Raw genomic sequence first — 115343 nt, 5'->3', positions numbered from 1 at the left:
CCCAACGGTGATTTACGGTATCAGAAAAAATTTCGACGGTAATCTACGTAAAAAAGATCTGACAACGGATACACCTTATAACACATATACACGCAGTGGTTTACCGCCCACGCCTATTTGTTTACCGAGTAGGGAATCCATAAATGCCGCCCTCCATCCCGCAAGTGGAGATAGTTTGTATTTCGTGGCGACAGGGACAGATGGCAGACATATTTTTTCATCTAATCTGGCCGATCACAATAAAGCCGTAAGAAAGTATCAATTAAAAAAATGAAAGGTAAATTTATTAGCGTTGAAGGTATCGAAGGTGCAGGGAAATCTACACAAATCCAGTTCATCAAAAGCTACCTTGAGAATTTCAATAAATCAGTTATCGTTACACGTGAGCCTGGTGGGACACCCTTAGGCGAAGAAATTCGTGAATTATTGTTGCGACCAAGAAAAGACGGCATGAGTGACAATACAGAATTATTACTCATGTTTGCTGCACGTGCTGAACATATCAAGCAGGTAATTTTACCTGCTCTGGCGGCTGGAAAGTGGGTTGTTTGTGACCGTTTTGTTGATGCGACTTTTGCTTATCAGGGAGGCGGGCGAGGTATTCATGAACAACGTATATCGTCTTTGTCTGATTGGACCTTGGATGGGCTAAAAACAGATTTAACCTTATTATTTGATTTACCTGTTCAGATTGGTCAGCAGCGGGTTAACCAACGTCTTTTAGAAAAAGACCGTTTTGAACAAGAAAAGACAGACTTTTTTGAGAAAATTCGTCAATGCTACTTGGATAGAGCGGTGAATGAACCAGAGCGAATTCAAATTATTGATGCCAGCCAGTCTATTGATAATATTCAGCAGCAAGTGTCTATATCATTAAACAAGCTACTTCAATCAGTATGACCATGTCACTCTATCCCTGGCATCAAACACCCTGGCAGCATATTGTTTCACTTTATCAGGCGAAACGTATTCCACATGCTATTCTTATTCATGGCATACACGGACTAGATAACGATTTACTTGCTAGTGAACTGACAAAAAGTCTTTTGTGTTTAAGCGTTACTGAAGACTTTGATAGCTGTGGTATCTGTCATAGCTGTCAGCTATATGCAGCAGAAAGTCATCCGGATCATAGCGTTGTTGCACCTGAAGAAGCAGGTAAACAAATTAAAGTAGATCAAATCCGTCAGTTGAAAGATGTTCAATCGTTGATGCCAAAAATTTCGTCGGCGAAAACTGTCATTATCAAAAATGCTGACCAGATGAATACAAATGCTTTTAACAGTCTGTTAAAGCTGCTTGAAGAGCCCCAAGAAAACACCACACTCATTCTGGTTGCTGCATCGATGCGAAAGTTACCCATCACGATTAAAAGTCGATGCCAGACAATTTCTGTGTCAACGCCTGATCGTAGTATTGCTATAGACTGGCTCAAACAACACAGTGACTTATCTGAACAAGATTTAACTACATTGCTTAATCTGGCACATGGAGCCCCTTTGGCCGCGCTTACAATTGGTGAAGAAGGGATTGAACAGAGCAAGAGTGTATTTAGTGGCATGGCAGCATTAATGCGATGCAAGGCTAATCCAGTGCAACTCTCTGCTCAGTGGCAGTCTTTTGATCTGATGTCTGTATTACATCAGCTACAGGCAATGATACAAACCAAGCTAGTATCACTATTGGATAAACAAGAAATGCCTGAGCCTGCATTAATCAAGCATTACTGGGGGATTTCAGATTGCATCATCCATACAATGAAGTTACTATCTTCACAGAATAATCTAAATAAAACCTTACTGATGGAAGATTTGATGGTGTCGATTATGCAGCATGCTAGTCAGATTCAACAACATCAGCAATAAGCAGGTAATACGATGGCTTCTAATCCAAGAAAAGGCATTTTGTCACTGAAAATTACCGATCAAAATATGCTTTACCATTCTTACATGCCCTATGTGAAAAATGGTGGGCTATTTATCCCGACAACAAAGAGTTATCAGTTGGGAGAAGAGGTGTTTATCCTGTTATCACTGATGGATGAAGGAGAAAAATTACCTGTTGCCGGCACGATTGTCTGGATTACTCCGCGAGGAGCCCAAGGAAACCAGGCTGCAGGTATTGGTGTGCATTTCAGTGATATTGATGGAAGTGCTTCTGTTGTCAGAGGCAAAATTGAGAATTATTTAGTAGATAAACTTAAGTCTGATAAAGCCACTTACACTATGTAATTGGCTGTTACCCGATTCCTTTCCTTATTTAAGTTGTTATTGTTTTATGTATATTGATTCACATTGTCACCTTAACTTATTGGCAGATGAAGAGGGTGGCATTGATGCCATAGTCAGTGAAGCAGAGAGTCAAGGTATTGATCATATTCTGTGCATTGCCATAGACAAAAAAAGCTCCCTTGATGTTAAACATATTGCTGAAAATTTCCCTAATGTCAGTGCTAGTGTAGGCATTCACCCAAATGTTGAGGCTGATGAGCAATATAGCGTCGATGCTTTAATTGCTGAAGCGAATCACCCCAAAGTGATTGCCATTGGCGAGACGGGTTTAGATTACTTCAGAAGTGAAGGTGATCTGGAATGGCAACGCGATCGATTCAGAGTTCATATCGAAGCGGCGAAACAAACCCAAAAACCGTTAATCATTCATACACGTGAAGCGCGTGAAGATACAATGACGATTCTCGAAAACGAGAATGCCCGTGATGCCGGTGGCATCATCCATTGTTTCACTGAAAACTGGGAAACGGCTCAACGCGCTTTAGATATTGGTTTCTATATCTCTTTGTCGGGCATTGTAACGTTTAAAAGTGCAAAGGACCTGCAAGAAGTCGCCAAAAAATTACCTTTAGACAGAATTTTAATTGAAACAGATGCACCATATCTGGCACCTGTTCCTCATCGTGGCAAAACTAATAAACCTGTTTTTGTAAAACATGTCGCTGAGTTTCTCGCCGAACTGAGAGGTGATAGTGTTGAGAACATTGCGCAAGTAACAAGTCGTAATTTTAAGCAGCTTTTCCCTTCAGCAATAGCCTCTGTTTAGGTGGGGGATGATGGAGTCGTCTTTAGGTAACTGTCGATAACCGCCAGTATTCCATTTATATCGTGCTGCAACTGTGTGAAAGTCTGTCTGATAGTCTCGTTATTCTCATGCTCAGCTGCACTTTCAATGATCACGCAATCTTCGACAACTCTGGGAGCGCCAATAGCGGATGCACTTCCCTTCAATTTATGAGCAAGGCCTTTAACAGCTTGATAGTCATCTTTTTCTATAGCGAGCGAAATATCGCTTAGAGTTTGCGTGTTACTTTGCTGGAACATGACTAACATTTTTTGCAGAAGTGCTTCATCCCCTAGTAGTCGTTTCAGACTTCCATCACGATCCCATACTGTATTAAACCGCTCTCTCTCCATTGTCATCCCTTTTATTTTGAGCTTGTTTAGATGATTTATTATGGTTAAAACAGATATCCTTTGATGATATTAATATACCATCTTAGGTTATTCAGCGTAGCCCGCATTACGATGCATTATTAACGGCGCTGCAAGTGTACTATATTGGATGAACTTGGCTGACATCTTAATTTATCACGGTATCTGATGCTGTCTGCAAGATTAAGTCGAGCATGACAGGTGAAGCACCTAGATGCCGAGTCAGTGTAATGTTGATGTCCGGATAAAGTGACTTCTGAGCAGAGATTATTTCAGGAATGTCTTTAGTCACATGAGTACCAGAATTCAGAAAATAGGGCACTACGATAATTTCTTTTGCACCGGATTTTATACAGCGCTCTATACCAGTTGGAATTAAGGTCTCCGCTAACTCAAGAAAGGCAGATTCTACGATATCAAAATCATGCTCTTCACATGTTCTGATTTGCTTAGCAATATTTGTCACTTCATCATTTGATTGATGCCTGCGGCTGCCGTGAGCAATGATTAGTAATGCTTTCATTTTATTTCCTGATATTTAATTCGAACATATTATCAATAAGCGGGTTAAAAATTTCTGTGAAGAAATTAATTCGTTACTTAGAAGTCCTAGTACTCATGTTGTTCGTACAGAGAGGGTGTGATGAAACACTATATCAAGACATTATTATTGCTAGTTTTATATTCTGCAGCTGTTGTAGCTGAAGACGAGCCTGATAAACAATGCTTGCAGATTTCGAGTCTAACGGGGGATTATTTTGCACAACGTTTAGAGGGCAAAACTATGGGGGAGATGCAACAAGCAACACCACCAGAATTTATGCATACAGAGTTTTTCAGAATGATTGATTTGGCGATAAACCTCGCATTTACGTTTCCTGAGTCACAAACAGAAGAGCAGGTAGAACAAGCGGTTTATGATAATTGCTTACAGCATAAAGATCATTAATAGTGCATTTCACTTGAACGATGCTTATGGCAGCGGGTGACAAGATTTCTGCCTAAGCGGAACTGACTACCTTCGTCACCACAGGTCATGCAGGATTTTGCAGAGCGCATTTGTGCCTGTTTAATAATCTCACTAATATCTTTGGTGCCATTAATCACGTCACAAATGATTCTTCCCTGATGTTCTTCAATAAAAACGATTCTCGGTAAGAACATACGTTGACGATGTTTTTTGTTGATAGCTTGTGCTTCATCTTCAATAGCTGCACACATGGTGAAGACAAGATCAAACCAGCCTGACGGTATATTGATTTCATGCTGGCGACCCAGCGTGATTGGACACCGCAATTTTAAGCGGGCTATTTGGGCTTTTTTCATAGCGTGGGTATCACAGTTATGTTACTTATCATCTCATCACTTAGACATACGCATCATGAAAAAAGATTCTGTCATTTTATAATTCAATAGCCAGAATACTGCCCGTGTATTACACCGACACGGGCAGTTTATTTTTTAACCTATCCGACGGTACTTGATACGCTCTGGTTGATGATCTTTACCAAAACGTTTTGCGTAATCTTCCGCGTATTCACTGTAGTTACCTTCAAAGAAGACGACAGATGAATCACCTTCATAGGCAATGATATGTGTGCAGATGCGATCCAGGAACCAGCGATCATGCGATATCACCACCGCAGAGCCTGGAAAGGCCAGAATGGCTTCTTCAAGTGCCCGTAAGGTTTCCACATCAAGATCGTTGGTCGGTTCGTCGAGTAATAACACATTGCCACCAGACTTGAGCAGTTTTGCCATATGCAATCGGTTACGTTCACCGCCCGATAAGTCTTTGACGAACTTCTGCTGATCCGAGCCTTTAAAGTTGAAACGGCCACAATAAGCACGTGATGGAGTTTGATAATTGCCGACAGTGATAATGTCAGCACCATCAGAAATTTCTTCAAATACTGTTTTTTTACCATCCAGCTCACGTGACTGATTCACATAAGCCAATTCAACAGTGCTGCCGATTTCTATCTCTCCAGAATCAGGCTGTTCTTCACCTGAAATCATACGGAATAAGGTCGACTTACCCGCACCATTAGGGCCGATAATACCGACGATAGCACCTGCAGGAATGGATAAGCTCAGGTCTTCAAATAACAATTTCTCGCCATACGACTTCGTGACATTTTTCAGTTCGATAACTTTATCGCCGAGACGTGGACCAGGTGGAATATAGATTTCCTGTGTTTCATTACGTTTTTGGAATTCACGCGAATTCATTTCTTCAAATGATTTCAAACGGGCTTTAGATTTAGTCTGACGACCTTTAGCACCTTGTTTGACCCACTCCAGCTCCGCTTTAATCGCTTTTTGATGGGAAGCTTCTTCTTTTGCTTCTTGCTGCAAACGCTGATCTTTCTGTTCAAGCCAGGAAGAATAGTTACCCTCGTAAGGAATGCCACGACCGCGATCCAGTTCCAGAATCCAGCCAGCCGCATTATCAAGGAAGTAGCGATCATGGGTGATAGCAACAACAGTACCTGGATATTCTTGTAAGAAGCGTTCAATCCAGGCAATAGATTCTGCATCTAAATGGTTGGTAGGCTCATCAAGCAGGAGCATATCAGGATGATCGAGCAATAAACGACATAATGCCACTCGGCGACGTTCACCACCAGATAAGACCGACACAGGCGTCTCCCATGCTGGAAGACGTAAGGCATCAGCGGCACGTTCTAAGGCATTATCGAGATTATGCCCATCTTTGGCTTGGATGAGATTTTCCAATTCAGCTTGTTTTTTTGCCAAGGCGTCAAAATCAGCATCAGGATCCGCATAGGCGGCATAAATAGCATCAAGTTCATCCAGTGCGCCTTTGACGTCAGAGACAGCTTCTTCAACGACTTCACGAACCGTTTTGCTATCATCAAGCTCTGGTTCTTGAGGTAAGTAGCCAATATTTAGATCCGGCATTGGGCGTGCTTCACCAATGTAGTCTTGATCGATGCCGGCCATAATACGGAGTAAACTTGATTTACCGGAGCCATTAAGACCAAGTACCCCAATTTTTGCACCAGGGAAAAAGGATAAAGAAATATCTTTCAGTATTTCTCGTTTTGGCGGAACAATTTTGCCCACCCGATTCATACTATATACGTACTGAGCCATGGTTAACTTTCCAAGAATTTGACGTGATAAGAAGCCGAAAATTCTACCTATTCCGGCCTTAAATTGCGAGAGGGCACTCTGTTAGAAACGTTGATAAATCGACTCATATAACGATTTTTCAAATTTCATTACTGGCCAACGAGACTGTTTTTCATCGGCAGGATGAAAATTGGTCACAATCTGTACAAATAATAAGTCATGATTATTTTTTGTACGAATCTTTCCTGCCAGATTATACGTGCCATACAGTGTGCCTGTTTTTGCTTGTATCTGACCTTTTAATGGTGGTTTATTAACACTGCTGCGAAATGCTAGCGTACCACTTTCACCCGATACCGGAAGGTCGTTTATTAAGCCTAACTCGGGATGTTTGAAAATATACGACACGACTTGTATCAATTGTTCTACGGACAGTCTGTTATTTCTCGATAAACCTGAACCATCGACTAACATCGCATGACTTAAATCGATATTCGCTTGTTGTTTGAGGATATGTTGTAACGCTGCGATGCCGTTTTCATAGCTGCCTGCCTGTTTATAAAACACATGACCCATGGTTTTTAAGAGATTGTCAGCAATAAGATTATCTGAGTGTTTAAGCATCTCCCTGACCAGAGTGTCTAAAGACGCTGATTGATGTTCAGTAATCACGGTTCCGGTTTTATTGTCATCCCTGACTATCTTCCCCTTAAGTTGAATACCGGCTTTTTTTAATGCATCTTCAATATTGGCTTTTGCATAAGCGGTGGTATTTTGCAGGGCGAATTTTAATTTAACCGGCAGGGACGATTCATGAATACAACCACCAATTTGGTAGTGGTTTGTATTGTCAGCTAACAACTTCATCTGACAATAGTCATCGTTGGTCGGTTTGGTTTTGATGATTTGTAATGTGGAGGTATCAATATGAATCGGTTTTTTTGCTGGCAATAAAACGGAGGGTTTGCTAGCACCTGGTTTGATATATAAATTGCCAGTAGCGCAGTTTTTATCCATAGAAATACTGCTTGAAGGGGCACTGTAACAAACACCCAGATTGTCCCAGGGCAATCCGATAGCACGCTCATAATCATCAAATGTCGAGCCATTAATATAAATATTACCTTTGATAACAGATTGGCTGGAGCGAAGTGACTGAAATAAGGCATCTAAATCATCAGAGCTGAAGTCAGGATCGCCACTAAACCGAACAATCAAATCATCCTTATGACGTTCAAGACGTGTAACAAAACGAAAGTCATCTTTAAGGTACAGTTTTGCTGCTAATGCGGTCACTAATTTCTGCAAACTGGCGGGAGGCTGTAATTGATCAGCGCGTTGAGCTACCAGTGTTTTCCCTGTCTTCATATCAATTAGCTGAAATGCAACATCGGTCGCTTTAGGTGTGTTTTTATTGGCTAAGCCATCAACCGTTAGCGTTGCTGCAGACAGGTTAAAGCTACTGAACAACACAAGCAAGGCAGGTAATGTGACTAGACGTTTGAGCATGCAGATATCCTGATAGAGTGAATGACGCATTGTGAGCGCTGTCGGTGCAGATATTCAAGTGGGGAAGGGAATAAATAGTTTAGTATTTGAAACGATAACCAATCCCTTGCACGGTAATAATAAAACGGGGCTGCATAGGATCATCATTCAGTTTTTGGCGAAGATGACCTACCAGAATTCGTAGATAATGCGTTTCACTGACAAAATGCTCTCCCCAAATAATTTTAAGTAATTGCTGATGCGTAAGAATCCGTCCCGGCGTTACTGCGAGCTGATACAACAGTTCAAACTCCTTACGTGACAGATGGATAGCTTCATTATCTAACCAGACTTCATGGCTTTGTGTATCAATTGTTAAATTATCGAACTGTATTCTGGCTTGAGTGCTAGGTTGATTGTCATTAATCCGAATCAGTGCGCGAACTCTTGCCATTAATTCACTGATGCCAAAAGGTTTGGTAACGTAGTCATTGGCGCCCGTATCAAGTGCCCTGACTTTTTCATCTTCGCTGGCTCTGACTGATAAAACGATGATAGGGATTTGAGAACGCTTTCTTAGTTCTTTGATGACTTGTTGACCATCTCTGTCTGGCAAACCTAAATCAAGAATGATGAGGTCAATAGGCTGCTTGCCTGCTAACTCAAGTCCTTCTGCGGCATTTGTTGCAATAATAACCGTATATGACTGCGCTTCAAGACTGATTCTGAGGAACTGTCTGATCTGTGCTTCATCTTCAATGATAAGAATGGTTTTTGCAGTGATATTCATTTTTCAGGGCCATAAACAACAGGATGTTTGGGCAGGGTGATATGCATGATTGTGCCACCTGACGGATTGTCTAACACGGTAATATTACCGCCATGTGCGGCAATCATCCCTTTCGATATGGCCAACCCCAATCCTGTGCCTGTTTTGGTTTGGGAATCACCATGGGCTACGCTGTAAAACATATCAAAGATTTTTTCTTTTTCTTGATCAGCAATACCCGGACCGTTGTCAGAAATATCGATTTCAATGCAGCTTGTTGTCAGTCTGGCTGCTAAATGGATTTGTCCCCCGATCGGAGTCACTCTCGCTGCATTATCGAGCATATTGACTAGGGCTTGTTCAATGAGCAGACCATGGACCCAGATGATAGGCATATTGTCCTGAATATCGATTTCAATATGCCGCTTATCCAATTCATCACGAAGCCGATACAAAGCACCTGCAGTGATATCTTTGATATCGACCCAGTCTCGTTTTAATGTGACTTTGCCCTGACCGAATCGTGTCATATCCAATAAGTTTTGAATATGCCGATCCAGTCGTTGCGATTCATCCAAAATAGTGGTCAGCAGTTGCCGTTGATCCTGCTGAGACAGTTTTTCATGATATTCGAGTAAGCTCGAAGCTGAACCAATGATTGAAGATAGTGGTGTTCGAAGATCATGTGAAACGGAAGATAATAGGGCGGAACGTAACTGTTCTGTTTCAGATATCAGCCGGGTTTTTTCCAGATCTTCAGCGAGTAATGTCCGCTGTAAGGCTAATGCTGCAAGGTTCGAAAAAGTATGTAAGGCTGATGATTGCGATTCAGACTGCAGTTTGGATAGATAAATCAGTGCCAGTGTTTTGTTGGCCGATCTTAAACTGAAAAACTGACCTTTTATACTTAAGTCATTCTCTTTCTCATGCTGCCAGACGTTATTCACTATTTCATCATCAGGTACTGACAGTGTGGAGGGTGTGTACACGAACTGTTGTTGATGTTTTTCAATAAAACAAAATGGGGTGGATGTTGTGTGTTCAACAGCCTGCTTTAAAAGACTCATAACTTCCTGACTTGTGGCAGCGGATGTCATTTTCTGGCTGAAAGAAAAAAAACGATGTTGACGATCAAGCGCCTGCTTTGAATCTGTAATAGCCAGGCGCATTTTTGATGCCAAATTCCCAGTGATCAGACTCACAGAAATAAATAAAAGTAAGGTCGCAAAATCATGTTTGTGAGTGATATCAAGGGTATAAAAAGGTTCAGTAAAAAAGAAGTTGAAGACAACAAAACTTAATGCACTGGCGAAGATGGCCGGACCAAGCGCTGTTTTGGCTGAAATAAACACCGTACCAGCCATAAAAAGCAGTAGAAAACTAGTATGAGGCAGCCACGGAGTAAGTAGCTCCGTAATCAGGCTGATACCAATAACGGTCAACGTAGCTAGCAAATAACTTGTTCGAGGTGAATTGGTTTTATTAATGTTGAACACGTTAAACATCCGTTGCTGGGGTATTTTTTATATTATTTTTACAATGTCGTTATATCTGCAAGGCATAATGCCGTTAACTAAATCATCATGCTGGATAGAAACACTTGTTAATTGATTTTCGTTTGTCGTTGCTATTGGTTTCTTGTCACAGTCAGTCACAAAAAAGGGTAGTTAATCTATGCATTGGCGAGCCATTCTAAGACTATTTGGTATCTTATTGATGTTCTATAGTCTGAACTTCGTGCCATCCATCATAGTATCGCTCTATTACCATGATGGCGAGCTGAATGTCTTCTTGCTATCCATGTTATCTGTCATCGCTATCGGACTAGTATTGTGGCTGTTGAACCGAAATCAGCGGCAAGAGCTTTCAGTTCGGGATGGTTTTCTCGTGGTGACGCTGTTTTGGATTCTATTAGGACTGGTCGGTGCCTTACCGTTTCTTTTTGGTTTACATCTGGATTTGACCGATGCCGTATTTGAATCAATATCCGGTTTTACCACAACCGGGGCAACGGTTATTACTGGCCTGGATCAATTACCTCAGTCAATTTTGTATCACAGACAGCAAATACAATGGCTTGGTGGTATGGGGATTATTGTACTTGCAGTAGCGATCATGCCTTTACTCGGTGTCGGTGGTATGCAGCTTTATCGAGCTGAAACATCAGGGGTTGCAAAGGATGAAAAGCTCACCCCCAGAATTGCTGAAACAGCACGTTCTTTATGGATTATTTACCTGATTCTTACAAGCCTGTGTGGTGTTGCTTACTACTTAGCTGGCATGACTATTTTTGATGCAGTTGGCCATGCTTTTACTACTGTAGCAACCGGTGGTTTCTCAACCCATGATGACAGTCTTGGTTTTTATAACAGCCCGCTTATTGAACTGATCGCGATTGTATTTATGCTGGCAGGTGGCGTTAACTTTGCTGTGCATTTTATTGTTTTCAGAAAAAAATTACTTTCTCCTTATGCTAAAGATCCTGAAGTCAGAACCTATGGTTTAGTGTTTTTATTTGCCAGCTTGTTTGTTGCGGCGAGTCTTTACCTGTCAAATGCTTATGGCTCCGTTTCTGAGTCCCTGCGTTATGCAGCTTTTCAGGTTGCCTCAGTACTGACCAGTACCGGATTTGGTACCGCTACCTTTGCCAGTTGGCCTCTGCATATTCCTCTGATTATGGTGATTTTGTCATTTACCGGTGGCTGTGCCGGTTCGACAGCGGGTGGTGTAAAAGTGATGCGTGTGATGTTGTTGGCCAAGTTGGGTTTAAGACAGTTATTCCATCTAGCGCATCCCCGAGCGGTGGTTGTTGTCAAACAAGGTGAAAGAGCCGTCTCAGAAGAAGTGTTGTATTCAGTCTGGGGCTTTTATGTGTTGTATATCGTCACATCGCTATTCCTGACCGTTGCGATGATGGCGGCAGGATTAGACCTGGAAAGTGCATTTGGAGCCGTGGTCGCCACGATAAATCTATTGGGACCGGGGCTGGGCGAGGTGGCCGTTAACTTTGTCAGTGTTAATGACATGGTGAAGTGGCTTGGGGTCTTCGGAATGTTAGCAGGTCGATTGGAAATCTTTACCTTGCTTATCTTATTTATTCCCGCTTATTGGCGCCACTGATAGCAGAGGAAAAACGATGAAAATTATTATTTTGGGTGCAGGCCAGGTTGGTAGCTCGACGGCTGAGAGTCTGGTGAATGAGGGTAATGATGTCACTGTCGTTGATACTGACAGTTACTTACTCGAGCGTATTCAGGATCGTCTGGACATTCGTGCGGTTAATGGACATGCCTCATCACCGGAAACATTAGTAACAGCAGGAATTGAAGATGCTGACATGTTAATCGCCGTCACGCAGAATGACGAAATTAATATGGTAGCTTGTCAGGTGGCCAGTGCTTTGTTTAAAACCCCCAAAAAACTGGCGCGAATTCGTGCTTCTGATTATGTTGAATATCCTGCCTTATTTTCACCTGAAGCCTTCGCTATTGACGTCATTATCAGTCCGGAACAATTGGTTACAGCTTATCTTCAACGTTTAATTGAGCAACCTGAAGTATTACAGGTTGTGGAATTTTTTGATGGCAAGGCACAACTTGTTGCAGTAGAAGTCAGTGAGCAAAGTCCGATGGCGGGCCAGCCCATCAGTAAGTTACTGGATATTTTGCCTGATATAAAAATGCGTGTTGCTGCTATTTTTAGAAATAACGAAGTTATTCAGGCTACAGGCAAAGTGGCGTTACAGCCAGGTGATGAGATTTTCTTTTTAGCACTGACTCATCATATTTCTAAACTGGTTAAAGTATTTCGTCATGCATACAAAACCTATGAACGTATTCTGATCGCCGGTGGCGGTAATATCGGTCGTCAACTTGCCAAACGAATTGAATCTAATCATAAAATTAAAATCGTTGAGTCTAATCCCAAGCGAGCACGCTTTATTGCTGAGGATTTGAAAAAGACGGTTGTTTTACATGGTGATGCGGGCGATGCCAATTTATTAAAAGAAGAGAATATCAGCAAGATAGATGTCTTCTGTGCTGTAACCAATGATGATGAAGTCAATATTCTGTCAGCCATGCTTGCCAAACGAATGGGCGCGCGAAAAGTCATTTCGATCATTGGTAAAGCGAGTCATGTCGAGCTGGTCAGAGGTACCAGTATCGACTTGGCTATTTCACCAGCGCAAATCACTATTGGTAGTCTGCTGACTCATATACGTAAAGGTGATGTGGTGACAGTGCACTCACTTAGACAAGGGGCCGCTGAAGCTATAGAGGTTATCGCTCATGGCGATTTCAATACATCAAAAGTGGTTGGCCGGCATATCGAGCAAATCAAACTACCACCCAGTGCTTCTGTGGCAGCAATCTTACGTGAAGGTGAAGTATTGTTTTCAGATAAGTCATTAGTTATCGCGCCAGATGATCACTTGATTATCTTTATTTCTAACCAGCGCGATATCATGTCCGTTGAGAGGTTATTCCAGGTCGATTTTAACTATTTAATGTAGTCAGCAATAATTTGTGCCAACTGCTTCACATATTCTACGATCAAAGGAAAAATTCCTAAGTCTGTTATTCGCTTTTTAACGGTAGAGTTTTAATGTTTTTGGGAAATATTTGATAGTTGGTTCAGCGGTTGGCAGAGGCAATGTAAGGTTTATATTAAATGATGATTTACCATCTTCATTAAACGCAGTCGTTTTATAACAGCAGAATTAAATCACCGACTATACAATTACTTTCAATGGTTTAAATCAAAATTTAAAATTTTCAAATTGAAATGCGTATGCATTATGCATATTTTTGCTTTTACGATTATTTGCAATTAATAAATAAATCTGTTTTTAATAGGTCGAGTTCCAATACTGGATAAATAAGTTTCATCAATTATTAACCCTTATTAAGAAGAGGAAAAGGATGTCATTAAGCTCAGAGTCAGGTTCCTATATTTCAGCTAGAATCAGTGAATATAAAATGCCTCCCCTGAAAGATATGCTTGTTATGGGTAAAGATGCACCAATAGGTTGTATTGCAATGAAACGTGCTTTGGATCTGCTCGTTAAAACACCATACGAACATATCGAAGTAGAGGATGATGTCATCGGTGATATCTTGATTCGCCAGTCCTTATTAAGGAGAATCAGCAAAGAGCAATTAATGGATTTTGTTCTGACTCATACAAAATCACTACTAGGTTCAGACGAAGTACTTCATATCGAACTTAATATTGATGTGCATTTATCAAGAATAAAATGAATACGCTATTTGCAAAGGATTGTTTACAAACGGATTCGATTCAGTACGTACTGGATGAAGATCGACCAAGAAAGATTGATAAGAATACTATTTTCGCCGTTTTTAGTGAATCTCCTCATAGTGGCAAGTTTTGTGGTTTGGTCACACTTCAGGAAGTATCAAAACATCCTGACTGGATATTCGCTGATTTGTGTAACAGATCATCTAACATTTTTGTCACGCCTGAAACACCAATAGAGCAAAGTCTGGCCATGCTTGATATCAATGGTCAGGATTTATTACCGGTTATTGAACATGAACGTTTTACTGGTGTTATCACACGTTCAGGAATATTTGAACAAATCGTCAATAGAAAACAGCATCTCCTTAAAGAATCTCATACTTCACTCGAAGAGATTGAAGAAGAGCATAAACAGTTGCTTTCATGGTCAAACCGACTGGAAGAACTTCATGACCGTTCTCGTGACTTATTAGCTTGTCTAGCGACAATTTCTGCTGAGCCAGAAGTGAAATTCCAAGGTATTAAAGCGCTAGCCAAAATTGTTCAATGCCATTCTGCATCGGTTCAGCTTATTGATAACAATTATTCAATTACTGATACAACAGGCATTGGCTTTACTGCTGAACAGTTATCCATTTTTCATCAATGCTTGTCATTACACAAGAATATCCTGCCAAATAAACCACAATTACTGAATGAATTATGTGCCGAATGCCAAGAAGGGCAGCATAATCTCTCTTCAGTTTTACTTGTGCCCATTAGACGTGACGCTCATACCTTTGGTTATATTCTGCTAAGCGAAAAGTTATCAGGTCAGCAATTTGATAAAAATGATGAATTATTTGCCTTAAGTTTTGCTCATACTTTGTCTCTAGCACTGGACAACGCACAAAAGCTGGAGCAAGTCGAAAAGGCAAGACATGATTTAGATTATTTAGCTTATTTTGATGCGTTAACTGGCCTACCCAATCGGTCACTATTAACAGATAGACTTCAGCAAGCAGTTAAACTCGCTGCACAGAAAAAACTCTCTCAAGCACTGTTATTTATTGATTTAGATGACTTTAAAAGGGTCAACGACTCATTAGGTCACTTGGTAGGTGATGAGCTTTTATCAGCAGTGGCTAAACGATTACCTGAAAGTTTGAGTAAAAATGACACTTTAACGCGCTTTGCCGGTGATGAGTTTGTCGTGCTGATGACCTACATTAACGAGCCCGTTGATGCAGCGAATATTGCAGAAAATATTATCAGTAGTTTTCACGCGCCTTTCATTATTGGTGAGCACGAAGTATATGTATCTATCAGTATCGGTATCGCCTTTTTTAATGATGGTATAGAGAGTGTCGATCAGGCCTTATCAGATGCGGATAACGCACTTCGTCATGCTAAAGCACTCGGTAAAAACCAATATCATTTCTTTAGCGATGATATGAATAGCTCAGTACAAAATCATTTTGAGTTAGAAAACCGTCTTCGTCGTGCCATTGTTGATAATGAACTAGAACTCTATTATCAACCCAAAATAGACATTGTCACCGGTGATACGGTGGGATTCGAAGCATTACTTCGCTGGCATAGTGTTGAACATGGAGATATTTCTCCGTCAATATTTATTCCTATTGCTGAAAAAAGCGGCTTGATTGTTTCTATAGGAGAGTGGGTGATTGATAAAGCCTGCGAACAAGCCAAACAGTGGTTGGATTCAGGCTTTCCTGCACACATCTCAGTGAACTTATCTGCTAGACAATTTTTACATACAGGAAAACCGAATAAGCTTTTTGAACTTATCGAAGCCTCTCTAAACCGTTATCAGTTACCCGCCGAATACCTTGAAGTCGAAATTACAGAAAACCTAATGATGCACCATCTAAATGAGAGTTTCTCCATATTAGAAAAACTCAAAAATATTGGTGTAAAAATATTCATTGATGATTTCGGTACCGGTTACTCATCACTCAGTTACATCAAAAAATTTCCTATCCATGCTTTAAAAATTGATAAATCGTTTATTGATGATCTCGTGAACGATGAGAATGATGCTGCTATTGTCACCGCTATCATTGCGATGGCAAAACAACTCAAATTAGAAGTCGTTGTAGAAGGCGTCGAAACCGAAGAACAGCTCGCCTTCTTTAAAGATAATGACTATGAAGTGGTGCTGCAAGGTTATTATTTCTGTGCACCTTTGCCTGCCAATGAAATTCGTTATATTTATGAATAAAGTGACTACGTCACTGACCCTGCCTTATATTCTTTAATACATTAATACATTTCTTATAAATTCAACGTAATATATTTTGTATTATCCAACAGATGACGGGAGATCCTCATGATTGTCACATTTAAAACCAAGCCATATGCAGATATCACGATGTTTGGCGATGTTGCCATTCATTTACTGAAACTGATGGGACATAGTGGTACGGTTCCCAGTGCTATTGTGGCAGATGATATTCCCGCTTATTTAAAGCGTTTAGAGCAAGCCGTTAATGATGCGAAAGCAAGAGAAGCTCAAGGAGATGATGGTGAAGATGAAGAAAATTCACATATTTCTATTGCAAAGCGTGCTCTTCCTCTCATCGAGCTACTCCAGGCTGCGACTAATGCCCATGCTGATGTGATGTGGGAATAAGCAAACACCTAAAAGACAAACTTTTTTTGCGCAACAACAAAATCCAGATCATCTTAAATATGCTTAATTGTATGTAATTAAAAAAATAACAATCCATACAATGACTTATTTTGTATGTTTTTATTGCATACAAATATAGCTAGGCATAGCATCTACTCCAAATTGTACGGCAAAGGGCGGAGGGGTAGATAATGTCAATGTGGTCACCAAGAATTGATACAAATGCTCGGGTTAAATACATCGGTATTGTGGAGGCCATAGAAGCGGATATAAAAAACCGCTTATTAAAACCCGGTGATCGTTTACCTGCACAGAGACAAATAGCTGATTCACTCTCTGTCGATCTAACGACCGTCACCAGAGCGATTAATGAAGCCGCCAGAAGAGGTCTGGTTGAGACCCAAAGGGGAAATGGCTGCTTTATCGCACAAACTACTTTCTCTCATTACAACTCGTCTCAGCTTATTGAAGGCAAACCGCTGGATTTAAGCATGAACAACCCGCCCATTCCGAGCGGGCTGAATCTAGAGAAAAAAGTGGCTGAGGCCATCAGCGAACTGAGTCTATCCGGTATTTCTGTATCACATCACCTCTGCTATCAGGAAACAGCCGGTCACCCGGATGATCGTGAAGCAGGTCAGCAATGGCTATCATCGAAACTTACAGATTTAAATAGCGATCAACTTTTGATTTCCAGTGGTGCTCACAGCGCTTTGTTTTGTTTGTTAAGTTATCTGAAACGTAGAGGTGCAAAAACTGTAGCTGCTCCAGAGTTTTCCTATCCTGGATTGAGAGCGATGGCCGAGCAGTTACAACTGGATGTTGTCGGTATCAGTATGGATGAGCAGGGAATCATTCCAGAACAATTGCAACTGCAATGTGCAAAACAAACAATCGATATTTTGTATGTCATTCCCAATATTGATAATCCCACTACAGCGACGTTGTCTGCACAGCGTAGAGAGTCATTAATTGTCCTAGCAAATCAATATGATCTCACCATTATTGAAGATGATCCCTACTACCAGTTTGTAGATGAAAAACTGCCGTCACTCTTCAACATGGCAAGAGATCGCACCTGGCATATTGCCACAATCTCAAAATGTCTCAGCCCATCTTTACGTGTTGCTTATATCGCCTCACCCAATATTAATGATGCGTTAGGGCTGACAGAAGAAATGCGAATCAGTCATTTAATGGCACCACCATTGATGACAGCTGTTGTTTCGCACTGGATCAGGCACCACAAAATTGATGAGATCACTCAGGCGATTAAGACCGAAAACATCAGAAGACAGTCGTTAGCTCAGTCAATTTTTCAGCAGAGCGATATTTCCTCTCATCCAGCCTCACCGCACCTTTGGCTGAGAATGCCACATGGATACAAAGCATTAGATTTTGCCGAACAAGCGAGCAGGATAGGGGTTTCTATCGTACCTTCAACGGCATTTGTCATGTTCCGAAGTCGTAGTCAGGCCGTTCGAATATCACTCGGGGCCAGCAGTGATTATGAGTCATTAAAACAAGGGTTAACGTTGTTGTCGGATTTATACCGACCAGGCTTAATTCGTTCAAAAACCATCGTATAACTACAAAAACATACTCGTTTTCAGCATATAAGCACAGAGGAGTTCCTGTGATGAGCAAACTATCAGAAATACCCATTAAGGTTGAAGTTTATGATGCCTTATCCGACTGGGAAGTGCATACCGGTGAGGGGGAGAATGTCATTGCCAAGCGAATGAAAGGCCGATTCAGGACCTTAAAAAACTTTGGCATGTCTGTCTGGTTAATCTACTTTCTCGGTCCTTACTTGCGTTGGGATGGGCATCAAGCTGTTTTACTTGATATTCCTAAACAACAATTTCATTTATTTGGATTGACGTTATACCCGCAGGATATCTGGGTACTGTCTTTGACGCTATTGTTTTTCGCCATCTTATTAGCTGCTGCAACCAGTATCGCCGGTCGTGTCTTTTGTGGTTATTTCTGTTTCCAGACCGTATGGACCGATGTATTTACCTTTATCGAAAGCCAGTTTGAAGGCAATACGCCACAGAAACAGCGTAAATTTAATGCAGCTCCTTTAACTGCAAATAAAGCTATTCGAAAGCTCGGCAAACATACCGTGTGGTTAGCGATTGCCATCCTCACTGGCATCTCATTTTCAGCCTGGTTTACCGATGCCTATCAGTTATGGGGCGACATTTTCTCTCTTCAGGCAGCCACCCCAGTCTGGGTAGCCATGGGCATATTTACCTTTTTCACATACTGGTTTGCTGGCTTTATGCGTGAACAAGTGTGTTTCTGGTTATGTCCTTATGCACGTCTGCAGGGTGTGATGTATGACCAGGAAACGGTTTTACCTGCTTATGATGCTGTTCGCGGTGAACCGAGAGGTAAATTATCTCGCTCTGGTGTACAAGAGGCTAATAAAGGCTCATGTATTGATTGTAAATTGTGTGTTGCCGTATGTCCGACCGGGATTGATATAAGGAAAGGTCAGCAAGAAGGTTGTATCACTTGTGGGTTATGTATTGATGCCTGTGACAGCATCATGGATAAAATCAATGAGCCAAGAGGCCTTATTCGTTACGCATCTCATAAAGAGCTTCATCAAGGTCAAACTAAAGTCAGCCTTTGGAAACGTCCACGAGTCGTTGTTTACAGTTTGATTATGGCGTTTTCTATTATTGGTGTCGGTTATGGCTTTACTCATTTTGAACCTACGGAATTTAATGTGGTTCACGAAAGAAGACCTTTGTATATACAAATGAGTAACGGTGACATTCAAAATAAATACACTTTAAAACTGCTGAATAAAACAGACCAGCCTCTTGTTGTGAACTATGAAATTGAGGGCCTGCCATCAGCGACGGTTGATGGTTTAGAGCAGGGTGTAACCATACAACCAGGTAAAGTCGTACCTGTAACAGCCTTAGTCAGATTACCTTCTGATACGACCTCATCTGGCTTGCATGAATTTCACTTTGTCGCCACTAGTGAGGGGAGCTCAGCCATCAGTAACCGTTATAAAGCGGTGTTTATTTCCCCGTGAGCTAAAACACCTTTTGTATGACTAATACGGTGCGAAGCTTTCTTTATTTTGCACCGTATTCTTTTCATCAAGTGGTAAAATCACTTACCTCTAATCCTGCAGAATTTTACTCATGACTTATCCTCAGAATGCCGCGTATTCTCAACGAATAAAAGTGATCACAGCGGGCATCTGTGCCGTCATTTTAACAGTAGGAATTGCTCGTTTCTCTTACACTCCGTTTTTACCAATGATGTTAAACCAAACAGACTTAACGGTGGTGAACGGTGGTTGGCTGGCCACTTTCAATTATATTGGTTATCTACTCGGTGTGGTCCTGGTGTCATTTACCAATAATCTTGCCTTTAAGTTTCGGTTTTATCAGTCTTGTCTAGTAGTTGCAGTGTTATCAATCATAGCAATGGGCATGACGACACAGCTCGAACTCTGGGTATTATTGCGTTTCATAGCCGGCATTTCAGGTACAGCCGGCGTTATTCTCTCGTCAGGCTTTGTATTAAGCTGGCTGAAACATCATCAATTTAAGCCTGAACTTGGCTTACACTTTATGGGCCTTGGCCTCGGTATCGCGATACCGGGAACGGCTGTGGTGTTAATGAACCACTATTATGCCTGGGATAGTCAATGGATCCTGATGGGGTTATTTGGCATCGTATTTTTTATACCAGCTTGGTTCTGGATACCGCCACCACTCTCAACACAGCATAAATCCACGCAAGTCATAGTTGAACCACCGCGTAGTTGGATGATAAAACTGATTTTAGCTTACGCCTGTGCCGGTGTGGGTTATGTAGTGAGTGCAACGTTTATTGTGGCAATTTTAGAGGATATGCCACTATTAGCCGGAAAAGGCGACTGGATTTGGGTCATACTTGGGCTTGCCGCAGCACCAGCTTGTTTTTTATGGGATAAAGTAGCGAACAAAATAGGCGAGTTGAATACTTTACTGGTGACCTATGCCTTACAATTTGTTGCGATTCTCATTCCCGTAGTTTCAAGTTCATTGATTGCAAATATCATTGCCGCTGCAATTTTTGGTTGTACATTCACTGGCATTGTCAGTTTGATGCTGACCTATATCGGTCACAAGTTTCCTAAAAACCCAGCAAAAGCCATGGCACGTCTGACGATTTGTTATGGTGTGGCTCAAATTATTGCACCCGCTGCGGCAGGATATATGGCAAGTCATAATGGTAATTACCAACTTGCTTTGATTTTTACTTCAATGATCATGGTGGCAGGGATGGCTTTTCTACTTGCCGTTAAACGCGATAAATTTATCGCTCCAAAGTCAGATTAGTTAAACAAAACGTCGTGAAATGCTCTTGATGCAGGTCCTAAAGGTCTGCCATGACAGACAATCCAATATAAAGGACGGGTCAACATATCATGATGACCTCGTGATATTTCTTTGAGTTGCTTAGTCTCACAAAAACTGTGAATGACTGAGCGAGGCAAAATTCCTAGACCAAAGTTTTTAGATACCATCTGTGCAATAAGCTCATTACTTCCTACTTCAATAATTTTTTTAGGTGTTATTTTTGCCTTAACTAGAAGTTGTTCCATGAGATCGCGGGTCATTGAGCCACGCTCTCTGAGTAGCCAAGGATGTTTATGCCATTCTTTATCGTCGATATCAGGGTGAGCAATAATGCTCATTACTTCCTGCTTCCATATCTTGATGTCATATTGCTCTGATTCAATTTTTCCTCCCTCAACCAAGGCAATATCGATATCTGCATCCGTTAATGCTTCTTTAATTGAATGAGTTGACTCCACCATGACTTTAAGATCGATATTAGGATACTTTTGCTGGAAATCGACTAAATAAGGTGTGAGCCAATAATTGGCTATAGTTGGACTTACCCCGATGGTAATGGCTCCACGGTTAAGTTTCTGCCTGGCGATGACTTCATCTGTTGCTGCCTTCTCCAAGGCAAAAATACTTCTGGCGTAGTCATAGAGCATTTTTCCATCTTTCGTCAGACTTAATGGTCGACCTTTAACACCGCGCTCAATCAGCGGAAGTTTAAGATAGCTCTCTAATTCATTCACTGACTTGGATACGGCTGGTTGGCTAATATAAAGCCGGTCAGCTGCATCTGAAAAACTACCTGTTTCAATCACCGTAAAAAAATGTCTGAGATGGTTTAAATTCATAATATAACTACTGGTTATGGATAAATAATAATAATCTATTATTTTTATAATAAAGCTAAGCGTAGTCTGTGTAAAAAGCAATGAATGGATAAACACATGTTACGGGCAAATGTTTTAAATAAACTCACACCGCTGTCACCATACGGTCTGGGTATCTTGCTATCTCTAGCACTTGGCTTAATGGCTATTACTGTGGCAAAAACGTCTTTTTTTAGTTCGTTGGGTATCAGTGCACTCACCATCGCGATTATTGCTGGCATGTTGATTGGTAATACGGTCTTTCCACGTTTTGCCGACACCCTCAGTAAGGGCATTGATTTCTCTCGCTCACGACTTTTGCGCTTTGGCATCGTGCTTTTCGGATTTAATGTGACTATCCAACAAGTCATGTCTATTGGCATGAATGGATTTATGATTGATTGTTTGATAGTGACCTTAATATTTGGCACGGCCTATTTTATCGGTACACATTGGCTGAAATTGGATCGTGACACCACCATATTAATTGGGGCCGGTAGTGCTATTTGTGGCGCGGCAGCTATTTTAGCCACTGAACCTGTCATCAAAGCTCAAGCCCATAAAATCTCAGTAGCGGTGGCTACTGTTGTTATTTTCGGCACCTTATCCATGTTCATTTATCCTCTCATTTATCCCTACCTGAATATGAGTGAGTTTGACTATGGTATTTTCGTGGGATCAACGGTTCATGAGGTGGCTCAAGTGGTTGCTGCCGGTGATGCGATCAGTCCTGATGCAGCCAATGCCGCTGTTATTGAGAAAATGATGCGAGTGATGTTACTTGTGCCATTTTTACTGTTTATTTCTAATTTTTACCGTCGTCAATCATTAGCGGTCATAAATGAAAAGTCAGGCATAAGTGTTCCCTGGTTTGCTGTTATGTTTGTGATAGTCATTGGCATTAACTCATTGAATGTCATCCCACACAGTTTGGTGGTGGCGATTAAATCGACCGATGTGATCCTATTATCCATGGCAATGGCAGCTTTAGGTGTCAGAACCCATATTGGTGCTATCAAACAAGCTGGTGTGAAACCACTCGTGCTTGCATCGATATTATTTTGTCTGTTACTGGTGATCGGGTATTCAGTCAATATTCTTATAGAGTAAATATTTTATTGAAGATAAATTCAGCGAAAGGTAGATATTCAGCGCTAGTTCTTATCTCGCATCCATAGTGATGGGAGTCCAGAACATCTGCTTATTAGACACATTTTTTACTTTTTAACCTTATAAAATCTGATTTAGCATTTTTGCTCATAAACAATCCCATTTAAATTAGTTCTGTTTAATCCACCGTCTGACTAGCATCTCCCTGAACTTACACAAAACACGGGAGATACACCATGACGATTAAATTAAAACCACTTAGTCAAACACTGCTATTGACTGGATTACTCAGCCATTCATTTGTTGTATTGGCTGAGGATGTAAAACAGTCCCCATCCCTCGAACAGCTGCAACAACAGATAGATTCATTGCAAGAGCAGTTGCAACAACAGCAACAAGCATATGAAAAAGATCGCCAAGATGATCGCGCGAATATTATTGCTAAAACGAATGGACGAAGTTTGAAGTTTGAGTCCAATGATGGCGAGTTTTCTGCACAAATAGGTGGGCGCTTTCAAGCTGATGCTGCGTTCTATGGCAGTGACATACCAAGTGGTGATGCCACAGACATTCGTCGCTTATTTTTGGACCTATCCGGACAGTTTTATCAGGACTGGGGCTATCGTTTTCAGTATGACTTTGCTCGTCCCGGTGAGAGTAGTTCGAGCCGTGGTATTCGTGATGCTTATCTGAAATATAACGGTTTGGAACAAGGCTCAATCACAGTTGGGCAGTTTAAGACCCCATTTGGCTTAGAGCATCTTACTAGTAGCTTAAATAGCACTTTTCTTGAGCGTGGATTAAATCATCTGTTTTCTCCTGATCGGCGATTAGGGGTGGGGTTTGACACATACTCGGAAAATTGGACTGCATCAATTGGGGCATTTGGTGGCCCAGTTGAAAGTGAAACAAGCTCAGGTCAGGACCAGGATGAAGGCTGGAACCTGATAGGACGGATTACAACTACCCCCATTAAAACAGATAAGTCATTGATTCATCTTGGTGTCGCCGTTAGACAAAACTGGGCACAAGATAGTGATAAGTCACAACGTTATCGTGCTAGTCCGGAAGTTGAAGCGGATGGAAACCGACTGATTGATACAGGCTTAATCAATCAGGTGGATGAGCAGCAAGCCTATGGACTGGAGTTTGCCAGTGTGGTTGGACCATTCTCTGTGCAAGCTGAATATACCCAAACCCAGTTGCAGCGTTCCTGCTCCCCAGACCTGAAATTTGATGGATGGTACGTCTTTACCAGTTATTTTCTGACGGGTGAATCACGACCTTACAAAAAGGGAGTATTTGATCGTATCAAACCTCTTCATGCTGTCGGTAACGGTGGAATTGGGGCATGGGAGCTTGCTGCACGCTACAGCACGGCGGATCTCAATGATGCAGATATTTATGGTGGTGAATTAGACAACGCCACATTAGGACTTAATTGGTACACCACCGATAACGTCCGCTTCTCAGCCAATTACATCAGGGTGTTAGATGTGAACCGTCCAGGTAGTGATGTAGACGGGATTGATGGCGACATTTTAGCGTTACGCGCTCAATTCGATTTTTAAACTCATCTTAATAAAAAGGAAATTAACCATGACATTACAACGATTAATTAAAACAGTGCCGCTACTCATTACGAGTGCCTTAGCCAGCCAAAGTGTTTTAGCGAAAGATATTGAGTTACTTAATGTTTCCTATGACCCGACGCGGGAAATATATCAAGCTTTTAATCCATTATTTGTGGATTATTGGAAAGCCCAAACTGGTGACACTGTAACCATTAAACAATCACATGGTGGTGCTGGCAAACAAGCCCGAGCCGTCATTGATGGTTTGCAGGCCGATGTGGTGACTTTAGCCTTAGCATATGACATTGATGCTATTGCCGAAAAAACAGGCAATATCGATCCTGACTGGCAATCCAAGTTACCTAACAATAGTGCGCCGTATACATCGACGATTGTGTTTCTGGTGCGTAAAGATAATCCCAAACAGATCAAAGATTGGGATGATTTGATAAAACCTGGCATTCAGGTAATCACACCCAACCCAAAATCATCTGGAGGAGCACGGTGGAATTACCTTGCGGCCTGGGGTTACGCCGAACAAAAGTATGGTAGCGAAGAAAAGGCTCGTGAGTTTGTGAAAACGCTATACAAGAATGTCCCCGTATTAGACAGTGGTGCCCGAGGAGCCACGAATACATTCGTTCAACGAGGGATAGGAGATGTTTTACTGGCATGGGAAAACGAAGCCTTCCTTGCTATCAATGAACTTGGGCCCGACAAATTTGAAATAGTTGTTCCATCGATTTCGATTGTGGCGGAACCGCCTGTGGCCGTGGTCGATAAGATAGCTGAAAAACATGGCACAGAAGCTGTAGCACAGGCCTATTTAGCTTATTTGTACTCTCCACAAGCACAACGACTGATTGCTAAAAGTTATTACCGTCCAGTATTACCTGCTTTGGCTGATCTCAAAGATATCGCGAGGTTTCCTGAAATAGATACATTTACGGTCAAACAAAAATTCGGTAGTTGGCAGCAAGCACAAAAAACGCATTTCAATGATGGTGGTGTGTTTGATCAGATTTACATTAATCAATAGAGGGTAGAAACATGACCATAAGAGCTATTAATACGCGTAACCAGTTTAAAGGCGTAGTTAAACGTATAAAAAAAGGTGACGTTGTTAGCGAAGTCGAAATTGATACTGGTATTGGGGTGATTACATCCGTTGTGACCACATCCTCTGTGGAGGACTTGGACTTAAAACCGGGAGAAGACATTATCGCTTTGTTTAAATCCACTGAAGTGGCTTTAGCGAAGTTTAGTCGGGTCTAAAATGGCAATAAATAAGGCATATAGATAATTCATAATGATTTTATTTTTGTGCGTTAATTCATAATACCGACAATCCAATATTGTGACTTGGGTTAACTTTATCTAAACTCAACCGTTCGCGATGGAAAGCACTCACAAAAGTACATTCAATTTTTTACTTCAAATTTATGTCGTCCACTTGTGAGTGCTTTCCGCCATTTCTCAGTTTAGTCTCATTAACTTTGTCCACGTTTCATGGGACGTGCTAATATTCACCGCGTTTCTGAGGACGACCTTGAAAACCATTTAACTAGCGGGGACGACCCCATTATAAGGCGTCGTTATGAACTGGTTAATTCTTATTACTGCAGGGTTACTTGAAGTAGGTTGGGCGATAGGGCTCAAATATACGGATGGTTTTACTAAACCCGCAGCCTCTATTACTACATTCTTATTGATGATTGTCAGTCTCTATATGCTAAGCATCGCTCTACGTTCATTACCGATGGGCACTGCTTATGCTATCTGGGTTGGCGTTGGTATGGTAGGGACCGTGATTGTTGGTGCACTGTTTTTCAATGAAGCCTTTTCGCTTATCAAGCTTGTCAGTTTAGTTCTTATTATCACGGGTATCGCAGGACTAAAATGGTCAACAAGTTAACCATGTTTTGAGGTAGTGCTCAAAAATATCATTTCGCTGGCTATATTTTCGTCGTAGCCAGCGTTTTTTTGCCAACACACTCATCGTTAAAATGCTCAAACAGAAATCAATTTAACTTATCCAAGAACACATATCACTTTTCTTCATAAGCTTCGCATTTTTTCTTGGTTCTGTTTGTTACGCCTAATCCCTAAACTACGTCCATCAATGATTTAGGGGACAAAGATGAAGCCGTTACGATCGTTTTCGGTATTACCGGGCTTTGGTTTATCACTGGGCTATACCATTATTTATCTATCACTGATCGTGCTATTGCCTATCAGTGCTGTTTTTATATTTTCCAGTCAACTGAGTATCACTGAGTACTGGCAAGCGGTCACATCACCACGTGTATTAGCATCGTATCAATTATCGTTTGCTGCTTCTTTAGTTGCTGCATTAATTAATGTCGTTTTTGGCGTGTTACTCGCCTGGTGCCTGGTGCGTTATTCCTTTACAGGTAAACGTATTGTTGATGCGCTTGTGGATTTACCTTTTGCTTTACCAACAGCGGTAGCAGGCATTGCTTTAACAGCCTTGTATGCACCCAATGGCTGGTTGGGGCAAATTATTGAAGGGCAGTTTGGAATAAAAGTCGCTTTTACACCACTAGGTATTTTAGTGGCATTGGTTTTTATTGGTTTGCCTTTTGTGGTTCGTACATTACAGCCAGTGCTTGAAGAGCTGGATCTTGAACTGGAAGAAGCTGCAGCCAGTTTAGGGGCAAATCGTTGGAAGACATTTCGCTATGTGGTCTTACCTGTCTTATTCCCGGCGATTTTGACGGGGTTTGCACTGGCTTTTGCTCGAGCGGTAGGTGAGTACGGTTCGGTTATTTTTATTGCCGGAAATATCCCGATGGTGTCAGAAATTGCCCCCTTAATGATTATCAGCAAACTCGAGCAATACGATTATCAAGGAGCAACAGCCATTGCATCCGTGATGTTAGTGATTTCGTTCATCTTATTGCTGGTGATTAACTTATTGCAATCATGGACGGCAAAACGAACTGGAAGGAATGCGTAAATGACCACATATACAGCAACACGTTTTGAATTAACTGTCACAACCAGTGAACCTAAATGGTTGAAATACCTTTTATTAAGTATTGCACTGAGCTTCTTTAGCTTGTTTTTGCTTTTACCTCTTATTGCCGTATTTACCGAAGCCTTGCGTAAAGGCATAGATGTGTATTGGTTGGCTTTGACTGATACCGATGCATTATCAGCCATTTTATTAACGTTGACAGCAGCATTGATCGCTGTGCCATTAAATTTAGTGTTTGGAGTGGCAGCGGCATGGGCTATTACCAAATTTGAGTTTAGAGGTAAGCAATTACTGATTACGTTTATTGATCTGCCATTTTCTATTTCACCGGTCATTATTGGCCTGAGTTTAGTGTTGGTATTTGGCATTCATGGTTGGTTTGGTGAATGGCTGACGGAGCATAATCTAAAAGTCATTTTTGCATTACCCGGCATCGTGTTAGCCACGGTATTTGTCACATTTCCATTTGTGGCAAGAGAGCTGATTCCATTCATGCAGGCACAGGGAAAAGAGGAAGAAGAAGCATCTATCGTCCTAGGAGCAAAGGGCTGGCAAACATTTTGGTATGTGACTTTACCTAATATTAAATGGGCTTTGTTGTACGGAGTGATATTAAGTAATGCCAGAGCAATGGGAGAGTTTGGTGCGGTATCCGTTGTTTCAGGACATATTCGTGGAGAGACTAACACACTGCCACTCCATGTTGAGATTCTCTATAACGAATATAACTTTGCTGCCGCCTTCGCTGTTGCATCCTTGCTGGCTTTGTTGGCATTAGTAACCTTGTTTATTAAGACTTACATAGAAAATAAAAACAATAATACAAACAGGTGATTAGATATGAGTATTAATGTAAAAAATATACATAAAAAATTTGGCGATTTTATCGCCCTGAACGATATCTCTCTGGATTTTAATAGTGGCGAATTGGTGGCCCTATTAGGCCCATCAGGCTGTGGTAAAACAACTTTATTACGGATTATCGCTGGTCTTGAACAAGCCGATCGTGGCGACGTTATTCTTGATGGCGAAAATGCATCAACAGCACATGTCAGAGAACGTCAGGTCGGTTTCGTGTTCCAACATTACGCTTTGTTTAAACACATGACGATTTTTGACAATGTGGCGTTTGGTTTACGTATGAAACCAAAACAACAGCGTCCTTCAGAAGAACAGATTAAGGACAAAGTTCACCACTTATTACAATTAGTGCAGTTAGATTGGTTAGCTGATCGTTTTCCCGCTCAACTTTCTGGTGGGCAACGCCAGCGTATTGCGTTGGCCAGAGCATTAGCCGTAGAACCCAGAGTGTTATTGTTAGATGAGCCATTTGGTGCATTGGATGCGAAAGTCAGAAAAGAGCTTCGACGCTGGTTAAGACGATTACATGATGAACTACATATCACCTCTATTTTTGTGACACATGATCAGGAAGAAGCACTAGAGGTCGCTGACCGGATTGTATTGATGGATCATGGCAAAGTAGAGCAGGTGGGTTCGCCATCATCAGTTTATAATCGACCGCAAACACCCTTTGTGTATGGGTTCCTTGGTTCTGTAAATTTATTTCATGGTCGTGCTGAAAAACAGCATATCTATGTCGGCTCAGAGAAACTGACTCATCATGATAATGAATATCTACAGCCTAGAGAGGTATTTGCGTTTGCCCGGCCACATGAGGTGAGCATTAAATCTGAACATCATGCCGATGGCATCAGCGCTAGAGTTAGCCGTGTTTTGTCTTTTGGTCTGGAAACGCGGGTCGAGCTAAAAGGCGTAAATAGCCAGGCAGATCAGCATTATGAGGTTCAGATAGCACAAGATGAGTTAGATACACAGCTTTTACAGGTGGGACAGCAGGTGAAACTAGTGCCGTCAGCATTAAAGTTATTTCCACGTGAACAACAATAGGAACAAAGATAAGTGAATTTTCAACAACTACGTATTTTGCGTGAAACAGTGAAGCATGATTTTAATCTCACGGAAGCGGCAAACCACCTTTTTACGTCACAATCAGGTGTATCAAAACATATTAAAGATTTGGAAGATGAATTAGGGGTAGAGCTATTTGTTCGCAAAGGCAAGCGCCTGCTGGGATTAACTGAGCCAGGTAAAGAGCTGATAAAAATTGCAGAGCGGATTCTACTGGACGCAGGCAATATTAAAAACCTGGCTGATCACTATCGTGACAACGATAGTGGCGAATTAACGATTGCGACCACTCACACCCAGGCACGTTATATTTTGCCTCCCGTCATTACACTGTTTAAACAACGTTATCCTAAAGTGCATTTAAAGCTGCATCAGGGTAGTCCGGAAGAAATCGCCAAGCTGCTGCTTAATGGGGAGGCTGATATTGGTATTGCTACTGAGACGCTAGGTGATATTGCTGAGTTAGCCAGCTTTCCATACTACCAATGGACACATACCGTGATTGTGCCAAAAGGACATGTACTCGCAGAACAGACCGAGCCGCTATCGTTAAAATCAATTAATGCCTATCCAATTGTGACTTACCATGACGGTTTTACCGGACGGGCCATCATCGATAAAGCCTTCAGGCATGTGGGTGAAATACCCAATATTGATATGTCAGCATTGGATGCTGACGTTATAAAATCGTATGTGGAACTGGGTATGGGCATCGGTATTATTGCGTCTGTCGCTTATGACAAGCAGCGTGATGCAGGGCTAATCGCCTTATCAGCAGATCATTTATTTGAGCCCAGCTGGAGTAAAATTGGTTTGCGACGTGGACATTATTTGCGGCAATACGCCTATGACTTTATTGAGCTTTGTTCTGAAAATATCACCGCAGAGGTCATTAATGCGGAGATTAGCCCTGAACCATGAGATTAGACAGCCACTGACTGAAGTTGAATATCTTTGCTGGGAGGTTGACCAAAAAAGCGGCTATATTCCCGACTGAATTGCGACACGCTGGAATAACCTACGTGCATACAAGCGGTGCTGACATCCATCATTTTTGACAGCATCAGATGTTTCGCCTCATACAGACGTAACTCTTTCTGAAACTGTAACGGGCTCTTCGACGTTATTGCTTTAAAGTGATGATGGAATGACGATATGCTCATATTGACCCGTTCAGCCAGTTCATCGACTTTCATCGGTTCAGTAAAGTTTTCCTGCAACCAGGAAATGGCAGCCGAGACTTTTTGCAGATGGGAATCTCTAGTCGCAATCTGCACGACCAGTTTGCCGATATGACTTTGTAACAGGCGGATATAAATTTCTTCCATCACTAACGGAACCAGCAAGGTTGATACTTCTGTTTGAGCTGATAAACCAATTAAACGGGTAGCGGCTTCGATAATATGCGGATTAGCCTGACCAATAAAAATCGGTTTGGTGTGTGCGGTTTTAGGCAAACCGTAGGGAAACACCTTTAGTGCCGTTTCGGCCAGCTTTTGCTGATCCATATCGATAATCAAACACAAGTAGGGTTCATCTTCACTGGCCTGAATAATCTTGGCTGAGACCGGCACCTCCGTTGAATAAACAGCCATTTTGGAATCGTCATACTCGTAAACATCACTTCCGATAATGGCGCGTTTAGCGCCTTGAGCAATAATGCAGATACCGGGCTGGCTATTACCACGAACAGCGACTTCGTCAATTTTAGATACACGAAAAACGCGGACACCTGCGATAGGTAAATCAAACAAGCCATCGTGTGGAGCATAACGGCTAAGTAATTCAGCCAAAGGTTTTGTATTCATCAGGTCTATCTAAACAAGGAAAAGGGCAGCCAGAAACTGACTGCCCGTATAGGATTAGGCCGTTAATGATGCCATATCGATGACAAAACGGTAACGCACATCAGAACGTTCCATTCGCTCAAAGGCGGTATTAATTTCATCCATTTTGATCATTTCACATTCAGGCAGAATGTTCATTCGACCACAGAAATCCAGCATTTCCTGAGTTTCTTTGATACCACCAATTAATGAGCCCGCAATGCGGCGGCGACCGAAAACCATCGGCGCTGTGTTTGGCCCTTCAATAGGACCAATCTGACCGACCATAACCAGAGTGGCATCATTATCTAATAGTGGGATGTAAGGATTAAGATCATGATTTACTGGCACGGTATCGATAATCAGATCAAAACTGGAAGCGGCAGCCGCCATTGCGTCTTCATCTTTAGATACCAAGAAGTTATGAGCGCCCAGTTCTTGCGCATCGGCTTCTTTTTTCGGTGATGTACTGATGACTGTCACATCAGCACCTAAACCAACAGCGAGTTTAATGGCCATATGACCTAAACCGCCCATGCCAACGACACCTACACGGCTACCAGGTCCGACATTCCATTCTCTCAAAGGTGAATAAGTAGTGATACCTGCACATAATAATGGCGCGGCTTTAGCCAGATCCAGATTTTCTGGCAGGCGTAATACAAATTCTTCACGAACAACGATGTGTTTGGAGTAACCACCTTGTGTCATATCATTAGTAATACGGTCTGGTGAACCATATGTCAGTGTAAAAGTATTACGACAGTATTGTTCATGGTCGTTATGGCATTCATCACATTCCTGACAGCTATCGACCATACAGCCAACAGCGACATGATCACCGACGTTATATTTGCTGACATTGCTGCCAACGGCAGTCACACGGCCGACTATTTCATGACCTGGCACAACAGGGTATGAAGACCCACCCCAATCATTTCTGGCAACGTGTAAATCGGAGTGACACACACCGCAATAGAGGATTTCCATTGCTACATCATTATCGCGTAATTCTCTACGTTCAAAGTGATATGGGGCGAGCGGGGTATCGGAGGAATGAGCTGCGTAACCAACAGTTTTCATAGATGTAACTCCCTTAGATAAAAGAATTAGAGGTGAAAATACTATAGACGGAACGATGAGAAACCACTTGCCTAATACTACAGCCTTTATGTGTGTTTCTACGTAAATTAAATGCTATCGTTTTAGTCATCCCAGTAATAAACACGGGGTAACTTACCTGTGTATCTATAGTGACTCAGTCACATCCACAACGTTCCAGAAATGGACGTTTAGCTGCCGATAACACCACCATCATTTTTAGTAATCAGCACCGTTGTTGAGCGTGGGCGTGTTTTACCATCAGAAGCCGGGTAGCTTAATCCTGGATGCTGGATATTAACCCACATCGCTTTGTAATCAGGACTCCAGGTAATCCCGGTCAGTTCACAGCCTCTCGGTCCAACTAAAAAGCGTTTGATTTCCTGCGTTTGCGGGTTGGCACATAACACCTGATTACAGCCCATGTTTGCCATGAACGGATCGTCGTCATCATAGTCAGTCATAATCCACAAACGGCCATCCTGATCAAAGCCTAAACCATCAGGTGAGGAGAAAATATCTCCTTGAATATTACCGACTAAATGATCGGCTACTTTGTGACCTTCAGCATCAGTGGCGTCTGGCTTCTCACCTGCAATAACGAATAATGACCAGTTGAATGAGGTAGCTGCCGGATTGGCTTGCTCCTCCATGATTTTGATTATCTGACCATGACGATTATCAGGACGTGGGTTGGCGGCATTAACAGCAAATTCTTTGCCGCGTTTATTGTTGTTGGTCAGTGACACATAAACATCCAAATTGTGCGGATTCACTGTGGCCCATTCCGGACGGTCCATGGGTGTTGCACCTAATAGATCAGCCGCAGCCCGAGCATTAACTAAAACTTCAGCCTGGCTGGGGAAACCATTTTCTGCTGTTAGCCCTTCATTACCATGTACCAATGGTAACCAACGACCCGTGCCATCATCGTTAAAACGCCCCACATACAATGTGCCTTCATCCAATATGTCTTTATTATTGTGCATCTGGGTTTTATCAAAGCGTTGAGACGGTACGAATTTATAGACATATTCACCACGAGTATCGTCACCAGAGTAAAACGCCAACTGACCATTATCTGCCAGTGAAGGTGCTACACACTCGCGGCAGAAACGACCAAAGGCTGTGCGTTTAATGGGTTTGCTTTGCGGATCAAAAGGATCAATTTCGACGACCCAACCAAAACGATTAGGCTCGTTGACGTAACCCTGATGGGGCAGTGAAGCATCCGGTGTTGCATCAAAACGCGCATCAATCGTGCTCCAGCCATAATAATTGTCGTTTTTGTCATTAGAAATGCCATAACGGTGATGAGAGACACGAGACTGGTAATCTGTTTTGTCGTGATTGACGAAATAGTTATGCCAATTTTCTTCACAGGCCAGATAGGTACCCCACGGAGTGAAACCATTCGAGCAATTATTCAAGGTGCCGATAATTTCATTGCCATCAGGATCAGCGACTGTTTTGAATAGGTCATGACCGGCTAAGGGACCGCTGGCCTGCATCGGTGTTAATGTTGAGATACGGCGGTTATAGAGTGAGGGGTAAACGCGTTGCCATTCACCGTGACTGTCTTTTTTCACTTCAATGACACTGACACCGTGAGCCGCTTGTTCTTTTTTGACATCGTCGGGCAAACGTTTGCCATTGCCATCATAAATCAATCCATCGGTATGGATGGTGGGATTAATGTATTCATGATTGATCACCATCAAGCCACGATTATTGTTGTCGGGAAAGGCAAAAAAGTGCATGCCATCATGGTTATCACCAGCCTGTTTCAGCTGTTCCTGCCAGGTATTACTGGCATCGGCTTTCCATTTTGTTGCTCCTGTTTCCACCGGATCACCCCAGGAGAAGAAGGCTTTTGCCTGATAGCCATCCGCGACCACGACTTCATCAAATAAGGGATCGGTACGTGGCTGAATAGGCTGAAAACCAATATATGGGGCTGGGGGGATGGCATTTTCACCGGCAAAGGCAAAACGACTACCCATGCTCAGTCCTAGAAAGCCTATAACGGCGGCATTTAAACTGCCTTTTAAAACATCACGGCGTGATAACGCCATTTTATCCAGGCTTTTTTGCTCGGTGCTGTTAATAATCTCATCATCATAAGATGCCAGGCGTTGATGAAAATCTGAGTGTGTTGGCTGTGTCATGGCGAGTTATCTTCTTTTAATGAATACGGTATTCAAAGGTGTTACGAACATTCGGTACAGGTACCGCTTTTCCATTAACCATACGAGGCGCGTAACGAAAGGTTTTGGCAGCAGCTAATGATGGCCGTTCAAACATCGGATGGCAGTCAGCCAATACCTCGGGAGACTCAACACGGCCTTGTTTGTTTACGGTATATCGAACAGTGCAATCACCTTCCAGACCTTTACGCAAAGCAGTTCTGGGATAATCCGGTACCTGTTTTTCAATCGGTTTATAGTGTTCCACAGAAAATGTTTCAGTTGCTAGCTCGGATAGATTACTTTGTGTTTTTTGTGGCACATTTTGCTCATTACTACTTGCCAGTACTGGGCTTTCAGGCAACTTTTCTGCAGGTTTTTCTTGCTTTGTCGGTTGGCTGACAGGCGGAACCGGCTTGTCTTTGAGTGGTTTTATTTGCTTTTCTATTTTCTTTTTTACAGGTGTTTTTGGTGCGGTTTTTTCTATCGGTTTGGCTATGGGGTTTTCAACGCGTTTAAAGGCCAGTTCATTTTCAACAATACTTTGTTTAGGTTTAACTTTTGGCTCGATAACAGGTTCAAGTATAACCACCGGCTTTACCTCTTCGATCACGGCTTTTTTTACCGGCTGAGGAAGTTCGACCATGCGGATACTCACTGTTTTAACGACCGGTTCATGCTGAGTCACCGGTGTCCATGAGTGAAATAATAATGCGGCAATGGCAATATGAAACAAACCTACTTCAATTAATGCAGATTTGTTTATCTCAGAGGCAGTAAACGGTTTACTTAGATAAAGTGGATCACGCATAGCTAACTCAGGCATCGGGCGACTCCGTAATCAGGCCCACATCATCGATACCCACTTGCTGTAATGCGGCAATCGCTTTTACAACCGAAGCGTAATCCGTGGCTTTATCACCACGGATAAAAAATAGCAGCTTGTCATTCTGCTGTTTAATCTGCTGTATTTTTTCGACCATGTCATCCAAGCTGACTGCTTGATCTGAGCGGGATTGAATATCGACTTCTGAACCCACATTCCAGTAATAACTGCCATCAGCAACCACCGATAAAGTCAGAATCGTTTTCTGACTATCAGTGGGTAACGCTTCCGCTGCAACCTTAGGTAATTCAAGTTTAACGCCTTGTACCAGTAGCGGAGCTGTGACCATAAAAATCACTAACAACACCAGCATCACATCGATATAAGGCACCACGTTCATTTCTGCCTTCAAGGCATGTTTAGCAACCGGTTTTCTTAGCATGACGACCTCACGCAGCCTTTGCCAATGGTGCTCGGTGCATCACTCGCTGTAATCGGGTGATGAACTCATTACCAAAATGATAATAAAGCGTACTGATAGCCCCAGCGCGTTTACTCAGCTGGTTATAGGCAACCACTGCCGGGATCGCTGCAAATAAGCCGATAGCGGTGGCAATCAGGGCTTCAGCAATACCTGGCGCAACGGTGTTTAATGTCGCTTGTTCAACCTGGGACAGGCCAATAAACGAGTTCATAATGCCCCAGACCGTACCGAACAAGCCAATGTAGGGGCTGACTGAACCAATGGTAGCCAGGTAAGAAAGACCTTTTTCAAGTTCGGCTTCCTGCTCGCCAATATTCACCAGCATGGCACGTTCTACATTTTCTACCTTCTCATCCTGTGGCATAGTGGCGATATGCTGATATTTCTCATACTCCTGCCAGCCAGCCTGAAATATGGCTGGAATCGCTTTGTGTAATGTCGCTTTTGTTGTTGCTTCAGGTAATGACGTCATATCCGCCGTTTGTCTGAATTGCTGCTGAAACAGCTTATTTTGTTTCTCCAGACGACTTAATACATTTGAACGCCACAGAATCAGGTACCAGCTTACCATCGATGCCAGTACTAAAATCAGCATCACAATTTTCACTAAAACGCTGGCATCACTGACCAGACCCCAAATAGTCATTTCATGCATTGCAGTTTCCATGATTGACTCCTTATTTGCTCAGTTTAGACAGGCCGAGTTGATCAGCAATCTCTGACCACGGCACATATTTGAAGTTTTGATTTTCCAATGGCATGCGATTGCGTCCATCCTGAACAACTAACATGCCTTGCTGCCATGGTTGGCCAAAATTGACGCTACTGACATCCAGACCATCTGTTTCTGAAACACCATCAATGCCGGCTGCTGTATTAAAGCCAATACGAAATACACCGCGATAAGTGAAGGGTGGCAGAGCATCAAGCACAACATAGCTATCATTGCCCTGACTGGATATCACTAGATAATCCTGTTTGTCGTTCTGGTACAAACTGATCCCTTCGATATCGTCTTTCAGATGTTCACCGACAGGCATGACCTGAGTCATCACCGTAGATTGATCGGCACGGGCATCAAGTGTCCAGACTGCTCTGTTTTCTTCACCAATAAATAAACGATCATGTTTATCATCGGCCACACAGCCTTCAGGTTGCGTGGCAACTTTAAATTCACGGACCAGTTCACCAGCAATCTTGCCTTGTTTGTCCTGCATCTGATATTGGAAAAAGCGGCCGTCTTTATCATTCACAATGGTGTAGATATCACCTTGTTTATTTTTATACATACACAGGCCATAAATATCCTGTGCCGTGGTGCTAACTTCACCCATTTCAGTGACAAAACGATTTTCTGGATCGATGGCAAACACATGCAGTGAGTTATGATCACGATTGCTGGCAACCGCTAAATCAATCTGTTTACCATTGAAATGAAAACCATGACGGACATCGACATTATTCAGTCGTCCAACAGGCAAAAATTGCTGGGTTTTGCCTTTTAAATCATAAACAACTAAACCGCCTTGTTTATCCGTACCTAATATCAGGCTTTGTTCAGGGTTGGCTTTGTTGACCCAGATAGCTGGATCATCAGCCGCATCGCCTAAGCTTGGTACAGCATCGGTTTGTATTGCTGGTTTAACCAGCGGGATAGGCGGGGGCGATGTTAGCGATGTATGCGTCCATGGTAAGGTATAAAAAGCAATTCCAGCATCGTGTTTGATAGCAACCTCTAACTGCTCACCTTCCACTCTTGCACTGATACCCTCAGGCTCTAGCACATTGTGCAGAGCAAATTCGGACTGATGTTGCCAGCTTCCTTTGTTATCGATATAAGTGTGTAACACGTTGGCTTTTGCATCGAGAACTAACAAGCCACCGGGCACAATTGCCATCCCAGCAGCGCTTTCTTTCAACTGACCAAAGGGCTGGGTCATTGCGATCGGATAACGACTCAAATCCGCTTCAGGATGAGCATCATACGCCCAGATACCGACATTTTCTTCATTGATATACAGGCGTGACTGAGCGTCATCTACCTGGCAGTATTCACTATCAGGTGGCGTGCTCAAATGGCGAATTAATTGAGGGAGAGCAATGGGGGAGGTAGCATCAGCTACCAACCATTGCTCTCCTTGTCCCTGCTCACCAACCAGAAACAAGAACCCATTTTGTGCTTCATCCTGATACAGGCAAACACCTTCAATTTTAAATGCAGGTTTAGGCAAATATGTGGCTGCTGTCCAGTTATCAGAGCCGTCATTCAGAACAGTCAGCATAGCCTGTTGACGATCCAGATCGACTGTCGCCAATAGCAGACCGTGCTTCAACTGACGCTGGTCAATGCTGCCAAAATTACCTTTTAATAGACTAAGTGTTTTGCCTTGATTGTTTTCAAGCGCAATACCTTTGTGTTTGTAAGACACCAGACGGTCAGCCTTGGGAATATCGGTTTTACTAATTAGCTGTACTGACTCAATATGTGAATTACCTTCTGCATTGATGGCTTTCAGCGTGTCATTGGCAAGCACAGAAAGGGGTAAAGACATCATCATCAACGATGCCAATAATTTCAGTTTTAATGTTAATTTTTTCATTTTATATTCTATATTTATCAATATGTTTTAGAAGTTAGTTAAAGTAAATCCAATTTTTATACTTGGACCGTATTCTTCATATTGATTGTTGTATGCTTTATTACCGGTATAAACATAGTAGTGTTCATCGGTCAGGTTTTTGGCTTCCAGACTGATTTGAGCATTTTTGCTGATAAAGTAGCTGCTGCTAAAATCAAGGAACACCTGATCATCTACATACGCGTCATGGTGTTTATCACTGACAGCGGCGACTTCTTTCAGATAAGACGATTTGTAGTTAGCAGATAAACGCATGCTGACTTTTTCGTTTTCCCAACCGAGCATGAAATTACCGACCCGTTTTGATTGACCGGGTAAATCAATGCTGCGTTTGGTATTCTGACCTTCGATATCCGCTTCAGAATGACTGAGTGTGAAATTAGCGCCCACTAATAAGCCATCCCATGGTGAGGGTAGCCAGCTTAACTTTTGGCTATAAGCCAGTTCTAAACCATAGACTTTCGCGGTATCACCATTTTTGAATGTCTTAGCTTCTTTGAAATTCTGGAATGCACCTGAGCCTGCTATATCCGTTTCATAAACAAAATCAGAAATATCTTTATAGAAACCATAGGCAGAGATAGCTCCAGCACGCCCCATATAATGTTCGATGCCTAAATCGAAGTTTTTAGCCGTCATTGGATCTAGCGTTGGATCGCCAAAACTGGCTTTGTCACCACTTTCAATAGAAAAACCGGGGGCGAGCGCTTCAAATGTGGGTCTGACAACACTATTGGTCCACGCAGCCCTTACTTGGGTTTTATCATCAATGTAATAACGCGCGTGGAGGCCAGGTAACCAATGGTGATAATTGTTTTTACTGGAGATTTCCTGAAATACATCGTCACGAATACCCGTCCCCTTGGCTTCAAAGTCAGTCTGCTCGTAACGCATACCGGCGATGAGGGTCCAGTTATCCAGATCCAAGGTATTCATCACATAGGCCGCATTAATATCTTCGTTCATAACGTAGTCATTAATACGTGTTTCTTCTGTATTAATGTTGCTGTCAAAATTCAGCTTTGACAGCAAATTCTTGATAGCGGAGCTACTGATGCCCGGCCCGTAATTATTTAATGAATAATCAACATTACTGCCGGCAAACGCACCTAAACCAGTATCGTTAGAGCCAAAGTTTTTAAACTCCCAGGCATTGGTGTCATTATCTTTCTCGCGACGTGATAGCTTGCCACCGAATTTCACTTGTGAGGCATAGTTGTGAATAGTGAAATCACGGGCAAGATCAAACTTTAGATTTTTTTCGGTATCGGTGGTTTTTTGTTCTTCCCATTCGATTTTATCCAGTGAAAAACTACTGGGGTCGTAGTAATCAGAACCTGCAAATAAGCGTGGTTTTGAGGTGTCCGTAAATCCGACGTTATCAAAGCCACCCTCAAACTTAGCACCAGCAATATGACCCGGCGTATCCTCACTGGCGCGGCTGTAACCTATCTGACCATCAATCGTCCACAAGCCAATGATCTTTTCTCCACCCAATACATAGGATTGGATCTCTTGTGTTTCTTTACGGTCTTTTAATTCACGATAGCCTGTCGCGCCGGTACCTGATTCACTCGGTAGCTGTGGACTGTCAAACTCCATACCCGCTGCGTTACGAGTTTCGGTATCAGTGAAACGGCTAAATAAGGTACGTAAGTAATAATTTGTGTAAATGTCAGCTTTGTAATCGAAGTTAACGCCTAAACCTAAGCGCTCACGTTCAATTTCATAATCACGTTGTTCAAGTTCTTCTAAACGAGCTTGGTCAGTGAATTCCCATTTGCCACCGGTTTCCACATTATCAGAACCAAACTTTCGTTTTTGCCAGCTCAATGCGGCGGCGACACCAAAGTTATCAACACCATCACCGATACTGAAAATATTACTCACCGCCCCGGACCCTTTAGGGCTGGTTTTATCAATATTGTCATCGTAACTGCCTTCAGTAGACAGGGTGTAGAACAAACCATCATGATCAAAAGCCGATAAACTCTCTACATTGATGGTGCCACCCAATGAGTTGGCGTCCATATCGGGGGTCAGTGTTTTAACGACCGATAATGACTGCACTAACTCACTTGGTAATACATCCAATGCCACCGCACGTGTGCCACTTTCTGGCGAAGGGACATTGGTGCCATTAATATTGACAGCATTAAGTTCAGGTGCCAGTCCGCGTACCGTGACAAACCGACCTTCGCCCTGATCATTCTCTACCGATACGCCAGGCAGACGCTCTAATGCTTCTGCTGCATTGTCATCGGGTAACTGGCCGATACCGTCAGCATGTACAACACTCTCAATGCTGTTTGAGTTACGTTGCTCTTTGAGCGCTTCGTCAATCTGTACTGCTTGCCCTACGACACGGACTGTTTCCAGATTAATATCCTCTTCTGCATGAGCACTGCTGATAAAGCTGGCAATTCCGAGTGCAATCAGGCTGAGTTTAAAGCTCGGTCGTTCAATGGTTTTGTCTATTGTTTTCATAACTACCCTTGTCGTCATAGTGGTTTGATGGCGGCAAGTGTATGAAGGCTAAATGACAGTTAGATGACAGTGAAAATTTAAAATATTTAAAATCAATAACTTATGGTTTGCGTTTGCTTGATATTGAGCTGATATGACTTATGATTTGCAAAATAAACTGATGCTCAATACTGCAAGCTTGTAAACAAATAAGTTAAATAAAAACAATGATGTAAATAGTATTTTGTGCAACGGGTAATGTAAAAAAATGAAAAAATAAGACAATTTTTGTGAGCTGATTTGACTGCTAACTTTGTCATAAGTCTGTCATTTTTTTCGCGTAGTGTCGCCGACATTCAGTTAATTACTGCAGTCAGAGTTCGGTTAAACCAATGAAAAAAAGACCTTTTTTACACACATCCTATTTTTACGGACTGGCGCTGGCCTTCATTACTGGTTTCGTTATCATGCGAACATGGGGGGAAGTTAAGACCATATCAGAGATAAATTGGCTTGATATCATGTCTGAAGGTGGAATGGTGATTCTGGCCTTATTTTGGCTGGCGTTATTGCTTCGTAGCCGACCGGCGGGAAGGGTGACACAACTATTAGCTCTGGGTTTATGTGCTATCGCCTTTTCGTGGAGCATGGATTTCATGGATGAATTTATCCATATGCCTTCGACATTAATCTGGCATAACTGGTTGGAGAGTATGCCGATTCCACTTGCTTTAGTGCTGTTAAGCTTTGGCATTTATCACTGGCATCAGGAAGAAATTGCCATCAGTGCCCAAATGGTAAAACGTGAACGTTATTTCCGTGAGCATCGTTTATTTGACAAGCTTATCCCTATTGGTGGTGCGGCATATCTCAAAAAGCAGCTCAAACTCTCTCTCAATGAAAGTAAAAAACAGCAGCAACCTTTAGCCCTGATAGCGATTGATTTGGATGACTTTAATGTGATTAATCGTTTGTACGGGGTGGAAGAGGGTGACCATATATTGCAGCTGGTCTGCCAATTGTTATTACTGAACCTTCGTGATGAAGATTTAATCTGCCGCCTGGCGGGAGATCGTTTTATTGTCTTGCTTCACAATACCAATGAAGCAGATGCAAAGCAGCTCAGTCTGGATCTTCAAAATGCAGTAGCCAGTTTTGCTTATCGAACTAAAGCGCATCATCAACGTGTTTACCTAAGCGCCACTTGTGCTATCACCATGGCAAAAACAGATGACTCTGACTCGCTGATTAAACGCTTAAATTTACAACTAAGCCAAGATAAGCAACGTGTGGTCGCGGCTAGTTAACTCATGACAAAACTGGTTAAAACAACAGGGTATGAAATTGATACGCCCTGCATCGCTAGCCAGTATCAACCTGCATTATTAGCAGAGTTGGCATTATCGCGTGATATTTCGGCATATCAATTATTAAAGGGCGCGCGATTGCAGTTAGACGACTTTGCACTGGCAGAAAAGCGTATCAGTCCAGATCAATACCTGACATTAATAAAAAATTGTCAAAAATTAATTGATGCTGACGATATCAGTTTTTTATTGGGTCAGCGCTTATTGCCTGGTTTTTATGGCGCGGTAAGCCAGGCTTTGCAACAAGTGACTAACTTGCGTCAAGCCATTGAAATTCTTTGTGACTACCATTCAATTTTGTCGCCCTTATATACCCCTCGTCATTATGAAAATGATGAAGAGATATTTTTATTCTGGCTGGACAGTACAGGAAGTCATGAACAAGAGACCTTTATTATCGAATCCCATATCACTGCGTTTGTCTCTATGGTGGCTTGGTTAGCTGGAGAAAAAATGCCCTGGCAGTATGAGTTCACTTATGCTGAGCCAAATTATATTGAGCAATACTGGGTGAATTTTGGACAAAACCTCAGCTTTAATCAGCAGATGAATCGCTTACGGTTACCGAAACAGTTCTTGGATAAGCCGTGGCCTAACGCCTTTAAACTCGGCATACACGGTGCGCTAAAAGAGAGTAACAGGCAGTTAGCAGAGGAATATAGTCAGTACAGTTTTCTTGACCAGCTCTATGACTATATTCAATTACATATCAATGAACCGCTCAATCTGGATAAGGTGTCATTTGCCTTTGGAATCAGTCCGGCTTCAATGAAGCGTAAATTAAAAAAACACCACACCAGCTTTCAGCAACAAATTGATCTAGTCAGAAAACATACAGCGATTTATCTGTATGAAGTCAAAAAAATGAATAGTCAGCAAATTGCAGAATATCTCTGCTTTAATGATATGAATAATTTTCGCCGGGCTTTCAAACGTTGGACCGGTATTTCACCGTATCTGTTATTTGCACAATAATTTGAAGTGGTTAACACAATTTTGTTTTATGGCTTAATTACTTAAGCCTGCCTTAATCTCGTTCAGCAAGAATTCAGTTTCGTAGGTTTATAACAGAACTGTAGCTAAGCGTTAGCTCAGTCAATTTAAGGAGTCATCCTATGAACAGATTAAATACCTTTCTCTCTATCAGTGCCCTAAGTATAGCCAGCTCAGCCTCAGTTGCCGTTGCCGATAACAAAGGCTTTGAGTCAAAAAAACTAGATAGTGTCACCAGTACGAGTCTTATTGATAGCCAAGAGCAAACAAGGAATCACACAGATATCAATAAGCACCAAGAAATAACAAAAAAATAAATTGCTAATGATGAATGTTCTAACTGTTACCGATTTCACTCCTCATCGGTAACAGTTTTTTTTTGTGCGATAACAAACGATTCATTTTCTACTGTAATATCTATCTAAACCAAGCAGACAACGACGTCTTTAATTACTGAATCAGGTAATCGGAGAAATACAAAATGCGTCGTTCTGAACAAACTACCATCAAGACCTCCTGCCCACGAGACTGTTATGACAGCTGCGGTATTTCAGCCATTGTTATTGACGGCAAAATTAACCGAGTTTTAGGCGATAGCGATCATGAAATGACGCACGGGGCACTTTGTGCTAAATGTGCCTTTGTCTATAACGGTGTCTGGATTGACCCTAAAAAACGTTTAAGCCATCCATTACGACGCACGGGAGCTAAAGGCACTCACTCATACCAAGAGGTGAGTTGGGATGAGGCCTTAACTGACATTTCGCAGCGGCTTCACTCTATTATCGAAGAGTACGGTGGCCAATCAATTTTACATACTCATTACACTGGAATTTGCTCTCTTATTGCCGGTAATTTTCCTTTACGATTTTTTAACCGTATCGGTGCAACAGAAGTTGATCCGGACACGGTCTGTAATAAGGCCGGACATGAGACGTTAAGCTTAATGTTTGGTCAGTCAATGAATGGTTTTGACCCGCGCACAGCAAAGGATACGGATTGTCTTATCATCTGGGGAGCCAATCCTTCTGCCAGTGCGCCGCATGTGCATAAACGCTGGCTACCTGATGTCAAGCAGCATGCCAAAGTCATCGTCATAGATCCTATTCGCCATGAGACGGCTGATTTCGCCGATTTACATCTGCAACTCAGGCCAGGAACAGATGCCGTGCTCGCTTTTGCCTTACTGCATGTTCTTGCACGCAACGACGATTTGGACCAGACATTTATTACCAATTCGGTGCTAGGTTGGGATCAAATCATCGATGAAATTGACAAAACCACGCCTGAAGTCGCTGCAGCTATTACCGGTTTGGCAGTAACTGATATCGAAACAGCTGCAGAGTGGTTTGGCTTGGGACGATCAATGTTGTGGTTGGGACAAGCATTACAGCGGCAGACACACGCAGGTAATATCATGCGTTCTGCCAGTTTATTGATTGCCGGTACCGGTAATATTGGCAAACCCGGTAGCGGATTTTTGTATATTAACGGGGCTGAGGCTCGTCAAATTAACCTTGATTGGCTCAGTGATGCGGCATTGAACTCTTCGGCTACACAAGCGATTAGCCATATGGATCTCGCAGAGAGATTAGCTAATTCAGACAAGAGCAAGGCTTTGTTTTCCTGGAATAATAATATTGCTGCCTCTAATCCTCAGCAAAAGGCGTTACATCAGGCACTAAGCCGTGATGATTTATTTCATGTTGCCATTGATCTGTTCCATACCGACACGACTGCCTTTGCTGACTATATCTTGCCAGCATCCTCATTTCTTGAGTTTGATGATGTCTTATTACCTTACTTTCACTATGACGTATCGGCCGTAAACAAAGTTATCGAACCTATAGCTGAGAGTCTGCCTAATCAGGAAATATTTCGTCGATTAGCTGCGGCGATGGGATTTACCGATGAGGAGCTATTTGAGTCAGACCAAAGTTTGATTGAGCAAATCTTTAAACAACTTAACATGCCTATCAGTTTCGATGAGCTAAGAAAGGAAGGCAGTATGCCTTGGTCTGAACAGCCACTTATTCATTATTCTGATGGTGTTTTTCCAACAGCCAGTGGCAAAATTGACGTCGCATCAGATAACTGGCTGGCAGCTGGTTTAAACAAAAGCCCTGTAGCCATCGCTGATCAACCACCAAAAACGCATTATTTACGCCTTTTATCGCCGGCTGATCCTTTTCTGATGAATTTCAGTTATGGCAATGACGACAAAATTGCAATGAAAATAGGTAAAGCCAGTGTCAGCATTCACCCGCAAGAACTCGCAGATAGACAACTCGTTTCAGGGCAAAAAATCACACTGAAGAATCACTATGGTGAGCTTGAGGTTATCGTTGTTGCGAGTGACCGGATACCGCGAGGAGTAGCGTTATTACCAAAAGGACGCTGGCCGTCGTTAGAAAAAACAGGTGCCAATATTAATATCCTCAACGACGGGGCAAAGACCGACATTGGCCAAAGCAGTGCTGTACATAGTATTGAAGTGAAGCTAGTTTCCTAAAAAATATAAAACAACAATAGTTGACTAATCAGTCAACTATTGTTTTAATGCAAACGTAATTTAACAACGGTGTTGTATGGGACGTCCAGCTACAGATACAAAGCAAAAATTAATCAGCACAGCATCAGAACTCATATGGAAAAATAGTTATGGTTCGGTCAGTGTGGATGATATCTGCAAAGCAGCAGAGGTAAAAAAAGGCAGCTTTTATCACTATTTTAAGTCGAAAGCTGACTTAGCTTTGGCGTCAATGGAAGATCATTTCGAGAACTCGAAACAAGACTACGAAAGAATTTTCTCGCAGTCAGTACCACCGATAAAACGTTTTGAAGAACTCGTTGAACACATTATTGAAAAACAGTCCGACATCTCAATAACCTATCAACAGGTTTGCGGTTGCCCTTACGCCACCTTGGGTAGTGAAATGGCAGGGCAGGATCAAGATATACGCGAAAAAGTAGATAGTATCTTGAAGCGCTATGAAGATTACTACGCATCAGCTATTCGCGATATGGTAGCGCAAGGTCAGTTGCCAAAATCTACTGATATAGAATGCTTAGCTGCTGAGCTTTATTGTTATATAACGGGACAAGTTATCCTGGCGAGAATACATAACTCGCTTGAACCATTAAAACGTGATCTAAAAAACGGTGTATTTCGTATTTTGAATGTTAAAGACATGCACTAATTCACTGGCGAACTGTTACAAATAGCCATATCCATTGACCGCTTAATTGCGGTTTTATTTAGTTATTTAAACAAACCAACCGGTCAACTCAAATTAATTTACAAACCAACCAGTCAATTACTTTGTAGAACAGATGACCATTACATATACAGATTCAATTATTAAAGAGTAGGGATGAGGATGAAACGAAATACTATTTCTATCGGCATAGCGGTAGCTTTGATTGGCCTTGGTTCATTCAGTGCCTATCACTTTGCCTATGCCGATAAACAACAAGAAGTCACACAAAATCAGCAGTTTCCAGCCGTAATCGTCAGCCATCCTGCCATTGAAAATATTACTGAATGGCAACAGTATGCAGGGCGATTTGTCGCTGTAAACAATGTGGATATTCGTTCACGTGTTTCTGCTATTTAGAAAAAATCCACTTCAAAGATGGTGATATCGTCAACAAGGGGGATTTGTTATTTTCTATTGATCCTCGTCCATTTAAAGCCGAAGTATCCATTGCAAAAGCCACCGTTGAAGAACGGGAAGCTACACTAGCCTTGGCTAAAACGGATTCCACGCGCTCTATTGAACTTTACAAAACACATGCAGTTTCTAAACAACGTGTGGACGAAGATAAAGCCAGGGTAAAACAGGCAGAAGCACAATTATCTGCTGCCAAATCACGCCTAGCCAGAGCTGAGCTGGATTTAGATTTCACGCAAATTACCGCCCCAATCACTGGCAAAATTGACCAACATAATGTCGATGTTGGTAACTTGATTCGAGGTGATGATGAAAATGCCAGCCCTTTGACCAATATCGTGTCACTTGATCCAATCTATGTGATCTTTGATGTTGACCAGAATACCTACCTAAACCTGAAAAATAACGAAACAAAGAGCTTGAATGACGTTCATTCATCGTCAGTCAGGTTATCCATTCAAGGCGATACGGACACAAAATATGATGCCAAAATCAATTTTGTTTCCAATAGTATCGACCAACAAACAGGCTCAATTCGATTACGTGCCGTCGTTGATAATAATCAAGGCAAGTTCACACCTGGCTTGTTTGCGCGAGTTGAACTGGCTAAGCAGCAAAATCCACAAACAATCCTTATTCCTGAAAAAGCCCTGGTGTTAGAGCAAACAGATTATGTCGTCTATGTCGTCAATGATGAAGATATTGTCGAAAGTAGACACGTAGAAGTTGGCCCAATCGCGAATGGATTACGTGTTATCCGGAAAGGGCTAAATGGCGATGAGCGAGTCATTAGTGGTGGTCTTCATCACGTCGCAGTAGGCAGCAAAGTTGCTATTCAATCTGAGCTTGCTCTGAACCCTTAATAAACGACTTTTCAAGAGAATCCCTCTATGTCAGAACAAAATAACGACAATAAAAGCTTTGGCGCCTTTTTTGTTGATAGGCCCATCTTTGCGGTGTCTTTGTCCGTCGCCATTTTAATTATGGGTATCGTAGCGATGCTGCGTTTACCGATCTCGCTATTTCCGGAAGTGGTGCCACCCACAGTTACTGTTACCGCTACTTATCCGGGAGCTAGTGCTGAAACGATTGCTAAAACCGTCTCCACACCTATTGAACAAGAGGTCAATGGCGTAGACGGTATGCTCTACATGTATTCACAAGCAACAAATGATGGACGGATGAATCTGACCGTCACTTTCGAAATTGGTACCGACATTGATATGGCGCAAGTATTGGTGCAAAACCGGGTTGCCTTAGCAGAGCCGCGTTTACCTGAAGAAGTACGCAGAACAGGGATATCTGTACGTAAGAATTCGCCTGATTTTCTTATGGCCGTCCACATGCGTTCACCCGATCAGAGCCGTGACCAATTATTTTTGTCTAATTACACACTTCAAAATATTCGTGACCGACTGATCCGTTTGCCTGGCGTAGGCTCAATTAATATGTTGGGTCAACGCGACTACACCATGCGTATCTGGCTCGATCCAGACCGCATGTCAAATCTGAACCTGACAGCAGGTGAGGTTGTTGATGCAATTCGTGAGCAAAACATTCAAGTAGCAGGTGGTCAGCTTGCTCAACCGCCCGTTGATACTGATCGTGCTTTTCAGCCGATTATTACATTACAAGGACGTTTAGAAGAAATTTCTCAGTTTGAAAATATCATCATTAAACGCGGCGATGATGCTCGAATCGTCAAGCTGAACGATGTTGCCAGAATTGAAATTGGCGCTCAGGAATACACCACAAATGCCTTCCTAAATGGCGATCCGATTGTGGTGATGTTGCTGACACAACAACCGGGTACCAACGCTATTGAAACCTCAGAGAAAGTCAAAGCCATGATGGCGGATCTTTCAAAAGATTTCCCCAGTGGCATGGAATATATCATCACCTATAACCCAACGGATTTCTTTGTGGTTAAAGCAATTGATAACTTAGTCCATACCATTTACGAAGCCTTAATCTTGGTTGTGTTGGTGGTGTTAGTGTTTTTACAAAAACCACGGGCGACCATTATTCCCGTTGTTGCTATTCCAGTCTCTTTAGTGGGCACCTTTTTGGCGCTGACGGTATTAGGTTACTCAATTAATCTATTAACGTTGTTTGGTATCGTTCTGGCTGTGGGGATCGTGGTCGACGATGCCATCATTGTGGTGGAAAACGTCGAAAGACGTATCCATGAGGGTATGTCGGCTAAACAGGCTTCAAGAGTCACCATGAAAGAGGTGTCTCTAGCCTTGATTGCCACTTCACTGGTACTGGTATCCGTCTTTATACCTACCATGCTTATTGAAGGTTTCTCCGGTCAATTTTATCGACAGTTCGGTGTTGCTGTAGCGGTGGCAACGCTTATTTCATTATTTAATTCACTGACATTAACACCCGCTTTATCGGGCATCTTATTAGCGACTAACCCAGATAAAAAACCAACAAAATCAGGTTTATTATCTAGAGCGATACATGGCTTTAATTCTGGCTTTGATCGGATGTCGGAAAGCTATGCCACATTGGCCAATAAGCTGATTTCTCTTCGTCCGTGGGTGATGCTGGTTTATGCCGGATTAATTGTGGCGGCTTTTTATGTGGCGGCCATCATTCCCAAAGGTTTTGTACCTGCTTCCGATCAAGGGTATTTAATCGTACCAGTGCAGTTGCCACCGGGTTCATCCCTGTCGCGTACTACTGAAGTCACACTGCGGGTAGCTGAAGAAGCTGTTAAGGTGCCGGGCATACAATATGCTCATACCTTCGCCGGTTTTGATGGGCCTACGGGCACCAATAAAAGCTCATCATCAACCGTCTTTGCACAGTTTTATCCTTATGAGGAGCGGCTTAAATCAGGTCGTGATCTGAATAGCATTATGACGGATCTTCAGGCTCGTCTTAACAAAATTGTTGATGCTCAAATTACGGTGATTCCACCTCCGACCGTAAGAGGTATTGGTTCAAGTGGTGGTTTCTCATTGCGTCTACAAGATTATGAAGACCAAGGCAGCGAAGCGCTGAATAATGCGAATAAAGCCCTGTTAAAAGCGATTAATTCCAGCCCTGATATGTTATTCGGTTTTTCACCATACAGTGCTGGTGCACCTGAATTTTTCTTTGACCTAGATAGAGATCAGGCGGAGATGCTGAATGTGCCTATATCTAATGTCTTTGAAACATTGGAAGTTTATCTTGGCAGTGTTTATGTCAATGATTTCAACCTGATGGGGAGAACATTTCAAGTTAGGGCACAAGCGGACAGTCGCTATCGATTAGATCCTGAACAAATTGCTAATCTTAAAACACGTTCAGCGGATGGTCAGATGGTATCGCTTGGCACATTGGGGACTGTTCGCCCACAAACAGCCCCCGACCGTGTACCGCGTTATAACTTGTTTAACACCGCGGAAATTATAGGTGCGGCAAAACCGGGTATCAGTTCAGCTGACAGCTTAAAACTGGTGCAGAAAATTGCGGATGATACCTTGCCTTCAGGCTTTGGCATTGAATGGACAGATCTATCATATCAACAGCAAATTGCTAAGGGCGGCGTCATGTTGTTTGTGTTGGGTGCCATCTTTGCCTTTTTGGTCCTGGCTTCACAGTATGAAAGCTGGTCTTTACCCATTGCCGTCATGTTGATTGTGCCAATGACACTTCTATCGGCTCTAGGCGGGCTGATGCTGGTTGGCATGGATGCCAATATCTTCTCGCAGATTGGCTTAGTGGTGTTGATAGGTTTGGCAGCCAAAAATGCCATCCTGATTGTTGAGTTTTCACGACAACACGAACTAGAGGGCAATACGGCGATAGAAGCGGCGGTGATGGCGGCGAAACAACGATTACGTCCTATTTTGATGACCTCATTTGCATTTATTTTAGGCGTTGTTCCACTAATGACGGCTACCGGTGCCGGTGCTGAACTGAGAAATGCACTAGGAACATCGGTCTTTTTTGGCATGCTCGGTGTCACTATTTTCAGTCTGATCTTTACCCCCGTGTTTTATGTGGTAATGCGTCAATTAGCCGATAAATTGAGCAAAAAGACACAGGCCGAAACTGCGTCTGTGGCTCAGGAATAGGGGGGAAATAAAATGCTAAAAAATATAAGCACCATGCTGTTAATTATCAGCATGACAGCATGCTCAGCAAGTTTCCGGGAAAATGATAAACCGCAAGTATCAGCAGATTTAGCCGCCAATGATCTGCTATCGATTACTGACGGAAATGATCGTCTGTCGAATGCAAAACCTATCGTCAGGTGGTGGCAACATTTCGATGATCCACTTTTAAGTGAGTTGGTTGAGCAAGCGCTACAAAATAATTTAGATATCAAGATTGGCTACGCTAATTTAATGGCAGCACGAGCGATAGCCACAGAAGTGGGCTATGACAGGTTGCCTTCTGCTGATCTGAATGCCGATTACACTCGTGAAAGGCGTAGTCAAGAGACGGCTACGCCGTCTTCTGGAAAACGTAGTAACAATAGTTATAGTCTTGGCTTTGATGCCAGTTGGGAACTGGATCTATTTGACCGTGTGAGTAACAGGATTAAAGCCAGTGATGCCGAAAGTGATGCGTTGCAAGAGGAGCTAAAAAGTCTGCAAGTGTCGATAGCGGCCGAAGTGGCAAAAACCTATATTGAATTACGTGGAGCACAATACAGAGTCAACATCGCTGAACGAAATGCTGATGTGCAACAAGATACGCTTGAGCTGACAAAAAATCTGACACGGGGTGGTATAGCAAGTCGCCTGGACATTGCACAAGCTGAAACACAGCTATCGTTGACACTGGCAGAAATTCCATTGCGTGAAGCAACAGCAACAGCAGCCATTAATCGTTTATCGGTATTAACAGGACAGAATCCTGAGCGCCTAAGCGAGCAACTCGCTAAGAGCAAGCCGATCCCCAGTTTGCCGATGGCTGTTAATATAGGAAATGCCGCTGAATTGCTTCGAGAACGCCCCGATATTATAGCTGCTGAGAAGCGACTGACAGCCGCCACAGCAAACTATAATTTGGCGGTAGCGGATCAGTTTCCAGCGGTAAATATTGTCGGTTCACTGGGGTTTATCGCGACGAATTTATCTACCTTCGGTAGCAGTTCCGCCATTGCCAGTGCCATTGGTCCCAGTTTAAGTTGGGGTGTTTTTGATACTGGTCGAATTCAAGCACGCATCAAACAAAATGATGCCAAGAGTCAGGCAGCATTGGCTAATTACCAGTTGATAGTGCTGAAGGCACTTGAAGAAACAAAAACCGCCATCAGTGATTTTGCCCGTGAAGAACAGCGTCGCGAACGCCTTCAAGATGCCGCACGGACCTCAACGCAGGCCGAGTCAATTGCCACACAGCGTTTTGAGCTAGGGGATACTGACTTCTTACCGGTATTGGACAGTCAACGAACACGACTCAATTCGGAAGATTCGCTTGCCGTCAGCGAAACACAGTCTGCAGTAAAGTTAATCAGTATTTATAAATCGCTTGGTAAAGGCTGGAGAATTGATAAATAGTCGTCATTAAATATGATGAATAACTATTTTGTCAGCTCTAAATCTATATAGGTGTTATGACTGAGTATATGGAATGATTCCAGAACATTTTTAACATTCAGTATTTATATTCGGGATTTAACACCTATAATTAATCACATTCTTATTCTGATAATGTACTAGGCAGCATAAATAGCATGCTTATGTTCTAGTCATAACTTACCTCAAACAGTAAGTTTGATCTTGTTTGGAGCAGTCAATGCAAATCGGTAGTTCAATTTACCTAGACTATCAGGCGACCACGCCGATAGAACCTCGCGTTGTTAGCGCGATGGCACCGTACAATAATGAGATTTTTGCTAATCCACATTCCACGGCCCATGTGCTTGGTCAGCAATCTGCGGCAGCGGTTGAGACTGCGCGTAGCACCATTGAAAAGTGCATTAATGCCTCAAGTGAAGAGGTTATTTTTACTTCGGGTGCGACGGAGTCGAACAATCAGGCGATTGCCAGTGTGATATTTGGCAATACTACTGAACGTCGTGACATTCTTATCAGTGAAATTGAACACAAATGTATTAAAAATGCCGCCTATTTTTATGCCGCAAAACTAGGTTACAAAGTCAAAGAAATTCCAGTCGATAATACCGGGCTGATTAATGTAGACGCTTATCAATCATTATTGTCTGATCAGACATTGCTGGTCTGCATTATGGCGGTCAATAATGAAATTGGCACCATTCAGGATGTCAAAACCTTTGCTGAAATGGCACACGCGGCAGGTGCGCTGTTTCATTGTGATGCGGCTCAAGCCCCGGAAGCGATGGATATTGACGTGAAAGACTGGAATGTCGATATGCTGAGTTTGTCTGCACATAAAGTGTATGGCCCAAAAGGTATTGGCGCGATATTTATCAAAAATGATCTGCAGGCAGAATTACCGCCATTTATTCAGGGAGGAGGGCAACAGTTTGGTATGCGTTCAGGCACCCTGGCCACGCCTCTCTGTGTTGGTTTTGCTGAAGCGATGCGTATCACAAAACAAGAAGCAAAAACTCACCGTGAACAATTAACGCATTTGAAACGTTTGTTTCTACAGCAACTGCAAGCGACGCATATTCCATTTAAATTGAATGGCACACAAACTCAGTGTCATCCCGGCAATATTAATGTGCAATTCATTGGTTGCGATGCGAATAAACTATTAGAAAAACTCCAGCCGAATGTCTGTGCCTCTACAGGCTCTGCCTGTAACAGTGAAATGGTCTTGCTTTCACATGTATTAAAAGCGATTGGTCTCACGGATGAAGAAGCAGGATCATCCTTACGCATCAGTCTGGGACGTTTTTCAGATGAACAACAAATAACAAAGGCCATCGACTATATAAAAGCGGCTATCGAAAAATAATTCCGATTTTTTATTGTGATAACCATTTGTTAACTTTGACCGGCGTAATCTAAAAATCCCAACCAATACAAGAGGGATTAATGATGAAAACAGCACTTTTTTCAGTATTAGCCGCGATGGCAATGAGCACAGTGACATTCGCTGAACCAGCATCAACTGACGATATGGCTAAACATGATAAAAAAGGATATTTCGCTCATATCGACACCAACGGTGATGGTGTTATTACAAAAGAGGAAGCCACAGCGGCAGCATTAAAACGCTTCGAAAAAATGGATACTAATGCTGATGGCAAGGTGACCAAGGAAGAAGCTGCAGCGGCCCATAAAAAACATAAGGGTGATAAACGCCCATCCTGCAAAGATAAGAAAGAAAGTTAATTTCTCTTATCACACCATATTTAGAAGGGAGTCAGTGACTCCCTTTTTTTATTGCTTATTTATTTTTCTCACAAAATCATACTTTTGGCTGATAGTCGCTACAACCCCATTTCATTATGATCGGCGTGTTATTTAATCGGCCAAACTTGGTGTGAATCAGGGACGGAAAGCCACAGGCCTTGTTGTTTAACAAGGTGGCTGGGTTGCACAAACGCAAGGAATCCGAGTGATGATAAATAAACAACGACAGTTTCTGTCGCTCTCTACTACGTTGCTGTGCAGCTCATTTTTACTGGCGCCGTCAGTTGTGCATGCTGTCACAGGACTCTATGGTACAAACACATCCCCAATCACCGTCAGCGATGGTTATATCGGATTAGATGGATATAAAAACGCGAGTAAAATAACTATTACAGCAGGTGGCCAGCTATTTAAATCGGGTGGTGGTAACGAATTTGCCAATATGACTTCTGGCATTGTAGTTAATAATGGCCTAATCGATAACCGGGGTGCGATAACCAATGAGCACTTAATCGAGAATAATGCCACCTTTGATAGTTATAGAGGCAATATTTGGAATAAAGCGTCTATCCAAAATGGCAGTAACTCCGTCTTTAAGTCTCATTCCCTTGAAAATTTTAGAGACGGTTATATCTCTACCAATGGTAGATGGGAAATGACCGGTGAGCATCGTAACAGAGGCAATATCTCCATTGGCCAAGATGGGGTGGTAACAAACAACGGTATATCGCTGCCTACGATGAATAATACCGGAAAGATTACAAACTCGGGTCTATACGAAAATACGGGATTGTTTTTTAATAACAATTATGGCCGAGTTGAAAACAGAGCCTCAGGCATATTTCAGAATAATAGATTTCTTCATAATAGATTGGGTTCATCTTTTAATAATGAAGGTATTTTTCAAAATGACTCTAGTGTAGAAAATGAGAGTCAATTCCTTAACAAAGGTCAACTAAACAATACCGCCAGTCATTCATTTACCACATTTTATAAATTCACGAATACTGGTTTGATTACAAATGATGGTAGTTTCGTAAATAGATCTGGCAATACTTACATTGGTAATGAGTATAAAAAGGGAAAGCTAGAGAATACTGGCACAATAAACAACAATGCCACGATGTCTAATGAGAAGGATGCCACGTTCAATAACAACGGTGTACTCAACAATAATAGTGGTGCACAATTTACCAACGCTTTCACCTTTAATAATCAAGGTGATGGCATCGTTAATAATCATGGTACGTTCAACAATCAGCAAACTGGCAGATTCGACAACGCTAATATGGCCAGTTTTGTTAACCATACAACAGCAAGTTTGAATAACAATGGCATACTCAGCAATCAGACCGGTGGCACTTTAACCAATCACGGCATTATCAGAAATAACGAAACCGGCACACTCAATAATGCGGGTAGCTTGATTAACTCAGATAGTGGTCAATTTGCTAATGCTGGCACTCTAAATAACAACAAAAACGGGCAAATCCTCAACAGCGGTGTGTTTGCCAATGGTGGTGTGCTGAACAATAAGAGCACATTTACCTCCACTTTATATTCCACTATGGCAAATTATGGCGATATCAATAATCACAGCCAATTTATTGATCAGGGTAAATTTGTTAATGGCGGCACAGTAAATAATTACAGTCAGTTTTTGATTGATGACTATGCAGACTTTACTAACGTTAATACCCTCATCAATACATCTGATGGCACCCTTAACCTGAAGGGCAAATTGCTCAATCAAAAATATTCACCCTCGAACATCACCAATGAAGGTGAGTTTAATATGAGCTATTACAGTCAGCTTGATAATGAAACCTTATTCACCAACAGTGCTTCGGGCACTTTAACGAACGATGGCACGCTGAATAACTCAGGTACCTTAGCGAATAATGGCACCTTGATTAATAACCGACAAATAAATAATACGGGTGCATTTTCAAGCAGTGGCCAGTTAACTAACTACAATTACATCAGTAATACTGGTTCGGCTGAGATGACACTGTCTAGCACTGGCACGATGATAAATCGGGGAATGCTGTCAAATGACGCTCGGCTGATAAATTATGGTGTCATCAATAATGCGATTAACGGCACAATCAATAACACGAAAGAGTTTTTTAACAATGGCACCTTGAATAGTGAAGGGGCAATTAACTCTTTCGGCCTTCAAAATACGGGGACTATTGCCAATGCCGGCACGCTGACAAGTTATTGGCTGCTGGATAATGAAAACACCATTACCAATACTGGCGTGATAAATAATAATGACACCAGTACGTTCAATAACTTCGCTAATGTGAAAAACCTGGCTGGAGGCAATATTGTCAATACTGGCGTGTTTGTAAATAGTGGCACCGTTGAGAATGCGGGCACACTGACTAATGCCTCTGTATTAAAAAATAAAGTAGGTGCAACGCTCAATAATACCGGCGTGCTCAATAATAACGATGAGTTCATCGTTGAGGGGGTATTGAGCAATAGCGGTCAGCTGACTAACTCAGCCTCAGGTGATCTCAATGTGGCTTCATCCGGCCAAATCAATAATAGCGGTCGATTCATTAGCGATAATAGACTCACCAATGCAGGTCGCATAACGAATAACGCGGGTGCGCTTTTTAATAATACCGGGGAGTTTTATAACAACAACACATTTGCTAATGCCGGTGAGTTCAATACTCTGGCCATGGAGAATAACGGTGTCATCACTAACACCGGTGAGTTTAATAATCACTGGCTTTTGTATAATAAAAATAGCCTCTCCAATGAAGGAAAACTGACCAATGCCTCCACTGGTTCGCTATCGAATACCTCAAAGATAAGCAATAAAAGTAGCGGTAACTTCACTAACTTTGGTGAGATCAACAACCAAGCAACGATTGAGAATGCCGGTGTCTTATCCAACCAAGGGACATTGAAAAATAACGGCATCATCACCAACTCTGGTCAATTTATTACGACGGATGGCCACATTGTGTCTGGCAGTGGTGAGTTTATTCAAACCGCTGGCAGCACCACAGTAAATGGCAGCATGACCCAAAAGAACGTCAACATTAATGGCGGTAACTTGAACGGTCACGGCGTGATTAATAGCAATGTGTTAGTGAACGGCACCAGCTATAGCGATTATGCCAGCCTGACCCCAGGTAACTCTATCGGTAAACTGACGGTGAATGGCAATTACACCCAAGGTACATTTGGTGTAATGAATATCGAGTTTGACGGTAATAGCGCGGATGTATTTGCTGTAAATGGTGTGGCGACATTGGCCGGTGTGTTGAGTTTTGACTTTATCGGTTCAGAACTTAAAGCCGGGATCTTTAATTTCATGACCTTCAGCAGCTTAGTCGGCAGTTTTGATAACATCATTCTGCCGCTGATGAGTGGCTTTGATTTTGATGTGATCTTCGGTGATACCTTTGCCAATCTGGTGATTACTGAAAGTGTCAGTGCGGTACCCGTACCGGCAGCCATTTTCTTGTTTGTACCAGCACTGATGGGATTCATTGGTATACGTCGTCGTATGAGCCAACGTTAAAGTCAATGTGAAACGCGAGGAAAAAGCCGTCGTTAATGACGGCTTTTTTTCATTTAAACTAGGCTGATTTTTCAATTTTATGAATAATGACCTATAAAAATAATAAAAGGCAGGCTCAGACGTGAAACTATTACTAGTTGATGACCATCAGTTATTTTTAGATGGCTTATCAGCCTTACTCAGCAAGGCTGATAACATCGATATCATTGATACTGTCAATAACGGCAAAGCGGCTTTTGATAAATTAAGTTCGGGACAATATGACGTGGCCTTAATTGATCTACGTTTGCCGATCATGGATGGCTTTCACTTGTTACAGTCTTTATCGGATTCATCATCTCTGGTGCCAATTATTATTGTTTCAGCTTCATCTGATCCGATAGATATTGATACTGCCTTTAACCTCGGTGCTATGAGTTTTATTCCTAAGTCGTCATCAGGAGAGACCATTCTTCAGACCATCGAGCAAGTGATGTTGGGTCAGAAAGTGTTTCCAGACAGTGACATGGACAAGCTAAAACCAAAAGCAGAACAGTGGGCGAGTCAGCACAATCTTACCCAGCGTCAGCTTGAAGTGTTAAGGCTGATGAGGCAGGGATTCTCAAATCAGGCGATTGCTGAACAGCTCTCGATAAGCATGCCAACCGTGAAATCACACGTTAGTGCCATTTTTCAAGCACTGGGTACACAAAGCCGTAGCGAAGCCGGTAAAAAAGCTCACCAACTTGGTTTGGATTAATGTTTCGATTTACTAACCAACAATCATCTACTGATCTGGGGCGATATCAACAAAAGATAGATATTGAAAAAATTCTGATTGCCCATCGTAATTGTCCCGCCACCCTTATCGGTAATGCACTTGGCGCGATACCCATGACGTTGGTGATGCAAAATACAGCCTATTCGCTCAGCGCTATTAGCTGGTTTAGTGTGCTGTATTTATTGATTATGGTGAGGTGGTGGCATTATAAAAGTTTAGATACGACCCACGCAGATACGGAAACGATATTTCATTACGGTAAGGTCCAAGTGCTATTGGCATGTCTGTCTGGTTGCGTATGGGGGAGTGCGGGTATCTTATTCTTTGATGCAGCACAAATTTCTAATATCGCCTTTGTCATTTTGACATTAGTTTGCATGCTGGCAGGCAGCTTGGCTTCGCTCTCGGCCAGACCCATAGCCTATGCCGCGTTTGCATTACCCGTCATGTTACCCCTCAGTTTGATTATGCTGTTTCAGGATGAGCGTTTTTATAACTGGATGGGATTTGGTGCTATTGTTTATTTGGCCGCCACATTTGCTTTTTGTCTGAACCTTTACAAAGTCATTATCCAGTCATTGAAATTACAATATGAGAATCTGGATCTTATTAAAGATTTACAAGAACAAAAAGAAGTCGCTGATAAAGCCAATCGTGATAAATCCCGTTTTTTAGCTTCCGCCAGTCATGATCTTCGTCAGCCTTTACACGCGGTTAATTTATTTACAGAGCTTCTCAGCCAGAAACTGACATCACCATCTCAACAACAAGATATAGGGAATATTCAACAGGGCCTTCAATCGCTAAATGAGCTATTGGACGTATTATTGGACATGTCTCGTTTAGATGCCGATATCGTTCATGCCAATAGAGTCAGCTTCGATATCAGTAGCTTGTTAGAAAAAATAGAGCCGCCGTTTCAGCATGATGCAAGCAGATACCAGCTCAGTCTTAATATTGAGAAAACGCCTTACACGGTATTTAGTGACCCACTGCTGCTGGAACGGGTCATCACCAATCTTCTGGTGAATGCCATACGTTATACAAAGCAGGGAGGAGTGGAAGTATTCATTTCTGAAAAAGATAAAACGCATATCCAGTTACATATTGCTGACACGGGCATTGGCATTCCTAAATCATCGCTTAATGATATTTTTGATGAGTTTGTTCAATTGCATAATCCAGAAAGAAATCGGCAAAAGGGCTTAGGTCTGGGCCTGGCGATAGTACGGAGAATTATGAACCTGCTTGAACACCCAATCCAGATACATTCGCAGGTTAACAAAGGTACGGAAGTTATTTTATGTCTGCCTTTGAGTAATGAACAAAATAATGCTGAAGGTTCAACAACACCTAAATTATCATCACGTCAAAACAAACTAGAAAATCTTAACGTCATGATTGTGGATAATGAGGTCAGTATTGTTGAGGCGATGACCGCGTTACTCAATAGCTGGGGATGTGATTGTCGTGCTTTTACATCGACGGCAACGGCGATTGAAGCCATTAAAGATGGTGAAAAACCCGATTTTCTGCTGGTCGATTACCGAATGCCTGGTGATTACAACGGTTGCGCCTTTGTTTCCTATATTGAATCTATTATAGGAAAAACATCCGCCATTATTATCACCGGCGATACCAGTGAGGCGGTGATTAATGAGATTAAACACCATGGCTTTTTACGACTACAGAAACCTATCAAACCGGTTCAGTTACGCTTATTAATGGAAAAGATACTCCAGCGTTAAAGCCATTTTTTGAGTATATCTAACAGGGTATCAGGCATAATCGGTTTCGTTATATAGTCAGACATGCCGGCGGCAAGACACTTTTCTCTCACACCTTCCATCACATCAGCGGTTAGAGCGATCACCGGAATAGATAGATTTAAATTACCGGCATGACCATCACGTAAGTGTTGTGTAGCAGTAAAACCATCCATAATCGGCATCATGCAATCCATAAATATCATGTCATATTGTTTGTCTCTGAGTCTCATCAGAGCTGCTTCGCCATTTTCTGCAATATCGACATTAATGCCATATTTTGCCAGCATACCACTTGCTACCATCTGATTAATGTCATCATCTTCAACCAATAGCACCTCAGCAGAAAATTGCGATTGGCTGTCACCAATTTGCTGAACAGTCGCATCTTGTTCAGTTTGCTGATTAAGTTGTTCGGTTAATAATCGGGTTGCATTAAACAGTTCAGAAGCCGATACCGGTTTGATGACTGTCTCATCTGACAATTCGGCTAATATTGAGCGACTAAAATCATCTGCTAATGATGACAGCAAGACAATTCGGATATTTTTTGCTTTTAGCTGCTTGAATTTTCTCTCATTGATTTGATTAAGCATCACGCTATCAACTAATAAAACCAAATCAGCGTCTTCTTCTCGCACTTTTGTTTCAATCACCAGTAAGTTTGATGTGACTTGTAATTCACTTCCCCATTTAGAAAATAAGCTTTGTAGATACAAACCCATCTTGTCATTATTGGTATAAGCAAAAAACAGTGTGTCTGGGGTGGAAAGTTTTCGAGCTGTAGGCCGCTGTTCCATTTTTACGTCAATGGTGAAATAGAAGGTTGTACCTTTACCAACGGTAGAGTCAACCTCAAGCTGCCCCCCCATCATTTTGACGAGTTCAGAACTAATGGCGAGACCAAGTCCAGTGCCGCCCGCTTTTCTGGTTAATGCTGAATCGACCTGACTAAAGCGTTCAAATAAGCTTGTTAATTCAGATTCAGAAATACCTATGCCCGTATCTGTCACCGCGAAATAAATACTGAGTTCATCCTCATTTATCGCTTTTATGGTGACAGTGAGCTCTACCGAGCCACTTTCAGTAAACTTGATTGCGTTAGACAGCAGGTTGAGTAATACCTGACGCAGACGAATTGAATCAGCAATGATCTGGACGTTTTCAATGGCATTAGCAGGGCATAATAATTGAAGCCCTTTGGTATGAGCATTCGGTTCAACCACTTTACCAACATCGGAAATCAGTTTTTCTAATCGAAAAGGGGTTTGTTCAATCGATAACTTGCCAGATTCGATTTTAGAATAATCAAGAATGTCATTGATAATTCTCATCAAAGACTCTGCGCTAGATTTTATATTTTGAGCAAATTGTTGTTGATTTTCGCTTAACTTTGTATCGTTGAGCAGATTAATCATGCCCAAAATACCATTCATTGGGGTTCTGATTTCATGACTCATATTGGCCAGAAAGGCACTTTTTGCATCAGCTGCTAAATTAGCCTGTTTAGCTGATAACTCTAGTTCAACCTCTCGCAAGCTCAATGTTTCTGCTAATTCCTTTGTTTCTTTCAGTAAGCGTTTAGTCTCGTCAGCACTTTGTTTAAACAAGTTAGCTGAGCGAGCGAGTGTCCCTATCTCATCCTGGCGATCTATTCCGGGAATAGCGGGTGTTTGGCGGCCATGGCTTATATCATCAAATGTAGAACTGATAGCAGAGATAGGAGCGGTAATAGCACGACTGACTCTGCCCGAAATCAGCAGAGCGATAACCATTAATAAAAAAGATCCAATAAAAGCGATGAGTTCATAAAGTCTAAGGTTCTGGTTAGTATTCTCATACAGTGCCATTTGTTTATTAATGGAATAGTCTTTTAACTGGACTGATAAGTTTTTTAATTCTGAGGCTTCTCCGGCAATGACAACATTGACCAGAAAAATAAAATTACGATCCGCCTGAATGGTTCGAAAGAAAGTGTTTTTAATTGTGTCGAGTTGTATAAGAAGGTTGCTAATTAACTTTTTCTCTTTTTCCACCGTCGTTTTAAGGTCAGCGTAAAGCGCCATATCGGTTCGTACGAGATTGAATTTCTCAATAAAGTTCAAACGGCGGCTGTTAGCGCGATTCTGAAAATACTGCATCATCTGATTTTGAGACATAGCGATAGATGAGTGTATTTCATACAGCGGAACAACTTCCGGTGTGTTTTTATGTCGTTTTATCATGGTGTCTAACATTTCATACACTTTATTAAAGCTCTGATCTAACTGTGTATGTAATTGTTTCAACACCATTCGTTCATCATTCAATTTAGCAGTTTGTTCAGATAGTTTTTGCAGGGATGCTAGAAATTTAGGGTAAATTTTTGCAGCTTCCTGACTGGATTCGGGTGACTTTGACAGTGCAAGAATGCTTGTTTTTAAACTTGTAAGAAGTAGTTGAATATCTTTTATCGAAGATTGACTATCAGTGATGCGAAACACCAGGATTTTTCGATTAAGTTCAATGATATCTGCTTCCACTTCAGACATCAGACGAGTTTGAGCTATTGACTTTGTGTAATCACTAAATAATTTTTCGACGTTGGTGAGTGAAAATAAATTCACAATAACAATAAACAACGAAATCAGTGTAAGACTGGCAAACCCGATAAAGACACGTTTACGTATCGATAGCTGACTCATCAGAGTGACTTTATGCCATTTATTCATGCCAGCAAAAACTCGTACCATTTTTGTAAAGAATAATCATAGTTTGGCATAACCGTATTCCAAATGGCGATATGACTAAGTCGTTTGGTGTAAGAACCACCGGTGCGCATATCACCTGCTTGCACTGAAATACGACCATCAGTGCCTTTAAGTGGTGCGGTAGTTTCTTTACCATCGTACCAGTAGCCCCATTCATTTTCACTTAACAACGGTCTGGAGCGTTCTGGGGTCGATATGTAATATCCCTGGCGGGCAATAAAAGCGCCAGCCCAACCACTCAGCCACCAATTCATATAGTCATAAGCGGCATCTTTTACATGCCCCTGACATTCGCTGGATAAACACATTACCCCATGCCAGGCACGATAACCTTCTCTGGGGGCAGCGTAGGTGACGGGAATACCTTGACCATTTAAAGCTGAAACCGCTGGGGAAAACATACTTTCCAGAGATACTCTTCCCTGACTCATATAATCAATAGACTGGGGAACAGAGTTCCAGAAACCCGCAAAATGATGGCGCTTTTTATAATCGATCAGTATAGAAAATAAGGTATTGAGCTCATCTTGACTCATGTCACTCATATCGTTGAATTGAATCAATCCTTTGCTCTGAGCGGCAAGCGCTAAATCAAAGATACCAATGGTCGGCGAGTTAACAACAGCAACCTTTCCCTGATATTGTTCATCCAGTAACCAGGACCAGCTTTCCGTTTCATAAGGAATACCTTTTTTTACTTTATTGGTGTTATAGCCAAATGAATCCACGTTATGTACATAGGGTAAAAAACTAATTTTGCCTGTAAAATCTGTTCCTAAACTGTCGTCGTCTTGCACATTCAAAATTTTATGTGGCGCATCACCAAGACCAATTTGTGCCTCTGGTGAAACCTTTCCTGTTTTAGCAAGTGCATTGATTTCATTCCAGTAATTCAATCTTTCAGTGTCGATGGGTTGAATAGCTGAGGCCTGCCAGAGTTGGCGTATGCTGTCTGTCCATTGTTCGTAGATGTCAAAGGAGCCGGGCTGCGTGGTTGCTTTTTGGATGAGCTCAGCTTCACCGCCCGGTTGAAACACAATATTGATACCTAAATCGGCCATTGCTTTCTGGCGAATTTCTTCTTGCAGTGTGACGTGTGTTCCCATTACTCGAAGGGTAGGAGTCGTTTTGGCAAAAACAAAAGGGGCCTTAGTGGATAGGGCTGACAAACCAGTGAGTAATGCAGATTTTTTTATAAAGGAGCGTCTGTCATCTGAGATGGTTTCATTTATCTGAGAAGACGGTGCAGTTCTGTTACTCATTTTGATATCCCTTATATATCGCTTATTAATAGCTGCCATATTTTTTATGGTATCGACATCAGTCTTGCTTAATTGAGCAATTAAACATTTTTTATCAACAATCGTATACCAAATAACAAAAAATTAAGCCAAAGACTTGATCAGGATGTAATAGCAGTAGAAACTGAGCGCTACAGCCATATTTATGGATAAAAAAATGCAAGTATTAGTCGTGGATGATAATGAAATTGACTGTCTTACCACGGGCAGTTTTGTAGAAAAAGCGAATATGAATCTACTTGTAGCGAATGATCCATATAGTGCACTAGAGATAATTGCTAACCAAGAAATAACGCCAGAAATTATTGTCGTTGACTGGATTATGCCCAAAATGAATGGGCTCGAACTCTGTCAAAAAATCAGAGAGCTTAAATTCACTATTACACCTTATATCATCATGGTCACCTCAAATTCACTGGGAGAGAACGAGCAAAATGCACTTGATGTAGGTGCGGATGACTTTATCGAAAAACCCATTCATGGTGCCATTTTTATCTCTCGTCTACGCGTCGGCGCTCGCATTATTAATCTGCAAAAAAAGTTGTTATCACTGGCGCATACTGATGAACTGACCGGATTGTTGAATAGACGTGCTGCTATTGATGCCTGTAAAACCCATCTATCCCGACTGGCACGCACTGAAGTACCGCTTAGCCATTGTCTTATTATTTCTGATATTGATTTTTTTAAAAAAATTAATGATACATACGGTCATGAGATGGGAGATCGGGTCTTAGTCGATGTGTCTAAACGTTTGCGAAACAGTCTCCGACCTTTTGAAACGGTCGCTCGATTTGGAGGGGAAGAATTTTTACTCTACTGTGAAGCAAATGAAAAAGAAATAAAACTGATTCTGGAAAGAATGCGAAAGGCCATCTGTACAGATCCCTATACTCTTAACGATGTATCACTGAATCTAACTATGAGTTTCGGTTGCGTTGTAATTAAGCAGAATGATACTCATCACGATATCAATGAATTTATTAAGACAGCTGATAGTTTGTTATACGAAGTAAAAAATGCGGGTAGAGATAATTTTAAAGTTGCTACTTTTGCATCAATGAAAAATGACTAAATATGAGTGAGTAAAGCCTGACTAAATCTGTTGATAAGAGCTCGTTATATAACGAGAAAAAGGTACAACATGGACACCGATAGAAAAATTTTAATCGTTGATGATGATCCGATCATAATTGTGGAATTATCCTCGACTCTTAAGGATTTAGGAGATATTTATGTTGCCACCTCAGGCGAGAGTGCAATAGCCACAGCAAAAGATATTGTCCCGGATATTATTCTCCTAGATATTGGCTTGCCTGATATAGACGGTTTCAATGTTTTAACGGAGATTAGTAACAATGAACGCTTGAGACATATTAATGTGATTATCGTCACGGCCCATGGTGAGTTTGATAATCATCTCAAATCATTGTCCATTGGTGCCGTGGACTTCATCAGTAAACCAGTCAATAGACAGCTGCTGGAGAAGAAGATTTGTTCTATCCTCATCAATCGAACCCATATCACCAATACCGTTAAAATCAAGTCACAGACACAATTAGAACAACTCAATAATCAATTTATGAACCTGTTAAGTATGCTGACTGAGGCCGTCATCATTACAGATACACAGGGACAGATAAAGCTGGCAAATGACTACAGCAAATCCTTATTCGGTTATAAAGAATTAAGTGATAAAAACATCAATCTTATTATTCCCGCAGAGCAGCTTACACATCAGAATAGGGTGGATGAATTAACGGATCAAAAAGACTTCACACCCATTTTCAGACATATGGACTTGATAAAACACAATGGTCAAGTGATCGATGTTGAAGTAGGTATTTCATTACATAAAAATGAGATGGGCTATCTTTTTCTTTATGTGATACGCGATAGATTTGAAAAGAAATTAACACAAGCACGTTTATTGAAAGCGGCCCTTTATGATCCGTTAACCGGGGCCTACTCGAGAGAGGCACTCGAAGTAGACTTAGACAAAACTTATGGCAAAAAAAGCAATAAGGCGTGTTATGTAGGTTGTTTGCTTGATGTGGACAGGTTCAACGAACTCAATGCTGTCTATGGTCATAGTCACTGTAATAAGCTGCTGAGGGATATTACCAATGAGCTTAGGAAATTATTAGAAAAATTGCCATTGAGACTATACCGGGTCGGTGGTGACTTGTTTATTATAAAATCCATCCAGCCTATAGAAAAAGTCAATTATGCAGCGACGAAAGAGGCTATCCAGCATGCCTTTTCAATGTTGTTAAAGAATGTCAGTCAACAACTTGAGCATAAACTTTCAATCAGCGGCGTGATGTCTTTCTTCAGCACTGATATTTTAAAAAGTGGTGCAATGCTGCCTATGCTTGAAGATGCAATTAAAAGCTGTAAATTGAAAGGCAACTCAGGTGAGTTAATATTTGTAGAAAACACCAATTATAGTCGTACGATAAAAGTGGCAGAACTGGCTCAGTCCATGTTGTCCGGACTAAATTACGATACATTGAGTGTTGTATTTCAGCCTAAAGTTAACGCCGCAAACGAAGTAGATTCAGCCGAAGCATTACTACGCTGGCATAGCACCAATCCATCGCCGTTGAATCTCTTAGACTTTATCGGTGTCGCTGAAAGTACCGGTGTTATTATAAATATCGGTTACTTTGTGCTTGATCAGGTCTGTGACATGCTCAATGCCATTCGACAAAGCCAACCCAACTTTGATAAAAAAATATCCGTCAATTTAAGTATTCGCCAACTTGCGGATCCAACTCTGGTCGATACGTTTAACGCAATATGTCAGCGCCATGCTGTTCCATGCAAACAAATTATTTTTGAAATTACCGAATCCGTAATGGCTGAAAACATCAAAGTCTTAACTACCGTGATTCATGACTTAAAAACAGCAGGCTTTGGCATTGCTATTGATGACTTTGGTACCGGACAATCCAATCTTAGCTATATCAGTCAATTACATCTTGATGAGTTAAAAATTGATAAATCCTTTATTGATCAAATCACTAGTGAAGACGGTCAATACCCCATTGTTGATACCGTGATTAATATGGCGAAGGCAATGAAATTAACGGTAGTCGCTGAGGGAGTTGAAAGTCTGTCTCAAGCTAACTATTTACGAGCCAAGTCCTGTGATTTGATACAGGGATATTATTTCTACAAACCCATGCCACGTGATGAGTGGTTGAAATTAGTGACAGATGGCAGCTGAAGCCTCTGATTCTCTTTTATGCCCGTTATGTGGTGGCCCTAATGCATGTGGCAATATATCAGCGGCTGACAATCCGGCTGATTGTTGGTGCCATCAGCCGGACAGGGTATTTAGCCAGAATCTGTTAGATAGTGTGCCCGCTAAGTACAGAGGTAAAGCCTGCATTTGTCAGCAGTGTGTTGCAAAGCAAGCAGTAGAACCATACAGCGCCTGAAACTATCCATTCAGATTACTTAAATAAAATAAAAAGAAGAGGGCGGAGTTTCCGACGTTCTACATATACTAGGGCTGCTGAGCTTTTACCTGCCAGCCACCACCTAACGCTTTGTAAATAGCCACTAAATTAAGACCTGATGTAATTTCGCTGTTTGCCAGCGTATCTTCAGCTTCGAGCAGTGTACGCTCAGCATCCAATACATCAAGAAAATTATCATAGCCACTATCAAAACGATTTCTGGCCATGGTGGCAGATTGCTTCGCCGAAGCAGCCGCTTGTTGCAGTTCGGCACGTCGTTGTTCTTCATTTGAGAAGTCACTCATGGCGGATTGAATTTCTTCAAGCGCGGATAACACTGTTTTTTCATATCGTGCCAAGGCCGCATCAGTTTGGGCATCAGCCTGGTCGACGTATGCTTTGAGACGATCGCGATCAAAGACTTGCCAACTGATTGATGGACCAATTGAACCCGCGAGGGCTGATGTACCAAAGCTACTTAGGTTTGTCGAAATGAAACCGAGTGAGCCGAGAATACTTACCTTGGGAAATAAGTCCGCCACCCTCAGATTGTAATCAGCCACGCTGGCAGCCAGTGAACGCTCTGCTGAACGAATATCCGGGCGTCTGTTTAGCAGTTGTTGAGCATCACCGACTGCCACGCTGAGTGGTAAAGATGGCAAGGCTTTGCTCTGAGACAAGTTGCTACGCAGAGCATCTGGCACTTGCCCTGTGAGAACCGACAGGCTGTTGATAGTTGAGTCTATCTGCGCTCTCAGCGGTGGAATAGTTGAACGAGTCAGACTTAACTGTGTTCTGGCCCGACTTACATCCAGGGCGCTGGCGCCACCAGCATTGAGTATTTTTTCTGTTAATTCAAAGGTTTCTTTTTGGTTCTCAGCATTGCGCTGAGCAATATCCAGCCGATATTGAGCACCACGCAATACAAAGTACTGCCTGGCGACTTCTGCAGCGACACTGACATACATTTGTTGTAAATCAGCAGCGATAGCTTGTTCCTGAGCAAGCTGAGATTGAATGCCGTAACTGACACGACCGAAAATATCTAATTCCCAATTGGCATCAAATCCGGTCTCATAAATATCCGCTGCTCGCGTTGTTGAGTTTTGTGCTTCTTCAGAATACAAATTCCGGCTGTAGCCAGCGTTTGCGTTAACAGTCGGGTATCTATCTGAGCCAACCGCTCTTGATAAAGCCCGAGCCGCTTGCAAGTTTGCCAGTGCGATACGTACATCAAGGTTATGTGATAAAGCCTCTTCAACCAATTGACTGAGTTGGGGATCCTGAAAGGAAGTCCACCAGTCAGCAATCGGTTGCTGTGCCGTAGAAAATTGGTAGCTGTCATCGCTCAGTTGGGTGCTTTCAACTGAACTATCCGCGGTGGGGGACTGATAATCACGAAATTGAGCACAGCCGCTAATGGACAGGCTAATTAATGTACAAAGCATCAATTTTTTCATGATGTTTCTCCTGTCGTTTTCTCAGGCTTAAAGTGAAGTGCAACCCGACGACAAATCACATAAAACACCGGCGTAAATATCAGGCCGAAGAAGGTGACCCCTAACATGCCCGAAAACACAGCGACACCTAATGCTTGTCGCATTTCAGCACCTGCACCTTGAGCAATGGCCATGGGCACAACCCCAAGAATGAAAGCAAATGAAGTCATCAGGATTGGACGCAGACGTAATCTGGCGGCTTCAACAGCTGCATCCCAGACAGACCGGCCTTGACGTTCCAATTCTCTGGCAAACTCGACAATCAAAATAGCATTCTTTGAGGCTAAACCAACCAGAACAACCAAGCCTATTTGCGTCAGAATATTGTTATCCATTTTTGCCAGATAAACACCGGTAATAGCGGATAACAAACACATCGGCACAATCAGGATGATAGAAAACGGCAATGCCCAACTTTCATACTGTGCTGCCAGTAATAAGAAGACAAATACCACGGCCAGCAGGAAAGCAAGGGCGGCTGTGTCACCGGTCGCTTTCTCCTGATAAGCTATTTCAGTCCACTCATAACCAATGCCATCAGGCAGAATTTTGGCGGCTAAATCTTCCATCGCATCAAGTGTTTGACCACTACTAAAGCCATCAGCACTACTGCCCATGACACCCGCTGCTGGATATAAGTTATAGCGTGGCACACGCGAAGGGCCAGACGTATCCCGTACTGTGGCAAAAGAGCCTAACGGCACCATATCACCATTGGTGCTTCTGACCCGGATTCTCAGCGCATCATCTACCGTTAAACGATCTTCTGCTTCAGCCTGAGCTGTTACTCTAAATGTTCTTCCTAAATAATTGAAATCATTAACATAGACAGAGCCAATAAACACTTCTAAAGCCTCAAATACGTCAGCGACGGGCACGTTAAGACGTTCGGCTTTATTACGATCAATATCCAGGTAGATTTGAGGATTATTGGTATTAAAGAACGAATACACCGCTGTGGTGGCAGGACTATCAGGACTATTCGCGGCGGCTGCCATATCGGTAGCGGCCTGCTCTAAAACTTTTAAGCCACGACCACCACGGTCCTGCAGCATCATTTTGAAGCCACCCGCACTACCAATACCGGGTACAGGAGGACGCTCAAATACCGCTACTTTGGCTTCTTTGAAGCCAGCAGCAACAGCCCGCATATCACTGAGGATGGTTTGATATTTAATCCCTTTAGCAATGCGATCTTCAAACGGCTCTAAAGGTGTAAATATGACGGCTGCATTCGATTGTATGGTTCTGGTCGCACCAGAAAAACCCGTAAAGCCAACCGCGTTTTTGACACCTGGCACTGACAACATTTGATCAGTAACAGCCTGAACCACTTTATCCGTGGCATTAAAGGAAGCGCCATCAGGCAGTGTAATGGCCACAATCAAAGAGCCTTGATCCTGCGTTGGAATAAAGCCAGTAGGTACGCGGTTAAACTGAAATGCGGTTAAGGTCATCAAGCCCGCATAAATCACTAACATAATGAGTCCCATACGGATGGTTTTACCAACAAACCAACCATAGCGAGCAGATAAACCTTCCATCCCCCGGTTGAAACCATTAAAGAACGCTTTAACCGGTGAGCGATACCATTTAACCGGTTTTTCTGGCTTATTCTTGTCATGAGACTTCATCAAAATCGCGGCTAAAGCCGGTGATAAGGTTAACGATACCGCCACAGAAATCATTGTCGCCACAGCGATGGTGATACCAAAGGCTTGATAAAATTCGCCTGAAATCCCTTCGAGGAACAGGGTAGGCAGGAACACCGCAACTAATACCAGCCCCATGGCAATTAATGCCGAGCCTACCTCATCCATGGTTTTACGTGCTGACTCACGGGGAGAAAGACCATTTCGCAGGTTTCGTTCCATATTCTCGACGATAACAATGGCATCATCCACCACGATACCGATGGCTAAGACCAGGCCGAATAACGTCAGGTTGTTTAACGAGAAACCAATGGCTGACATCACTGCAAAGGTACCAATAAGCGATACCGGGATAGCCACAATAGGGATAATCGCTGCACGCCAGGTTTGCAAGAAAACCAGAATGACAATCACCACCAGAAATACGGCTTCATACACCGTCATTTTCACCGCATCTACCGATTGTTCGATAAAGTCAGTCGGGTTATAAGCAAACTCATAGGTCATACCTGGCGGGAAATCGGCCGCGATATCTTCCATTTCAGCTTTGATCTGATTGGCTGTTTCAATCGCATTGGTGCCCGGGCGTTGGAATATAGGCAAGGCTACGGCTTGTTTACCACCTAAATAACCTTTTGTGATGTATTCCTGTGCCGCTAATTCGATGCGAGCTACATCACGCAGCCGAACGATACGGCCATCATCACTGGCTTTGACAATAACTTCACCAAACTCTTCTGGGGTGGTTAATCGTCCTTGTGTCTGAATAATATATTCATAATAGTTTTGATCGGGTTGTGGAGCACGGTTTAAGGTACCGCTGGCAACCTGAACGTTTTGGCTGCGGATAGCCGATATCACATCACCTGCTGCAATATCATACGACTGAAGTAAGTCAGGTTTTAACCAGATACGCATCGCGTAATCTGAGGCGCCATAAACCGGTACTTCACCCACACCATCAATACGACGAATACGGTCACGAATATTCAATACACCATAATTAGCGAGGTAGTTTTGATCGTAGGTTCCATCGGGAGAGGACAGGTTGATAACGATCATCAGATCTGGCGAGTTCTTCTTGGTGGTGACACCTAGAGCACGGACACTCTGTGGTAATTTTGCTTCAGCAATCGCCACCCGGTTTTGTACTAAGACTTGCGCGGTATCCAGATCGGTTCCCAGCTCAAAGGTAACTGTCAGGGTCATCGAGCCATCGGCAGATGATTGAGAGTACATATAAAGCATGCCCTCAACACCATTCACTTCTTGCTCAATCGGTGTGGCTACCGTTTCCGCCACGGTTTCGGCTGTTGCGCCAGGGTAAGTGGCGGAGACTTGTATGGTTGGTGGTGCTACTTGTGGGTATTGCTCAATCGGTAAACTCAGGTAAGCCATGTAGCCAATAATGACAACGATGATGGAGAGTACCGAAGCAAAAATAGGCCTATCAATAAAGAATTTTGGGAAATTCACAGTCGCTTATTCCTTATTAGTGTTTGTCGTGTTCGTTGTTTCATCAGAAGCTTGCTTGCCTAAAACATTGATAGGTTTCCACTCAAGCTCGACCACATTCGGTGTCACTTCCTGCCCACTGGCTTGTATACGTTGAATGCCATTCACCACCACTTTTTCATTACCGGTTAAACCTGTGCTGACCACAATCAGATCATTTTCAAGTAAATTACCGACAGTGACATACTGACGTTTGATGGCATTATTCTCATCAATGAGATAAACAAACTTTTTATCCTGATCCGTATTGATAGCATTTTCAGGTACCAATACGGCGTCGTAATTGGCACGGCCCAGCAAGCGAGCACGGCCAAACAGTCCGGGATAAATAATCCCTTCATCATTATTTACCGTCGCAGTCGCCTGGATAGTGCCTGTGGCACTATCGACCACATTGTCGACGAAGTGCATAGTGCCTTCGTGGTAGAACTTATCTTCGTCCATCAATTTGATATAGATAGGATTAGGGCTGGAATCACTACTTGGGCGTTGGCCTGCACGATCAAGACGGATGTATTTCAATAAATCGCCTTGTGAACCTTCGAAACGGAAGTGGATAGGATTGGTGCTAACGATACGGGTCAAAATGGTCTGGTTTTCTTCGACCATATTGCCAACATCAACATAGCTATCACTAATTTTACCGTCGATAGGAGAGGTCACTTCAGTAAAGCCTAACTGGAGCTTGGCATTGTTTAATGAGGCTTCGGTAATCTGAAGCTCCTGGAAACGTCTATCGACTTCTTCTTGCGAAATTGCATTGGACTCACGTAATAGATGGGCACGATCCAATTCCTTTTTAGCGAGCTCATATTGAGCCTGAATTTGCCTTAACTCATAACGAAAAGGACGCGGGTCAATCACGTACAACACATCACCTTTTTTAACTTGCTGACCATCTTTAAACTTTTTCTCGATAAGGTAGCCAGTGACACGGGCCCGTAAATTGACGTTGCTAATGGCTTCAAAGCGACCTGTAAACTCATCCCAATCGGTCAGTTTGTGTTGAAGCGGAATGGCAACATCGACTTCAGCAGGCTTGGCTTGCTGTTGTGGTGCCTGACTCTCTGGCTCAGAGCAGGCAACCAGCATCAGGGAAAAAGCAGAAAGCAGTGTTAAAGGAATGGCTCGCATGATAAACATCTCTATATAAATAAATTCAATCAGGTTGTTTGCTTCAGCAACAAAAGGCGAATATATACACCTTGATGTGTAATTTTCATCAAGTCTAAGTGGCTATTGTTAGCCCTACATTAGGCTGATCTTAATGTTCACTTAATGTTATTAACCATAATAAGTGTGTAATTCTTGGGAATCATCTATGTATATTTTGTTGGTTGAAGACAATGACATTGTCGGTGATGGCATTAAACAAGGTCTGGAAACGCTCGGTCACAGCACAGATTGGGTGACAGACGCTAATACCGCCAATCAGGCCATTCAACATGTCGATTACGATGTGGTGATTCTTGATCTATCATTGCCAGATTACGATGGCATGACACTACTTACTAATTGGCGGCAGAATAAGATATTAATTCCAGTCCTTATCCTCACGGCACGTGACGCCATACCAGACAGGGTGACTGGATTATCAGCCGGGGCCGATGACTACCTCACTAAACCTTTTGACTTTGATGAGTTGGTAGCTCGGCTGCAATCCATCACCCGTCGCATCGCTGGTCGGGCAGACAACGTTATCACCTTTGCCCATATCAGCTATAACCCCACTAAGGGCGAAGTTAAAGCTAACGGTCTGCCGGTGAAATTATCCAAAAGTGAATTGATTGTACTGGAAGCCTTAATGCACCAACCTGGTAAAGTTGTTAATACAGACCAACTTCAGGACAGACTTTATGGCTGGGCTGAAGGTGTGGCAAGTAATGCCGTCGCCGTGCATATACACAATCTGCGTAAGAAACTCGGTACCGATCTGATATGTACTGAACGTCGCTTAGGCTACTTTTTGGCCGTTGATAAATAATGAAAGGCAGCTTAAGAAATAAGTTATTAATCTCAGTACTGCTGGTCACGGGTATTTTATGTCTGGCTATCGGTCCGTTTATGTATCACACCATCAAAAGTGATGTGAAAGAGATTTTGGATGACCGCCTGGCTGCATCAGCAAAAATGCTGTCTCACATAGTGCACCAATACGATGTGAAAAATGAAAAACCATCATCGTCACTGACTAATGAACTCATACAACAGATTGAACAAAATAAAGATAATACTGAGGTTATTGTATGTAATGTCACACGCATCGATGGTGAATTAATTATTAGCACAGAAGACGGTAATCAAGACGTGCTGACTTCTGTGAAAGATGGTTACAGCTTTATTCGTGACAATGGCACCATCTGGCGTGTATTCAAACTGACCGAACATGGTATTTCAGTCACTACTGCTGAGAAGCTGGATAAACGTCGTCAGCTCTTCAATATTGTGTTAATTGGGGTACTTATTCCCTGGATTCTGGCTGTTCTGACCTTAATTATCTCCCTGTATTTTATTATCCAGCGTGTCTTTAAACCGATGACACAGCTACAGGACCACTTTGATAAACACACGGGTAACAGTTTAACGCCAATAGAAATTGAGGATGTGCCGAGTGAAGTTAAAGGTGTGATTGCCGGCTTTAACGCCTTACTCGCCAGAGTCAAAGCGGTGCTGGAGAGTGAGCGTCGTTTTACTACAGATGCAGCTCATGAGCTGAGAACACCACTGGCGGGTATTACTACACAGCTTCAAGTAGCCATGCTCAAACAAGGTGAAACCGTTGATAACAATCTCAAGCAAGCTAACCTGGCCGTCAAACAGCTAACGGAATTGCTGGATCAGTTATTAATGCTGGCAAGACTGGATGCCGAGCAAATGGCGTCCATTACTGTCAGCAGTTCGGCGAGTGAGATTACCGCAAAAGCGCTAATGCCATTGCAGGGTATGATTCAAGAAAGTCAGATCCAGATTCATAAAATTATCCATAGTGAACAGGACTTGTTGCTACCACAGGAGTTGGTAGCAGTGGCGATTAGAAATGTGATCAAAAATGCCATTCAATTTTCTTCAGCGGAACAATCGGTGTCTATTCTGGTGACTGAGCAACCAGACTTTGTCACCTGGCAGATCACCGATGAAGCAGGGGGCATCAATCCCGACTTATTACCCAATGTGACCAACCGCTTTGTACATGACAAGAAAAAAGGTAATTTCGGTTTGGGATTAAGTATTACCAAAGCCGTCATTGATATCCTGAATGGTAAATTGACTATCAACAATACAAAAGCAGGATTACGTGTCGATATTTCATTGCCATATTCCAGCCATGAGCTCAACTCAGAGCAAACACTCAACTAGCTATTTATGATGAATAACAGCTTAAAAGCAATGTGTATTTTGTTGGTTTCGGTGTTTTCACTAAGCGCCTGTACAACAAAAGATTGGCGAATAGCCAGCCGTGAATCAGCCGGTATTGCAGCCGATCCGGCGACACAGAAACAAGCCATTATTGAAGTCTATGCCGCGGATGCCTTTAGCTGGCGCGGCTGGTTTGCCGTGCATACCTGGATTGCCATAAAACCAGAAAATGCAGCAAGTTATACGGTCTATGAAGTGGTTGGCTGGCGTGTAAAGCGAGGTTTACCAGCATTACGGGAATATCAAACCACCACACCTGACACCTATTGGTATGGCGCCAGACCGGAAAAAATCTTATCTCTGCATGGGCAGAAAGCCGCCAAGCTGATCCCCAAAATCAAAACGGCGGTATCGCATTATCCTTGGGCTAATGACTACACCTTATTTCCCGGCCCTAACAGCAATACCTTCCCAGCCTGGGTGGGGTTACAAGTCAAAGAGCTGGGCTTAAAAATGCCATTTCGGGCTATCGGTAGTGGTTACGCAGATTAATCAGCCGTCTTTTTAGGTAATAAGGCTAAAAAGTTATCATGAGCAATGGCTTTAGCCACATCGGCGGGTAAGGCATCCAATATCGGATCAAAGCCATGCATAATTTTACCCAGGTTATCAAAGCTACCGACCACATCACTACCAATCACAAAGCGGCTTGGGTATTGTTCCAACAACGCCAGCCATTTAGCACGAGGCTGACCTTTTTCATTTAATAAATAGGGTTCAATCATCGTCCATGACAAATCAATGGTCAGATTATCGTATTTGTCTAATAGCTCTTGCAGAAGGGGGCGGATAAAGTCCAGCTCCTCCTGATGACGATGTAACTCTTTACTGGTGCCAGCATGGGCCCAAATAAACTTCACGTCAGGATTCTTGTTTAAAGCATCCTCTAACTCTTCTAAATACAAAGGGTTACGCTCACGTTTTGAGGTGATATTACTGTGCAATAACACCGGTAAATCATACTCAGCAGCCAACTTATAGACTTTCATCATTGCTTCACTATTGGCACGGGGTGCACTGCCGTGAATCAATGCAGTTAGATCATCATGGCGGGTAAAAACTTCACCAATGCCTTGCCAAAAGCCGGGATTTAATTCTAAAGCGCGACGTATATGATTCACCGAGTTTTTATCATCGGGATTAAAACCAGACAAAAAGGGAATAAAGCGTTTTTGTTGTTCGGGGTTGAGTGATTGTATGGCAGCGTGTAATTCAAAGTCGGTAGCGCTATACCAGTAAATAGCCGCATCATCACCGGCATAATAACGGGGTTTTTTGGGTTCATTTTCATGCCATGTTTTCGCAACCGGAATCCCCATAATCACCGCTTGCGTAATATCACTTTCATCCATGGCCTTCAGTAAGGCCGGCATGCCATCTGTTTCCTGGAAAAAGTCGACGTAGTGTAAATGTGCGTCGATGTAATCACGAGCTGACACAAGCTGACTGGTCAGCAGTAAAGAAAAAGCGAGTCCTGTTTTTAACGTCATTGTTAAGTGTGTTTTTATTATTAAAGGTATTCAGAGTGTCATTTCAGCCGAGAGTTCACATGGCTATTCAGGCAGGCATAATGCCATAGATATACTGATAAGTGTTTCCTGATAATAAGCCATGATAGGCTTACCCTGACGATAAAACATGGAGTATGACTGCTGTGCAGACCAATATTAAAAACTACTTAGCGGTAACAACGACTATTGCCAGTTCAGGCCAGCCTGCAGTCAATGAGTTTGAGCAAATTGCAGAGCAAGGTTATCAAGTCATTATCAATCTGGCGATGCCCGATTCCAGTTCAGCTATTGCAGATGAAGGCCATATTGTCACCAGCTTAGGCATGACCTATGTTCATATCCCCGTACCCTTTGATGCCCCTAAACAGAGCCATTTAATCCAATTCTTTAATGTCATGGCCGGACTTTCGGATAGAAAAATCTGGGTTCACTGTGCGTTGAACTACCGGGCATCCGCATTTTTGTATCTTTATCTGCGTGTCATTGAACAACTGCCTGAGCATGAAGCCAAGCAAGCAATGCTGCCATCATGGCAACCCAATGAAACCTGGTCTGCGTTTATCACGCAATCTGAAGCGATGCTGTTAGAAGCGGTAAAATAGCTCCAGGCTGATACACTAACCCGGAGCCCTGTCATGGTTTACAGGTTTAAATCACTCAAACTAGGGTGGTCATCCGGTCTTCTGCCTAATGCCCAGTGAAATAAACGGTCGGATTCTTTAATAGGCAAATCATTAATGCAGGCAAAACGACGCTGCATTAAGCCTTGCTCATTAAATTCCCAGTTTTCATTACCATATGAGCGAAACCAGTTACCGCTGTCATCATGCCATTCATAAGCAAAGCGCACAGCAATACGGTTTTGTTCAAAGGCCCACAGTTCTTTTATTAAGCGATAGTCGAGTTCTCTTGCCCATTTTTTCTGCAAAAAATCTCTCACTTGGTCACGACCTCGTGGAAATTCAGCACGGTTACGCCAAATCGTATCTTCGGTGTAAACCTGTGCAACACGATCTGGGTCGCGACTATTCCAGGCATCTTCAGCCATGCGGACTTTTTGTGTCGCCGAGGCTTCATCAAATGGCGGAAGAGGGGGCTTAATGTCAGTTGTCATAGTGTTTGTTCTCCAATATTAGATTTGTAGGTTGATGCCTGGCATGGACACATAGTCTGGTAAAGACTCAAACCGTGCCAGCCAAGCACTGATATTCTGATAGTGACTAAGATTGACCTGGCCTTCATGAGCCAAGGCCAGATAAGGGTAAATAGCAATATCAGCAATGCTTAACTTGTCAGCGACTAGCCACTGTCTATTGGCTAAATGACGGTCAATGATGTTCAACAACTTCGTTGTAGTATCAGTGGCGTGTTTAACGTCGATAGGTCGGCCCATTTTATGGTGCAGACGTAATCTGGCCGGACCATTTTGTAGCTCATTCGCGGCCGTAGATAACCAGCTTGTGATCTCGGCTAATAGAATAGGATCCTCACTCCACCATTGTTCACCGCCATATTTTTTAGCCAGATAAACTAAAATCGCGTGACTATCACGAACCACCACACCTTGATCATTAATCGCAGGTGCCTGCCCAAATGGATTTAATTTCAAAAAATCTTCACTTAACTGTTCAGTCGTCCCCAAATCTAAATCGTATATTTGATAATCCAATCCTAAAAAGCGAAGCATTAGCCTGACTTTATGGCAGTTACCAGATAATGGAATGTTATATAAAATCATAATCAAGACACTCTTTTAAAGGCTAAATAAAATAGCCTTATCAATTAATTACACGCTAATCATCAACTAAAAACTGCGCTATTTCATCCTGCGTATAACGTGGCGTAATATACTTTGGGCAGTTCCAGTCCATCGCTTCCAGCGTGATAACAATACCTCGCTCAACTGGAGCACGAAACTCAGCCACCTCAAGTTGCTGAACCAGACTGAAATTATCTTGTTCATGGACCAGTTCAGCACGGCCCCATAGTTTCAGTCGCCGTTTTTCGGCATAGTTCATCAAAAATAAACACACCTTATTATTACCAACAATATTACCTACCGTGAGATATTGCCGGTTGCCAGCAAAGTCAGCAAAGCCAATTTGTGTCTCATTCAACACTTTCAGAAAACCTTTTGGCCCACCGCGGTGCTGAATATACGGCCAACCATCCTCATTGGTGGTTGCTATATAGAAGCTATCCTGTTGTTCGATAAACTTTTTTACTCGGGCATCAATAAATACTTCATCCGTTACACCATGTTCCAGTGTCTGATAAAGCGCGCGACTGCCCATATCAGACTGCACCTGTTTCACATGATCGGTGAACGCGATTTTGGTAAACGCTCTGGCCATATTACGCTCCTCAGAATAACTGCCCGGCCAGAAGGCCGGGCACACTCTGCTCTACGCCGCCTGATTCAAATCGACTTTAGGAAAGTCAATTTCGACACGACTGGATTTACTCAGAATATTCGTTAATAAGTTAATGCCTGTATGGGTAATCACTTCGACAATATCGGCATCAGTAAACCCTGCATCACGCATTTCCTGTAGTTCAGCGGTCGTCACATCACCTGTGTGCTCAGCCAGTTTGCGTGCAAACTTCACAGCCACAGCGGCTTTCGCATCATGGCTGTCACCCTGACGGTTGGCGGTTATCTCATCACTGTTGAGTCCGGTTTTACGTCCGATAGCCGTATGCGCTGATAAGCAATAGCTACATTCATTTTTCTGGGCCAGCGTTAATGCAATTCGCTCACGTGTGGCGGCATCCAAAGAGCCATTGCCAGCAATATGGTGAAAACCCAGAAAGGCTTTCAGTGCATCCGGTGAATTGGCAAACACCCGAAGGAAATTGGGCACGATGCCTAATTTTGCTTTAATGGCTGCAAATAATTCGGCTTGTTCGTTATTAGCAATATCGTCTGTGACGGTAGTGATTCTGCTCATGTTTGTTCTCCTGTTGTCAGTAATTAATGCTGTTGTGTTTCCAGCGAGAACATTATTGGCTATTATCAGAAATATAATAATCAGCCAAATGATTAATTAACTATTGCATAAAGTGGAATAATAAATGGACCGATTACACTTAATGACGGTGTTCGTGGCCGTGGTGGAAAACGAAGGTTTTGCCAGTGCCGCCCGTAAACTCAGACTAAGTCCTCCCGCCGTCAGCCGGGCCGTATCAGAACTGGAAACCCGGCTGGGTGTAAAACTGTTACACCGAACCACCCGACACTTGCAAATCACCGATGCCGGGCAACGTTATTACAAAGATGCCAAACAAATAGTCGCCTTATCCGAAGAGGCCGATGATGCCGTCAGAGGCAGAAATGCCATCCCCAAAGGGCTGGTCAGAATTACTGCCTCCGTATTATTCGGGCGGCTTTATGTGATGGATGGGCTTATCAGTTATTTAAAAAACTACCCTGAAATGCAGGTGGATGCACTATTTGTCGACCGTGTCGTTAATATGCTGGAAGAAGGAATTGATGTCGCGATACGAATTGGTGAACTACAGGACTCATCGTATAAAGCTATTAAAGTCGGGGCTATTCGTCGGGTTTTATGTGCATCGACGCCATATCTGAAGGAACATGGCTACCCGAAAAAACCAGAAGACTTAGCCGACCACAGAATTATTCTAGCCAGAGGTTTGAGCCCAAGTAATGAACTGAAATTCACCGATAATGGCAAAACCACCAGTGTCAGAGTCAATCCATTTTTAACCGTCAGTGATAATTTCTCGGCAGAAAAAGCCGTGTTAGCCGATATGGGCATTTCTCGATTTCTGTCTTATCAAGTCGCCGATAGCCTGGAGAGCGGGGCATTAAAAATCATTCTAAGCGAATACGAACATCCCCCCGTCCCCGTGCATGTGGTGCACAGAGAAGGCCGTTATTCTTCTGCCAGAACACGGAGCCTGATTGACTGGATGGTAGAGCACCTACGTTCACAAACGTCGTTGAATTAAACGCAAAACAACTAGCTATCCAGAGTCGATATGCTCTGGATAGCCGATATGATCAGTGTGTATCTCTACTATTAAATACGAACTTATCCAACGCTATTTTGCCTGGTCCCCAAAGCAATAGAGAAAATAGCAATCCACCCCAGATAACGTGTAATAAAAAAGTCGCCGCAGGCATTTCTGCCAAACTGATAACGGCCACAAAATTAAATATAAACAAACCGATAGCGGCTACCGGGGTTAATAACCCAATTAGCAGCAACACCGGTAAAGCAATCTCGGCTGCTGTGCCAAGATAAGCTGCAATATCATGTCTTAAAAACGGCACGCTATATTCGTATTCAAATAAAAACAGGGTGGACTCCCATTCTTTTAATTTATTAAATCCAGCAAAGAAAAAGACAGAGAACAGGTAAAACCTGACACTGAGTAAAGTCAGTGATTCAAGTACCGATCGCGCCTTTATAAGTTGCCCGCTATACGGGACGCGTAAATTAAGATAAGTCATCGTGTTTTCTCCTGATAAAAGCCAGTGATAAGCCCCTCACTGGTGGATTGTTGTAACCACGTTTCAAAATTAAATTGAGGATTAACCTGGTCCAGTGCATCAGAAATACCGCAGCCGGAAACAGTGAGTCTGAGCCAATCGATCTCAGCCTCATCCACCTCACGGACATTGGCCTTCCACTGAGGTCGCCAAACCAGAGCGTGTTGACCGCTGCCATCTGAGAGTTTGTTTTTTGCCTGTTGAAAAAAAGATTGGCGTTGATGTTTATCTGAGGCCTGATGTGCCTGCCAGATATCAACCACGGGATAATTCGATTCAAGCAGCGCCACGCCAGCACAATATTGAAGTTTCAGGCTTGCTAAGTTAGCTTCTGGTGCAAGATCAAACCCGGTTATATTAACCACATCACACGCACGCTCAGCTTCATGGCAAAGCCAGTCGAGCCTGGCACAGTCTTTAATGAATGGATAATCGTCCAGATCCTGATGTTGTTCTAACCAGTCTGGTAGGGTTTCCCCCCACATGCCCCAGTCACCTTCGGTCAATAGTTCATGCTGGATAAAGTCCCTTATCAACAAGCTAAACACGTCCTCACCCAGCAGTTGAACGACGGTTGGATAAGTGATGGCTAAGGCTCTATTGGCATTCATCAACAGATTATTTCTGTAGATAGAAACTGCCTCTGTGCTGTACGGGGAAGTTGTCTGCAGCCAAAGTGCCTGAAATAAATCTGACTGATAATTAGCCATGGCCAGACACCTTATTTGCATAGTCCTTAGCGCGCATAGCTTCGTCGATAAGTTCGGACCATTCGGGTAATCTGCTATCCCATTCAACTAAGGTAGGTACATGACCAAAACGTTGAATGGCCGCTGAATAAGCCATCCAGCAGTCATCACTGACTGGGCCACTATGATCATCAATCCACATTTCAGCTGAAGGCTCGGCAATGCCGGCTAAATGAATTTCACCGACAAAGTTCGTATCCAATTCTGAAATGAACTGTAAAACATCATCTAAAGGTGATTGTGACTGTTGATTGACCGCATTGGCGTGAAGATTGTGAACATCCAGCAACACAGCACAGCCTGTCGACTGACAAAGTGAATTAAAAAATTCTGCTTCAGGTATGACAGAGGCCGTTATGGGTAAATACGACGAAATATTTTCAACAAGTAGTTGCTGACCAAAAACATCCTGCACGCGTCGGATATTACGACACATCGCCCTCAGTGTTTCCTTATCAAAGCGAAGTGGCAATAAGTCACCAGCATGCATGATATTGTCACCGTCACTCGACCAACTAAAGCAGGCATGATCCGATACTAATAGGGGTGAATAGCGTTCAATCAACCGTCGCATTTTCTGGATATGGGCCAAGGGCGGGGGAGTGAATGAACCCAACCCCAGTGAAGTACCATGAAAACTCAGCTTATACCGCTCAGAAATACGCTCCAATATGGCATGAGATACACCACCATCGGCAAAAAAATTCTCTGCATGCACTTCAACGAAGTCTATGGAGGCCGGTTCTAAGGCGGCTTCATAATGTTTGGATCGTAATCCTACACCGACTTGTATCATCTCAGCCTCCATAGGTTCGTCACGGGTCATTAGTTTGTAAGAAGCTTCTTCGCTTCATCTTTGGATAAGCCACCCAGATCGGTACAGGTACCGGCTGGCACCAGTTTCCATTCACCTGGATCGTTGTCCGTTTTAGATTGAGCGGCACATGAGTGCGTACCCGCCAAGTTGGCACAGTCGTTTTGACCTGCTTTCGCCACGCCGTAGCATTTTTCTTTACTCGCCGCATAGGCATTGATTGGGGCTGTTACGCCCAGTGATACAGTCGCTGCAATTGCAGCAGCAATAATTGCGTTGTTTTTCATCACTTCATTCCTTATATAAGTATTAAGCTTGGATAGTGTGGTCAATCCAGGCATGTACGTTTTCAACTGCCTGTGAGCCAATCAGCGAATCAACTGCACTGCCATTTTTAAACATGATGAGTGTCGGTACAGAGCGAACATGAAAGGTCTCACGAATGGCGGGCATATCATCGACATCCACTTCAGCCACACTAATATCGCTACGAGTCTTTGAAACTGACTCAATAATCGGGCTATAAATTTGGCAAGGGTTGCACCAGGAAGCTGAGATTTTCAGTAATAAATAGGCATGACGCTGTGCCTCAGCTTCTAGCTCGTCATGAGTAGTAATTCTTCGCATTGTTAAACTCCTTAATGAAAGCCCTGACTTACTCGAGCAAGTAAAGCCAGGGCTAAAGCACCTAAAATGTTTCAAGTGTTTTATCACTGAAAGTTTTGATGGTTGGCCAGGTGTCATTGGCATTGGTGATATAGCCAGGAATATCTTCAACCCAGAGTTTTTGCACATCTTTATTCAGGTTCAGATAGAGCTTGCCATCCACCACACGCCAAGCAGTTGGGTCTGTATCAAACTTTCTGCCTTTGGTGACGCCATAAGCACAAAAGCCACCGAACTGTGGGGCATATTTGGCTGGCTCAGCACGGAATAAATCGCGATTTTTTTCACTGCTAAAGTGATAAATCGCATTTTTATAGGTCGCGGTATATTCACTCGAACCTTTAGTGGGTGCCGCTTTGGTGAAATACGCCACTGGGTCATAACCCTGAATAGCCAGGTCATTGGCATTGGCATTCATATCAATATCTGCTGCCAATGTTGCTGCTGAAAGCGTGATCGCAACCGCTGCTGTAGTCGTCATTAAAAATTGCTTTATCATGGTTTACATCTCCGTTATAGGTATTTGTATTAATTACAGTTTAGATTCGTTACACATTAAGTGACTGATGATTTTCGAATCAGCGGAGACATTATTTCTCATTCAGATTTATAAAATAATAGGACGAATGATTAAAAAACTATTACGCAAACTGAAATAATTAAGCTGCAATGTTTTTCATAAAAATCAGTAGTCAGCCAGCTTGAAAGGGGAGAGACGAGATAACGTGGTTTATCACTATCGATAAATAGTGCTACTTTATGAGATTGATTATTACTTAGATCATCCAATATGCCATTCAGAAAAAAACCGCAACACAGAACTTTATTCGGTACGAAACAGCAGAGAAGGAATAAGGGAAAATGGCGTTGGATATTCTTTTTACTTTTGCTAACAACGGTTTGTGTCGCGATTTATCACGTTAACAAGCCTTTGCCCGCAGGTGTTAATTTCACCAGCCCCCAACGCACAGCCACGGATGTACAGTTTCTGGCAGACAGGACCTTCACCGTTGATGGTGAGCGCCAAACGCAGCAACAGATTTTCGATACCGTATTTGAGATGATTGCCAACGCGCGCCATATCGTACTGGTTGATATGTTTTTATTTAATGACTATCTGGGCAAGGGTTCGGAACAGCATATACCACTTTCAGATGAACTCAGCAACGCGTTGATTGCTCAGAAAAAGCGTTATCCGGATCTGCAAATACATGTTATTTCCGATCCCATTAATAGCCTGTATGGCGGGCTTCCTTCCAAACATTTTGTTGAGCTTAAAGCGGCTGGCATACCTGTCACACAAACTGACTTGACTCAATTACGTGATAGCAACCCAGCTTATTCCGGTTTTTGGCGTTTATTGATTCAGCCGTTTGGTAATAGTGAAGGCGGATGGTTACCCAATCCGTTTGGTGAAGGACAAGTCTCTGTAAGAAGCTATCTCAACTTACTGAATTTCAAAGCGAATCACCGCAAACTGCTTATCGCTGATAATGGCTCAGAATTAACCGCATTAGTGACCTCGGCCAATCCACATGATGGCAGCAGCGCCCATGGCAATGTGGCCTTACGTTTTAATGGGCCGGCGGCATGGGATTTACTGGAGAGTGAAAAAGCTATGCTGGCATTGTCAGGTAAAGCCTTAGCCGAAGTGGCACTTCCACAAAAGGCTGAAAACACAGACAGTAATCTCAGTGTGCAAGTCGTCACCGAGAATGCCGTAGAACAAGCCTCATTAGCCATGATTAACCAAGCTAAATCGGGTGATAAGCTGGATATGGCGATGTTCTACTTATCTGATCGGGATATTGTGGAAGCGCTGAAATCAGCACAAACACGAGGTGTCGTGTTAAGAGTGTTGCTGGATCCCAATAAAGATGCCTTCGGGCGACAAAAAAATGGTATTCCGAATCGTCCAGTGGCCCATGAATTAACGCAAGCCGGTATCATCGTTCGCTGGTGTGATACCCATGGCGAACAATGTCATGCTAAATGGCTGATGCACCGTGGCGCTGGTGAAACAACCATGTTACTTGGCTCAACCAATTTCACCAGACGTAATCTGCACAATCTTAATCTTGAAACCAGTGTGATTGTAAAAGGACCAGCCAACGCAGCACCTTTTCGGCGTGGTCGTAGCTGGTTTGATGAACGCTGGCATAATCTGTATGGCCGTCATTACAGCGTGGACTATGAAAACTATGCGGATGAAAGACGTTGGCCCCAACTGTTATATCGCAGCATGGAAGCCACAGGACTCAGTACGTTTTAGTTACAGCTAAAAATGGGATAACCCAAAAAGGGTGTCACGCCCAGATGGGCGTGACGATTCTGACAGGCAAAGATTTACTGAGCTTGTGGCTCTTCCAGATAACGGAAGAAGTCCGAGTCAGCATTGAGCATAAGCGTACTATTCGCACCCAAGGCCCGGTAGCTTTCCAGCGTACGGAAGAAAGAATAGAACTCGGCATCAGCGCCGAAAGCTTCACCATAAATACGCGTCGCTTCAGCATCTGCCTCACCGCGTATTTTCTCAGCATCACGTGCTGCTTCAGAACGAATACGACGCAGATCGCGTTCCATATTACCCAGGATTTCCTGGCTACGGCCCCGACCTTCAGAACGGAAACGTTCAGCAATAGACTGACGTTCAGCAATCATCCGGCTTTCTACCTGACGACGAACTGATTGAATGTAATTGACGCGTTTAATACGCACATCATCAAGCTCAATCCCCAGTGCTGGCATAGAATCCCGAGCCCGTTTCAGAATACCGGCTTCCAATAATTCACGACCCAGTTTTGGTTGTTTCTCCAAATTAACGTCACTGCGTTCAGCCAAAGCGGGATCATCTAACTCCGCGACATTCACTTGCCAGTCTTTCGAGCGAACGATCTCTTCCAGTTCGGTGGACGACACCATATCTCTTACCACCGAATCAATAATGTCATCGAGTCGAGTACGTGCACCAGCTTCATCGCGAACACTGGTTAAAAAGAGTAGGGGATCAGTGATTCTCCAGCGTGCCGTGGTATCCACAAGAATAAACTCACGCCCCAGTGTCGGAATCTGTGTCACATCACCATCCCAGACCAACAGACGTTTATCGAAATAACGGACATTCTGCCAGGGGAGTTTGAACTTCAGCCCCGACTCATTAATGACATCGCCAATTGGTTCACCGAACTGGACCACAATGGCTTGTTCAGCTTCATCTACAGTATAGAGAGTAAGGTTACCGAGGATAACGGCTAACACAACGATGAAGGCAAGTAGTGAGGTTTTCATTTGTCACCTCCAATGGTTTTACGATTCACATCAAGCAATGGCAGCGGCCCGACTTGGCCATCCTGCACCACCAAGATTTGTCCGATATTCGGCAGGATCTCATTCAACGTTTCCAGATAGAGACGTGAACGCGTCACCGTAGGGGCTTGTTGGTATTCACGCAGAACGGCACTAAAACGTGTACTTTCACCATCGGCCCGGTTCACCCGTTCCGTGGCATAACCTTCAGCCTCAGCGACGGTACGTAGGGCAGCACCCTCAGCGTTTGGAATCTCCTGATTCACTCGTTTTTGTGCCTCATTAATCATGCGTTCGCGCTCCTGACGGGCTTCATTCACTTCATTGAAAGCAGGTTGAACAGCAGGGGGCGGCACCACATCCTGCATTTCAACGGTGCTAATACGAATCCCGGCATCGTATTGGTTGAGTATCACCTGAATCTCATCACCGGCTTTCTGCTGAATCTCCACCCGGCCGATAGTCAACACCTCAGAGCCCAGCATATTACCGACGATGCGACGCATCACAGACTCGGAAATATCACGCAGGGTGCGGGTAGGTTCACGCATCTGATAGAGAAACTTGATGGGGTCTTCAATACGGTATTGCACCACCCATTCAACATCGATCATATTCAAATCGCCGGTGAGCATTAATGACTCATCTTCAAATTCGGCCGCACTGTAGGTGGAGCTTTCTCCCTGACGGGTTCCCCGAGTGCGAAAGCCAAACTCCTGTTTCAGCACACGTTCAGTCGCGACCAGTTGTATTTGATCAATACCAAACGGAATTTTGAAATGCAGACCCGGATCAGTAATCCCTTTGACGGAACCGAAGCGTTTCACCACAGCGCGCTGTTCTGGTTGCACCGTATAGAAAGAAGTCATTGCACCCCACACCAGCAGAATAAGTAGTAGGACGCCAATAAAACCGCCACCTAACTTGCCACGCGAAGGGCCGCGGCCACCACCAGTCAACTTTTTTATTAATTCAAACAGGTCGGGTGGGCCAGAAGGCCCTCGACCATCGTCTTTTACAGATTGAATCATCTTCTCTCTCCTTTATTTGAAAGGCCAGTCTACTCTTTAGGGGCGGCTGTGTACGGTATTGGGGCAAAATGGTTAAGAAGTAGTCTATGTTCGGGAGGTCGTGATTAGAGTGTTATAGAGATAAAAATCAAGTCACAAAGTGCTAGATAAATCCATATCACATGGTATCCTCCGTTGATACTCTTAACTCTGTATAGGCAATCAAGATAGTGTTTGAGCTGTATTGGCAGTCTGCATAAATGAATGTAGCAATAAATTAGGGAATGATATGAAGTTCAATGAAGATGCCCGAGTAAAAATTCCAACGATTCTACATTTGATGAAATTGGGCTATGAGTATCTATCCCTTAAAGATCAAACTTGGGATATCGACACCAATATATTCCCCGATTTATTCGGTGAGACTATTCTTAAGATCAACCCTGGCACTGAGCCAACCGATGTAAAAAGATTGCTTGCTGATATTAAATTAGAACTTGATAACGAAGACTTAGGCCGTGCTTTTTTTGAACGCATCTCAGAGCGTTCCAACACCAAGCTCATCGACTTTGAGAACTTCGATAATAACAGTTTTCATGTAGTCACCGAATTGACTTGCCAAAATGGTGACGAAGAGTTTCGCCCCGATATCACTCTGTTAATAAACGGAATGCCTCTGGTGTTTATTGAGGTGAAAAAACCAAATAACCGTGAGGGAATTCTGGCTGAACGTGACCGTATTAATAAACGTTTTCAGAATCCTAAGTTCAAGCGTTTCGCTAATATCACCCAGTTTATGATTTTCTCTAATAATATGGAGTATGACGATGGTGATCCAGAGCCAGTACAAGGCGCATTTTATGCGAGCAGCTCCTATCAAAAGCCCACATTCAACTACTTTCGTGAAGAAGAAATTTTAAACCTAACAGCAATATTAAAACCGCTATCAGATTCAGATGAACTTAAGGTTTTAAAAGATAATAACTTGGAAGTAATCCGCAGTAATCCAGAGTTTCAAACTAATAAGCAACCTGAACGGCCGACAAATCGTATCTGCACATCATTGTTGAGCCGTGAGCGCTTGGCATTTGTTCTGCAATATGCGTTGGCTTATGTATCTGAGCCAGATGGGCTACAAAAACACATTATGCGTTACCCACAATTGTTCGCCACGAAGTCGATTGAAAGTAAGCTTAATGATGGATTGAAAAAGGGGATTATTTGGCACACTCAGGGCAGTGGTAAAACCGCTCTTACTTTTTATAACGTACGTTTTTTAACTGATTATTTCCAACAGCAACAAATAGTCCCTAAGTTTTACTTTATTGTTGACCGCTTAGACCTGCTGCAACAGGCAAAAACAGAGTTCACTACTCGAGGTCTGACAGTACACACGATTAATTCGCGTGATGCATTTACGCGTGATATCAAAGCAACACAAGTGATCCACAACCATTCCGGTAAGCCAGAAATTACTGTGGTTAATATCCAGAAATTTGAAGATGATCCAGATGTGGTAACTACCAAAGACTATAACGTTGCTATTCAACGTATCTATTTTCTGGATGAAGTCCACAGAAGCTATAACCCAAAGGGTAGTTTTTTAGCTAACTTAAGTCAGTCAGATACCAACGCGATTAAAATTGGTTTAACTGGTACACCGTTATTGGGTGATGACTATAACTCACGTATGTTATTCGGCGATTACATACATAAGTATTACTACAACGCATCCATTGCTGATGGTTACACTTTAAGATTAATTCGTGAAGAAATCTCCACCCAATACAAAATCAAACTACAAAAAGCATTAGAAGAAGCTGAAGTGAAAATGGGGGATGTTGATCGTAAGCTCATATACTCTCATCGAAGTTTTGTTGAGCCGATGCTTGATTATATTATCACCGACTTTGAAAAAAGCCGTGGTGCGTTAAACGATAACAGTATTGGCGGTATGGTTATATGCGATAGCTCAGATCAAGCTAAGCAGATGTTTGAGATTTTCAATGAGATTTATGCTGAAAAAACTCTTATTAAAGAGCACATATCACATGAAATGTATGATTCGGTATTAGAAGTTGCTGAGCCATCCCCATCCTATGTGAAGTCAATCAAACAATCACAAAAGGTAAAAAAAGGTGCCTTGATCTTGCATGATGTTGGCACTAAAGATGATCGTAAAGACTGGGTAGAGGATTTTAAAGCAGGCAAGATCGATTTCTTATTTGTCTACAACATGCTACTGACTGGTTTTGATGCTAAGCGACTCAAAAAACTCTATCTTGGCCGGGTAATCAGGAAGCATAATTTGCTACAAGCACTCACACGTGTAAATCGCCCATATGAAGACTTCCGCTATGGTTATGTGGTTGACTTTGCCGATATTCGCAAAGAGTTTGATGCCACTAATCAAGCTTACTTTGATGAGTTGCAAGCTGAGCTAGGCGATGAACTTGAGCATTACTCAGACTTATTTAAATCTCCAGAAGAGATCAAACAAGAAATCGAGCACATCAAAGACGTACTGTTCCGTTTTGATACCGACAACATGGAAGAGTTCTGCAATCAGATCAGCCAAATACAAGACCGCGATACCATACTAGCGCTAAAGAAAGCCTTAGGTGATGCTCGTAGTTTGTATAACTTGATCCGCTTGCAAGGTGAGTATGACTTTCTCGATGAACTGGATTTTGCCAAGCTCAATGTGCTGTATCGCGAAACCAGCAACCATCTAGATTTACTCAACCTTAAAAACGATTTAGAAAGCGGCGAAGACACCAGTAACCTGCTCAACCGCGCCTTAGAAGACGTGATTTTCAAGTTTGTAAAAATCGGCGAAGAAGAGCTAGTTTTGGCCGACAAGCTCAAAAACACCCTACGCCAAACCCGCGAGGCGCTGGCCAGCAACTTTGACCAGCAAGACCCACAGTTTATTAGCTTAAAAGAAGAGCTAGAGCGCCTATTTAAGAAGAAAAACCTCAGCGAAGTGACTCAAGATGAAATGGTTGCCAATATTGACGCGCTGAATAAAATTCACGACCGCGTCAAAGAGCTCAACCGCCAAAACAACCAACTGCGGCAAAAGTACTTAGGCGATGCCAAATACACCCGTATTCATAAGCGCTTGCAAGAGCGCCAGCAAAGCCAAAGCGACATTAGCGAATCAGAACGTAAAATTTTTGAAGCATTGGCAGGCGTGAAACAAGATGCCGACGAGCAAGTACTCAACAATAGCCAAGTATTGGATAACGAAAGCTACTTCGAACGGCAAATGATGCCATTGGTGATTAGCCGTTTTATGAAAGAGCAAAACATCAAACTCAACGCCGACGCCTCGCGTTACATTAATCACCTCGTCGTCGCGGAATATTTAAAAGAATTTAATACCGGCAGCCAAGCGTGGTAATGCGGGTAAAACTGATTAGGAAGTAAATAGAAAATGGTTGAATTAGAGTTTCAGCAAAAAACCAAAACCCTGATTGACAGCTTAAAAAGCATCTGTGCCAACTATGGTTTAGGGAACGACGGTAACGAATTTAAAATCATTACCCAAACCTTTTTGTATAAGTTTTTAAACGACAAGTTCGCCTTTGAAGCCAAAAAGCTCGACGACACTATAGCTAAAGCCGATAAGTGGGAAGAAGTGCTAGTAGCCATGAGCGAAGACGACCTCGACATGCTACAACTGCAAATGGGCGGCGATACGGCACGGCTAAAACCGCAGCACTTTATAAGCTACCTGTTTAGCCAACAAAACGCGCCTGACTTTGCCAAGCTATTTGACGATACTCTTATCGACATTGCCATTACCAATAACGATGTATTCGCGGTTAAAACCGATGGCGGCGCGAAAGTGGTACTGTTCGACCGCATCAGCCAATATATTGCCGACGACTCAAAACGCGATGCCTTCTGTCGCGCCATTATCAACAAACTGGTGGAATTCAGTTTTGAGCGTATTTTTACCCAAAAATTCGACTTCTACGCCACCATCTTTGAATACCTGATCAAAGACTACAACAGCAACTCTGGCGGCAAATACGCCGAGTATTTTACCCCTCATGCGGTGGCGCGTATTATGGCCGAAATCCTCGTACCACAAGCTGAGCGAGGCACAGTACGAAATGTTGCCTGTTACGACCCATCCGCAGGTTCGGGCACGCTATTGATGAATGTCGCCCACGCCATTGGTGAAAACCGCTGTAGCATTTACACCCAGGATATTTCACAAAAATCCTCTAACCTGCTGCGTTTAAACCTGATCTTAAACAATTTGGTGCACTCTATCCCGAATGTGATTCAAGGTAATACTGTTCAGCACCCCTATCATAAGGACGGAAAAGAGTTAAAGCGCTTCGATTATATCGTCTCTAACCCACCGTTTAAGCTCGATTTCAGCGATTTTAGGGATGAGCTCGACAGCAAAGAAAACAAAGAACGCTTCTTTGCCGGTATTCCTAAAGCACCGGCGAAAGCAAAAGACAAAATGGCGATTTATTCGCTGTTTTTACAGCACATCATTGCTTCGCTTAAACCGGGCGGCAAAGCGGCGGTGGTAGTGCCAACCGGTTTTATTACCGCGCAATCGGGTATCGACAAGAAAATCCGTGAACATTTGGTGAAAAACAAAATGCTGGCGGGTGTGGTTTCTATGCCATCCAATATCTTCGCCACTACCGGCACCAACGTCTCTATTCTGTTTATCGATGCCAGTAACGATGGCGATGTAGTACTGGTGGACGCCTCAAACTTGGGCGAAAAAGTCAAAGACGGTAAAAACCAAAAAACCGTATTAACGCCAGATGAAGAAAAACAAATTATTGATGTCTTTAACGCTAAACAAGCTGTAGAAGATTTTTCCGTCGCGGTCAGTTATGCCGACATCGTAGCTAAAAATTACTCGTTAAGTGCTGGCCAGTACTTTGATGTCAAAATCGAATATGTGGATATTACCCCAGAGCAATTCGCACAAAAGATGCAGGGTTTTACCAGTAACCTAGATAACCTGTTTAGTCAGTCTCATGAATTGGAAACGGAGATTAAAAAGCAGTTGGTGGGGTTGAAGTTTAATGGATAAAACAATAGGTCTTGCTTGTAACATATCAACCGGAAAACTAGATGCCAATCAAGCGGTTTCAGGCGGAGAATATCCATTTTTTACTTGTGCTGAATTCCCTGATCAGATAGATCACTTTGCATATGATGATGATGTTGTGCTTGTAGCTGGTAACAATGCCCGGGGGAATTTTCATGTAAGTCGGTACAAGGGGAAATTCAATGCTTACCAGCGCACTTATATTCTAACCGCCAAAGAAGGCTTCAATATTGATTATGTTTATTACGCACTAAAACTCGAATTAAAGAGATTACGGGAAAAGTCACAAGGCTCTCAGACTAAATTTTTGACTATGCCAATTCTCACAGGCATCCACTTTCGCGATATTACAGGTGATGAACAAACAGAAATCGCCAATGTGTTGAGTGTCATCGACCAAAAAATCGAACTCAATAACCGCATCAACGCCGAGCTGGAAGCCATGGCTAAAACCCTGTACGACTATTGGTTTGTACAGTTCGATTTCCCCGACGCCAACGGCAAACCCTACAAAACCTCCGGCGGTAAAATGGTCTACAACCCAACCCTAAAGCGCGAAATACCGGAGGGGTGGAGCGACAAAACGCTATCTGAAATAGCGAACATCACGATAGGTCAATCCCCAGAGGGGAGTTCGTATAATGATGAAGGCGTTGGAACCATTTTTTATCAAGGTTCTACAGACTTTGGTTGGTTGTTCCCTACCACACGCCAGTACACGACAGCGCCTAGCCGCATGGCAAAGAAAGGCGACATATTATTAAGCGTTCGTGCACCAGTAGGTGATATGAATATTGCTAATACCGACTGCTGTATTGGTCGAGGCTTAGCTGCATTAAACAGTAAAACCGGCTCAGATGGTTTTCTGTTTTACGTGATGAAGTATTTTAAACAGATTTTTGACCGTCGAAACTCCGAAGGTACAACCTTTGGCTCTATCACAAAAAACGATTTGCATTCGCTGACACTTGCTTATCCAACTTCGAATTTGCTCAAAAAGTATGATGAGATCGTTACGAATTACAACAAAATGATATTTGAGCGAAGCCTCGAAAATAGAGAGCTAATAGCTCTCCGCGACTGGCTTCTCCCGATGCTAATGAACGGTCAGGTAACTGTAAAATGATCACTGACATTCATTTTCACAGTGCTTCTCGTAATAGTTTTTGTTCATGATCGTGCGAAAAAGGGGACAGGTGTAGTTATGCCTTAAACAAGCAGAATCCTTATCTGAAGCATGGACTGCATAAATAATAAAAACAAAGACATATAATGAGAATAATTGATAAATATTTAGAAGCATTAAAAACATTTGATGATTGGGTCATTGTTTCTGACTGGGCGAAGAAGTTCGGTGAAATGTACCCAGACCTCTTAGAAAAAGCCGAGTTAGAAGCCGCTAATCAACTTAATGACACCACAGGCATCAGAGAGATAGCAGCAAGGATCAGTTCTGCATTAAGCCGTGGTGCCTATGATGAGTTAGTCGAAATAGATACCAGCGATAAACCTAAACGTGTTCGTTATGTACCTGAACCGCTTCGACAAATCCATCAAGCACAAGAAATCGAAGAAGATATCGCGCCACTAAAACGTGATGACATTATTAAACAATCACTTAGTACAATGTCGACACATGAACGGTATCGATTGACTGAATTTGAAAATATAGCCAAACAACTCAAAGCGTTTTTTGGTTTGGACTTTGAAGTGGATCATGCCAAGTCATTATTAAATGCATCAGAGTCTGGTCAGCATCATCCAGATAATTTGCAGTTGTTACTCCGAGCACACAATGCTCGTAAAAGTAATGAAAACTGGGCAAGATTTTCTATTGATGAACAAATCAGTTACATAACCACAGCGATCAAATTACAAGAACTCGTCGCGGATAAACTCGAAATACATATGGAACATCGTGTACTGGATTCGTTAATAGACAGACTAAAAAGCATTTATTAGACGATTTTGAATTTTAAATTCTGCAGGGTGATGATAACCCACAATGAATGTCAGTTTTTAAATTTTGAACCGCTCTAAAATCGACACAAAAACATTCTGAATAACACGATGTGATGCTTACTGTTCGTGTCTATTAATAATTAAACAGACTTGAATAAAAACGTGATACGATTTCGCCATCCAGTTAACGGTATATCCCTGTACCTCTAATCCAGTCATGTATAAATCCGAACAATCTCTCTCTCAACGCTATGTCTTATCCCTTTTGGGGATATGCTTTTTGTCGTTGTTGTTGCTGGCTCTGCCAATAGCTTCCTATGCTAAGAGTGACTCAAGCAATGAGATTAATCACGGGCTTATTAGTCATCTTGATTCATTTAATACGCAGGGATACTTTCTTCGAATAGCTGAAATTAAAAATCAGTCTGCTGAAGCATTTTTTCCTGATATTGACTTACCTTTGTGGGCTATTTGTCACTCACAAAATCAACATCCGAAAAACTGGGGTTCAGTCTGTTTTGTATTTAAAGACATTACAGAAGCAACGCCTTTTTCTCGTTATTACCTCTATCCGCCTTTGAGGGCGCCACCTCTAGCTTAGTTTCGTCCATACAAATCGGCCCTTTGGCCAGGGCTTTTTTATTTCGAAAACGTTAGAGGTTTTTCATGAAATCATTGTCTTCACGGACCATTGTTTATGGTTTGTTGATTGTGTTCGGGCTGCTGTGCAGTTTACCTAACATTCTTCCTTATTCTTTGTCTCAAAAACTGCCTGCCTGGTATACCGACACGACCATTTCTATGGGGTTGGATTTACAGGGAGGTTCTCACCTGCTTTTGGAAGCGGACACAAAAGAGTTATTAAACAAACAATATGATTTGCTGCAGTCTGAACTGACCAGCGAGTTGCAAAAGCAGGGGATTTACTACACGAGTCCTGTCATTTCTGAGTCAGGTTTATATATACCCATTCGTAAAAGCGCGGACATCGATAAATCCGTTGAACTTGCTAGTCAGTTAGCCCGTAATTCAACAGATGGCAAAAAACGTTTTGACATCAAAAAAGAAACGGACGGGATTCAAATAAGCTTAGATCAACGATGGGTTTAATCACTTGTCACGGATGTTGTTAATCAAAGTCTTGAGGTGGTCAGAAAACGCCTTGATGAAACGGGACTGGTTGATCCGAGTATTACCCGTCAAGGCAAGCAGGATATTCTGGTTCAAATGCCGGGTGTGGCAGATCCTACTAAGATTCGTGAACTGCTTGGCACCACGGCAAAAATGACGTTTCATTGGGCAGCCACTGATACAACAAAAAATACGGTGACTTACCCAGATATCAATACGGATAGCCGCTACCGTCTCGAAACCCATGTGGCCATGGAAGGTAAACATATACGTGATGCTCAGGTAGGCTTTAATCAGAAAACCGGCGAACCCGTAGTTAATTTCAAGCTTGATAGTGAAGGCGCCAAATTATTTGGCAATATGACCCATAACAATATAGGTCGGGCACTCGCTATCGTGCTTGATGGGAAAGTCATTACAGCCCCTGTTATACGTAGTGAAATACCGGGTGGAAGCGGTGAGATTAGTGGCAATTTCACTACCGCTGAAGCGAATAATTTAGCGTTATTATTGAGAGCAGGGGCTTTGCCTGTTCCATTACATGTGATTGAAGAGCGAACCGTTGGTCCTGATCTTGGCAGTGATGCCATACAAATGGGGCTAACAACCGGCCTCTTAGGCGCAGCTATGGTGGTGATTTTCATGTTGGGAATCTATGGCAGATGGGGACTTATCGCGTGTACAGGTCTTGCTATCAACGTAGGCCTAATTTTTGGTGCACTGGGTTTACTTGGTGCAACACTAACGCTGCCTGGTATTGCCGGTATTATCCTGACCATTGGCATGGCGGTGGATGCCAATATTCTTATTAATGAACGCATCAGGGAAGAATCAAAACGAGGTAAAGCGTCTTGGAAAGCGCTTCGTGAGGGCTTTGACAAAGCGTATACCACCATTCTGGATTCAAATTTAACGACGCTTATCGCTGTAAGTTTGTTATTTATGTTTGGTACAGGACCTGTTCAGGGCTTTGCTGTGACGATAGGAATCGGCTTGGTGACTTCAATGTTTACTGCCGTTGCCGTGACACGATTACTGATGGAATGGTCTATTCGGGGTAAAGAAAAACAGCCTTTAAAGATCAACGGTTTCAATTTCTTAGATAAATTAAGTGGCAAGGGGATTAATTTTCTGCGTGGGCGTTATGCTGGCCTGACAACGTCAGCCATTTTGTCTATTGCTGCTGTGGTGTTGTTCTTTCAGCCTGGTCTGAAATATGGCGTTGATTTTACTGGGGGAACATTAGTTGAGGTTCACGCCACAGATTTATCTGTTGAACAAATCAGAAATACGCTGGGAACTCACCATTTATCAGATGCACTTATTCAGGAAACAGGGAAGGCGGGGGACTTTCTGGTCAGGCTGCCTGTGACATCAACTGCCCCTGGTGCCACATCACAGCAAGTTAATGATTTAAAAGAAGCCGTACTGACTATTCAGCCTGATGCTGACTTTCCTAAAGTCGATATGGTAGGCCCTAAAGTCAGTGGTAATTTCTCCGATAACACGATCCTGGCTATCTTGTTAGCTGGGGTAGGGATGTTAATCTACCTGACAGTGAGGTTTGAATCTCATTTTGCTATCGCTGCAACATTAACGATTGCTTTAGATTTAACTAAAACCATTGGTTTCTTTGCGTTAACAGGTGTTGAATTTAATCTGACGGCAGTGGCGGCATTGTTAGCCCTTATCGGTTATTCCATCAATGATAAAGTGGTGGTGTTTGATCGTATTCGAGAAAGCATACGGGCCACGCCGGATAAACCGATTATTCAGATGATGAATGAGAGTATTTCGTCGACATTAACCAGGACGGTATTTACGTCTGTTACCACATTTTTGGCACTTTTACCGATGGGAATAGCAGGCGGGTCAGCCGTTTCAAGTTTTGCCTTACCTATGCTTTTTGGCATAGTGATTGGTACAAGTTCATCAGTATTTATTGCGGCACCTATTTTGTATTTCTTGAGTCAACGCAGAAGCCAAAAAGGTCTGGCACTGCTGAGACCAACGACAGAAGAAATGCGTGAGAAGTTGGCTCAGATTCCTTAGAGAGGATAAGTATGGTTTGGCTATTGCTGTTAAGTGGTTTAGTACTGCTCATTGTTGGAGCAGATATGCTGGTAAAAGGGGCTGCCAAGCTAGCCGGTAGTTTTGGTGTGCCGCCATTAGTCATTGGCTTAACCGTCGTCGCCTTTGGAACGAGTGCTCCTGAACTCGCTGTCAGCGTTAAATCTGCCTGGTCCGGCCAGGCAGAGCTGGCTATTGCGAATGTGATTGGAAGTAATATTTTTAACATTCTATTCATTCTTGGTCTGGCTGCACTCATATCCCCATTACTCGTTTCCAAGCAGCTTATCAGACAGGATGTGCCTATTATGATTGCGGTATCTGCCATAGCGACGGTCATGGTATGGAATGGATTACTTGAGAGATGGGAATCAGCCATTTTGTTTTTAGCTTTACTTGCTTACACCGGTTTTCTGTTTATACAAGGTAAAAAGCAAAACGATGAAGAGGGAATAGCTGAAATAGATGAATTGCTCTCCGTGAATACACCGACATGGAAAAGCGTATTGTATTTTCTTATCGGCCTCATATTACTGGTGTTAGGTGCTCGCTGGTTAGTACAAAGTGCGATTAGCATTGCTACAGGATTAGGTGTTAGTGAAGCTGTTATCGGACTAACTATTGTTGCCGTGGGCACATCATTACCCGAAGTTATGACCTCAGTTATGGCAACAATACGAGGGGAGCGAGACATTGCAATTGGTAATGTTGTCGGTAGTAATATTTTCAATATCCTCTGTGTGCTTGGTCTGGCAGGACTCATCTCACCAGAACCATTAATTGCTGGCCCACAATTGGCAACATTAGATATACCTGTCATGTTGGCTGTTTCAGTTTTATGTTTACCCTTATTTTTTGTGGGTGCCGCATTAACCCGGTTTGAGGGATTTTTATTCCTGCTTTTATATACATCTTATGTTTCGTACATGATTTTAGTGGTTACTCAGGCTAACTTCGCAACCACATTAGAACAGGCTTTAATCTATGGCATAATTCCAGCTGTATTTATTTATGTCAGTTTTAGTTTAGTAAGAAATTTGATGCAGCGGGAGAAAAAATAATCAACGCTAGTAAGTCCGGTTTGAGACAACTATTGCAGAATACAAAATCGTCCATCTGGACTCACTAACATTTATTTATTAAAGATTGGTTTGGATCTCTGATTAACCAGAATTTGAGATCTAATAAATAAAACACGCATCCAAAAAAATGCTGAATAAGCACTTTTGAATTTAAAAATCTGCAGGGTGATTACCCAAAATAAAAGTCAGATTTTAAATTTTGAATACCTGCAAAACGCCACAAGAAACATCCTCAATGACAACGATCGATTTGTCATAACGCATATTATAAGAATAGACCAGAAGCGGATTTGAACAACTTAAAAATCGAGTCATTCGGCTCTCGTTTTCGCGTCTATTTAAGTTCGTATAATATATATTATGTTAAATCGAATAGATAATAATGCTTTCTCTAGTAGATGTGAGTATTTACATGGTTTTCTTAAGACCAACCTCTTTTGGTAGTTAAAAGCACAGATATTTGTGTTGAAGATGACGTTCAGACAGGCTCGATATGCAGCCAGAATGACAAAGAAACAAGTGGCTGAGTACCTGGAAATATCACCAGGCACAGTCGCTCGTTATGAGAAAACAAACCATGCCCCCAAAGTAATTATTGAGTGTCTTTTATTGCTTGGTGGCAAGATGCCAAGTATCGGCCGTCGGAATTGTTTTGAGGGTTGGTCTTTTGGCAATGGTTATCTGTGGTCACCCTCTGGAGAGAAATTTACCAGTGGAGAAATTCTCGCATCGCGTATGACTAGAAAATTGGCGGATGAACTTTATGAAGAGAATGTGAGGCTAAGAAAAAAAAATCATAGTCGCCAAAAAAAGAGCGATTAATTTGCATAATCGCCCCCTCTTCTTTGTATGTTCAAAATTTAAAATCTGACGTTGATTTCGGGTAATTACCCTGCAGATTTTAAAATCTGAATATGTCGATTTTAACGGTGTGCTACTTTGACGGTCGTGTTTTGCCAGACTTTGTGAACTTGTCTTTTGATTTGTTCAAAGTGTGCTGATTGTTCTGGCTGTTTATGAAGTTCAAGCATTATGCTAATGCCGTCTATCAGATAATCAGCCGCGTTCATTAATAAACTGGCTAAACGATTGGTGTCTTCGGCTCGGGTGGCAATACCGACAATAATCTGATGATCATCCATTTCAAGATCTTGTTCGACAGAGTGAATTCGAGAATGAACGGTTTCGCTTAAAAAGGCATATTCTGTGCGATATTCACTCATCAAACCGGCCATTTCAGCTTTGATAGCAGTACTGACATCGCCACGGTTAATTTCATCCGCGCTGTTTATCATGCGTTCCAAATCATTCATCTCAAGTTCGGTTAAAGCATGAATCTCGAGCTGTTTCAGATAAAAGCGTGTCAGCACTTCCCTTCTTTGATCGGTATCACCATCGGTCATGGCTTCGAGAAAGTCTTCATGACGATAAAATGCCGCGAGATTGAATAAGGCCTCTAGTAAACAACGTGACATGATTTCTGTTTCATGAATCATGCCCCGTTCGGCCATCAGCAGAATAGATTGAAAGTGAGAGAGCATGCGTTGGAAATAAAGGCTTAGATAGACTTCATTTTTATCATCAGGGTGAATGTGACAGTGATTTAAAATCGATTGCCCCAACTGGCTTAAATCTTCACAAACAAGGTATTGTGGAGTCTGGTGCATTTCAACACTGAGCGTTCCTGTTCGTGATTGCTCTGATAGAAAGCCTGTATCCTTAAAACTTGTTTGCTCTGACATAAAAACCTCTTTTATTACTTAGTGATTATCTATCTTACGCTTACCTGCCAGGCTTACAAAGCCTGATCTGTTTTTGACTCATGATTTCATTTCTGTATAACTGGTGTGAACAGATACATAGATAAGGAGAATAATATGGGATGGCGTGAAGATGGTACAGAAAAAACCTATACAGATGAAGAAGTTGAAGCACGTTTAAAACAAGAGCTTCCACATTGGTATTTAGAGAACGGCTGGATACGTCGCAAATATAAAACCAGTGGCTGGAAAAGTACCTTGATGGTGGTCAATACCATTGGTCATTTAGCAGAGGCGGCATTTCATCATCCGGATTTAACGGTGTCTTACGCATTTGTTATCGTCAAACTCACCAACCATGCAGCCAAAGGGATTACGGATAAAGATTTTGAGCTGGCCAAGAAATTTGAAGAAGTGGTGATGTGGCAACCGGGCCTGGATGATGGTGCATTAGTTGGCACCCCGGATGATGCTCGCTTTAAATATATTAAATACGATTAATGGATAGCGAGATGGATATTGATGAGTCACTAAATGTCTTTGGTGAGAAGTTAGAAAGTTGTAGTGAAGAACCTCTCACGGGGTTTTACCGTGATGGTTGTTGTAATACCAGTGATGCTGACTACGGTCAGCACACGGTTTGTGTGCAAGTTAGTCAGGCATTTCTGGAATATTCGCGTTTCCGTGGTAATGATTTAACTACGCCAGTGAAAGAGTTTGGTTTTCCTGGTTTGAAACCAGGCGATCGCTGGTGCTTATGTGCTCAACGCTGGTTGGAAGCCTATGAGCACGACATGGCACCAAAAATCTATCTGGCAGCCACACATCAGCGTGCGACTGAAGTGATTCCGCTTGAAGTTTTAAAAGAATATGCGGCAGATCTGAATTAGACCTTGTTACGTGTGACTGGTAAAAAACCTTTCTACATCTTCAATATTCTGGCTTATTGGCATGGGCGGTAAACTACGCATAAACACTTTACCGTAAGGTTTACTTAAAAAGCGGGGATCGCAGAGTACCAATACTCCTGAATCATGGGTATCACGAATGAGGCGGCCAATCCCTTGTTTCAATTGAATAACGGCAGCCGGGATTTGGATCGTTCGAAAAGGGTTACCGCCCCGCTCTTTTAAGTCATTAATACGGGCTTCCAACACGGGATCACCGGGTGAAGCAAAGGGAATTTTATCAATTAACACACAGGACAGCGCTTCACCCCGCACATCCACGCCTTCCCAGAAGCTATTGGTGCCAAGCAAAATAGCATTGCCATGACTGCGAAATTCTTCTAGTAACTGGGTTTTGGCGCCTGAGCCTTGTACCAGCACCGGATAATCAGATTCTTTCAAGGCCTCAGCAACTTCATGCATGGCTTTATAGCTGGTGAATAATAAAAAAATGCGTCCCTGGCTGTGTTCAATCACCGATTTCGCTACTTCAGCCACATGACTATTGTAGTTCGGGTGTGAGGGTTCAACCGGAATGGTGGGCATATAAAGTAAGCTTTGTTTGCCATAATCAAAGGGACTTTGCCAACTGGCTGTTACCGGATCTTCCAAACCTAACTGATGTGTGAAGTTATTAAACTTGCCTGCCACAGTGAGCGTGGCTGAAGTGAATATCCAGGCCTGCGGTTTATCTTTTATCCAGCTTTGAAAATACTGACTAACTTCTTGTGGAGTGGCATGCAAAATAAAACTCGAGCTACGGTTATCAAGCCACAACACCAGTTCTGTTTGTTCGTTTTGCTGAAATAAAGACAAACGTTCGATCAAATCCTGACTACGTTGGTGACACTGTTCCAGGCCTCTGCCCCGCTCGGCTGCAGCATCAAGTTGAATTTCCAGTTTTTCCAATGATTCCAATAAGATATTAAGCTTTTCTATAATATCTTGAGACTTCTCTAACACAGTCTGCCAGGGAACACGTTGCTCATGCTCGCCCAGGGACAGATTAAATTGGTGTAAGCGATTATCCAGTTGTTCTGCCGCACTGCGAATATCGTTCATATCGGTAGCTTCAGCTTCCATTTCACGAATGCTGTCGCGACTTAATTCCTGAATTTGATGACTGCTGACTCGATGTCCGAGGAATTGACTGGCAATTGCCGGAAGTTGATGGGCTTCATCAATAATATATGCATCGGCATCAGGTAAGACCTCACCCTGCCCCGACGATTTCAGTGCCATATCCGACATCAGTAAGTGGTGGTTAACGACTACTATATCGGCTTCCTGAGCTTTGCGTCTGGCTTCAACAATAAAACATTCGTCGTATTGTGGGCATTGCTGACCAAGACAGTTATCAACGGTTGAGGTGACTTTTGGCCATAGCGGGGAGTTTTCGTCTAATAAATCGGTTTCACTTAAATCCCCAGTAGTCGTTTTACCGCTCCATTCTCGTAAGGTTTGCAGGGTATGTTGATGGTATTGCTGACCGGGTTCAGACTCAGCCAGACCAAGACGGTGATGGCATAAATAATTACTGCGACCTTTTAATAAAGCGGTTTTTAATGGCACAGAAAGTACTTCACGAAGTTTCGGTAAATCTTTGTTAAATAATTGGTCTTGTAAGTTTTTTGTACCCGTTGAGATAAAGACTTTTTGGCCAGAAAGCATTGCTGGTGCAAGGTAGGCAAAGGTCTTACCTGTGCCCGTGCCGGCTTCAGCGATGAGAATATCGCCATGCGTTAGCGCTTCACCGACTTGCCGTGCCATCTCCAACTGTTGGATTCTGCTGGTGTAACCTGAAATGTGTTTTGATAACAAACCATTATCTGCAAATAGTTCATCAATGCGTTCGATCATGCTATCCCTATTCGTTGATTTATCATCCACACCAGACAGATACCCACGACAAAAAAACTAAGTCCACAGGCATAAGCGACTCTTTTATGCTGGTTTATCAAGTTTGCTTCAGGCTCAGTGGATAAAATATATGGCTGGTCTTTATGTGTGGAAGCTTTAAGTATGCTCAGTGGTTTTTCATGTGCCATTGCACCAACTTTTGCTTTGGCCTGCTGATAGGCATCTTTTCTGGCTTGCTCCCATTCTTGCTGGCTAAGTTGGCCATCTCGATTTGTATCATATCGATGCAAAAGATCATTGGGATCTTTTTTCCAGTCTTTTAAGGTGGAAGTCATCATATTTTTTAAACTCGAATCTTCAATGCTGGCTACGGTTTGAAACTCGCCCAGCGCATAAAGATATTCCCCTTCCAGAATGCTCCACTCGGTATAACGACGAGCAGGAAAGCTATCTCGTTTATACCAGCGTTTTTTTCGCTTGGTGATGACGTTGGCATCATCCGGATCAATCACGCACTGATCCGAGCTGTCATCTAACAGGAAAATATCATCACTCGTGTGTGTTTTGATAACTTTCCAGCGTGACTTGATACGCCCTTTTCCTTCATATTCAGTGACTTGTTCTTCGATGGTATAGCGAAACCAGACACATCTTGTCCCAGATATCGGCGAAATAATCGGTGGCCCTTCCATCAAACCAGTCGTACCAATTAATTCAACATAACCTTGCGGTGCTGAGCGGATTTTAGCCGTTGGCACGTTTTCGATCAGTCTGGCATATTGATAGTGTTTTACCATCTGATAAAACAATACGATCACTATCGCTGATAAGACCGCCGCCGCAATATAAAACTCAGTAACAGTGAGCTTGTTTATCTCAATAGAAAGTGAGGCCAGCCAGTCCTGCATCTAACGTTCAAACAAGCTCTTGATGTCCAGGTCGACAAGTTCTTCAGATGTAAATTCGAGCAAAGTAAACGATTTAAAACCAAAAAAGCGCGCCAGGATAACATCAGGAAACTGCTCGATACGGACATTATTGATATTGACGCTTTCATTATAAAATTCACGGCGATCAGCAATGCTGTTTTCCAAGCCGGTAATCCGTGCCTGTAAATGCTGGAATGATTGATCTGCCTTCAGTTCGGGATAGGCTTCTGCCACAGCAAATAAACTACCCAGTCCCATTCTTAATGCGCCTTCGGCAGAACCTAACGCTGAAATATCGCCATTTTGTTGGGCAGAGGCGACCGAAGCACGTGCCTGCATGACTTTTTCCAAAGTGTCCTGCTCATACTGCATATATTGACGGCAGGTTTCAACCAGTTTGGGGAGTTCATCGTGACGTTGTTTTAGTAATACATCAATGTTTGACCAGGCTTTACTGACATTGTGTTTCAACGTGACCAGATTGTTGTAAATGATAATGAGATAGACGATTAGAACAACAACAACTGCCCAAAATATAAATCCGGTAATAGTCATCCATTTTCCCTCAAATAATTAGTCGTCCTGGTTGTCCCATACTTCGGTTTCCGACCCATTTTCACGTGTCCATACCCGTTCACCGATAATTTTGAACTGTGCAATCGACATGGCACCGCGTTTTTTTCGGTTACTGTCTTTTTTATTATCTAAGGCTTCTGCGATAGCTTCGCGGCTTGCTTCATAGATTTCATCGACTTCATAGTGCTCATCAAACAGCACTAATACAGCGAGGTCCCAATCCTGCTCTGGATTTAATTGTCCAATTCTTGGGCTGGCTTTACTGCTATCAAAAATCGCACGCCCTTTGATAATAATGCGTTTATCCTGACGACTACCCTCTTTACCCGTCGCATCAATCGGACTGTTAGGATCATTAATCAGAGAAAGGTTGAGTGCTCGAGCAGCATCAAAACGGGCAATCTCGCCCGTAATAGGTAAGGTACTTCCGGTCGCCTCACGGTATTTGGCCGCGAGCTGTCGGGTTTCATGCATTAATTTATCAATGGAATAGAGGTCCATATCTACCTTGAATGTTTTTTCATTTGCCACCGATTATACATGGCAAAAAAAACGGTCTGTCCAGTTAAATAGACAGACCGTTTAAAACTTGAGGCTGTGAATATCTCCTCTTATAAAGAGACCACAGCTAACTCATTGAGTTTCCAGTTTTTATTTTTTTGCATCAAGTTCTTTTTGGTAATATTTGTGAACCAATTTATCTTGATTTTCCAATAAATAATCGATGCTTGGTTCGTTATTCATGGCTTTTTCGATAGCACGGCGAGTCGCTTCGCGGTGAATATTGAATAAAGCTTCGTGATCTAAATCTTCAACAGTCACGATGCTTGGGTTCAACCAAACAGAAACGATGATACCTAAATCATTCGCTTTTTCTTTTGGAATAGTGCCGTTACGAACCGCATCTAATACACCATTAGCGATGGCGCCTTGAACTGTACCCATCAAAATATTGGTATACGCCGTTTTCTTAACAGTCACTTTACTGACCATTAATGTCGCAGGTTTAACTTGCATGTCAGTGTTCATCAGCGCTAATACGCGTGAGTGACCTTGAACCTGGTCGCCCATCAGGTTAGCAAATGCGGTACCAAATGGACCGTCTAATTCACCGATGACCACTTCTGGCTCAGCTGCTGTAAAAGCAGGACCACCGGCAACTAGTGCTTCACCTGTACGCATGATAATTCTATCGCTCATAGGATAATTCTCCTGTTGGATTGCTAAAAGATGAAGTAATTATCCCGGTCTAGGCACGAGCTCGCAACCTTGATTGGCTTTATCGTCTTGTTCAACAAGGTTAAACTACTCTTTTTTTGTTGAATTCGATCATGGCTGAAATAGCAACTCCCTACGAACGTATCGGTGGCGAAGCCGGTGTTAGACAATTATGCAAAACCTTTTATGAGGTTATGTGTGAGACACCCCAAACACAACATATTCGCGACTATCACCCAAAAGACATCAGCATCAGTGAAGAAAAATTATATTTATTTCTGACTGGCTGGTTGGGTGGCCCTTCCTTATATACGGATAAATACGGTCATCCCAGACTCAGAGCTCGGCATCTCCCCTTCTCTATTGGTATAGAAGAGCGTGATCAATGGTTGTATTGCATGGCGCAGGCATTGAAATCGATGGATTTAGATCCGTTATTTTCAGAGCAACTCATGGCGTCGTTTGTGCAAACCGCTGATTTTATGCGTAATCGTCCAGAGACAACTGAACAATGAAAATCGGCGCGCTAATCATTGGTGATGAAATTCTGAGTGGCAAGCGTCAGGATAAACATTTCGCTCATTTGCAATTGGTTCTGGCCAAACGTGAATTAGAGCTTAGCTGGACCTTAATTGTCGGTGACGATCCACAACAACTGGAACGGGCCTTACGCTTTTCAATGAGCAGTCCTGATCTGGTGTTCAGTTTTGGTGGTATTGGTGCTACACCGGATGATAGAACCCGCCAGACGGCTGCTTTGGTGAAAGGTGTTGAGATTAAACCTCATCCTGATGCAGTCAAAGCAATTGAAGGTCAGTTTGGTGAAGATGCCTATCCTAATCGTATTTTGATGGGCCACTTACCCGAAGGCAGCCGAATTATTCCCAATACTATCAATCGCGTGCCTGGCTTTAGCTTGGATAACCATCACTTTATGCCAGGGTTTCCAGAAATGTCATGGCCTATGTTGGAATGGATTTTAGATACACATTACCCACACTTGCAGGGTTTACGTCCGAAATCTGAAAGAATTATTACCATTACCAAAGGTCGTGAGTCAGATTTACTGCCAACAATGAATGAAATTGTCGCCCAGTATCCACAGTTAAAATTGTCGAGCTTACCTAAACTCGGCGCTGAACCTCAGATTGAGTTCAGCTTGCGTGGTGACGCTGAACAGATTGAAAAAGCCATGCAACATGTGATTTCAGCGGTTGAAGCAGCCGGTTTTATCTGGTCTGACTATACGCCGGGTAAATAATGAAACCATAAAGGCAGCGTGACCACACTTAATAAAGTCGTCAATGTGACTGCCGCAGCATACAGTGGACTATCCAGTTGGTAACGTTCACAGATCACTACACCAAACACCATGGTCGGCATTGCGGCCAAAAGCACCACGGCCAGCGCGATATCAGCAGGTAGATCAAACCAACCGCCCGTAAAAAAAACGGCAATCGGCACTAGTAATAAGGTAATTACAGCAACGGGGAGTAACAGTGGTAAATATCGCAGTCTCAGGCTGTCCCAGCGAATGCTCATGCCCAAGGCAATCAACATCAGTGGCACCACACCGCCTGATAATGTGCTTAATGTGTGATGAATCAATTCAGGACGCGGCACATGTAGCACGTTTAATAAAAGCGCAATCACCACCGCCCACAAAGGTGGCACTCTGGTCAGTTCTTTTAATGGATGGACTTTATGCTGGCCGGCCCCCCCATAATAATGAGCCATTAAAATGCCAAAGGTCATCAAGGCTGGCGTGCAGGCAAACAAGTCATATTGCAGCACAATGGCATTACTCCATGACCCCAGTACCTGATTAGTGACAGGTAAACCTAGATAAGTCACGTTCGGAAAGATGGCAGCTAGCATTAGCGCACCTTTCTGTTCGGGTGTGGTTTTGATAAACCGCAGTAAACACCACATGATGATGCCTGCTGTCAGCAATCCAGAAAATGCTGTGAGAGAAATTTTCAGTGAGGTCCCGTCAATCGGCGCGCCCCAAATGACATCAAGCACCAGAGCTGGCAGCAAAATAAAGAAAACCAGATCGGTTAAGGCACGGCGATGCGCCAGGGCTGGGATGTGTCTTGGTGCCCACTGTTTCCAGGCAAAACCACAGGCAATAAGCAGGCCCATCTGCACTAACACTAATAACATCTGTATCGCCTATAAATGAAACGTAGATCGTAGCAATCTACCTGCTGAAACAAAAGTGTTATCGCCCGTGATGACGGCGCTTGCTGTGATGCCTTGGTCAGGGTATTGTTAGCGTTTTGGTGATAATTCATCAGATTCCATCAAGTTAGCCGATATATATCAGGCACTACTTAAATGGCCTGAACATCGTAATAAGGAAATCAATATGTCACTTTCTAAGCAGTTGTTAATTCTAATCAGCTTACTTTTTCTGATTGTTTTTTCAGCAAGCTTTGTGATCAGCATGGGCAGCATCCGTGACTATCTCGAAGTTGAATCTGAAATACATATGCAGGATACCGCGACATCGCTGGGTCTTTCACTTAGCCCACATATGGAAGATGAAAATGATCCGATATTACAAACGATGATGAACGCGATTTTTGATATGGGTTACTACCGAGAAATGCGTCTGGAAGACATTGATGGAAAAACGCTGGTCAGCTTAAAAAATCCGGTCAAAATGGAAGGTGTACCGCAATGGCTGATCAATTGGTTGCCGATGAAATCCGCCACGGCCTCATCTGAAATCAGCTCAGGCTGGTCAATCTCCGGCACATTGTATGTCAGCAGCAACCCGGCTTATGCTTATTTGAAACTCTATAAACAAGCGAAAGAAACCCTACTTTACTCAGCCATTATTTTTGTCGGTGCCTTTGCTTTGTTAATGTTGGTGTTACGGTTTACGCTACAACCACTTAAAGCGATACAAAAACAGGCTAACGAAATTTCTTCCGGTCAATTTACCACCATTGATCGTTTACCCTGGACGCGAGAAGTCCGCCAGGTCGCTCAATCCATGAACAGCATGTCAGTCAAGATTGGCGATACCATTACTCGCCTCAATCAACGGCTGGACTCACTCAATGACAACCTTAAACGTGACACTCTGACACGATTGCTAAATCAGGCCACGTTTACCGCCGATGTTAAACGACGCCTATCCAGCGGACATACAGGTTATGTCAGCTATATCAAATTTCTTGATCTGGCCGCTATCAGCAAACAGAAAGGTAATCAGCTGGCAGATACGCTACTGAAAGATATGGCTCGTATTCTGAATAATGCGGTGGCAGGTAATGGTCATGCCTACCGGCTCTATGGTGCTGAATTTGCGATTATTTACGATGAATCTGATATCAATCTCATTCAGTCATTTGCTAAAAACCTGCAACAAGCACTGACAGAGTTGGCTGAGCATTATGAAGTGGAAGATCTGGTTCACTTTGGTTTAGTGAAATTTGACCGCACCAGCGAGTTTGAACGCTTAATGCCGGCATTGATCGAAGCTTATGAACAAGCCCGTATTATTGGACATAATGCCTTTTTCATTAAAGATGATTCGATCAGTTCCTTATCTGAACAAGAATGGAAAGCGGTTATCACCCATGCTATTAATCGTGATACACCCGAAATCTATTTCACCGCCGAAGCCTATAATTACGATGGTCCCAAGCCTGTCAAAGTGATGCAGGAAGCCTTTAGTTTTGTTAAAGATAAAGCCGGTAAGACCTTGTCTGTTGGTACTTTTTTCTCTATGGCACAAGAGTTTGGTCTGGCAGAATCTGTTGACCGCTGCATTGTGAACAAAGTCTTGCTCAAAATGGAGCAAGATCATATTACCTGCCCTGTCAGCATCAATCTGACCATGGATTCTATCGATTCAGCCAGTTTCCATAAGTGGTTGGAATCTCGCATCGAGCAGTCAGTTATTTCTGCTGAGTTACTGACTTTTTCTGTTTCGGCCTATGCCGCTACCAAAAATCTAAAAGCCTTCACTAATTTCAGTCGTTTTGTGAAGTCATTGGGCGCTAAGAGTCTGATAAAGCGTTACTCTGCAGATATTATTGCGGTCGATGAGTTGCGTCATTTGCATCTTGACTACATCAGACTGGCACGTGATCTGACGCAAAATATTCGTGGCAACGCCAGTAAACCCGACTTTCTGGAAATTATGCATGAAGTCTCACGTTTGCTGGATATCAAAGTACTGGCTGAGGCAGTGACAGCGGATGAAGATTTTAATACGGTTAAACAAGCTGGCATTTACGGTATCAGTCGTTAAAGTCTGAGCTATCCATGCTGTTAAAACGCCCCTTGTCATTATTGGTGATACTGACATTTTTGTTATTGTCGTTGCCGCTTGTCGCTGACCTCAATATCAGTTCACGCGTATTGGACAAGATTGAGGCGCAATATAATAAATTTGCCCGCAAGCGTGTTGAAGACTGGCAAAAACTGGTGGCAGAAAATAAGGACTTACCTGAAGCGGAAAAACTTGAGCTGGTGAATCAGTTTTTTAATACCAATGTGTTGTTTATCGACGATATCGACCTCTGGAACAAAAAAGACTATTGGGCAACGCCACTGGAAATGCTGTCAATTGGGGGTGGTGACTGTGAAGACTATTCGATCGCGAAATATTTCACGCTAAAAGAATTAGGCGTGGATGAAGATAAATTACGTATCACTTATGTTAAAGCGAAAGAACTCAATCAAGCCCATATGGTGCTGACCTATTTCAAGACAAAACGCTCTGTACCGTTAGTACTGGATAATTTAATCACCGACATCAAACCAGCCACTCAGCGTAATGACTTAACCCCGGTTTATAGCTTCAATGGTACCGGTTTATGGCTGGCAAAATCACGTGGGGAAGGCCAGCGTGTCGGAGGATCTTCCCGTTTGTCTTTGTGGCAGGACTTAGAAAAACGTATGCAAAAACAAGCAGAAGAAGCTACTAGCGAATAATGCCACTGGCGCTGAGAGGTAACTGCCAATAATGTATCTCGGCGCCAGCAAAACTCGACGATAAACCATCAAGAACCGTTTTTACTCGTTCATCATCAAGTTCTACCCAGTAAATCATTTGTTTGCGTTGCCCCTCTACCTGTTCGCTAATACTCATCGCATGACCAGCACCATGACCGGAGGCCAGTTGCGAGGTAAAGCCATCAATCTGCGGATGAAGTAATAACCAGTCGCTTAATGCTGCTTCTAACGAGGGTTTTACGATAAGAGCTAATAGACATTTCATTTTGCGACTCCAAATCGTCTGAACAAGAGTGGCAGTAACACCAGGGTTAATAAGGTGGCGCTAACTAAACCGCCTATCACCACAATAGCTAGCGGCCGCTGAATTTCTGAGCCCGGCCCGCTTGCGAACAGTAAAGGCACAAGACCAAAGGCAGCAATCGTCGCTGTCATCATCACTGGTCTTAAGCGGCGCATCGCACCCTCTCTGACCACGTCATCTACTGCCATACCTGTTTCTAACAGCTCATTAAAGTAACTCACCATTACCACGCCATTTAATACAGCAATGCCGAGTAAAGCGATAAACCCCACAGAAGCTGGCACAGATAAATATTCACCCGTCAGCCAAAGTGCAGTGATTCCGCCCACCATGGCAAATGGCACATTACTCATCACCAATGTAGCTTGGCGTAAAGATCGGAAAGTGGAAAACAATAATAAGAAAATTAAAGATAAAGCCACAGGAATGACGACCATTAAGCGTTTTGCGGCTCGCTGCTGGTTTTCAAACTGACCACCCCAGGAAAACTGATAGCCGCTCGGTAAATCGATATCTTTTGCCACAGCGGCCTGAGCTTCTTCTACAAAACTGACTAAATCACGATCGGCCACATTCGCGACCACCACCGACATTCGCTGTCCTTGCTCTCTGCGAATAGATACTGGTCCTTCGACCCGTTTTAAAGTGGCCAGATCCGAGATCTGTACTTGTCTGTTGCCCGCCACGTTCAATCTCGCATGGGCAAATAAGCTCACCACTTTCTGTAAACTGCGTTCGCCTTGAATCATCAGTGGATAGCGTCTGGCACCCTGATAAATCGTGCCTACCTGACTTCCCTGAATTAACATTCGTAGTTGCGGCAGAACGTCTTCAACACTTAAGCCGAGACGGCCGAGCGTTAATGCATTCAGATCAATTTGATAATACTGAGCACCATCATTCTGACTGGTGATGACATCTTCCGCACCGCGAATACTGGACACAACTTGCACAACACGTTTAGCTAACTCATTGAGTGTGTCACCATCTTCACCAAATATTTTGATGGCCAGATCGCCTCTGACGCCGGTAAGCATTTCAGACACACGCATTTCAATTGGCTGTGTAAAGCCATAATTCAACCCCGGAAACTGCTCCAGAACCTGCCTTATTTTTAGCTTTAGATCTTCTTTTGTTGTTACCTGCCATTGCTCACGAGGCTTGAGGATTAAAAACATATCCGTTTCATTTAGGCCCATCGGATCCAGGCCGAGTTCATCTGCACCGGTTCTGGCAACTACGCCGGTGATTTCAGGCACATTTTTTAATAATGCCTGTTGCACGCGCTTGTCTAAAGCAACGGATTGTTCCAGGGTAATTGAAGGCAGTTTTTCTAATTGCACAATCAAATCGCCCTCATCCATAACTGGCATAAAGGCCTTACCCACTTGGGTGTATAAAACAGCGGCAAAGGCGAGTAATAACAACGCAATCATCACCACACTTTTTGTATGATCCAGTGACCAGGCTAATACCGGCGCATAGAGCCTTTTTAATACTCTGGGTAAAAATGGCTCATCATGAGACACGTGTTTCAATAAAAAAGAGGCCAGCACCGGAATCACCGTCAGTGATAAAACTAAGGAACCAGCCAGTGCAAACACAATGGTCAACGCCACAGGAATAAACAGTTTGCCTTCCAGGCCCTGTAAGGTCAGTAATGGCAGAAAAACAATGACGATAATAATGATGCCTGAGGTAACTGGCACCGAGACATTTTTTACTGCACGATAAATCAAATGCAGTCTTGGCAGCACCGCTGCACGTGATTTATCCGCTAACTGTGACACGATGTTTTCAACCACGACTACCGCAGCATCAACCAGCATACCAATGGCAATCGTTAGTCCACCTAAACTCATCAAGTTGGCTGATAAACCAAACTGTCGCATCATGATAAAAGTGATCATGGCTGAAAGCGGTAATACCAGTGCAACCACAATCGCCGCCCTGAGATCACCCAGAAATAGCAGCAGAAAGACCAGAACCAGCACCACCGCTTCAATCAATGCTTTGTTCACACCATGAATTGCATCTGCGACTAGCTCACCACGGTTATAAAAAACATTGATGCTTACATCATCTGGCAAGGAGGATTGTAATTCGGCGAGCCGTTTTTCAATACCGGCTACGACTTTTTTGGCATTCGCACCTCGTAAACCCAACACCAAGCCTTGTACCGCTTCGCCCTGTCCATTGGCACTGACTGCACCATAACGCGTCAGTGAACCAATTCTGCATTCCGCGACCTGTGAGAGTAAAACAGGTTCATCGGCATCGGACTTCACCACCAGGCGTTTTATATCGTCCAGATTTTGCAGACTACCCTGAGCACGAACCAGTAACACTTCTTCGCCTTCATCAATGCGTCCCGCACCATCGTTACGGTTATTGTTTTCCAATGCCTGTTGGATATCAGCAAGGCTGATATTTAATGCGGCAAGTTTGGCTAAATCCGGGATAATTTCAAAGGTTTTGACATAACCGCCTAATGAATTGACATCAGCCACCCCCTCAACACTGCGTAAGGCTGGCCTGATGACCCAATCCAATAATTCACGCCGTTGCATCAAATCCAGCGTGGGACTGTTCACGGTAAACATGAACATTTCACCCAACGGAGTCGTTAACGGTGCCAATCCTCCCTGAATATCGGTGGGCAAGGTATCTTTGATAGCTGATAAACGTTCAGCCACTTGCTGACGTGCCCAATAGATATCCGTGCCCTCTTCAAAATCCACAGTAATATCGGTCAGACCATATTTCACTAC

At 42.8% G+C, this 115343-nt stretch carries 103 protein-coding genes, 1 pseudogene and 1 riboswitch (2 of these 105 cut by a window edge); of the genes and pseudogenes, 61 read left to right on the top strand and 43 right to left on the bottom strand.

Annotated features, from left to right (window positions below; all coding sequences use genetic code 11):
• The 5 genes in view from mltG to MAMP_RS06105 are tightly spaced (at most 46 nt apart) and all read left to right on the top strand, a layout consistent with a single transcriptional unit that may run on beyond the window.
• On the top strand, positions 1-274 hold the final stretch of the coding sequence (gene mltG / locus MAMP_RS06125) for an endolytic transglycosylase MltG (RefSeq protein WP_007145137.1). Its footprint begins 737 nt before the window's first position; only the last 274 of its 1011 coding nucleotides appear in the window; its start codon lies off the left edge, out of view; it ends in the stop codon at positions 272-274.
• Entirely contained in the window at positions 271-900 is a 630-nt protein-coding gene (gene tmk, locus MAMP_RS06120) for a dTMP kinase (RefSeq protein WP_007145136.1), read from the top strand. Before mltG ends, tmk begins: the two co-directional genes overlap by 4 nt.
• A complete protein-coding gene (locus MAMP_RS06115) occupies positions 897-1865 on the top strand; it encodes an ATPase involved in DNA replication (RefSeq protein ID WP_007145135.1) in 969 nt (322 codons plus the stop codon). The genes tmk and MAMP_RS06115 overlap by 4 nt, the downstream gene beginning before the upstream one ends.
• Positions 1866-1877: 12 nt before the next feature.
• Positions 1878-2231, top strand: coding sequence for a PilZ domain-containing protein (locus MAMP_RS06110; RefSeq protein ID WP_007145134.1), 354 nt, complete (start codon positions 1878-1880; stop codon positions 2229-2231).
• Between the two features lie 46 nt (positions 2232-2277).
• Positions 2278-3057: a TatD family hydrolase gene (locus MAMP_RS06105; protein ID WP_007145133.1), complete on the top strand. Its 780-nt coding sequence runs from the start codon at positions 2278-2280 to the stop codon at positions 3055-3057.
• On the opposite strand, the gene MAMP_RS06100 is transcribed toward MAMP_RS06105, so the two are convergent.
• Complete coding sequence (locus MAMP_RS06100; protein WP_007145132.1) at positions 3054-3428, bottom strand: Hpt domain-containing protein; 375 nt, start codon at positions 3426-3428, stop codon at positions 3054-3056. The two genes, MAMP_RS06105 and MAMP_RS06100, sit on opposite strands and share 4 nt — an antisense overlap.
• A gap of 166 nt (positions 3429-3594) precedes the next feature.
• On the bottom strand, positions 3595-3969 hold the full coding sequence (locus MAMP_RS06095) for a sirohydrochlorin chelatase (RefSeq protein ID WP_007145131.1): 375 nt from the start codon (positions 3967-3969) through the stop codon (positions 3595-3597).
• A 120-nt stretch (positions 3970-4089) separates the two neighbouring features.
• Between MAMP_RS06095 and MAMP_RS06090 the strand changes: the two genes are divergently transcribed.
• Positions 4090-4395, top strand: a complete 306-nt coding sequence (locus tag MAMP_RS06090) for a hypothetical protein (protein ID WP_007145130.1) — start codon at positions 4090-4092, stop codon at positions 4393-4395.
• Here MAMP_RS06090 and MAMP_RS06085 read toward each other — a convergent pair.
• The 5 genes from MAMP_RS06085 to MAMP_RS06065 all read right to left on the bottom strand — a co-directional run bounded on the left by MAMP_RS06085 (position 4392) and on the right by MAMP_RS06065 (position 10298).
• On the bottom strand, positions 4392-4772 hold the full coding sequence (locus MAMP_RS06085) for a hypothetical protein (RefSeq protein WP_007145129.1): 381 nt from the start codon (positions 4770-4772) through the stop codon (positions 4392-4394). The two genes, MAMP_RS06090 and MAMP_RS06085, sit on opposite strands and share 4 nt — an antisense overlap.
• A gap of 135 nt (positions 4773-4907) precedes the next feature.
• Entirely contained in the window at positions 4908-6566 is a 1659-nt protein-coding gene (gene ettA, locus MAMP_RS06080) for an energy-dependent translational throttle protein EttA (protein WP_007145128.1), read from the bottom strand.
• 81 nt (positions 6567-6647) lie between these two features.
• Complete coding sequence (gene dacB / locus MAMP_RS06075) at positions 6648-8054, bottom strand: D-alanyl-D-alanine carboxypeptidase/D-alanyl-D-alanine endopeptidase (protein WP_007145127.1); 1407 nt, start codon at positions 8052-8054, stop codon at positions 6648-6650.
• 79 nt (positions 8055-8133) lie between these two features.
• On the bottom strand, positions 8134-8823 hold the full coding sequence (locus tag MAMP_RS06070; RefSeq protein WP_007145126.1) for a response regulator: 690 nt from the start codon (positions 8821-8823) through the stop codon (positions 8134-8136).
• Positions 8820-10298 (bottom strand): sensor histidine kinase, encoded by a 1479-nt coding sequence (locus MAMP_RS06065; RefSeq protein WP_007145125.1) that lies wholly within the window; start codon positions 10296-10298, stop codon positions 8820-8822. Before MAMP_RS06065 ends, MAMP_RS06070 begins: the two co-directional genes overlap by 4 nt.
• 178 nt (positions 10299-10476) lie before the next feature.
• On the opposite strand from MAMP_RS06065, the gene MAMP_RS06060 reads away from it, so the two are divergent.
• The 8 genes from MAMP_RS06060 (at position 10477) to MAMP_RS06025 (ending at position 21057) form a co-directional block, all read left to right on the top strand.
• Positions 10477-11922 carry a TrkH family potassium uptake protein gene (locus tag MAMP_RS06060; protein ID WP_007145124.1) on the top strand — a complete coding sequence of 482 codons (1446 nt, stop codon included), beginning with the start codon at positions 10477-10479 and terminating at the stop codon, positions 11920-11922.
• A 16-nt stretch (positions 11923-11938) separates the two neighbouring features.
• Positions 11939-13315, top strand: a complete 1377-nt coding sequence (gene trkA / locus MAMP_RS06055; protein WP_007145123.1) for a Trk system potassium transporter TrkA — start codon at positions 11939-11941, stop codon at positions 13313-13315.
• A 409-nt stretch (positions 13316-13724) separates the two neighbouring features.
• On the top strand, positions 13725-14063 hold the full coding sequence (locus MAMP_RS06050; RefSeq protein WP_007145122.1) for a type 2 periplasmic-binding domain-containing protein: 339 nt from the start codon (positions 13725-13727) through the stop codon (positions 14061-14063).
• Complete coding sequence (locus MAMP_RS06045) at positions 14060-16288, top strand: EAL domain-containing protein (protein ID WP_007145121.1); 2229 nt, start codon at positions 14060-14062, stop codon at positions 16286-16288. The genes MAMP_RS06050 and MAMP_RS06045 overlap by 4 nt, the downstream gene beginning before the upstream one ends.
• Before the next feature lie 108 nt (positions 16289-16396).
• Positions 16397-16699 carry a DUF1840 domain-containing protein gene (locus MAMP_RS06040; protein WP_007145120.1) on the top strand — a complete coding sequence of 101 codons (303 nt, stop codon included), beginning with the start codon at positions 16397-16399 and terminating at the stop codon, positions 16697-16699.
• 191 nt (positions 16700-16890) lie between these two features.
• Positions 16891-18288, top strand: coding sequence for an aminotransferase-like domain-containing protein (locus tag MAMP_RS06035; RefSeq protein ID WP_007145119.1), 1398 nt, complete (start codon positions 16891-16893; stop codon positions 18286-18288).
• 50 nt (positions 18289-18338) lie between these two features.
• On the top strand, positions 18339-19757 hold the full coding sequence (ccoG, locus tag MAMP_RS06030; RefSeq protein ID WP_007145118.1) for a cytochrome c oxidase accessory protein CcoG: 1419 nt from the start codon (positions 18339-18341) through the stop codon (positions 19755-19757).
• A gap of 112 nt (positions 19758-19869) precedes the next feature.
• Positions 19870-21057, top strand: a complete 1188-nt coding sequence (locus tag MAMP_RS06025) for a YbfB/YjiJ family MFS transporter (protein ID WP_007145117.1) — start codon at positions 19870-19872, stop codon at positions 21055-21057.
• Here MAMP_RS06025 and MAMP_RS06020 read toward each other — a convergent pair.
• Positions 21054-21917, bottom strand: coding sequence for a LysR family transcriptional regulator (locus tag MAMP_RS06020; RefSeq protein WP_007145116.1), 864 nt, complete (start codon positions 21915-21917; stop codon positions 21054-21056). The two genes, MAMP_RS06025 and MAMP_RS06020, sit on opposite strands and share 4 nt — an antisense overlap.
• Before the next feature lie 96 nt (positions 21918-22013).
• On the opposite strand from MAMP_RS06020, the gene MAMP_RS06015 reads away from it, so the two are divergent.
• The 9 genes from MAMP_RS06015 (at position 22014) to MAMP_RS05975 (ending at position 30473) form a co-directional block, all read left to right on the top strand.
• Positions 22014-23045 (top strand): YeiH family protein, encoded by a 1032-nt coding sequence (locus tag MAMP_RS06015; protein ID WP_007145115.1) that lies wholly within the window; start codon positions 22014-22016, stop codon positions 23043-23045.
• A 236-nt stretch (positions 23046-23281) separates the two neighbouring features.
• Positions 23282-24616, top strand: coding sequence for an OprO/OprP family phosphate-selective porin (locus MAMP_RS06010; RefSeq protein WP_007145114.1), 1335 nt, complete (start codon positions 23282-23284; stop codon positions 24614-24616).
• A 28-nt stretch (positions 24617-24644) separates the two neighbouring features.
• Entirely contained in the window at positions 24645-25658 is a 1014-nt protein-coding gene (locus MAMP_RS06005; RefSeq protein WP_007145113.1) for a sulfate ABC transporter substrate-binding protein, read from the top strand.
• An 11-nt stretch (positions 25659-25669) separates the two neighbouring features.
• A complete protein-coding gene (locus tag MAMP_RS06000) occupies positions 25670-25894 on the top strand; it encodes a TOBE domain-containing protein (protein WP_007145112.1) in 225 nt (74 codons plus the stop codon).
• Positions 25895-26216: 322 nt separating this feature from the next.
• Positions 26217-26534, top strand: coding sequence for a DMT family transporter (locus MAMP_RS05995; protein ID WP_007145111.1), 318 nt, complete (start codon positions 26217-26219; stop codon positions 26532-26534).
• Positions 26535-26759: 225 nt separating this feature from the next.
• Positions 26760-27599, top strand: a complete 840-nt coding sequence (cysT, locus tag MAMP_RS05990) for a sulfate ABC transporter permease subunit CysT (protein WP_007145110.1) — start codon at positions 26760-26762, stop codon at positions 27597-27599.
• The gene (gene cysW, locus MAMP_RS05985) at positions 27600-28454 is read left to right on the top strand and encodes a sulfate ABC transporter permease subunit CysW (protein WP_007145109.1); all 855 of its coding nucleotides are present in this window, start codon (positions 27600-27602) and stop codon (positions 28452-28454) included. It begins immediately after the preceding gene.
• A gap of 6 nt (positions 28455-28460) precedes the next feature.
• Complete coding sequence (locus tag MAMP_RS05980) at positions 28461-29531, top strand: sulfate/molybdate ABC transporter ATP-binding protein (protein ID WP_007145108.1); 1071 nt, start codon at positions 28461-28463, stop codon at positions 29529-29531.
• 12 nt (positions 29532-29543) lie between these two features.
• Entirely contained in the window at positions 29544-30473 is a 930-nt protein-coding gene (locus MAMP_RS05975) for a CysB family HTH-type transcriptional regulator (protein ID WP_007145107.1), read from the top strand.
• Between the two features lie 2 nt (positions 30474-30475).
• Here MAMP_RS05975 and MAMP_RS05970 read toward each other — a convergent pair whose 3' ends face one another.
• From MAMP_RS05970 to MAMP_RS05935, 8 genes are all read right to left on the bottom strand, one after another.
• Positions 30476-31360 carry an AraC family transcriptional regulator gene (locus MAMP_RS05970; protein ID WP_007145106.1) on the bottom strand — a complete coding sequence of 295 codons (885 nt, stop codon included), beginning with the start codon at positions 31358-31360 and terminating at the stop codon, positions 30476-30478.
• Positions 31361-31414: 54 nt separating this feature from the next.
• Positions 31415-32461, bottom strand: a complete 1047-nt coding sequence (locus tag MAMP_RS05965) for an NAD(P)-dependent alcohol dehydrogenase (protein ID WP_007145105.1) — start codon at positions 32459-32461, stop codon at positions 31415-31417.
• A 209-nt stretch (positions 32462-32670) separates the two neighbouring features.
• Positions 32671-34647: a PhoX family protein gene (locus MAMP_RS05960; protein ID WP_007145104.1), complete on the bottom strand. Its 1977-nt coding sequence runs from the start codon at positions 34645-34647 to the stop codon at positions 32671-32673.
• 16 nt (positions 34648-34663) lie between these two features.
• Entirely contained in the window at positions 34664-35491 is an 828-nt protein-coding gene (locus tag MAMP_RS05955; protein WP_007145103.1) for an energy transducer TonB, read from the bottom strand.
• Positions 35484-35933: a protein TolR gene (gene tolR / locus MAMP_RS05950; protein ID WP_007145102.1), complete on the bottom strand. Its 450-nt coding sequence runs from the start codon at positions 35931-35933 to the stop codon at positions 35484-35486. Before tolR ends, MAMP_RS05955 begins: the two co-directional genes overlap by 8 nt.
• Positions 35934-35940: 7 nt before the next feature.
• Positions 35941-36642, bottom strand: a complete 702-nt coding sequence (gene tolQ, locus MAMP_RS05945) for a protein TolQ (RefSeq protein WP_007145101.1) — start codon at positions 36640-36642, stop codon at positions 35941-35943.
• A 10-nt stretch (positions 36643-36652) separates the two neighbouring features.
• Entirely contained in the window at positions 36653-38575 is a 1923-nt protein-coding gene (locus tag MAMP_RS05940) for a phytase (RefSeq protein ID WP_007145100.1), read from the bottom strand.
• 27 nt (positions 38576-38602) lie between these two features.
• A complete protein-coding gene (locus MAMP_RS05935) occupies positions 38603-41101 on the bottom strand; it encodes a TonB-dependent receptor (protein ID WP_007145099.1) in 2499 nt (832 codons plus the stop codon).
• A gap of 371 nt (positions 41102-41472) precedes the next feature.
• Here MAMP_RS05935 and MAMP_RS05930 point away from each other — a divergent pair, with 371 nt between their 5' ends.
• The 14 genes from MAMP_RS05930 (at position 41473) to MAMP_RS05870 (ending at position 60467) form a co-directional block, all read left to right on the top strand.
• On the top strand, positions 41473-42387 hold the full coding sequence (locus MAMP_RS05930; protein WP_007145098.1) for a GGDEF domain-containing protein: 915 nt from the start codon (positions 41473-41475) through the stop codon (positions 42385-42387).
• Between the two features lie 3 nt (positions 42388-42390).
• Positions 42391-43422: an AraC family transcriptional regulator gene (locus tag MAMP_RS05925; protein ID WP_007145097.1), complete on the top strand. Its 1032-nt coding sequence runs from the start codon at positions 42391-42393 to the stop codon at positions 43420-43422.
• Between the two features lie 140 nt (positions 43423-43562).
• Positions 43563-43757, top strand: coding sequence for a hypothetical protein (locus tag MAMP_RS05920; RefSeq protein ID WP_007145096.1), 195 nt, complete (start codon positions 43563-43565; stop codon positions 43755-43757).
• A gap of 164 nt (positions 43758-43921) precedes the next feature.
• Positions 43922-45952, top strand: coding sequence for a molybdopterin-containing oxidoreductase family protein (locus tag MAMP_RS05915; RefSeq protein ID WP_007145095.1), 2031 nt, complete (start codon positions 43922-43924; stop codon positions 45950-45952).
• Positions 45953-46028: 76 nt separating this feature from the next.
• Positions 46029-46640, top strand: a complete 612-nt coding sequence (locus MAMP_RS05910) for a TetR/AcrR family transcriptional regulator (RefSeq protein WP_007145094.1) — start codon at positions 46029-46031, stop codon at positions 46638-46640.
• A 180-nt stretch (positions 46641-46820) separates the two neighbouring features.
• On the top strand, positions 46821-47057 hold the full coding sequence (locus MAMP_RS15660; RefSeq protein ID WP_007145093.1) for a hypothetical protein: 237 nt from the start codon (positions 46821-46823) through the stop codon (positions 47055-47057).
• Between the two features lie 44 nt (positions 47058-47101).
• The gene (locus MAMP_RS05905; protein ID WP_007145092.1) at positions 47102-47977 is read left to right on the top strand and encodes an efflux RND transporter periplasmic adaptor subunit; all 876 of its coding nucleotides are present in this window, start codon (positions 47102-47104) and stop codon (positions 47975-47977) included.
• Positions 47978-48004: 27 nt separating this feature from the next.
• Complete coding sequence (locus tag MAMP_RS05900; protein WP_007145091.1) at positions 48005-51190, top strand: efflux RND transporter permease subunit; 3186 nt, start codon at positions 48005-48007, stop codon at positions 51188-51190.
• Between the two features lie 12 nt (positions 51191-51202).
• A complete protein-coding gene (locus MAMP_RS05895) occupies positions 51203-52624 on the top strand; it encodes an efflux transporter outer membrane subunit (protein WP_007145090.1) in 1422 nt (473 codons plus the stop codon).
• A gap of 238 nt (positions 52625-52862) precedes the next feature.
• Positions 52863-54011, top strand: coding sequence for a cysteine desulfurase family protein (locus MAMP_RS05890; protein WP_007145089.1), 1149 nt, complete (start codon positions 52863-52865; stop codon positions 54009-54011).
• Between the two features lie 83 nt (positions 54012-54094).
• On the top strand, positions 54095-54391 hold the full coding sequence (locus tag MAMP_RS05885; protein ID WP_007145088.1) for an EF-hand domain-containing protein: 297 nt from the start codon (positions 54095-54097) through the stop codon (positions 54389-54391).
• 129 nt (positions 54392-54520) lie between these two features.
• Positions 54521-54602: riboswitch (cyclic di-GMP riboswitch) on the top strand.
• An 18-nt stretch (positions 54603-54620) separates the two neighbouring features.
• Complete coding sequence (locus tag MAMP_RS16040; protein ID WP_007145087.1) at positions 54621-57959, top strand: beta strand repeat-containing protein; 3339 nt, start codon at positions 54621-54623, stop codon at positions 57957-57959.
• Between the two features lie 121 nt (positions 57960-58080).
• A complete protein-coding gene (locus tag MAMP_RS05875) occupies positions 58081-58698 on the top strand; it encodes a response regulator transcription factor (RefSeq protein ID WP_007145086.1) in 618 nt (205 codons plus the stop codon).
• 467 nt (positions 58699-59165) lie between these two features.
• On the top strand, positions 59166-60467 hold the full coding sequence (locus tag MAMP_RS05870; protein WP_406564513.1) for an ATP-binding response regulator: 1302 nt from the start codon (positions 59166-59168) through the stop codon (positions 60465-60467).
• On the opposite strand, the gene MAMP_RS05865 is transcribed toward MAMP_RS05870, so the two are convergent.
• Both MAMP_RS05865 and MAMP_RS05860 read right to left on the bottom strand, forming a co-directional pair.
• Complete coding sequence (locus MAMP_RS05865; RefSeq protein ID WP_007145084.1) at positions 60464-63196, bottom strand: ATP-binding protein; 2733 nt, start codon at positions 63194-63196, stop codon at positions 60464-60466. The two genes, MAMP_RS05870 and MAMP_RS05865, sit on opposite strands and share 4 nt — an antisense overlap.
• Complete coding sequence (locus tag MAMP_RS05860) at positions 63193-64497, bottom strand: ABC transporter substrate-binding protein (RefSeq protein WP_007145083.1); 1305 nt, start codon at positions 64495-64497, stop codon at positions 63193-63195. Before MAMP_RS05860 ends, MAMP_RS05865 begins: the two co-directional genes overlap by 4 nt.
• Before the next feature lie 196 nt (positions 64498-64693).
• On the opposite strand from MAMP_RS05860, the gene MAMP_RS05855 reads away from it, so the two are divergent.
• From MAMP_RS05855 to MAMP_RS16605, 3 genes are all read left to right on the top strand, one after another.
• Positions 64694-65611 (top strand): GGDEF domain-containing response regulator, encoded by a 918-nt coding sequence (locus MAMP_RS05855; RefSeq protein ID WP_007145082.1) that lies wholly within the window; start codon positions 64694-64696, stop codon positions 65609-65611.
• A gap of 69 nt (positions 65612-65680) precedes the next feature.
• Complete coding sequence (locus MAMP_RS05850; protein WP_007145081.1) at positions 65681-67768, top strand: two-component system response regulator; 2088 nt, start codon at positions 65681-65683, stop codon at positions 67766-67768.
• Entirely contained in the window at positions 67758-67982 is a 225-nt protein-coding gene (locus MAMP_RS16605; RefSeq protein WP_007145080.1) for a cysteine-rich CWC family protein, read from the top strand. Before MAMP_RS05850 ends, MAMP_RS16605 begins: the two co-directional genes overlap by 11 nt.
• Before the next feature lie 68 nt (positions 67983-68050).
• Here MAMP_RS16605 and MAMP_RS05845 read toward each other — a convergent pair whose 3' ends face one another.
• The 3 genes from MAMP_RS05845 to MAMP_RS05835 are packed head-to-tail and all read right to left on the bottom strand — an operon-like array spanning position 68051 to position 73803.
• Complete coding sequence (locus MAMP_RS05845) at positions 68051-69463, bottom strand: efflux transporter outer membrane subunit (RefSeq protein ID WP_007145079.1); 1413 nt, start codon at positions 69461-69463, stop codon at positions 68051-68053.
• Positions 69460-72630, bottom strand: coding sequence for an efflux RND transporter permease subunit (locus MAMP_RS05840; protein WP_007145078.1), 3171 nt, complete (start codon positions 72628-72630; stop codon positions 69460-69462). Before MAMP_RS05840 ends, MAMP_RS05845 begins: the two co-directional genes overlap by 4 nt.
• Before the next feature lie 6 nt (positions 72631-72636).
• Positions 72637-73803: an efflux RND transporter periplasmic adaptor subunit gene (locus MAMP_RS05835; RefSeq protein ID WP_007145077.1), complete on the bottom strand. Its 1167-nt coding sequence runs from the start codon at positions 73801-73803 to the stop codon at positions 72637-72639.
• Between the two features lie 187 nt (positions 73804-73990).
• Here MAMP_RS05835 and MAMP_RS05830 point away from each other — a divergent pair, with 187 nt between their 5' ends.
• From MAMP_RS05830 to MAMP_RS05820, 3 genes are read left to right on the top strand one after another with little or no spacing between them, the layout of a single operon-like run.
• Complete coding sequence (locus tag MAMP_RS05830; RefSeq protein ID WP_007145076.1) at positions 73991-74653, top strand: response regulator; 663 nt, start codon at positions 73991-73993, stop codon at positions 74651-74653.
• Complete coding sequence (locus tag MAMP_RS05825) at positions 74653-76026, top strand: ATP-binding protein (RefSeq protein ID WP_007145075.1); 1374 nt, start codon at positions 74653-74655, stop codon at positions 76024-76026. Before MAMP_RS05830 ends, MAMP_RS05825 begins: the two co-directional genes overlap by 1 nt.
• A 9-nt stretch (positions 76027-76035) precedes the next feature.
• Entirely contained in the window at positions 76036-76578 is a 543-nt protein-coding gene (locus tag MAMP_RS05820; RefSeq protein ID WP_040576419.1) for a DUF3750 domain-containing protein, read from the top strand.
• On the opposite strand, the gene MAMP_RS05815 is transcribed toward MAMP_RS05820, so the two are convergent.
• Positions 76575-77576, bottom strand: a complete 1002-nt coding sequence (locus tag MAMP_RS05815) for an amidohydrolase family protein (protein ID WP_007145073.1) — start codon at positions 77574-77576, stop codon at positions 76575-76577. The genes MAMP_RS05820 and MAMP_RS05815 overlap by 4 nt on opposite strands.
• A 164-nt stretch (positions 77577-77740) precedes the next feature.
• Here MAMP_RS05815 and MAMP_RS05810 point away from each other — a divergent pair, with 164 nt between their 5' ends.
• Positions 77741-78199 (top strand): protein tyrosine phosphatase family protein, encoded by a 459-nt coding sequence (locus MAMP_RS05810; RefSeq protein ID WP_007145072.1) that lies wholly within the window; start codon positions 77741-77743, stop codon positions 78197-78199.
• Positions 78200-78237: 38 nt separating this feature from the next.
• Here the strand turns inward: MAMP_RS05810 and MAMP_RS05805 are convergent, their stop codons facing one another.
• From MAMP_RS05805 to MAMP_RS05790, 4 genes are read right to left on the bottom strand one after another with little or no spacing between them, the layout of a single operon-like run.
• A complete protein-coding gene (locus MAMP_RS05805) occupies positions 78238-78711 on the bottom strand; it encodes a nuclear transport factor 2 family protein (protein ID WP_007145071.1) in 474 nt (157 codons plus the stop codon).
• An 18-nt stretch (positions 78712-78729) separates the two neighbouring features.
• The gene (locus MAMP_RS05800; protein WP_007145070.1) at positions 78730-79335 is read right to left on the bottom strand and encodes a glutathione S-transferase family protein; all 606 of its coding nucleotides are present in this window, start codon (positions 79333-79335) and stop codon (positions 78730-78732) included.
• A gap of 55 nt (positions 79336-79390) precedes the next feature.
• Complete coding sequence (locus tag MAMP_RS05795; protein ID WP_007145069.1) at positions 79391-79951, bottom strand: pyridoxamine 5'-phosphate oxidase family protein; 561 nt, start codon at positions 79949-79951, stop codon at positions 79391-79393.
• Between the two features lie 51 nt (positions 79952-80002).
• Complete coding sequence (locus MAMP_RS05790; protein ID WP_007145068.1) at positions 80003-80548, bottom strand: carboxymuconolactone decarboxylase family protein; 546 nt, start codon at positions 80546-80548, stop codon at positions 80003-80005.
• Between the two features lie 124 nt (positions 80549-80672).
• On the opposite strand from MAMP_RS05790, the gene MAMP_RS05785 reads away from it, so the two are divergent.
• Positions 80673-81572 carry a LysR family transcriptional regulator gene (locus MAMP_RS05785; protein ID WP_007145067.1) on the top strand — a complete coding sequence of 300 codons (900 nt, stop codon included), beginning with the start codon at positions 80673-80675 and terminating at the stop codon, positions 81570-81572.
• 52 nt (positions 81573-81624) lie between these two features.
• Here the strand turns inward: MAMP_RS05785 and MAMP_RS05780 are convergent, their stop codons facing one another.
• The 6 genes from MAMP_RS05780 to MAMP_RS05755 form a co-directional block, all read right to left on the bottom strand.
• On the bottom strand, positions 81625-82077 hold the full coding sequence (locus tag MAMP_RS05780; RefSeq protein WP_007145066.1) for a DoxX family protein: 453 nt from the start codon (positions 82075-82077) through the stop codon (positions 81625-81627).
• A complete protein-coding gene (locus MAMP_RS05775) occupies positions 82074-82826 on the bottom strand; it encodes an HvfC/BufC N-terminal domain-containing protein (protein ID WP_007145065.1) in 753 nt (250 codons plus the stop codon). The genes MAMP_RS05780 and MAMP_RS05775 overlap by 4 nt, the downstream gene beginning before the upstream one ends.
• Positions 82819-83661 carry an MbnB/TglH/ChrH family RiPP precursor modification enzyme gene (locus MAMP_RS05770; protein WP_007145064.1) on the bottom strand — a complete coding sequence of 281 codons (843 nt, stop codon included), beginning with the start codon at positions 83659-83661 and terminating at the stop codon, positions 82819-82821. Before MAMP_RS05770 ends, MAMP_RS05775 begins: the two co-directional genes overlap by 8 nt.
• Before the next feature lie 29 nt (positions 83662-83690).
• Positions 83691-83966: a BufA1 family periplasmic bufferin-type metallophore gene (locus MAMP_RS05765; RefSeq protein ID WP_007145063.1), complete on the bottom strand. Its 276-nt coding sequence runs from the start codon at positions 83964-83966 to the stop codon at positions 83691-83693.
• A 22-nt stretch (positions 83967-83988) separates the two neighbouring features.
• Positions 83989-84306, bottom strand: coding sequence for a thioredoxin family protein (locus tag MAMP_RS05760; RefSeq protein ID WP_007145062.1), 318 nt, complete (start codon positions 84304-84306; stop codon positions 83989-83991).
• A gap of 61 nt (positions 84307-84367) precedes the next feature.
• Positions 84368-84844 (bottom strand): YHS domain-containing (seleno)protein, encoded by a 477-nt coding sequence (locus MAMP_RS05755; protein ID WP_007145061.1) that lies wholly within the window; start codon positions 84842-84844, stop codon positions 84368-84370.
• A gap of 291 nt (positions 84845-85135) precedes the next feature.
• On the opposite strand from MAMP_RS05755, the gene MAMP_RS05750 reads away from it, so the two are divergent.
• The gene (locus tag MAMP_RS05750; protein ID WP_083821467.1) at positions 85136-86617 is read left to right on the top strand and encodes a phospholipase D family protein; all 1482 of its coding nucleotides are present in this window, start codon (positions 85136-85138) and stop codon (positions 86615-86617) included.
• 74 nt (positions 86618-86691) lie between these two features.
• Here the strand turns inward: MAMP_RS05750 and hflC are convergent, their stop codons facing one another.
• A complete protein-coding gene (gene hflC, locus MAMP_RS05745) occupies positions 86692-87633 on the bottom strand; it encodes a protease modulator HflC (protein WP_007145059.1) in 942 nt (313 codons plus the stop codon).
• Positions 87630-88682, bottom strand: coding sequence for an FtsH protease activity modulator HflK (hflK, locus tag MAMP_RS05740; protein WP_007145058.1), 1053 nt, complete (start codon positions 88680-88682; stop codon positions 87630-87632). Before hflK ends, hflC begins: the two co-directional genes overlap by 4 nt.
• 268 nt (positions 88683-88950) lie before the next feature.
• Here hflK and MAMP_RS05735 point away from each other — a divergent pair, with 268 nt between their 5' ends.
• From MAMP_RS05735 to MAMP_RS05705, 9 genes and pseudogenes are all read left to right on the top strand, one after another.
• On the top strand, positions 88951-92067 hold the full coding sequence (locus tag MAMP_RS05735; RefSeq protein WP_007145057.1) for a type I restriction endonuclease subunit R: 3117 nt from the start codon (positions 88951-88953) through the stop codon (positions 92065-92067).
• Positions 92068-92100: 33 nt separating this feature from the next.
• On the top strand, positions 92101-93738 hold the full coding sequence (locus MAMP_RS05730; RefSeq protein ID WP_007145056.1) for an HsdM family class I SAM-dependent methyltransferase: 1638 nt from the start codon (positions 92101-92103) through the stop codon (positions 93736-93738).
• A complete protein-coding gene (locus tag MAMP_RS05725) occupies positions 93731-94882 on the top strand; it encodes a restriction endonuclease subunit S (RefSeq protein WP_007145055.1) in 1152 nt (383 codons plus the stop codon). The genes MAMP_RS05730 and MAMP_RS05725 overlap by 8 nt, the downstream gene beginning before the upstream one ends.
• Before the next feature lie 146 nt (positions 94883-95028).
• The gene (locus tag MAMP_RS05720) at positions 95029-95718 is read left to right on the top strand and encodes a hypothetical protein (protein ID WP_007145054.1); all 690 of its coding nucleotides are present in this window, start codon (positions 95029-95031) and stop codon (positions 95716-95718) included.
• A 280-nt stretch (positions 95719-95998) separates the two neighbouring features.
• Positions 95999-96319 carry a hypothetical protein gene (locus tag MAMP_RS16035; RefSeq protein WP_007145053.1) on the top strand — a complete coding sequence of 107 codons (321 nt, stop codon included), beginning with the start codon at positions 95999-96001 and terminating at the stop codon, positions 96317-96319.
• A 65-nt stretch (positions 96320-96384) separates the two neighbouring features.
• A complete protein-coding gene (locus MAMP_RS16380; RefSeq protein WP_007145052.1) occupies positions 96385-96828 on the top strand; it encodes a preprotein translocase subunit SecD in 444 nt (147 codons plus the stop codon).
• A gap of 21 nt (positions 96829-96849) precedes the next feature.
• Positions 96850-98901, top strand: a pseudogene (gene secD, locus MAMP_RS05715) (protein translocase subunit SecD); the annotation flags it as partial.
• A gap of 11 nt (positions 98902-98912) precedes the next feature.
• Positions 98913-99980 carry a calcium/sodium antiporter gene (locus MAMP_RS05710; RefSeq protein ID WP_007145050.1) on the top strand — a complete coding sequence of 356 codons (1068 nt, stop codon included), beginning with the start codon at positions 98913-98915 and terminating at the stop codon, positions 99978-99980.
• A gap of 525 nt (positions 99981-100505) precedes the next feature.
• Positions 100506-100823, top strand: a complete 318-nt coding sequence (locus tag MAMP_RS05705; protein ID WP_007145049.1) for a hypothetical protein — start codon at positions 100506-100508, stop codon at positions 100821-100823.
• A gap of 101 nt (positions 100824-100924) precedes the next feature.
• Here MAMP_RS05705 and MAMP_RS05700 read toward each other — a convergent pair whose 3' ends face one another.
• Positions 100925-101743, bottom strand: a complete 819-nt coding sequence (locus tag MAMP_RS05700; RefSeq protein ID WP_007145048.1) for a DUF5677 domain-containing protein — start codon at positions 101741-101743, stop codon at positions 100925-100927.
• Positions 101744-101878: 135 nt separating this feature from the next.
• Here MAMP_RS05700 and MAMP_RS05695 point away from each other — a divergent pair, with 135 nt between their 5' ends.
• Complete coding sequence (locus MAMP_RS05695) at positions 101879-102262, top strand: 4a-hydroxytetrahydrobiopterin dehydratase (protein ID WP_007145047.1); 384 nt, start codon at positions 101879-101881, stop codon at positions 102260-102262.
• A 17-nt stretch (positions 102263-102279) separates the two neighbouring features.
• Positions 102280-102651 (top strand): DUF2237 family protein, encoded by a 372-nt coding sequence (locus tag MAMP_RS05690; RefSeq protein ID WP_272941592.1) that lies wholly within the window; start codon positions 102280-102282, stop codon positions 102649-102651.
• Between the two features lie 6 nt (positions 102652-102657).
• Here MAMP_RS05690 and MAMP_RS05685 read toward each other — a convergent pair whose 3' ends face one another.
• The 5 genes from MAMP_RS05685 to fae all read right to left on the bottom strand — a co-directional run bounded on the left by MAMP_RS05685 (position 102658) and on the right by fae (position 107273).
• Positions 102658-104568 carry an ATP-dependent DNA helicase gene (locus tag MAMP_RS05685; RefSeq protein WP_007145045.1) on the bottom strand — a complete coding sequence of 637 codons (1911 nt, stop codon included), beginning with the start codon at positions 104566-104568 and terminating at the stop codon, positions 102658-102660.
• Positions 104565-105476 carry a hypothetical protein gene (locus MAMP_RS05680; protein WP_007145044.1) on the bottom strand — a complete coding sequence of 304 codons (912 nt, stop codon included), beginning with the start codon at positions 105474-105476 and terminating at the stop codon, positions 104565-104567. The genes MAMP_RS05685 and MAMP_RS05680 overlap by 4 nt, the downstream gene beginning before the upstream one ends.
• Positions 105477-106052, bottom strand: coding sequence for a LemA family protein (locus MAMP_RS05675; RefSeq protein ID WP_007145043.1), 576 nt, complete (start codon positions 106050-106052; stop codon positions 105477-105479).
• A gap of 18 nt (positions 106053-106070) precedes the next feature.
• The gene (locus MAMP_RS05670) at positions 106071-106604 is read right to left on the bottom strand and encodes a hypothetical protein (RefSeq protein ID WP_237701193.1); all 534 of its coding nucleotides are present in this window, start codon (positions 106602-106604) and stop codon (positions 106071-106073) included.
• Positions 106605-106724: 120 nt separating this feature from the next.
• On the bottom strand, positions 106725-107273 hold the full coding sequence (gene fae / locus MAMP_RS05665) for a formaldehyde-activating enzyme (RefSeq protein ID WP_007145041.1): 549 nt from the start codon (positions 107271-107273) through the stop codon (positions 106725-106727).
• A gap of 131 nt (positions 107274-107404) precedes the next feature.
• Here fae and MAMP_RS05660 point away from each other — a divergent pair, with 131 nt between their 5' ends.
• Positions 107405-107806, top strand: coding sequence for a group II truncated hemoglobin (locus tag MAMP_RS05660; protein ID WP_007145040.1), 402 nt, complete (start codon positions 107405-107407; stop codon positions 107804-107806).
• Positions 107803-108552 (top strand): competence/damage-inducible protein A, encoded by a 750-nt coding sequence (locus MAMP_RS05655; RefSeq protein ID WP_007145039.1) that lies wholly within the window; start codon positions 107803-107805, stop codon positions 108550-108552. Before MAMP_RS05660 ends, MAMP_RS05655 begins: the two co-directional genes overlap by 4 nt.
• On the opposite strand, the gene MAMP_RS05650 is transcribed toward MAMP_RS05655, so the two are convergent.
• Positions 108534-109457, bottom strand: coding sequence for an AEC family transporter (locus tag MAMP_RS05650; protein ID WP_007145038.1), 924 nt, complete (start codon positions 109455-109457; stop codon positions 108534-108536). The genes MAMP_RS05655 and MAMP_RS05650 overlap by 19 nt on opposite strands.
• A gap of 205 nt (positions 109458-109662) precedes the next feature.
• On the opposite strand from MAMP_RS05650, the gene MAMP_RS05645 reads away from it, so the two are divergent.
• Both MAMP_RS05645 and MAMP_RS05640 read left to right on the top strand, forming a co-directional pair.
• Positions 109663-111561 (top strand): bifunctional diguanylate cyclase/phosphodiesterase, encoded by a 1899-nt coding sequence (locus MAMP_RS05645; protein WP_007145037.1) that lies wholly within the window; start codon positions 109663-109665, stop codon positions 111559-111561.
• A 14-nt stretch (positions 111562-111575) separates the two neighbouring features.
• Positions 111576-112247: a transglutaminase-like cysteine peptidase gene (locus MAMP_RS05640; protein ID WP_007145036.1), complete on the top strand. Its 672-nt coding sequence runs from the start codon at positions 111576-111578 to the stop codon at positions 112245-112247.
• On the opposite strand, the gene MAMP_RS05635 is transcribed toward MAMP_RS05640, so the two are convergent.
• Both MAMP_RS05635 and MAMP_RS05630 read right to left on the bottom strand, forming a co-directional pair.
• Positions 112237-112533, bottom strand: a complete 297-nt coding sequence (locus MAMP_RS05635; protein WP_007145035.1) for a DUF3240 family protein — start codon at positions 112531-112533, stop codon at positions 112237-112239. The genes MAMP_RS05640 and MAMP_RS05635 overlap by 11 nt on opposite strands.
• A protein-coding gene (locus MAMP_RS05630) for an efflux RND transporter permease subunit (RefSeq protein ID WP_007145034.1) crosses the window boundary here: on the bottom strand, positions 112530-115343 show its 3' portion. 249 nt of this gene lie beyond the right edge of the window; 2814 of the gene's 3063 nt are visible here — the last part of the coding sequence; its start codon lies off the right edge, out of view — the gene reads right to left on this strand; the stop codon is at positions 112530-112532. The genes MAMP_RS05635 and MAMP_RS05630 overlap by 4 nt, the downstream gene beginning before the upstream one ends.

It is taken from the genome of Methylophaga thalassica MP (genome assembly GCF_000214595.1).
GTDB classification, from domain to species: Bacteria; Pseudomonadota; Gammaproteobacteria; order Nitrosococcales; family Methylophagaceae; genus Methylophaga; species Methylophaga thalassica.
This window is presented reverse-complemented; position numbering and strand designations above follow the sequence as displayed.

What these genes read in the sequence shown, in the direction of transcription:
- MAMP_RS05660 (WP_007145040.1), top strand. Translation starts at nt 107,405, where the DNA reads ATGGCTGAAATAGCAACTCCCTACGAACGTATCGGTGGCGAAGCCGGT.
- MAMP_RS05995 (WP_007145111.1), top strand. Translation starts at nt 26,217, where the DNA reads ATGAACTGGTTAATTCTTATTACTGCAGGGTTACTTGAAGTAGGTTGG.
- dacB (WP_007145127.1), bottom strand. Translation starts at nt 8,054, where the DNA reads ATGCTCAAACGTCTAGTCACATTACCTGCCTTGCTTGTGTTGTTCAGT.
- MAMP_RS06045 (WP_007145121.1), top strand. Translation starts at nt 14,060, where the DNA reads ATGAATACGCTATTTGCAAAGGATTGTTTACAAACGGATTCGATTCAG.
- MAMP_RS05825 (WP_007145075.1), top strand. Translation starts at nt 74,653, where the DNA reads ATGAAAGGCAGCTTAAGAAATAAGTTATTAATCTCAGTACTGCTGGTC.
- tolQ (WP_007145101.1), bottom strand. Translation starts at nt 36,642, where the DNA reads ATGGAAACTGCAATGCATGAAATGACTATTTGGGGTCTGGTCAGTGAT.
- MAMP_RS05960 (WP_007145104.1), bottom strand. Translation starts at nt 34,647, where the DNA reads ATGACACAGCCAACACACTCAGATTTTCATCAACGCCTGGCATCTTAT.
- hflC (WP_007145059.1), bottom strand. Translation starts at nt 87,633, where the DNA reads ATGAAAACCTCACTACTTGCCTTCATCGTTGTGTTAGCCGTTATCCTC.
- MAMP_RS05710 (WP_007145050.1), top strand. Translation starts at nt 98,913, where the DNA reads ATGGTTTGGCTATTGCTGTTAAGTGGTTTAGTACTGCTCATTGTTGGA.
- MAMP_RS06020 (WP_007145116.1), bottom strand. Translation starts at nt 21,917, where the DNA reads ATGAATTTAAACCATCTCAGACATTTTTTTACGGTGATTGAAACAGGT.
- MAMP_RS05835 (WP_007145077.1), bottom strand. Translation starts at nt 73,803, where the DNA reads ATGCGAGCCATTCCTTTAACACTGCTTTCTGCTTTTTCCCTGATGCTG.
- MAMP_RS05725 (WP_007145055.1), top strand. Translation starts at nt 93,731, where the DNA reads ATGGATAAAACAATAGGTCTTGCTTGTAACATATCAACCGGAAAACTA.
- MAMP_RS05900 (WP_007145091.1), top strand. Translation starts at nt 48,005, where the DNA reads ATGTCAGAACAAAATAACGACAATAAAAGCTTTGGCGCCTTTTTTGTT.
- MAMP_RS06025 (WP_007145117.1), top strand. Translation starts at nt 19,870, where the DNA reads ATGACTTATCCTCAGAATGCCGCGTATTCTCAACGAATAAAAGTGATC.
- MAMP_RS16040 (WP_007145087.1), top strand. Translation starts at nt 54,621, where the DNA reads ATGATAAATAAACAACGACAGTTTCTGTCGCTCTCTACTACGTTGCTG.
- MAMP_RS16605 (WP_007145080.1), top strand. Translation starts at nt 67,758, where the DNA reads ATGGCAGCTGAAGCCTCTGATTCTCTTTTATGCCCGTTATGTGGTGGC.
- MAMP_RS05885 (WP_007145088.1), top strand. Translation starts at nt 54,095, where the DNA reads ATGAAAACAGCACTTTTTTCAGTATTAGCCGCGATGGCAATGAGCACA.
- MAMP_RS05805 (WP_007145071.1), bottom strand. Translation starts at nt 78,711, where the DNA reads ATGACAACTGACATTAAGCCCCCTCTTCCGCCATTTGATGAAGCCTCG.
- MAMP_RS05730 (WP_007145056.1), top strand. Translation starts at nt 92,101, where the DNA reads ATGGTTGAATTAGAGTTTCAGCAAAAAACCAAAACCCTGATTGACAGC.
- MAMP_RS05675 (WP_007145043.1), bottom strand. Translation starts at nt 106,052, where the DNA reads ATGACTATTACCGGATTTATATTTTGGGCAGTTGTTGTTGTTCTAATC.
- MAMP_RS06040 (WP_007145120.1), top strand. Translation starts at nt 16,397, where the DNA reads ATGATTGTCACATTTAAAACCAAGCCATATGCAGATATCACGATGTTT.
- MAMP_RS06050 (WP_007145122.1), top strand. Translation starts at nt 13,725, where the DNA reads ATGTCATTAAGCTCAGAGTCAGGTTCCTATATTTCAGCTAGAATCAGT.
- MAMP_RS05865 (WP_007145084.1), bottom strand. Translation starts at nt 63,196, where the DNA reads ATGAATAAATGGCATAAAGTCACTCTGATGAGTCAGCTATCGATACGT.
- MAMP_RS05695 (WP_007145047.1), top strand. Translation starts at nt 101,879, where the DNA reads ATGGGATGGCGTGAAGATGGTACAGAAAAAACCTATACAGATGAAGAA.
- MAMP_RS05955 (WP_007145103.1), bottom strand. Translation starts at nt 35,491, where the DNA reads ATGCCTGAGTTAGCTATGCGTGATCCACTTTATCTAAGTAAACCGTTT.
- ettA (WP_007145128.1), bottom strand. Translation starts at nt 6,566, where the DNA reads ATGGCTCAGTACGTATATAGTATGAATCGGGTGGGCAAAATTGTTCCG.
- MAMP_RS05850 (WP_007145081.1), top strand. Translation starts at nt 65,681, where the DNA reads ATGGACACCGATAGAAAAATTTTAATCGTTGATGATGATCCGATCATA.
- MAMP_RS16380 (WP_007145052.1), top strand. Translation starts at nt 96,385, where the DNA reads ATGAAATCATTGTCTTCACGGACCATTGTTTATGGTTTGTTGATTGTG.
- trkA (WP_007145123.1), top strand. Translation starts at nt 11,939, where the DNA reads ATGAAAATTATTATTTTGGGTGCAGGCCAGGTTGGTAGCTCGACGGCT.
- MAMP_RS05765 (WP_007145063.1), bottom strand. Translation starts at nt 83,966, where the DNA reads ATGAAAAACAACGCAATTATTGCTGCTGCAATTGCAGCGACTGTATCA.
- MAMP_RS05700 (WP_007145048.1), bottom strand. Translation starts at nt 101,743, where the DNA reads ATGTCAGAGCAAACAAGTTTTAAGGATACAGGCTTTCTATCAGAGCAA.
- MAMP_RS05650 (WP_007145038.1), bottom strand. Translation starts at nt 109,457, where the DNA reads ATGTTATTAGTGTTAGTGCAGATGGGCCTGCTTATTGCCTGTGGTTTT.
- MAMP_RS05830 (WP_007145076.1), top strand. Translation starts at nt 73,991, where the DNA reads ATGTATATTTTGTTGGTTGAAGACAATGACATTGTCGGTGATGGCATT.
- tmk (WP_007145136.1), top strand. Translation starts at nt 271, where the DNA reads ATGAAAGGTAAATTTATTAGCGTTGAAGGTATCGAAGGTGCAGGGAAA.
- MAMP_RS05860 (WP_007145083.1), bottom strand. Translation starts at nt 64,497, where the DNA reads ATGAGTAACAGAACTGCACCGTCTTCTCAGATAAATGAAACCATCTCA.
- MAMP_RS05935 (WP_007145099.1), bottom strand. Translation starts at nt 41,101, where the DNA reads ATGAAAACAATAGACAAAACCATTGAACGACCGAGCTTTAAACTCAGC.
- MAMP_RS05790 (WP_007145068.1), bottom strand. Translation starts at nt 80,548, where the DNA reads ATGAGCAGAATCACTACCGTCACAGACGATATTGCTAATAACGAACAA.
- MAMP_RS06115 (WP_007145135.1), top strand. Translation starts at nt 897, where the DNA reads ATGACCATGTCACTCTATCCCTGGCATCAAACACCCTGGCAGCATATT.
- MAMP_RS06110 (WP_007145134.1), top strand. Translation starts at nt 1,878, where the DNA reads ATGGCTTCTAATCCAAGAAAAGGCATTTTGTCACTGAAAATTACCGAT.
- MAMP_RS05855 (WP_007145082.1), top strand. Translation starts at nt 64,694, where the DNA reads ATGCAAGTATTAGTCGTGGATGATAATGAAATTGACTGTCTTACCACG.
- MAMP_RS15660 (WP_007145093.1), top strand. Translation starts at nt 46,821, where the DNA reads ATGAAACGAAATACTATTTCTATCGGCATAGCGGTAGCTTTGATTGGC.
- MAMP_RS06005 (WP_007145113.1), top strand. Translation starts at nt 24,645, where the DNA reads ATGACATTACAACGATTAATTAAAACAGTGCCGCTACTCATTACGAGT.
- MAMP_RS06035 (WP_007145119.1), top strand. Translation starts at nt 16,891, where the DNA reads ATGTCAATGTGGTCACCAAGAATTGATACAAATGCTCGGGTTAAATAC.
- MAMP_RS06095 (WP_007145131.1), bottom strand. Translation starts at nt 3,969, where the DNA reads ATGAAAGCATTACTAATCATTGCTCACGGCAGCCGCAGGCATCAATCA.
- MAMP_RS05685 (WP_007145045.1), bottom strand. Translation starts at nt 104,568, where the DNA reads ATGATCGAACGCATTGATGAACTATTTGCAGATAATGGTTTGTTATCA.
- MAMP_RS06100 (WP_007145132.1), bottom strand. Translation starts at nt 3,428, where the DNA reads ATGGAGAGAGAGCGGTTTAATACAGTATGGGATCGTGATGGAAGTCTG.
- MAMP_RS05890 (WP_007145089.1), top strand. Translation starts at nt 52,863, where the DNA reads ATGCAAATCGGTAGTTCAATTTACCTAGACTATCAGGCGACCACGCCG.
- MAMP_RS05980 (WP_007145108.1), top strand. Translation starts at nt 28,461, where the DNA reads ATGAGTATTAATGTAAAAAATATACATAAAAAATTTGGCGATTTTATC.
- MAMP_RS05815 (WP_007145073.1), bottom strand. Translation starts at nt 77,576, where the DNA reads ATGACGTTAAAAACAGGACTCGCTTTTTCTTTACTGCTGACCAGTCAG.
- MAMP_RS05925 (WP_007145097.1), top strand. Translation starts at nt 42,391, where the DNA reads ATGACAAAACTGGTTAAAACAACAGGGTATGAAATTGATACGCCCTGC.
- MAMP_RS05680 (WP_007145044.1), bottom strand. Translation starts at nt 105,476, where the DNA reads ATGCAGGACTGGCTGGCCTCACTTTCTATTGAGATAAACAAGCTCACT.
- fae (WP_007145041.1), bottom strand. Translation starts at nt 107,273, where the DNA reads ATGAGCGATAGAATTATCATGCGTACAGGTGAAGCACTAGTTGCCGGT.
- MAMP_RS05920 (WP_007145096.1), top strand. Translation starts at nt 43,563, where the DNA reads ATGAACAGATTAAATACCTTTCTCTCTATCAGTGCCCTAAGTATAGCC.
- MAMP_RS05845 (WP_007145079.1), bottom strand. Translation starts at nt 69,463, where the DNA reads ATGAAAAAATTGATGCTTTGTACATTAATTAGCCTGTCCATTAGCGGC.
- tolR (WP_007145102.1), bottom strand. Translation starts at nt 35,933, where the DNA reads ATGCTAAGAAAACCGGTTGCTAAACATGCCTTGAAGGCAGAAATGAAC.
- ccoG (WP_007145118.1), top strand. Translation starts at nt 18,339, where the DNA reads ATGAGCAAACTATCAGAAATACCCATTAAGGTTGAAGTTTATGATGCC.
- MAMP_RS05705 (WP_007145049.1), top strand. Translation starts at nt 100,506, where the DNA reads ATGACAAAGAAACAAGTGGCTGAGTACCTGGAAATATCACCAGGCACA.
- MAMP_RS06105 (WP_007145133.1), top strand. Translation starts at nt 2,278, where the DNA reads ATGTATATTGATTCACATTGTCACCTTAACTTATTGGCAGATGAAGAG.
- MAMP_RS05755 (WP_007145061.1), bottom strand. Translation starts at nt 84,844, where the DNA reads ATGATAAAGCAATTTTTAATGACGACTACAGCAGCGGTTGCGATCACG.
- MAMP_RS06015 (WP_007145115.1), top strand. Translation starts at nt 22,014, where the DNA reads ATGTTACGGGCAAATGTTTTAAATAAACTCACACCGCTGTCACCATAC.
- MAMP_RS05915 (WP_007145095.1), top strand. Translation starts at nt 43,922, where the DNA reads ATGCGTCGTTCTGAACAAACTACCATCAAGACCTCCTGCCCACGAGAC.
- hflK (WP_007145058.1), bottom strand. Translation starts at nt 88,682, where the DNA reads ATGATTCAATCTGTAAAAGACGATGGTCGAGGGCCTTCTGGCCCACCC.
- MAMP_RS05635 (WP_007145035.1), bottom strand. Translation starts at nt 112,533, where the DNA reads ATGAAATGTCTATTAGCTCTTATCGTAAAACCCTCGTTAGAAGCAGCA.
- cysW (WP_007145109.1), top strand. Translation starts at nt 27,600, where the DNA reads ATGACCACATATACAGCAACACGTTTTGAATTAACTGTCACAACCAGT.
- MAMP_RS05760 (WP_007145062.1), bottom strand. Translation starts at nt 84,306, where the DNA reads ATGCGAAGAATTACTACTCATGACGAGCTAGAAGCTGAGGCACAGCGT.
- MAMP_RS05640 (WP_007145036.1), top strand. Translation starts at nt 111,576, where the DNA reads ATGCTGTTAAAACGCCCCTTGTCATTATTGGTGATACTGACATTTTTG.
- cysT (WP_007145110.1), top strand. Translation starts at nt 26,760, where the DNA reads ATGAAGCCGTTACGATCGTTTTCGGTATTACCGGGCTTTGGTTTATCA.
- MAMP_RS06070 (WP_007145126.1), bottom strand. Translation starts at nt 8,823, where the DNA reads ATGAATATCACTGCAAAAACCATTCTTATCATTGAAGATGAAGCACAG.
- MAMP_RS05750 (WP_083821467.1), top strand. Translation starts at nt 85,136, where the DNA reads ATGCCATTCAGAAAAAAACCGCAACACAGAACTTTATTCGGTACGAAA.
- MAMP_RS05940 (WP_007145100.1), bottom strand. Translation starts at nt 38,575, where the DNA reads ATGAAAAAATTAACATTAAAACTGAAATTATTGGCATCGTTGATGATG.
- MAMP_RS06060 (WP_007145124.1), top strand. Translation starts at nt 10,477, where the DNA reads ATGCATTGGCGAGCCATTCTAAGACTATTTGGTATCTTATTGATGTTC.
- MAMP_RS05930 (WP_007145098.1), top strand. Translation starts at nt 41,473, where the DNA reads ATGAAAAAAAGACCTTTTTTACACACATCCTATTTTTACGGACTGGCG.
- MAMP_RS05970 (WP_007145106.1), bottom strand. Translation starts at nt 31,360, where the DNA reads ATGAATACAAAACCTTTGGCTGAATTACTTAGCCGTTATGCTCCACAC.
- MAMP_RS05965 (WP_007145105.1), bottom strand. Translation starts at nt 32,461, where the DNA reads ATGAAAACTGTTGGTTACGCAGCTCATTCCTCCGATACCCCGCTCGCC.
- MAMP_RS05775 (WP_007145065.1), bottom strand. Translation starts at nt 82,826, where the DNA reads ATGGCTAATTATCAGTCAGATTTATTTCAGGCACTTTGGCTGCAGACA.
- MAMP_RS05895 (WP_007145090.1), top strand. Translation starts at nt 51,203, where the DNA reads ATGCTAAAAAATATAAGCACCATGCTGTTAATTATCAGCATGACAGCA.
- MAMP_RS05645 (WP_007145037.1), top strand. Translation starts at nt 109,663, where the DNA reads ATGTCACTTTCTAAGCAGTTGTTAATTCTAATCAGCTTACTTTTTCTG.
- MAMP_RS06085 (WP_007145129.1), bottom strand. Translation starts at nt 4,772, where the DNA reads ATGAAAAAAGCCCAAATAGCCCGCTTAAAATTGCGGTGTCCAATCACG.
- MAMP_RS05655 (WP_007145039.1), top strand. Translation starts at nt 107,803, where the DNA reads ATGAAAATCGGCGCGCTAATCATTGGTGATGAAATTCTGAGTGGCAAG.
- MAMP_RS06000 (WP_007145112.1), top strand. Translation starts at nt 25,670, where the DNA reads ATGACCATAAGAGCTATTAATACGCGTAACCAGTTTAAAGGCGTAGTT.
- MAMP_RS05720 (WP_007145054.1), top strand. Translation starts at nt 95,029, where the DNA reads ATGAGAATAATTGATAAATATTTAGAAGCATTAAAAACATTTGATGAT.
- MAMP_RS05820 (WP_040576419.1), top strand. Translation starts at nt 76,036, where the DNA reads ATGAATAACAGCTTAAAAGCAATGTGTATTTTGTTGGTTTCGGTGTTT.
- MAMP_RS05910 (WP_007145094.1), top strand. Translation starts at nt 46,029, where the DNA reads ATGGGACGTCCAGCTACAGATACAAAGCAAAAATTAATCAGCACAGCA.
- MAMP_RS05770 (WP_007145064.1), bottom strand. Translation starts at nt 83,661, where the DNA reads ATGATACAAGTCGGTGTAGGATTACGATCCAAACATTATGAAGCCGCC.
- MAMP_RS06090 (WP_007145130.1), top strand. Translation starts at nt 4,090, where the DNA reads ATGAAACACTATATCAAGACATTATTATTGCTAGTTTTATATTCTGCA.
- MAMP_RS05800 (WP_007145070.1), bottom strand. Translation starts at nt 79,335, where the DNA reads ATGATTTTATATAACATTCCATTATCTGGTAACTGCCATAAAGTCAGG.
- MAMP_RS05785 (WP_007145067.1), top strand. Translation starts at nt 80,673, where the DNA reads ATGGACCGATTACACTTAATGACGGTGTTCGTGGCCGTGGTGGAAAAC.
- MAMP_RS06010 (WP_007145114.1), top strand. Translation starts at nt 23,282, where the DNA reads ATGACGATTAAATTAAAACCACTTAGTCAAACACTGCTATTGACTGGA.
- MAMP_RS05780 (WP_007145066.1), bottom strand. Translation starts at nt 82,077, where the DNA reads ATGACTTATCTTAATTTACGCGTCCCGTATAGCGGGCAACTTATAAAG.
- MAMP_RS05870 (WP_406564513.1), top strand. Translation starts at nt 59,166, where the DNA reads ATGTTACCCCTCAGTTTGATTATGCTGTTTCAGGATGAGCGTTTTTAT.
- MAMP_RS05735 (WP_007145057.1), top strand. Translation starts at nt 88,951, where the DNA reads ATGAAGTTCAATGAAGATGCCCGAGTAAAAATTCCAACGATTCTACAT.
- MAMP_RS05795 (WP_007145069.1), bottom strand. Translation starts at nt 79,951, where the DNA reads ATGGCCAGAGCGTTTACCAAAATCGCGTTCACCGATCATGTGAAACAG.